This is a genomic window from Frateuria sp. sgz306004, assembly GCF_057750885.1.
On the sequence record NZ_JBYLFE010000002.1, the window covers coordinates 1 to 115,343 of the forward strand.

Sequence of the window (115,343 nt, forward strand, 5' to 3'; positions counted from 1 at the left end):
GATGCGCCGGCTTGGCTTGCGCGGCGTGATGCGCGGCAAGGTCATACGTACGACGATCAGCGACAGCAAGGCACCGTGTCCGCTGGACAAGGTCAATCGACAGTTCCCGACGTAGGCGTTCTGCTGCGGCTTGCCCGGCTGGATGTGATGGATCCGGATGCCACGTTGTGCGGCCCAAGTGAGCAGCGCACCACTGATATATTCGGGCCCATTATCGCAGCGGATCGCGTGCGGCTTGCCGAGCCACTCGATGATCTGTTCCAGCGCCCTGATGACGCGGGCCGACGGCAACGACAGGTCGACCTCTATCCCCAGTCCTTCGCGATTGAAATCATCCAGTACATTGAGCAGCCGGAAGCTGCGACCATCGCCGAGCTGGTCGTGCATGAAGTCCATCGACCAGACCTGATTGATCGTGTCGGGCACCGTCAACGGCTCGGGCCGTTCGCGCACGAGCCGCTTCTTCGGCTTGATCCGTAGGTTCAACTCCAGCTCTCGATAGATGCGGTAGACCCGCTTGTGGTTCCAGCCAAACCCCTTCACGTTGCGCAGGTGCAGGAAGCACAGGCCGAAGCCCCAGTCCCGGTAGGCCGCGGTCAACCTGACTAGCCAGTCCGCGATTCGCGCGTTTTCCTCGCTCGCCTTGGCCTGGTAGCGATAGCTAGTCTCGCTCAACGAAAAGGTCTGGCAGGCGTGCCGGATACTCGTGCGCCCGCCCTCGACTGCCCATCGGGCCATCTCCCGGCGTTGAGATGGCCTCACCATTTTTTTGCCATCGCCTCCTTCAGCAGCTCCGCGCTGAGTTGGGCGTCGGCGTACATCTTCTTCAGACGCCGGTTCTCGTCCTGCAGCTCCTTGAGCTGGGACATCAGCGACGCATCCATGCCGCCGAACTTGCTGCGCCACTTGTAGAACGTCGCCGAGCTGATGCTGTGCTCGCGGCATAACTGCGGCACAGGCGTGCCGGCCTCAGCTTGCTTGAGCACGGCCAGGATCTGGCTGTCGGTGAATCGAGACTTCTTCATGGAACCTCCTCGGGTCAGACTACGAGAAAATTCCACTTCTGGGGTCAGCTAATGGGTGGGGGATTACCCGCCGACGACGCAATTGCGGCCTGCCCGCTTGGCCGCATAAAGCGCTTGGTCGGCAGCGATAACCACGTCGCGCCAACTCTTTTCTCGGCCGCTGGAGACGCAGTAGCCGATGCTGACGGTGCAACGGAGCGTCTCGCCGGATGGCAAGGTGATCGTTTCTTTCTCCACGGCTTGCCGCAATCGCTCCGCCGCTTCCTTTGCCGCGACCGCTTCAGCGTGATCAAGCAGCACCATAAACTCTTCGCCGCCCACTCGAGCCAGAATGTCCTTTTCGCGGATATGCCGCCTCAGCGTGTCGACAATGGCGACGAGAACCTGATCGCCGCCGTCATGTCCCCATCGGTCATTGATCGACTTGAACCTGTCCGCATCAATCATGAGCGTGGCCACAGGGGCGCTTCGTGGGTTTGATGCGGCGAGTCGCCGCTCTCCTTCCTCCCACATTACGCGACGATTGGCGACGCCGGTCAAGGGATCTTGGCTAGCGTGACGAATCAGCTCCGCGTCCAGCTTGCGCGTAAGCATCCATAGCAGGCTTGGTGTAATCACCCAGGTAAGCACGATGCGCGAGAGCAGGCCGAAGGTCGAGGTGGGGTCATGTCCGGCAAACGCGACCGGCTGAGCAATCCACCACACCATCCGCACCAGCAGCATGGCCGCCCATAGAAAATGGAACAGGGCCGCCAAGCGCGCAACCGGCCGCTGCGCTTCATCCTTGCACTGCCAGAACGCCGTGCCGGTGGCGACGGTGAGCAGGGCGGTCAGTGCGCCACCTAGAATCACCATGTGGCGAAGATTCTCGCCTTCGGCAAGCACCAGGCAGAACTCGACCAGCGCGATGGCGACCACCGGGATCAGCACCCACAGCCGTCGCCGTGCCAGCTCCAGGTAAACGTTGACCGCGAGCAATGCCAACACCGCACCCGCGTCGATCAACAGATTGCCCACCAGCCCCAGGCCTGGGAAGCCCAGGTGAAAGGCCGGCAGGAAAAGCACGCCGAAGCCAAGTGCAAAGGCTGCGTAACTCTCACCCCACAGCAGCACGCCGGGCATACGCTTGACCCTGGGGTGGCCCAGATACAAAGCGAAAAACAGCGCGGAAGCCAGGGCGGCCAGCAACGCGTTGACCAGCAACAATGTGCCTGCATGCAATATGCCCGCGATCCATTCCATAGTCTCTCCGGGTGACGATGGTGCCACGGACGATTCTGCTCATCTTCGATCCGCTAGGAGAAGCCTGAGGCATTCCCGCTGCCATATCGGCAGATGTGCATACCGTCTTGAGGAGTTGTAGCACCGGCACCGAAAGCGTCAATAAGTGCACCTACGCCAACAGGTGGCCCCTTCGGTTGTCCGCAGGAAACGACGAGTGGATGTCAGGCGGGCGAAATGTATCGCTTCCGCGCCACCGCCAGACGCTTAGGGCGTGTCACACAGTGCGTTCGCGCAGAGACTTATGCGCGCCAAGCCAGCGCTTGGCCCACGTGGCTCAAACGACGGGTACCCGGAAGCAAAGTTTGGCTCTGGAGCGCTTGGCCTCGATGGGCAAGATCACAGCCTCCCTACTTCGACAAACTAACCACCGCCCTGAACCCACCAAAGATCATCCGCTTGCCATCGAAGGGCATAGGGTTGGCGGCGTCCATGCGTGGGTCTTTCATGACCTTTTCCATGCCGGCATCGCGGGTGGCTTTGTCGGGCCATTCGATCCAGGAGAACACTACCGATTCCTCTTGCGTGGCCTGCACGGCACGGCGGAAATCGGTGACTTTGCCGTCGGGCACGTCGTCACCCCAGCACTCGACCACGCGGATGGCACCGAACTCGATGAAGATGGTGTCGAAGGTGCGTGCGTAGTCGATGAATTGCTCGCGGTTGGCGTTGGGTACGGCGATGACGAAACCATCGATGTAGGACATGGCAGTTTCCTAGGCAGGAAGGGGCGGCCGGCATGGTCGCCCTCAAGCATGCGACGAAGGAGTGTGCGTGGGATCGACACAGGCGCGCTCTTCGACCCGGCAGCGCAGGAAAGCGCAACGTGTGCCTCCTTGGTGTGAAGGGCGGCCTCAGAGCGGCACGGCGTATCCGGCGGTTACCCCCAAAGCTTGATCAAGAACGTGCAGCGGCGTGTGCCTTGATGCCGGAGCGCTCCGCGTCGCTGGCAATGTAAAGCATCCATGTCGCGCGCCTCAGGCGGCGAGCTTGTGCGCGTAATACGGTCGCGCCCGGTCATCCAGAATGTCGTACAGGGCTTGCAAGTTGCTTGGGTCTGGGCTCAACCAGACGTCGATGTACTCGGGCTTGATCGGGATGATGCAGCGGTCGTGGCCCGCGGCGATCACCTCAGGCGGCGGCTCGTCGGTGATGGCGGCGAACGAGAACAGGTCCGTGCCATGGTCCCCGTGGGGCGATATGTTCCACAGGCAGGCGACGAGCATCTCCTGGGGTGGTGTAGGGTCGAATTCGAGGATCACGTTCTCCTCCTTTTCGCCCGGGCCAAGCTCTCGGCCCTCCATCTTGTGGCGGGAGACGTTCTCGTAGAACTTGGTCACGATAAGGATGCCGTGCCGGTGGCCAAAGAGCTTGCCCCAGGACTCCTCCAGCTTGTCGCGCCGGGCGTTGTAAGTACCCGGGTATTTGCGCTCGGTTTTTTCGTCCCAGCCGGGTAGGCGGCATTGGTAGCGCATGGGCACCACGATGCGCTGGCCGTCTTTCTCGATCATCACCGGGGCATAGCTGCCGGGGTAGATGCGCGAGTCATCGGGCTCCGGCTCGCGGCGCAAAAGGTCGTCGAGGTTGCGCTCCGCCGCTTTGATTTTCTTTCGCGCGATGCGTTGGTCTTCCAGCGCTTTCTTGGTTGGCTTGGGGCCGGCCAGCACGGCCTCCGCCTTGGCCAGTCGCTCGGTTTGGGCGGCATGTTCGGCCCTCAGCGCTTCCTCCAGCTCGCGATCGCCCTCGGCGACGATCTTGGCGAGCTCAAACCCTTCCTGGCCCTGCGGCTTACGGAAGGCTTCGCGCATCGCCTTGGGAATCTTGGTCCAGCCACCGTCTTTGCGCTTCTCCCAAAACAGCTCAACAAAACGCTTCAAGCTGATGATGGCGCCATACGTACGGACGAACTTGTCGTAGTCGGCTTCGACCTGGGCGGAGTAGCACACGGCACAACCCCTACCGCGGGGGCGGTGCCCCGAGGAGGGTCAGCATACTCTCGCGCTTGTACGCGACCCAGGGGTGGGCCTGAGCTGAAGCCTCGTGCTGCACAGGATCGGATTCATCGTGGAATGCAGGCCAGCCGATCGCGAAAACTTTCGCCGCGCGCGCGGGGGATCGCCGCCGCGCCTATGCTATATCTGCGCGTGGGAGGGTTGAGGCATGGCCGGGCGCGAAGATCGAGGGAGACGCTGCGGGGCCGCTTTCGCCTGGATCATGGAGTTCGGCAGAGAGAATCGTTCTGGCTATGTCTGTATCGTGGTCCGTTCAACCGTGCTTGCCGCGTGGCCGGTGGCTTGTCGCAATACTGGCCTCGTCGTTGATGTCAGCCTGCGCCGTTGGGCCTGACTTCAAGCGCCCTGCACCGCCGGAGGTCAGCCAGTACACCGCCAAGCAGGTCGTCACCACCGAGGCAACCGAACACGTGGCCGGCGGCGAAGCGCAGCGCTTCGCTGAGGGCGCCGATATTCCAGGGGACTGGTGGACGCTGTTCCACTCGGCGGCCCTCAATGAACTGATCAACCAATCGCTCGCCAACAATCATGACTTAAAGGCGGCACAGGCCGCGCTGTCGGTCGCAAGAGAGAACGTGCTGGCGCAACGCGGCAGCTACTACCCCAATGTGTCGGGCACGTTTTCCGCCAGCCGCCAGAAGCAGGCCGGCACCATTTCGCCCACACCAAGCTCCAACGCCATCCAGTACAACCTGTTCACGCCGCAGGTGAGCGTCTCTTATGCGCCGGATATTTTTGGCCTGACCCGTCGCACGACGGAGTCGGTCAAGGCGCAGGAGCAGGCGGTTCGGTACCAGATGGTCGCGACCCAGATCACCCTCAGCACCAACGTGGTAGTCGCCGCGGTGCAGCTCGCGTCGCTGCAGGCGCAGGTGGATGCCACGCGCGAGCTGGTGGATATCAACACGCACATGGTCAAGATCCTTCGCGATCAGTTCGCCAAGGGTTACGCCGGCGGACTGGACCTTGCCGCCCAGGAAGCGCAGCTTGCCCAGGTCAACGCCACGCTGCCGCCTTTGCTCAAGCAGCTGGCGCAACAACGCGATCTGCTCGCTGTGCTGGTGGGAAAGTACCCTTCGCAGGCATCGAACCTGTCATTCGATCTGTCCTCGCTCCAACTGCCGCAGGAGCTTCCCGTCAGCCTCCCGTCGACACTCGTGGCGCAGCGCCCCGACGTGCTCCAGGCCGAGGCCAACATGCACGCGGCCAGCGCCCAGATCGGCGTCGCCATCGCCAATCGATTGCCCAACATCGTGCTGAGTGCCAACGCGGGTAGCACGGCGTTGGCCATGAATCAGTTGTTTACCTCAGGCACGGGCTTCTGGGGTCTTGGCGCGGACCTAACCGCACCGATCTTCCAGGGCGGCACGTTGCTGCATCAGGAGCGTGCTGCGAAAGCGGCCTATGTGCAGGCCGCCGAACAATATCGCAGCACGGTAATGGGCGCTTTCCAAAACGTGGCCGACTCACTGGTGGCGCTGGACCAGGATGCCGCCGGGCTGAAGGCCGCGGCCGCCGCCGCGGAGGCAGCCAAGCGGTCGCTGGATCTGGCGCAGCGGCAATCGCGGGCTGGCTACGCCAACTACCTTTCGTTACTGAGTGCGGAACAGTCATACCAGCAAGCGCGCATCACCTTGGTGCAGGCCCAGGCCAGCCGATATGCCGACACGGCGGCGTTGTTTCAGGCCCTTGGTGGTGGATGGTGGAATCGCGCGGATCTAGCCCGGGACAACGATGGAAAATAAAGTGTTGAATGGGTCGCTTTCGAAGCGGCAGCAGCGACCATGCGCGCGCCATCTCGGTATCGCATTGCTGCTTGCGACAACGTGCGGCATGGCCGCGTGCTCCGGCAAAAGCGACCAAGGCGCACCAGCGGCGTCCACCACGCCCGTCAATGTGACACTGACGCCGGACCAGCGTAGTCATATCCGGCTCTATAACGTCGTACGTGCCGGATACCACCGCACCGTGGAAGCCACCGGCTCCGTGGATTTCAACAACGATCACGCCACGGCCGTGCTGGCGCCGATGTCCGGTCCGGTGTCGCGCCTGCTGGTCGACATTGGGGATCACGTCAAGCAAGGCGATCCGCTCGCCACGGTGGATTCGCCCGACTACGCCGCCGCCGTCACTGCGTATCGCAAGGCGTTGACCACCGCGCATACCGCGCGGCGCCTTGCCGATCTGGAAAAAGACCTGGTCGAGCACGAAGGCGTTGCCAAACGCGAGGAAGACCAGGCGCAAGCCGATGCCGCCAACGCCGACGCAGATGTCGACGCTGCCCTGAAAACGTTGGTCTCGTTGAACGTCGACCCCACGGTCATCAAGGCCATCGAACAAGGCAAACCCATCGGGTCGATCAATGGCGTCATCCGCTCGCCCACCGCCGGTACCGTGGTCGACCGGCAGATCACGCCGGGCCAACTTCTTCAGGCAGGCACCACCCCGTGCTTTACGGTGGCCGACGTGTCGCATGTGTGGGTGATGGCGCAGGTCGCAGAAGCCGATGCCGCATCGGTGAAACCGGGTGACTCCGCGGACATCGCGACGGGCGTCGGCGAGCAACATTTGGTCGGCACGGTCAGCCGCATCTCCCCGATGATCGATCCGAACACGCGGTTGATACCCGTGCGCATCGTGGTGGACAACGCACAAGGCCTGCTGAAAAAGCAGGCCTACGTGAGTGTGCAGATTCACTCGCAACACGAAACCGAAGGACTGCTGGTTCCGGTCTCTGCACTGCTTAGGGACGATGAGAACCTGCCCTTTGTCTACGTTGTGGAGCGTGACGGCAGCTTCGCGCGGCGCCGCGTGACCTTGGGTTATCGCACGGGGGACCAGTTCGACATTGCCGCCGGCCTGCGCGCCGGCGAGCAGGTCGTGGTGGATGGCGGCATCTTCGTCCAGTTCATGCAAAACCAATGAGCGATCAGCTTCCATCCGCCGTGTCGCCGTCACGGACGGCGTCGATCATGAACCGCGTCGTCACTGCGTCGCTGGGGCAGCCCTTTCTCGTCCTGTTGCTGACGCTTCTGTTGACAGGCGCCGGCGCGCATTCGCTCAAGCGCCTGCCGGTGGACGCCTATCCAGATCTTTCGCCGCCCATCGTGGAGATCATCACGCAATGGCCTGGGCACGCCGCGGAAGAAGTGGAACGGCTGATTACCGTACCCGTCGAGTTGGGCATGAACGGCGTTCCAAAGACCACCACGACGCGCTCCATTTCGCTCTATGGCTTGTCCGACGTCATCCTTACTTTTGAAACGGGCACGGACAACAACTTTGCGCGGCAGGAAGTTTTCAACCGCCTTGGCGACCTGAGCCTGCCCAGCGGTGTCACTCCGTCGGTGTCGCCGCTGTCGGCGCCGTCAGGCCTGATCTATCGCTACGTATTGCAAAGCTCCGACCGCTCGCCGATGGACCTCAAGACCATCGAGGACTGGACCGTCGAGCCGCAGTACAAGGCCGTGCCCGGCGTGGCCGACGACTCGGGGTTCGGCGGCGGCACCATGCAGTATCAGGTGCTGCTCGACCAGACCAAGATCGCCGCCGTCGGCCTGTCCGCCGTGCAGGTAGAGGCGGCGCTGGGCGCCAACAACGCCAATGCTGGCGGCGGTTTCTATTCGCAAGGCGGACAGTTCTATTACGTGCGCGGCGCCGGCCGCATGGAAACGCTGGAAGATATCGGCAACGTGGTGGTGGCCGTTCACAACGGTGTGCCCGTACTGGTGAAGGACATCGGTCGCGTCGTCATCGGCATCGCGCCGCGCCTGGGAGAGTTCGGCTACGAAAAACAGGATGACGCCGTGGAAGGCGTGATCCTGTTGCGCACCGGCGAAAAAACCCAGGACGTCCTGAAGCGGGTCGAGGCGAAGACGCGCCAGCTCAATGAGGAGATTCTGCCCAAGGACGTCAAGGTCGTTCCGTTCTATGACCGCACCGACCTCATCACGCTCACCACGAAAATCGTCGAAGACAACCTGCTACGCGGCATGCTGCTCGTCGTGGTGGTGCTGATCTTCTTTCTCTACGACTTCCGTGCTGGCCTGATCGTCGCCACTACCATTCCCCTGGCGTTGCTGTTCGCCTTCATCTGCCTGGACGTGCAACGGGCCTCGGCCAACTTGCTCTCCATCGGCGCGGTCGACTTCGGCATTCTTGTGGATGCCGCCGTGGTCATGGTGGAGAACATCTTCAGGCAGATAGCCGACCAGCGCGGTGCGTCGTTCAATGTCAAAGACATCATCCGCAATGCCGCCGCCGAAGTAGACCGACCGCTGTTCTACGCGGTGGCCGTGATCGTGGTCAGCTTCCTCCCGATCTATGTGTTGTCGGGGCCGTCGGGCACGCTGTTCAAGCCTATGGCCGACACGATGATCTTCGCACTGGTTGGCTCGCTGGTGATCACGCTGACCTTGCTGCCCGTGCTGTGCGCCGTGTTCATGCGCAAGGGCGTGAAAGAGCGGCGCAATCGCATCTTCGAGGCCATCAAATCGGTCTACGCGAAAGGCCTCGACGCCTGCCTCGCCAAGCCCTGGTTGACAGCGGCTGCCTCGGCCGTAGTGTTGTTGCTGTCGCTGCTGCTCATCCCCCGTATCGGCGCCGAGTTCATGCCGCAACTGGACGAGGGTGCGTTGTGGGTACGCGCGACCATGCCGTACACCATCTCATTTGAGGAGGCGTCGAAGATCACGCCCAAGCTGCGCGAAGTGTTGCGCTCGTTTCCCGAGGTCACCACGGTCGCCTCCGAGCTGGGGCGACCCGACGATGGCACCGATCCAACCGGGTTCTTCAACGTGGAGTTCTACGTCGGGCTCAAACCCTATGCCCAATGGAAAGGCTCGTACCGCGACAAGGGCGCCTTGATCGAAGCCATCAACCAAAAGCTTCAAGCGTTTCCCGGCATCATCTTCAACTACACCCAGCCCGCCGAGGACGCGGTGGACGAGGCCGAAACCGGCCTCAAGAGCGCGCTTGCGGTGAAGGTGTTCGGACCCGATCTCAACACGTTGGAGCAGAAAGGCAAGAGCATCAAGAAGGTGCTTGAGCACGTGCGCGGCATCCGCGATGTCACGCTGGTACAGGAACTGGGGCAGCCCAGCCTGAGCATCAAGATCGACCGCGCAAAGATCGCCCGCTACGGCCTGAATGTTTCCGACATCAACGGACTCATTCAGACGGCCATCGGCGGCGACGTCGCCACGCAGGTGGTTCAGGGTGAAAAGCAGTTCGACCTCGTTGTCCGGCTCGAACAGAAGTACCGGGACAATCCCGAGGAGATCAGGAACATCCTGGTGACCACGCCGGGCGGACAACAGATGCCACTCAAGGAGTTCGCCGATATCCAGGAAATCAACGGCGCCTCTTTCATCTATCGCGAAAACAATTCCCGCTACATCGGCGTGCAGTTCTCCGTGGAAGGCCGGGATCTCGCCGGTGCCGTGGAAGACGCCATCCAACAGGTCAACGGCAAGGTCAAGTTGCCACAGGGTTATCGCATCGACTGGGGTGGCGAGTACACCGAGTACACCGCCTCGCGCGCGCAGTTGAACGTGATTCTGCCGCTCACGCTCGCCTTGATCTTCCTGCTGCTCTTTACGCTCTACAGCAATTTCAAGTTTCCGTTCATCACCGTTCTCGGCGTGCTGTTGTCCGCGCCGGTGGGCGGCATCGTCGCCTTGTGGATCACCGGTACACCATTCTCGGTGTCGTCGGGCATTGGCTTCCTAGCGCTGTTCGGCGTGTCCGTGCAGACGGCCGTGGTCTACATCTCCTACGTTAACGAACTGCGGCGAGGTGGCACTGGCCTCGCGGAGGCCATTCGCGAAGGCGCCATCCTTCGCTTACGGCCGATCATGATGACGGCACTGGTAGCTGCGCTGGGTCTGCTTCCAGCAGCCATCGCCACGGGCGTCGGCACGGATACGCAGCGACCGTTCGCCCTGGTGATTGTCAGTGGCCTGTTCACCCGGTTGCTGATCAGTGTGTTCCTCATGCCTGTGCTCTACACCCTGGTCGCCAGGCCCGATGACCGACTCGAGGTATGAGTATTCCAAGCGTCGCCCTGTGCAGGCGCTATGGAGACGCGGCCCGCCAACGGCGGGCCGCATTCAACCTCCTGAGTCGCGATTTACGGATACTCGGCAGGCGGGCAACACGCTTGTCATCTCGCCCGCCTCGGTGTCTTTCTCGCCAACATGCTTGGCGATACCAAGACGCGCGTGGCCGTGGGTCAGAATGCAGAAGTGATAAGGGTGCCACGGGGCTTCATGTCGACCGCGCTGGGCGTGATCCAGCCTTGGGCCGGCACCTTCGATGCTCCACTCGAACTCCCACCACGGACGCGCTATGCGCGCTTCCGTGGCGATCTCTTCAAACCTGAGCCTGGCCGCCGTCCGCGACGATCTCCGCGCCGTTGACGAAGCTCGAATCGTTCGAGGCGAGAAACACTACCGCGCGACCAATTTCAGACGGATCTGCAAGGCGACCCATGGGCACCAGCGAAGCCAGATAGGTAAGCAGGCCTTCCTGGGCCTCCTTGCCTTCGCCGGCCAACTCGGCCAGGCCAACCGTGTTGGTGGAGCCGGGGCTCACCACGTTCACGCGAATGCCGCGATCCTTCAGGTCCAGCACCCAGCTACGCGCCAGGCTGCGCACAGCAGCCTTGGAGGCGCTGTAGATGCTGAAAGCGGCCGTGCCCGTGCTGCCGGCAATGGAGCCGTTGAGGATGATGGAGGCGCCGGGCTTCATCAGCGGCAGCAAGGTCTGCACGGTGAAAACGAGAGCTTTGACGTTGCGGTTGAAGGTGTCGTCAAAGTGCTGCTCTGTAATCTGGCCAAGGGGCGCCATGCTGCCGCCGCCCGCATTGGCGAAAAGGATGTCCAGGTGGCCTTCCTCGCGCTTGATCAGGTCGGCCAGCGCATCGAGATCGTGCTGCTTGGTCACGTCGCCGCGAACGCCAACCACGCCCTCGCCCATGGCGGTGAGTGCCGCATCCAGCTCCGCCTGGCGGCGGCCGGTGATGTACACCTTGGCCCCTTCGTTAAGCAGCTCCAGGGCGGACGCGAAACCAATACCACTGGTGCCGCCCGTCACCAGTGCAACCTTGCCATTCAGACGCTTGCTCATGTGAGTTCTCCCATCGGTAGGTGAAAGCGATGGGAGGACGATAGGCCTAAAAGAATGTCAGATTAAGATGACAGGCAGAAAATGATTATTCATTAGAATGAATAGTTAAGTTCACAAGCTAGTCGTCGAAAGGAGTTCGTCCATGGATCAATTGGCAGCGTTGCGGGTGTTTGTTCGAATCGCGGAGTCCGGCGCTTTTGGAAAAGCGTCGGATACCTTGAACATGCCCAGGGCAACCGTCACCAAATATGTCCAGGATCTGGAGCGGCACTTGGGCGTAAAGCTCCTGCTGCGTTCTACCCGCAAAGTAACGGTGACGGATGAGGGGAAAGCCTACTATCAGCGAGCGATCCAAGTGCTCAGCGATTTGGAAGAGATGGATGTTCTCTTCGCCGACCCAAATCAAGGCCCGCGCGGCCGGCTCAGGGTGGACGTGGGTTCCTCGCTGGCCAACATCATTCTGCTGCCTCAGTTGCCTTCCTTTCGAAAGGCCTACCCCGATGTGCGGCTAGAGCTTGGCGTAAGCGATCGTCATGTCGATCTGGTGGGTGACGCGGTGGACTGCGTCATTCGCGGCGGCGAGCTTACCGATACATCGCTGGTTTCTCGCCGAATCGCCAGTTTGGATTACATCACCTGCGCCAGCGCGGAGTACATCAACATTCATGGTGCTCCCGCCCACCCGGATGACCTTCGTGAAGCGTTCGATACGGTAGGTTACTTTTCCTCGCTTACCGGCCGCCCATTTCCTCTTGTGTTCAACCGGGGCGATGATCAAATCGAGATCGACCCGAGAAGCACGCAAGGAATTCTGCTCAACGAAAGCAGCGCGCACTTCAACGCCATCGTGAATGGCTTGGGTGTTGGGCAAACGTTCGGCTTTATGGCGAGGCCCTACCTGGAATCAGGCGAGCTGGTGCAGGTGCTGCCCGAGTGGAAGCGTCCACTGCACCCCATCCACATCGTGTTTCAGCGTACCAAGCACGAAAGCGCGCGGCTGCGATCCTTCATCAACTGGGCGGTGAAAGTATTCCAGCCCTTTGATGGTCACCACTCCGCGCGATAGGCAAGGCCTGATTGAACGATGTTTTGCTCGTCATGCCGGCATTGGCCGGGATGACGAGCAAAATAAGAGAAGTCCGGCGGGGCTTTCCGTCATCTGTTCTGATGGGTGCGCTTCCTAACGGTGGCGCACTATCCATCGACTAAATGTCGACCTCAACCAACGCATTGCAGTTGCGGCTAACCGAACCATAGGCAACAGGGGCGAACATGGCAGATTTCTCGATGGGCAAGGCGATCGGATCGGGGTTTTCGCTGATCGCGCGGCGGCCGTTGTCGGTGGTGGCTTGGAGCGTGGTGTATGCGCTCATTGCCATAGCTCCGATGGCGTTTGTGTTTGGCCATATGCTTTCACAGATGCCGGCGGTTCTTGCGAGCATGAAGCATATGGACCCAGCCGCAGGCCCGAGTCCCGAGATGTTTCGGGTGCAAGGCTGGATGATGATGGCGAACCCGTTGTTGTTTGTGGTTACCTTGGCGGGTCGCGTGCTTTTGATGGGCGCGGTGTATCGCAGCATGTTGGAGCCCGAGAACAACCGCTTCTTTTCCTTGCGCCTTGGCAAGCAAGAGCTTTGGTTGGCACTAACCACCTTTGTCTACAGCGCGATGCTCTTTCTGGCGTTGTTCGCGATGATGCTCGGCGGCGCTGCGCTTGGTGGCTTGGCGTGGCTGCTCGGCGGCTTATTGCCGGACCCAACCGCGGTGATCTTGGCGCGTGTGGTGCTTGTCGGTGGCGTGGCTATCGCGGCTATAGGCGCCTTGGTGTGGGTGGCGGTTCGGCTTTCGTTGGGGCCGGTGATGTCGTTTGTCGAGAGGGACTTTCGATTGTTCGACTCGTGGCGATTCACTAAGCCTCATGCCTGGAAGCTAATTGGCACGTGCGTCACGCTGGGCGTCATTGTGTTTGCCACAGCCATCGTGGCCGAATGCGTCGTGCTCGCCATGGCGTATTGGCGCCTGGGTGGTTTTGACAGGGAGCACTTGCTGGCGTTGTTCCCCCAAGGCGCGTTCCCCTCGGTTGAGGTGCTGATGATGACCTTTGCGCCCGCGATCGCCTTGAGCTTGGTGCTGGTGGGGCCTTTCACTGCCATCGTGGTGGCGCCGTTGGCGTCGGTGTACAGGCAGCTGACGGGGCGCGAGGCGGTGGGTGTGGCGGCGGGTTGATCGCTTAGCCCGCTGACAGCGCATGCCGCCGTACTTGCGCGCTTGGCCCGCATGGCGCGACGGGTATTCGCCTGACAAAGTGTTTGGTGGGGCTCTGCTACTTTGCCTCTCGTTGCGCGTGGAGTGTCTGAATCCGCTTGGCGCGCAACCGTGACCTTCGGGTCATGAGGCGCGGGCCGCGAGTGCTACCAACACTCACGACCCGCTAACCATCACCAACTAGATAGAGAGTTGATCATGGCTACCCACGATCATACGGCACGCGCACGCCCGTCTTTCCCACCAGAGGATACGCACGCGACCTCCGCCGACACGCTGGCTCCCCCAGCTGAGGTTGGGGACGCAGAGCAGCGGTTGTTAACGCTGATCGGTATTGCCCGCTCCGCAGACGCCTTGCTGGGTCTGCTGATGGATAGCGAGGAGGCTTTCCTCGCCCCGCCGCGCCGAGGTTCCCGCCCAGTACGCCAGCTAGCCCTAACCCCGTTGGAATCCGCGGGGTTATCGACAGCCGTGCATTACTTGCACACCTACGCGCGCTTGTTGGGCCAAAAACCCGCCGCCAGCACCTGACCCGTCCGTTGATCGCCCTCGCGGCGCACCGGGCGTGTTGCCGGTGTGCCGCACCTTGGTGATCACTTACGACCAAACCGGGCAATTGCCTACATCTATCGCTGCGCTCGCGCCGGCGTGTTTGAGCGTGCACGCACATCAACTAAGGACAGTGATGAGTCGGATTCCCCTCTCACCGCGCATGTACGTCAGCCGTGTGCTGGCCGTGCGCTCACCCGCGCAGGTGCTGCTGCACGATTACATGCTGCCGGATGACCTCACCTTTGCGCAGACGGCGCGGCGCATCGGCATCACCAGCGCGCAGTTGAAGGATTGGATGATGAACGGCAAGCCGATGACACTCGACCTGGCGAAGATGTTTGCGCGCGCGTTCAACACAACGGCCTTGTACTGGATGGTGTTGGAGGCGCGGTTTGAGTTGGATGGGGCCGATATGTAATGGGTTGCATCCATGCAGTGCGCGGTCACAGTGCAGCGCTGTCGCGCGCTGACTGTTGCAGCACGCGGCGGCGCGCAAAGCGTGTGCTTGCTCGCACGACGCCGTGCGATGAGCTGTTCGACCCGCTCATGGTGCCCACCGAATCCGCACAGGCGCGGCTGAGGCTCACGCTGAGGGATGCTCTGATTTTGATCGTCATTCCTGCGGAAGCAGGAATCCAGCGCCTTTACGTTCAAAGATTTATAGGCACTGGATGACCAGCCCTTCGGCTGTTGAAAGGCGCTTCCAGCATTCGCTGGGATGACGATCAAAATCAGAGCATCCTTAGGGCGGAGCAGGTTCATCGGGTTACGATGGCCACTCCTATGACATGGGCGGAGCCAGCGTATGTCGCCTGGGGTGCATCCCGCAGTGGCGTGGCCGGGTTTGTTGCTACCGCGTGCATTTTTCGAGCGGCCGGCAACGGCGGTAGCACCGTTGCTGCTGCACAAGATCCTCGCCCGGGCCGATGGGCGCGCAGGGCGCATTGTGGAGGTGGAGGCTTATGCCGGCGCCACCGACCCAGCAGCGCACTCGTTTCGCGGCCAAACGCCGAGAAACGCGGTGATGTTCGGGCCGGCGGGTCACATGTATGTCTACTTTACCTACGGCATGCACTGGTGCTGCAACTGCGTGTGCGGGCCAGAAGGCCACGGTGTGCTTATTCGCGCGTTGGAGCCTTTGCACGGGGTGGATTTGATGCGCCGCGCTCGCCCCGGCGGCACGCCCGATCGCGACCTTTGCCGCGGGCCAGCGCGCCTCACGCAGGCGCTCGGCATTACCGGCGCACAGAACGGCATTGATCTGGTGCGGGCGCAGCAGGGCTTCGCGGTGGTGGACGATGGCATGCCCGCGCCGAGCGCACCGCTGCGCAGCCCGCGCATTGGCATTCGCGTAGCGACGGATATGCCATGGCGATGGAGCGTGCCCGGCAGTCGCTTTGTGTCGGGGCCATCGCGCGCTTGATGCGGTTGAGCGTGGGCAACGATGCCGGCGGTGTTAGGGAAACTCTGATTTTAATCGTCATCCCAGCGAATGCTGGAAGCGCCTTTCAACAGCCGAAGGGCTGGTCACCCAGTGCCTGTCATTCTCTGAATGGAAAAGCACGGGATGACCAGCCCTTCGGCTGTTAGAAAGCACCTCCTGCTCTCGCCCCCTTTTTGAGTTCCGCAGGAATGACGGACAAGAAGTCGATTAATCAGGCCTTCCTTAGTAACGCATGCGTGATGTCGCATAGGGTATGCGCGCGCGGTGTTTGCATGCTGCCAAATAAAAGAGCAGGCACCTTTCGGCACCTGCTCCTGTTATTACCGCGATAACCCGTGCGCGATCAGAACGTGTAACGCAGCGTCACCATGGCGGACCAACGCGACACCACGCGACTGGGGTCGTAGAAGCCGCCGTCGTAGGTGGTGAGCTGTTGCGGTTGGTAGTTGCCGTTTTTGTCGGTAGGCAGCGAGTACACGTACTGGCCTTGGGCGTTGACGCCCGCGTAGCTTGCCAGGGTACGGGTGGGGTAGATGCCGGTGTTGCGCACATCGCCCCAGTGCTTATCGAGCAGGTTGAGGAAGTTGAAGATATCCAGGCGCACCACGCCCTTGTTGCCGGCGAAAATGCCGGGCACTTCCTGCGAGAAGCTCACGTCCAACTGGTTCACCCACGGGGTGGTGGCGCCGTTGCGCGTGGCGATCTGGCCGCGGTGATCCTTGAGGTAGCTGTCGTTGGCCAGGTAGTTCTGGAACTGCTGAATCACCTGGGCGCTGGTGCCCTTGGCGTAGGTGACCTTGGGGTCGTTCACCGAGGGGATGTACACCGGGTCCCAGCCGGCGATGGTGTCGCCGTTGGCGTCGTTGGCAAACACCCAGGTGTACGGTGTGCCGGTGTGGCCGTTGTAGAACAGCGACACCTGTGTGAAGTAATTGCCGAAGAACGCGTGCTGCCAGTTGAGCGAGGCCTTGAGACTCTTGGCCACGTTGTAGTTGGACACCGCCGACACATCGCTGTTGGGGTTAAGGCGCGCGATGCGCGAGTAACCGTTGAAGGCAATGGTGTCGGTGCCGGGGTCCACGTCGGTGGCGTGGCTGAGCGTGGCACTCACGGTGCCCGAGAACTCATCGCCAAACGGCTTGCTGAGCGCCAGGGTGAACGTATCGGACTTACCCTTGTGGGTGTTGGTGAGGTACGTGGAGGCGTTGCTGAAGGCGCGGTTCTGGTTAGCGAGCGCGTCGGCGGTTTTGGGTGCTTCGCCCGGCGTTTTCCAGAACTGGTCGCGGCCGTCCGGCAGGGTGCCGGTGGGTGCGCCAAAGTTCAGTGCTTCATAGAGAATGCCGTCGCGCACCTTGATGTGCTGGTACTCGGCAGAGGCCATCAAGCCCCACCACGGCAGTTCGCGGTCGAGTGCCAGCGAGGCCTTCCACACGGTGGGCATCTTGAAGTTGGGGTCGATGGTGTCGATCGAGCCCGCGCCACCGCCGGCCGGAATGTTTTGGTTGAGCGGGTCGGGGCTGAACGGCGCCGAGGAGGGCGCGTACGAGGTGTAGTTGAGCAGCGTAACGCCGTTGTTCTGGTAGGGGTTGGTCAACCACACGATGGGCGGCGTGGTTTGGAACAGGCCAAGGCCACCACGCAGTTGGGTGCGGTAGCTGCTGTCGAACATGTAGTTGAACGACAGGCGCGGCTCTACCACGCGGTTGCCGGGGCCAATGGCAAAGTTGTTGGGAAACCCAAACGCCTTTTCAAAGGCGGCGTTGTACTCGGGCTTTACGTTGGCATCGGGTATATCCACGCGCACGCCGTATTGCACCGAGAGTTGGTCGGTGACCTGCCAGGTATCCTGCAAGAACGGGCTGTACTGGCTATACGTCCAGCGGCCTGCAATGTCGCCCAGCGTGTAGCCCGGGGCGGGGTGGTAGAGGATGTACGAGTTGTAGTTGCCGCTCTGGAAATTGTTGATGCCCCAGAAGTTGTACTGACCAAACTGGGTTTGGCCGAACAGGTTGTTGATCTTGTTGCTCTGGTAGTCGATACCGCCCTTGATGGCGTGGTCGCCTGCGATATAGGTGCCAGCGAGGAACAGGCTGAGCTTTTTGGTATCGATGTGGTTGTAGTGGCGGTAGCGCTCTTCGCCCAGGTTCACCGACGGGCCCTTGCCGTCGGGCGACAGGTTCACGTTAACGGCAGGCTGCTGGTACGGCGCCGTGGTGTCCTGCACGAACTTTTGGTAGCCCACCTTGGTTTCGGTGGAGAAGTTGTCGGTCCAGTCGTCGAACAGGTGCAGCACGTAGTTGTCGGTGGTAATGGCCTTGGTATAGGTGTAGCTGGTAAGGCCAACGCTGTTGGCGCTGTTGCCGCCCACGGCGGGCAGTTCTTCTTCGGTGCGCTGGTAGGTAAAGCTGGCGCGGTGTTCGTTGGTGATGTTCCAGTCGATCTTGCCGAGGTAGCGCTTGTCGTCGTACGCCAGGCCGGTGGCACCGCCGAACGTGCCCGGCTTAAGGCCAAGTTTGGTGGCGGCGTCGATGATCTTTTGCAGGTCGCCCGGCGACACTTTGTTGCTGGTGGAGGCGCCGTTGCCCAGCGAGTAGTCCAGGCCGTTGGCGGAGTCGGCGCCAATGCCGTTGGTGCGCTCGTGCTCGGCGGACACGAAGAAGAACAGCTTGTCCTTGACGATGGGGCCGCCCACGTTGAAGCCGCCCGTCCAATCGGTTTTGTAGCCGTTGTACGAGTAGCCCGGGTTGCTGCTGGGCAACCAACCGGCATCGCCCACGAGTTTGCTGGCGTTGCGGTAGGAGTAGTACACCGAGCCGTGGTACTGGTTGGTGCCCGACTTGGTGACCGCGTTAACGTCCGCACCCACCGTGTCGGAGGTGGTGTCGAAGTTGGCCGTGGAGATGTTGTAGCTGGCAATGGCCTCCGGCGAAATGGGCGACTTTTGGTAGGGCAGGCCGTTGGCGTTGAGGCCAAACGGGTCGCCCTGGCTTACGCCGTCAACCGCGATGTTGTTGTAGCGGTTGTTCATGCCGTTGGCGGAGATGGAGCCAACGCCCTGATCGATGACGGTGATGCGCGGGTCTACACGCGCAATGTCGTCGATGGAGCGGTTGCCTTGCGGGGTGGCTTCCAACTGCTTTTGCGAGAGGTTGGTGGACAAGCCTTTGTTGTCCGAGGAGAAGGTCTGCGCCAGCGCCGACGCGTTCACCGTTACCGCGCCGAGCGTGCTGGCGGCTTGTGCCGTAGCGCCCAGGCTGAGGTTGATGGTGGAGGGCTGACCAAGCTGCAGGTAGATATCGTGCTGTTCGCCGGTGGCCATGCCGTCCTTGCGGGCCGTCAGCTCGAACGGGCCGCCCACGCGCAGACCTTGCGCGGCGTAGCGACCATCGCTGTCGGTGGTTACTTGCTTGGTGGTGCCCGAGGGCTGGTGAACGATGGTGACGGTGGCATCGGCCACCGGGCGACCCGACGCATCCACCACGCGTCCGCTGACGCCGGAAGTGGTGATGTTCTGCGCGGCCAAGGGCGCGGCGACCAGCAGCGACGCAATGGCAAAGGGCAACGCCCTGAGGCGATTAGGGTTAGTCATCGAATGTCCTTGTTTCGTGGGGTTCCTGGCCCCTGCCCCGGAGAGCCCGCGCCAATGCGCCGCGAGTCCATCCATGGCTAGCGAGCCCCTCATGATCGGCGGCCGGGGCAAGACCCACCCGGTCGCGCAAATCAACCTTCAACACTACGCCTGCCGAATGACAACCTTACGTTGTCTCACTAACGCCAGACTGACGACCCGTTCACCGCAGCCGTGCGCCGTGCGCGCTGGCCGAGTCGTTGCGTGGGCGCGAGTGCGTCTATGGCGCAAGGTTGGGCCACTCAAAAAGTGCTATAGAAAAGGCTGCCCAGAGCGGCTACAGATAGTCGTGCCACCCACACGGTTGCGGTTGCATGGTGCAGCTTGCGGGCGCATGGCGAGATGCAGCCACAGGCGTGCGACTTATCGACATATGACTTACCCATCGGCCATCGGCGGTGTGCTGGCGCAGGTACCAGGGGTTGTCGCGGCCCTGGCCATTGGCTTGCTGATTGGCGTGGAACGAGAGCGCAGCAAAGGTCAGGGGCCCGATCGCGCGCCGGCGGGCATACGCACGTTTTCCATTGTGGGGTTGGTGGGCGCGCTGGCGGCGCTCATTGGGCCCGCGGGTATCTATGTATCCGGCGCATTTCTGTCGCTGGCCATGGCGGTGAGTTATCGGCGCACGCGGCAACGCGACCCCGGGCTGACCACCGAGATCGCGATGTTGCTGACGTTTCTGTTGGGGGTGTTTGCACACACCTCACCGGCGATGGCGGGCGCGATCGGCGTGGTCGTCGCGATACTGCTGGCAAGCAAGCACAAGCTTCACCATATTTCCCGCCGCTGGCTCACCGCAGCGGAATTGCAGGATCTCCTTATTTTGCTGGCCGCCGCGTTCGTGGTGTTGCCCTTGCTGCCCGATGTGCCGGTGGACCCGTGGGAGGCAATCAATCCACGCCGACTGTGGCTGCTGGTGGTGGCGATGATGTCTATCTCCACGCTTGGCTATCTCGCGCTTCGCATACTCGGTACGCGGTTTGGGCTGGCTATTGCCGGCGTGGCAGGCGGGTTTGTTTCGAGCACGGCGACGGTGCTGGCCATGGCCGAGCGCGCCAGAGCCGATAAGGCGCACGCCGCGCCTGCCGCCAGCGCGGCGATCATGTCGAACGTGGGCACGGTGGTTCAGTTCGCCGTGGTGGTGGGTGCGCTCTCAGCGACGTTGCTGGAAAAGATTGCGCTCGCGTTGCTGGCGGCCGGGGTGGCGTCGGTGGTGACCGGGGTGTCGGCGAGCTGGCAATCGTTCCTCAAGCCAGTGGGTGACGGTTTGGTTCTGGAAAAGCACCCGTTCAACCCGTTGGCGGTGCTCAAGCTGGTCGCGTTGCTGGCGGCGGTTATGTTTGTTCTTGCCATCTTGCGTGCACAGCTAGGTAACGCCAGCTTGCCGTGGATGACGGCGTTGTCCGCCCTGGCGGACGTGCACGCTGCGGCTGCTGCCGTGGCTCAGGCGGTGGCATCGGGGCAGGTGGATGTGCCGCATGCGGTGCCTTGTGTCGTCATTGCCATGGCGACCAATGGGGTGTGGAAATGCTTGATTGCGTTTTGGCGAAGCCGCCGCGCGTATGCGCTGCGCGTTGGTGTGTCGCTGACGATCGTCAATGCGATATTCGCGGTAACGGCCCTGGCGGGCGTATGAGGGGTCGTAAGTCGACCACAAAAAAGCCCGGCACATGGCCGGGCTTTTTCTTGCGCAAGGCAGGAGGCTTAGACAGCCTGAACCTGTTCCGCCTGCAGGCCCTTCTGGCCCTTGGTCACGGTGAAGGTCACCTTCTGACCTTCGACCAGGCTCTTGAAGCCCGAGGACTGGATAGCGCGGAAGTGCACGAAAACGTCATCGCCACCCTGGTCACGGCTGATAAAGCCGAAGCCCTTGGCATCGTTGAACCACTTCACAACACCGGTTTCTACTTGAGACATGTTAATTCCCTTGGAACGAATTAAGCCGCATTGGCGGCGAATAAGCTGGTCGCAAGGAGGAAGCGGGTACAACGGTGTAGTGGAACTGCTATCTACAGCATCGGGCCACAATTCACGGTGACCCTTGAAACTCAGCCCGCCCACGATAGAGCGGCTTGGCCCAAAGGGCAACTGAATTCGGTGTCTGCTGTTCAGAAATTGCCCACTCGGTACCGATTTTTGGCCCGTGGGGCGGGGCCAAAGTCGGGGTGCATGGGTCGCCAGCCTAGGCCCAGCCTCAAACCGTAAGAAAATGCGCCATGACTGGGTGACCGATGAGGGCGGGTGTGTTCAAGGGCCTGGGCGCGCGCTCACGAGGGGTGAGCACGTGCCAAACCGGGTTCAAGGGTGGCAAGCCGGCCTTGCCATGGCGTGCGCGGGTTGGTCGGAGGTGTCGCCTAACCCGGTGCTGGCCAGGTGCCGCGGGGCTGTTCCGCGTGATGCACGGGCAAGCAAACGCTACCGCTAGGGTTGGCGTTGCCGCAGTCGCTTGAGTTCGTCGGTGAGCCAATCGGCGGAGTTTTGCTCGCGGCCGTTGCAGTTCACCCGATAAGGTTCGCCGCTAAGGCTGCTTTGCGACCCGGCACGGGAAATGAATTCTTCGGCTGTGTGCACTTGGTCGCGGCGTTGCAGGTAGTTGAGTTTGTCTTCCAGGTGCTTCTTGGCAAGCACGGCGTCATAGCTCTTGCCGTTGCGGATGAAGGTGCATGGACTATGGGCGACGAAATCCAGCAGGGCCTGAATTTCACGTTGGCTTGTTGCAGCGGGTACATCATCGCCCTTTGCAAGCGCACTCAGGGGCATCAGGAGCACAACGAGAGAAACGAGCCATCGGTGGAGATGCACAAGGTAGCCTCGTAGCAAGGTGGGGTCCGCATTCGTCCGTGATTCGCAAACGATACCAAGGCGAATCCATCGCAGCGTAGCCACGCGTGTTGTATGGGGCTTAAACCTATGGTGTGTTTCACTGCTCTGGGTGAGGTCGGGGTTGCCGGGCGGTCAGGCAGGAGCGGGGCGGTTGTGTTACATCAGTAGGCGGTTGCCTACGCAGTAGTCGGGCTAGCTGGTTCAACCCAACGGGGTGGAAACATGCGCACACGTGGCTGGCTGGTGCTCTTTTCGTTGGCTCTTTTGCAAGCCTGTTCGCCGTTGCCGCCGAGTGCGGATAAGGTCGTGACGCATCAATTGCCGCCCGCCAAGGATACGCCGGCGGCCAAGTACGCCAGCGCCGAGGTGACTGCGCATGGGCTGCAGTCGGGTTTTCGCTTGCTAACGCTTAGCTCCAACGCGTTGCTCAGTCGCGTGGCGCTGGCCGATCACGCCAAGCATTCCATCGACCTGCAGTACTACATTTTTGCCAATGACATGACCGGGCATTTGCTGATGCAGCACTTGCTGGCGGCGGCGGATCGCGGTGTGCGCGTGCGCATGCTGATCGACGACAATAATTTTGACGACAAGAATCACCTCTTCGAGGCATTGAACCTGCACCCGAACATCGAGGTGCGTTTGTTCAACCCGCTGGATACGCGCAATCCTTCGCTGGTGTCGCGCGCCACGCAGTTCATGCTGGAGTGGCGTCGCCTGAATCGGCGCATGCACAACAAGTCGTTCATTGTGGATAACCAAGTGGCGGTGATCGGCGGGCGCAATATCGGCGACCCGTATTTCGATGCGGGCAGCGATACGCACTTCCGCGACTTGGATGTGGTGGCGATTGGCCCGGTGGTGCCGCAGGCTTCCGATGCATTCGACGCCTATTGGAACTGCAGCGCGGCTTATCCACTTAACACGCTCGCGAAGACGGAGATGTCCGGCGAGCGCCTGGTTGAGGCACGAGCAACGCTCAAGAAGGAGGCGCGCACCTTCGCGCAATCGGACTATGCGCAGGCCGCGCTGGATGAGCTGCCCAATGGCCCCACCGCTGACAAGCGCGGTGTGTGGTTTTGGGGTGAGGCGCGGCTGGTGGCCGATCAACCGGAGAAGATCGAAGTGTCCGGCGATGTTCCGGCGCTGCGCATCGGGCCCGACATCAAGACCATGCTCGATGGCGCGCAGCACGAGATCGTGGCGACCACGCCGTACTTTATCCCAGGTGAGGAAGGCACCCAGCACCTGGTGTCACTGGCGCAAGGCGGGCTGTCCATCAAGATACTCACCAACTCACTGGCATCGACCGATGAGCCGGCTGCGCACGCCGGCTACGTGCATTACCGCAAGGCGTTGGTTGCGGGTGGCGTGCAGTTGTACGAGCTCAAGCCGTCAACGGGCCAACATCAGGAGTCGACGGCACTGGGTAAATCCTCCGGTATCAGCTTGCATGCCAAGACCATCGTGGTGGACGGGCGCGAGGTGTTCATCGGCTCACTCAATATGGATCAGCGATCCAAACTGCTGAATACCGAGATGGGCGTGATTGTGGATTCGCCTGGTCTTGCGCAGGCCATCAATGCCTTTTTTGCCACGGCCACGGCGCCGACCAACGCGTACAAGGTGATGCTGGATCCGGCGACCAAGCAACTGGTGTGGCAGGCGGAGAATGGCGATAAGCCGGTGACGTACCACAGCGAACCCGACGCGACGGTAAAACGACGCACCGAGGTATCGCTTCTGCGTCTGCTGCCTATCGACGGGTTGCTTTGACGGAGGGGCTTACTTCGCGTCGCGCGAAGGTTTGGACAAGGCATTGCGGATGGCCGCTTCGGTAAGGGGCTCCATGGCGTTGTAGCCCTTGCGCATGGGGTGCACGCCATCCTCTGAGAAATCGGCCTGCATGGCGCCGTCGGGCGTGGTGAGGGCGCTGTGGTAATCCACATAGGTAAAGCCGTTGCGCTCGGCGTAGCTCTTGATCCAGGCGTTGAGCGTGTCGATGGTGTTGCCGATGTGCAGGCCAGGCCGCCAGGGAAAACGCGCGGCCGGCGGCACCGAGCCGAGAATGACGCGAATGTGATGCGCCCGTGCCAACTCCGCCATGCTGGCGATGTTGCCCTCCACCTGGGCAAGGGTGCTGGGGCCCGTGTTGCCGGCCACATCGTTGGTGCCGGCGAGAATGTGCACCGCTTGAGGGTGCAGGTCGATCACGTCTTGGCGAAAGCGCAGCAGCATCTGCGCGGTGGTTTGCCCGCTGATACCCCGATCCACCTTGCCCTCACCGAAGAATTCGGGGTGCTGTTGGCCCCATAACTCGGTGATGGAGTCGCCCATGAACACCACGCGAGGCGCCGTGCCGTGGGTGCGCAAGGCGTCGTTTTCTGCCCGGTAATGGCAGAGCTGGCCGAAGTCATGGGCAAACAGGTAGGCCTGCCATTGGGGCCAGGGCATCTGGTCTGGTGCTTTCTGGCTGGCGCAGGGGTTCGCCACGATGCCGGTGGGTTCGTCCTGTGCCTGAGCAGGGCTGGCGGCCAGGGCGGCGGTGAGCAGCAGGCAGGCGAGGGAAAGCAACCGTTGAGCGTTCATCCAGATTCCTTGGTGCGCCTGGCGGCCGTTGCACGGACACCGATGGGGAAAGGGGCCTACTTAAGCATGTGGCGTCCCGCCTGGGCCAGCGCGGGTGCGCCCTCCCGGCTTGCTGGAAGGAAACTTGCATGGCCAGGGCGGGGCGTGGCCTTCGTAGTCCTGTCGTCCTTGGGAGGGTTGCCTCGGGGGGATAGGCCTAGAGTAGGGCTAGGGTCTCGGAGGGCAGTTTTGTAAGCTTTAGGTAGGGGATCGCGGCAAGGGGGCGAACCATGCGCGGAGCCCGGGGGCTCTTTGGGTTGCTGTTGAGCGCGGTGTTGTCGGTTCCGGCTTGGGGCACGACAACGCCGGCTTCGCTGCGCCCGCTGGATTTGGTCGGACTGGGCGCCCCCTCATTCACCAATTTCAGTGCCCGCGATGGCTTGCCCTATTCGGTGGTGGTGGATGTGCGCACCGACCGCGACGGTTTTGTGTGGGCGGCCTCGCCGGATGGCGTCTATCGCTACGATGGCCGGCGGTGGAGCGCCAGCGACGATCCGGCTATGGCACATGCGGCCGATTGCCTGTGGGTCGATAGCGACGGTGTGCTGTGGGCCGGCTTCCGCAATAACGGCCTGGCGCGCTACGACGGCACCCATTGGCATGTGGAGGACCAGCGCACCGGCCTGCCTTCCAGCCAGATCCGCCGCTTTCATGAAACCACCGACGCTCATGGCGCCCATACCTTGTGGGCGCTTACCTGGGACAAGGGCCTGATGGTGTATCGCCGTGGCCGCTGGCAGGCGGACCCGGACAACGCCAGTCTGCCGCACAGCGCTGTCCTGTCCATGGCGCAGACCCGCACCCTGGGTGGACGGGTACGCCAATGGTTGGGTTTGGGCACGGCGGGCCTGTGGTATCGCGACGAGGGCGTGTCGGGCTGGAAGCAGTGGCAGGCACCGGGCCTGGTAGGTGCGCAGGTGGAGTATCTGCTCAGCACCGAGTACCAGGGGCGCGAGGAGCTGTGGCTGTCGGTGTTCGGCAGTGGCTTGTGGCGGCTCTCCAGCGACGGCATGCGGCGCTGGTCGCGTGAAGAGAACACCCTGCCTACGGATGAAATCTACAACCTTGCGGTGACACCGCTGGCCGGTGGCGATCGGGTGATCTGGTTGTCGTCACGCTCGGGCCTGTTGCGCGTGCACCACGACGAGGTGCAGGCCTTCGATCGGCGCTATGGGCTGGCGTCCAACGTGGTGCGTGGCCTTACCGTGTGGCGTAGCCCCAGCGGCAACGATGTGATCTGGATGGCGACCGAGGCCGGTGTGTCGCGCACGGTGCTGGGCGTGAGCCCATGGTCCACCATCACGCTGATGGGCGAGAGCTCCACCGGAGTATTCGGCTTGTTGCTGGAGCCCGATGGTCGAGGTGGCGAACGCCTGTGGGTGGGCGCCAAGGGCGATGGTCTTGCACTGTACGAGCAAGGGCGCTGGCGCAACTACACCTCGGCGGACGGCGTGCTGCCCGATCCCAGCGTGAGCGTGATTGCGTCCGCGCGCAGCACGGACGATCACCTGGCGCGGTGGGTTGGGTTGCGCGGTGGCGATCTGCTGTTGATGCAGGACGACAGTCACTTCGAGGTGCAGAACGGTCCATGGCCCAAGGTAAGCAGCCAGTCGTTGACTGACGTGTTGGAGCGCACGTACGACGGGCAGGAAGAGCTATGGGTGGCCGCGCGACAGGGTGGCGTGTATCGGCGGCGCGAGGGCGCGTGGACCGCGTTCAATCCGCCGGGCGTGACGGGTATGTGGAGCGCCACTAAGTTGGTGGAACAGGTCGATGCCACAGGCCGTTCCTGGCTATGGGCCACGACCAACCAAGGTTTGGCGCGCTTTGATGGTTCGACATGGACCTTCTTTGGGCACAGCGCGGGCTTGCCCGATGCCATGTTGCTCGGGCTTAGCCTGATCCCGGATGCGCAAGGGCATGCGGTGTTGTGGATTGGCAGCGTGAGTGGCGGCGTGCAGCGCATGGACGTGAGCGATCCCATGCATCCACGCTTGTTGCCTAACAACTTGCCGGCACCACCGGACCTTACGGTGTACAGCGCGCTTGGTGATTCGCATGGGCGCGTGTACATCTGCACCAACAATGGGGTGCAACAGCTCACGCCGTCGCCTAACGGCTACCTCTCGCGCACCTTCAGTCGCCGTGACGGCATGGTGCACGACGAGTGCAACACCAATGCGCAAATGATCGACGCCCACGATCGGTACTGGGTTGGCACCCTGGGCGGACTTACCGTCTACGACCCGCAGCGCGAAACACGCGACACGCAGGCCAAGCCGCTGCGCGTCACCGGCGTACATGTGGACGGCCAGCTCGTGGACCCCGGCATAAACGGCCTGGAGGTGGCGGCGGGTACGAAGACCATCGATATCCAGTTCGCATTGCTCTCCTGGTACCAGGAGAGCGAGTCGCGTTTCCGCACGCGCCTGATCGGCCTTGAAGACGCGCCGGGCAACTGGACCACGCAGGATTCGCGCACCTACAGCAGCCTGTCTCCTGGTTCGTATCGGTTGCGTATCGAGGCCCTCGATCAGTGGGGCAATGCGAGTGCGCCGGTGGAGCTCCCCATTACGGTGTTGGCGCACTGGTGGCAGCGGCCGTGGTCCACCGGCGTAGGTACGCTGATCATTGTGTTGATGGCCTACCTGGCGACGCAGTGGCGAACCCGTGCCCTGCAATCGCATCGCCGTACGCTGGAACACAGCGTGGCCGAGCGCACCGCCGCCCTGGATGCAGCCAATGCGCGCCTGTTGGAACTCTCTTATTGCGATGAGCTGACCGGCCTGGCCAATCGGCGCCGCTTGCTGGAGCGCTTGGAGCAGTTGCCGGAAGACGCGGCCGACACCGCGCAACACGCTTTGCTATTGATCGATGTGGATCATTTCAAACGGTACAACGACCGCTTTGGTCATTTGGCCGGCGATGAAGCATTGCGCCGGGTTGCGGCGGCCATGCGGCAATGCCTGCCTGGGGATGCGTTGCTGGCGCGTTACGGCGGTGAGGAGTTTGCCTGCCTGTTACCGGATGCCTCGCTGTCGCGTGCGGCTACCTTGGGCGAGCTGCTACGCGCCCGCGTGGCGGAAATGCCGCCGGTTGTCGGGGAGGGCGGATTGGGTGCCACGATCACCATCAGCGTAGGCGTGGCGTGCGGCCCCATTCTCACCACGGCGGATGCCGATCGGCTCCTACGCGATGCCGATATCGCGCTTTACCAAGCCAAGCGCGAGGGGCGCAACCGCGTGCAGGTATGGCAGGCCGCGTTCCCGCGGCCTGCGGCAACGCCTTATCCGGACGACGCCGAGGTTTAAGCGGTTGCGTCAGGGCGTGTCGTCCCCGTCGAGGGAGCCTTCCGAGGCCTGCACCAAGCCATGCTGGATTGCGTAACGGCACAGCTCGGCATTGCTCTCCAGGGAGAGCTTTTTCATCACGGCGATCTTCTGGGTGCTGATGGTCTTGCGGCTTCGCCCGACGCGTTCGGCGATCTCGGTCACCGTGAGGCCTTCGGCAAACATGCGCAGCACTTCGGTTTCGCGCTTGGTGAGGTGTGCCTCGGTAGTGCCGGGAGTGGATACCGGGACACTTGCAAGCAGCTCGCTCACCTTGGGTGAAAGGAAACGCTGCCCCCCATAAACCTTCTCGATGGCGCTCGGCAGCAGTTCGAAGTCGTCCGATTTGCTCAGCAAGCCTTCCACGCCAATGCCCAGCAGGTGCTGGAACGTGCCGGCGTTCTCCATGCCAGTAAGTACAATCTGACGTATTCCAGGGAATCGCCTACGAAGCAGGGAAAGCAGGGTCAGGCCGTCGCTGTATTGGCCGCCTGGCATGGCGTAATCGGTTACCACCACATCCACTGGCTGACGTTGAAGCAATTGCAGCAACTCGGTGGAGTTATGCGCTTCACCCACCAGCGTGAAGCCGCGATGGCGCGCCACGATCAATTCCAGGCCGGCCAAGAGCGCCGGATGGTCATCAGCGACGGCAATTCGGATGCTCATACTTGTCCTGCCGCTAAATAAGGTGACGTATGACTATTTACATCAGAAAACCCTGAGAGGAATATAGGTCCCAGGCTTACAGTTCCATTCATGGGAGTGCCCCTGCTATGGATGACTTGAAGGTGAGGGTCGCGGTTGCCGATGACCATCCGGTCATCCGCATGGGCATTGAGGCCGCGTTGGCCGAGGTGCCGACCATTGCGTGCATCGGTGTGGTGCCGAACTCCACGGCGCTGATCACCCTTTTGGATCGTGAGCCTTGCGATGTCCTGGTAACGGACTACGCCATGCCAGGCGGGAACTACGGCGATGGACTGGAGTTGATGGACCTGCTCCAGCAGCGCTACCCCGACATGGCGATCGTGGTGATGACGGGCATCGAGATGCCTTCGCTGATCCGCACGCTGATGTCCAAGGGCATTCAGAACCTGGTAGGCAAAACCGACGAGCTTTCTCACGTGCCGAGGGCCGTGCAGGCGGCGTATGTGAAACGCCGGTATCTGTCGCCCGCCATTTCCGCCATTGTGGGAACAGAGCGCATTGGTGAGCCTTCCGAGGCGTTGACCAAACTTTCGCAACGTGAGCGCGAAGTGCTGGCCTTGTATGTAGGCGGCGCAACCATCGGCGACATCGCCGCACAGCTTCAGCGCAGCAAGCAGACGGTGAGCACCCAAAAGATGCGTGCCATGGCCAAGCTCGGTGTGAGCAAGGATGCCGAGCTGTTCCGCTATGCCGCGGAACTCGGCGGTGCACCCGGCGTGGCCGCCTGAGTTGCTCATTCTGATGGCGACCCGTTGGGGCGCCGATAGCGCTGCGTGAGTTGGTGGAGATCGTTGCGCAGCGTTGTCAGTTCCTCGTCCAGGCCATCCATGCCGTACTCGCGAAGTTCTTCTTCCATGGCTGAGCAGCGCTGAGCCAGTTCCGATTCGCGCAGCATCATCAGTGCGCCTTTGAACGAGTGCACGGCGGCGACCAGTTGCGTGGTGTTGTCCGTAGCGAGTGCGGCATCCATGGCGGCGATATCTTCCAAGGCGCGCTGCAAGAACACCTGACGGATTTTCTCCGGCAGTGCGGACGAGGCGTTGCCTTGGTTCGAGGACGCGGGCACTACGGGAGCTTGCGGTGGCACGACCCAGCGCAGTAGCGCGTCTTTCAATTGAACCAGCGAAAGGGGCTTCAGCAGCAGCTCGGTGACGCCGAGCTCTTTGCAGCGGGCCTTTTCGCTCGCCAGTGCGGAGGCCGTGACGGCGAAGATGGGTTGCTCTTGATCCCGCTCGCGCAGAATCTTGACCAGGTCATACCCGCTCATCTCCGGCATGTTCAAGTCGGTGAGCACGGCTCGGTAAATGCCAGGTTGCCAGTATTGCAAGGCGGCGTGGCCGCTCTCCGTGGCATCGACGCGGTAGCCGAGCGATTCGAGTTGTTCGCGCAATAGCTCTCGGTTGACGGGATGATCCTCGACCAGGAGTACACGTGCGGATTCAGAGGGAGCAGCCGCGCTGGCATGACTTGCCGTTGCGGCGACCGTGCCACGAACAGCATCAAGCAAGGCATCGCCCGCATAACAGGACACCCAAACCGCGCCGTCGCGCCATTGCGGTGACAGCGGGCCATCGGTGGTGACATGCACGATGCGCTCGACATGGACGGTGTTCTCTGGCGCACTCAGCTCCGGCGGTGCGGATTCGTTATCCACCAGCACCAGCACAATGTTCTCCGGAACATCGGTGGGTAGCTCCTGCCCACTGCCCACCGTGATGACGCGGGCACCCTGGAAGCTGAGGTATCCCCCCAGTTCCGTGCGCCACTCCTGCACGGATGTCAGCAGCACCAGCGCCATGCCATGCAGTGGTCTCGTTTCGCGCTCCAGGGCATCTCCCGGTGCCGCGGTCAGCGGTACGTGCAGGCGGAAGATGCTGCCGACACCGTGAGTGCTGCGCAGATCCATATGCCCGCCCAACAGGTGCGCCAGTTGTTGGCAAAGCACCAAGCCAAGGCCCGTGCCGCCGTAGCGTTGCGCGATGCTCTGGTCAGCTTGGGAAAATGGCTTGAATATGCGCCGTTGTTGTTCCGGGGTGAGCCCAATGCCGGAGTCGAGCACTTCGAACCGCACCCAGGTGCGGTCGTCGGGCGCGGCGTCGTCACGCACCACATTGAGCAGGATGCGGCCGGAATCGGTGAACTTGACCGCATTGCTCAATAGGTTGTTGAGGATCTGGCCAATGCGGTGTACGTCGGAAATATAGTGGCCGTCCAACGTAGGCGCGATGTGGAAGTACAGGGGGACGCCCTTGCGCTGTGCTTGCGGCGCAAACAGCAGTGCCGCCGCCTCCACTACTGGCCGAAGCTCGAACGGAGCGGGTGCCACGTCCATCTGGCCGGCTTCGATCTTGGAGAAGTCCAGGACATCACTGATGATCCCCATGAGGCTATCTGCCGATTGCCTGACACGGTGCAGGCGCGCCTGCTGGGTGGCGTCGAGCGGGCTGTCGGCCAGCAATTCCAGGTGGCCGAGAATGCCGTGTAGCGGTGTGCGGATTTCGTGGCTCATGTTGGCCACGAACGTGGACTTGGCATGACTCGCGGATTCCGCCGCCACACGAGCATCTTCCGCCGACTGTCGTGCGCTCTCCAGATGGTGCTCGAACTCCATCTGGGCGGTGACATCGTGAAACGTGCATAGCCACACGTCACGCTCTCGGTAGCGTGCCGGCGTGGCAACGACTTTGAGTTGTCGAAGGCTTCCATTGGGCCAGCGTACCGAGAGCGGCCAGTCCAATTCACCGGCGGGCGTGGCGGCCGTGCGAAGCTGCTCGACGAGCTGCGTGAACACCGGGTGGCCCGACGAAAAGTCACGATCACCCAGCACATCGTTCATGCGCTGATTCTTGAGAATGAGGGTGGATGTGCCCGCATCGACCAGGCACATGCCCACCGGCGACGCCGTAATAATGGTGCTGTTGAGCGCCTCACTCTCGTACACCATGGCGGCCTCGGCCAGCGCGGGAGCGACGGTGCGCCGGTGAATCCAGAACAGCAACAGCCAAAGGCCAGCAATGCTCAACAACGCGGCGCCAAGGATGTTGCTTACGCGGATGGCTTGGCTGGCCCAGAAATCCTTGAATGTGTAGGTGTGCACCAGCATCCAGTCAGTGCCGGGGAGAACGCCGATGACGGTGGACACGCCATTTTCGTGCCAGCTCATGCGTGCATTCGCAGTCAACTGCGCTTGATGGGCTTCGATGAAGGCGGCAATTGCGTCGCGACGCAAGACGGAGACGGTCCCATTGCTGGGGTAGAGCACGTCGCCTCGCCGACTCACGATGGCAAAGGCGCCGGGAGCAATGCGATCCAGGACGGCGCGGTACTGTGCCAGTGGCTGGAAGTACACGCGTCGAAGATACTCGTTGGCGCCATCCCGTAGTGAAACACTGATGAATAGCGCCATTTCGCCAGACACCGGGTTACGCGCCAAGTCATACACAATACGGCCATTGCGGGTAACGATGGCAGTGGGTGATTCGCGTTGCCGCTCATCCATGGCTTGCAGTTGATCGAGCGCCTCGTTACGGGTGCTGACATGAAGGGCCTTGAGCAATGTCGACTCGTTATCCACCCCGCTTAACAGAAAGAAGGAATGGGTAGGGTCGTAGGAGAAGGTGAAAGCATTCGGATCCTCTATGAAGAGATATATCCATGAGGCGAACAACGAATGCTGTCGGGTAAGGCCGAGGTAGCGTGCGAGATCGGGTTGCGGCAAGGTCGAATCAGGGCGGGCGAGGACCAGCCAAGGCAGTGATTTGCGCCCTTCTGCCTTGACGGCGAGCTCGAAGCCCTTGGCCTGAAATGAAGGAAGCAGTGTCTCGCCGTCGCGTTCAAGGCGATCGCGCTCATCTACCCATAGCGCGTCGGTAATGTTGGCGATGGAGGCGTCGTTATAGCCGCCTTGACGAAACTCGGCGCTGAGCGCGGATTGTCCCAGACGGAATTGATCCCATTGGTTGGCGGCGAACTCGCGCATGGCGGAGCCTACGCCAAGCAAAGCCATGAAAAGAATCAAGGCGGTGAGTAGGCCACCTCCACCCCAGAGCGAGCGACGCTGATGCCGGCGCAGGGCTTTCACGCCTTCTCGAGCATCGGAGCTGCCTGGTTCGAGGTCCTGCTGCAGAGGGTTGGACTCGGTCACGCTGGCCTCGCGTCATGTTGGTTGCCGCACGCACCCCGCGGATGTCATCGGTCGTTCGGCGATGCCGTCCGTTACCGCGGTCGATGGCTTGGCCTGTGTCGGGGTGGCACCGTCGCATCTATGTAAGATGCGACGGTGCTACGCAACGCTATCAGGTAGAGGTGGTCTTGCCGAACAGTTCAAGCACCGACGTGGTGGCCACCTTGGTGCCCACAGGTATGGCTTTCAGGTCGACAATGAAATTGGGGTTGTGTGCCGAGTACGGCATCATCTTGCCCTCTTTGCGCGCCTTGGCGAATACGTCGGGATCGGCCACGCCAACAATGAGGAATGTGAAAGGCACGTCTTTGTTCGGGCCGAGCAGCAAGTGCACGTCTTCCGAGCCAGTGGCGGGCGGAAAATCGGTGACGACATTCTTTTCGCCGAGCAGCTGCCGCAGGGGCACTGCCAGGCGGTTAGCGAGCGCATCGCTGTTGACAAGTGGGGTTGAGCCACCCTTCATGGTGATGACAGGGAGCTGATTCTCGGGCATGCCGTAAGTGCGCGCGATGCCATTGCTGACGCTGCGGATACCAGCGATCAACTGCTCGCGTACTTTGGGGTCGTACCAGCGTAGGTTCGCCTTGACCAGGGCCGTTGCCGGGATCACGTTGTTGTCCACACCCGCCTGGATGGAGCCGACGGTGAGCACAGCCGTTTGCTGCGGCTCGATCACCCGGCTGACTATCGCCTGATATTCGACCACCGCATAGGCCGCCATCAATACCGGGTCCTTGGTCAATTGCGGCATGGAGCCATGGCCGCCGACGCCCTTGAAGAGAATGTCGATCTGGTCGGTGCCGGCCATCTTGGGGCCGCCTGAACTCACGACTAAACCCACGGGGCCCGGTGCCGTATGCATGCCAATGAAATAATCCGGCTTAGGCAAGCCGTACTTGGTCCATAGGCCATCGTTGACCATCGCTTGCGCGCCTTCAATCAACTCTTCGGCCGGCTGCGCCACCAGAATCAGCGTGCCGCTCCATTCCTTTTTAAGGGCGACCATGGCCTTGGCCATGCCGAGCATCCATGTCACGTGTGCATCGTGGCCGCACATGTGGGCGACCGGCGACTCGGATCCGTCTTCGCGTTGCACACGCACTTTGCTGGCATAGGGCAGGCCGGTGGCTTCCTCGACGGCATTGGCATCCATATCGGCGCGATACATCACGGTGGGGCCGTTGCCGTTCTTCAGTACTGCGACCACGCCGGTTTTGCCGATACCGGTTTTTACGTCAAAACCGAGATCTTTGAGCTCTTTCGCGACGATGCCGGCTGTGCGTGTTTCCATGAAGCCCAGCTCGGCGTGCTGGTGAATGTCTTTGAAGATCGTGGTGAGTCTGCCGGAATCACCATCGATCTCCTTATTGGCTTGCTGCATGAGAGCGGGCGCTACGTGCGAAGTCTCCGCCCAGGTTGGCGCGACAATCAACGTGAAAAGAAGAGCCAGGGCGAGTGTGCGGCGGCGCATGGTGGAGCTCCTTCGGAAGGTATGACGTAGGACCGATCTCATGCAGTGCATGAGTGTGCGCGGAGCTAACGAAGTATTACGGGAGCAAGCGCCAGGCAGGGTAAGTCTTAGTTGGCGTTGGTGGCATTGTATGCCTACATATGCGTGCGGCGTATGCCCTTTCGGCACGTTCTGATCGAGTCGCTTTGGGCCGCTCTATGGCCGATATGGTCTTCGATCCGTGTGGCGGTTTGTTTCCCCAATCGATGTTTGCGTGCCTGCCTGCATGCTCTGGGTGATTCACGTCCACGTCACACGCTGACATGCGACCTCCATAAGCCTTATCGACACGAGGGCTAAGGAGTACTCCATCAATCAGATTAGTCTCATGGAGATGCCGGCGGTCGGCTCATAAGCTCAGTTCACCCCATCCCGCCCTCTTTAGGACGGCTCCCCTTGAAGCGCTTATGAATCCATTGGCCGCCACCTGCGAGCAGTTGCTTCGCCGCTGGTTTCTCGCCAGCCCAAGAGGCTTAGCGAAGACCCGCGCCATCCTGCTATGTCTGCTTCTGGCTGTGTGGCCGGCGTCGTTGTTGGCCCAATCGGCGGATGGCGTGGTGCTGGACGCGTCGGAGCTGGCTTGGATCGAGGCACACCCGATAGCCAAGGTCGGGGTGTTCGCCGGCGACAACCTTCCCTTGGAATCCTGGGTAGCGGGCCGGGCCGAAGGCATCAGCGTGGATTACGTGCGCTTGCTGGCCCAGCGACTTGGCTTGCAGCTGGAATTTCTGCCGGTAGGGGCAGCGGGTACATCGGCTAGCGCGAACGAGGCCGATCCAACGTATGACATCCGCTTGGGTGAATCCCTGACGGATGAAGGGGCGCAGCAGTTCAGTTACTTGCGGCCACTCATGGAAGGGCCGCCGACCATGGTGACCCGCAAGGACGCCAATACGCTTCGCTACGAGAGCGATCTGGCCCGCATGCGCCTGGTGGTCGAGAGGAACCTGCCCGCGCTGGCAACGAGCTTGAGCAAGCGGCTGCCCGATGCCACCCTGCTGTTTGCCAACGACGGCCAGCAAGCGCTGGACATGTTGGTGGCGGGTCGCGCCGACGTATATATCGGCAGCACGCCAGATCGCACCCAGGTTCTGGTGAGTCGACGCAAGGCCGATGACGTAAGCATCATTGCGCCCCTCGACCTTCCGCCTACGCAGATGGGGCCGGCGGTGCTGAAGGAGCATGCCATGCTCTGGCAGCTCCTGCGTAAGGCTGAAGCAAGCGTCACCGAGAAGGAGTTGGCGCAACTACGTGCCAACTGGGGTATTGGTGAGCCGCCTCGTGCGAATCAGGCCGGAGGTTTGGCCGGGTTGAGCACCGCCGACCGGGAATGGCTACATCGGCTCAAGCCTTTGAGGCTAGGCTACGAGGTCAACCGCTACCCCTATACATTCGCCAACCGTAGCGGTGAATTCGATGGACTGGCAGCCGACTATATCGACTTGATCCAAGAGCAGTTGGGCATAAGCATCCGACCCGTTCCGGCACGCGATTGGCCAGAACTCGTCCGCATGGTTCAGGCGGGGGAAGTGGACATGGTGGCGGCCTCCATGCCCGATGACTTCCTCGATAGTGGGATGGTTTTCAGTCGCCCCTACGAGCGCTTTCCCGACGTCATCGTTACGCGCCAAGGTGCGCGCGCGAGTACTACCCGCATTGATGATTTGGCCGAACGCACGGTGGCGTTGCGGGAACGATCCGGAGAGCTGGCGATCATCCGGCGTCTGCTACCGCGCAGCCGACTGTTGCCGATGTCCAGCAATGAAGATGGTCTCGCGGCGGTAGCCGCAGGTACGGCCGACGCGTACATCGGCACGTTACCGGCGGTGGATCCGCTGATCCGGCAACGTTTCGGCACCCTCCAGGTAACCGGGCAGCTCGGCATGGACGAGGGGCTGGCCATCGGTGTTGCGCAGGATTACGCGCCGTTGGTGCCGCTGATCAATCGCGTGCTCGGAAACATGAGCGACCGTCAGCGCGAGTCCATGCGCAATCCTTGGCTTCGTATCGCCTATTTCTATGGTGTGCGTTGGCTATGGGTGGTGATGGGCATTGCGTTGGGGGTGGTGATCGTATCGATCATGATTTACGCCTACGTGCGCCTGCGCCGCCTGGTGCGCGCCAAACTGGCGACCGAAAAAGAGCTCGCCGATCAGTTGCTCTTTCAGCAGCAATTGCTGGAGGCCATCCCCTATCCCGTCTTCGTGAAGGACACCGAGGGGCGGTACATGGCCGTCAATCGAGCTTACGAGGTGATGTACGAATGTGATCGGGGCCGGCTGATTGGCCGTACGGCACAGGAAGCCGGGCACCTGTCGGACGCTGCGACTCAGTGGGCGCACGAACTCGATGCCGAGCTTATCCGTCACGGTGACGACATTTCGCTCATGATCGACGGTGAGCCGCGTGAACAGGATGGTAAGTCGTCGCGTGCCATACTCCTGTGGTCACACCGCCTCATGAACTCCCGTCAGCAGGTGATCGGCCAACTTTGCACGATGGTGGACGTGACCGACTTGCGCGATGCCAAGGCGGCTGCGGAAGCCGCTGTCGCGGCGAAGGGCGCGTTCCTTGCGACCATGAGCCACGAGATTCGTACGCCCATGGCGGGGGTACTTGGCCTGATAGAACTGATGACGTTGACCGCGCAGGAGCAGGATCAGCGTCGCATGTTGGGCATGGCGAAGGATTCGGCCAGCTCCTTGCTGCAGATTCTGGACGACATTCTGGAGGTGTCACGGATCGAGTCGGGCAAGCTGGTGCTGGACCTGCAGCCCTTTGACTTGCGTACGCTCGTGGATGGAGTCGTTGGCGTATTCTCAGCGCTCGCTCGCGAGAAGGGAGTGCGCTTATATGCCACGGTGGATCAACGCGTAGCGGGCGAGTATCGCGGTGACGCCGGGCGCGTACGCCAGATTCTCACCAATCTGCTGAGCAACGCCATCAAATTCACGGCTCGTGGACACGTGGAGCTGCGAGTGGATGTCCAGGCAGAGACCGCCGATGGGCAAAGCTTGCGCATCGCCGTATCTGACACCGGCATTGGCATTGCGGAGGAGCATCTCGCACGGCTGTTCCAGCCTTTCACCCAGGCTGAGGCCTCGACCGTCAAACGATACGGCGGCAGCGGGCTTGGGCTCACCATATCGCGACAGCTGGCACGCCAGATGGATGGCGACATTCGCCTTATCAGTGCAGAAGGGTTGGGCACCCAGGCGAGCTTCGAGGTCGCGTTTGCGGCCGTTGGCTCCTTGGCTGTTTCGCCCGTACTGCATGGTCGCGGGGCTGTCATCTACACGCAGGACGATCTACTGGAGCGCGGGCTTTCCCATGCGCTGGGTGCGCTGGGCCTCATGGCGGTCGGCCGTGGCAGAGATGGTCCTGCCGCGACGGTCGTGGCAGGCGCCGACATCGTATTCATGGATGCCGCGGCCGCCGCTGGCGCAAACTTTCCTCCAAATATCCCGGTCGTGCGGTTGAGTAATACATCGGATCCGCGAGGCCTGTATCACGAAGCTGGATCGCCGGTTCTCAGCACCCACCCGTTGCTGTGGCACGCCGTGCGTGACGCTTGCCTCGCCGCACTTGGCAATGATGCGCAACGATTCGAGGACATCGTCACCATTCCCTCGGTGCAACACCGGGCCCGTGTGCTTGTGGCGGAAGATCACCCCATCAATCGTGCGGTGATCGCACACCAGCTCGAACGCCTGGGTTATGAGCACTTGGTCGTCGAAGATGGCCAACAGGTCCTTGATGCCCTTCAGCGCGAGCGATTCGACATACTGCTCACCGATTGCCATATGCCAGTCATGGACGGCTATGAGCTGACCCGGCGTATTCGTGAGATGGAGGGCGAGGCAGGCCCTCGCATGCCTATCATCGCCCTCTCCGCCAGCGTGCAGCGCGAGCACGTTCAACGCTGTCGTGACGCGGGAATGGACGACTTTGTGTCCAAACCCGTTGCGCTGGATGTGTTGGAATCCGTGCTGTCTCGACATTTAGAGTTGCAGCGTGAGGCTGCTCTGCTATAGCAAGCCCCTTGGGCGTGGAAACGATTGGCGGTGGTTTGTTTCCATCCGCCAACATTCCCTTATGGCGATATCAATAATGCTGCGCTGGCTGGCCGATTAATCGGCGAAACTGTAAGTCATCACGCCGATGACGACGTTCGAAGTACCATGAAGCGCGTGCCTCCCTGGTCGATTTGCGATTGAGTGATTGTCCAGCTATGGCAAGTTCGCCGCACTCTCGCTGTGGTTGATGGAACAACTCCTTCGCCGCCTGGTTGGGCGGCTTGCTCGGATGCCTCGCAGTTGGCGATCCACCTGGGAGGATGTTTCCCGAGCAGCACCCTTCATCAAAAGTGATTCCAGGCTGGCATGCGTGCCGCACGAGCGCAGTCGGGTCGAGCGAGGCGACACAGCATGCCCCTCTAGAGAGGTCATGCTGCGGTGCAGCGAAATATCGTATCGCCTGCTTCAATCGTTCAGAGTCAGTGGCTTCGCTTCAACGCCCAGCCCAAAACACACGCCTTTAAATTAGCCGAGCGGACGGATTCATGGCCCGGCTGGCGTCGTTCTGGGGCCGGGCACCCTGCTTGACCAGCCGATTCTGAGCTACCTATTCCGTGGCAACACGTGGCGAAGATCTCCGTGCTGAATCGAAGTAAGGGGCGGTGACATGGAGCTTGTATGCGGCCGCCGCAGTGCACTCGCGTGAGGTATACATCCCAGAATGGTTTCGGGATACTTCCTACGTAAGTCTTTTCTGCCTTGATGCCTTAGGAGGTTCCGGTTGTCCATGTGGTTCAAGGTTAATCAGCGTACCAATTTGCGATTGTTTAAAACGCTTCGCGGGCGAAGTGAGCGTTGATGACGACTGCAAGGGACTCGATACTGGCGCGCGTTTGGCTGAGGCGCGATGTCTTCTGGGAGCTGCTCAAGCGTGATATCGGTGCGCGCTACAGCGGCTCTTTCCTTGGCCTTTTGTGGTCGTTCTTCAATCCGCTACTTATGCTGGGCGTTTATACGCTCGCTTTTCGCGAGTTTCTTGGCATGCGCTGGCCGCAGCTCCAGGAAGGTGCGGATTTTTCGTTGATGATTTTTTCGGGAATGATCGTTCATTCCCTTATGGCCGAATGCATCATGCGGGGGCCCACCGTCATCGTCGGGCAGAGTAATTTGGTCAAGCGTGTGGTGTTTCCGCTCGCCTTACTGCCGTGCGTTTCGGTGGTATCGGCGCTCTTCAATACCTTGTTGAGTTTGATGGTGTTGCTGGCATTCGTGCTGGCGACACAGCACGGCTTGCATCCGAGCGTGCTCTATCTTCCGGTGGTGTTTGCGCCCTACGTTATGTTGTTGTGCGGCGTTTGCTGGTTCATGGCATCGCTGGGCGTCTTCGTTCGTGATATTGCACAAATAGCAGGCGTCATCACTGCTGTTCTCATGTTTCTCAGCCCAGTCTTTTATCCAGCATCAAGCCTGCACGAGCCTTACCGAAGCTGGCTGCAATGGAATCCACTTACATTGATCATCGAGCAGACCCGTAGGGTGGTGCTCTTTGGTCATTCGCCCGATTGGTCCGCGCTGGGCGCATACACCACTGTCGCGCTGTTGGTCATGTGGTTTGGTTATGCGTGGTTCCAGCGTACGCGGGATGGATTCGCCGATGTCCTCTGAACAGGTGAAGCATCCGGTGTCGTCGACCGACCCTATGGAGCCGCCGGTCATTGCCGTCCGTGGGCTGGGCAAGGCCTACCAGCTATATGACCGGCCTTGGCATCGGATGATGCAGAGCCTGCTGGGTGGTCGTAGGCGGTTCTATAAGGAATTCTGGGCGCTGCGTGACGTTGGCTTTGAAGTCCGTCGTGGCGAGACATTGGGTATTGTGGGGCGGAATGGGGCAGGCAAATCCACTTTGCTTCAGCTGATCGCTGGAACGCTCAAGCCGAGTGAGGGCGGGGTGGGCGTTCATGGGCGTGTGGCGGCGCTTCTGGAGCTCGGCAGTGGATTTAATCCCGACTTCACGGGGCGACAGAATGTCTATCTCAATGCTTCGATTCTCGGTTTGAGTCGAGCTGATATCGATGCCCGCATCGGTGAAATTCTGGCGTACGCTGACATCGGTGAGTTCGTTGACCAGCCGGTTCGCAACTACTCCACCGGCATGGTCATGCGTCTAGCCTTCGCGGTAGTGGTGCATGTGGATGCGGATGTCCTGATCATCGACGAGGCGCTGGCGGTAGGCGATGCCTTCTTCATGCAAAAGTGCATGCGCTACCTTCGGGAGTTCCGCAAGCGAGGCACGATGCTCTTCGTCAGCCATGACGGAGGAGCGGTTACTAGCTTGTGTGACCGGGCCATTTGGCTTGAGCACGGACGCGTTCAGGGCATCGGCGATGCGCGCACGGTCATGGAGTGTTACCTCGAGGCGGCCCTTCTCGAACGTCAGGGAAGCGTTGGTTCAAAGCGTGCACGCGGTCAGGTACGGGCTACGGCGCGTCGAACCGGTGAGGCGAAAGCGCGTCAGGAGTTGATGGACCGCACGATACTTCGCAACGATATTCATGTTCCGCCATTTGACCCAGAAGCGGAGGGATTTGGCGAGCGGCATGCGCGGGTAACGCACGTGCAACTTTGCAACGAGCAGGGCGAGCCGGTGCAGACCGTGCTAGCCGGCGAATGCGTGGAGCTGGATATCGAACTCGAAGCAGATGGCGACCTTGACGGCGTCATCGTGGGCTTCTATCTAAAAGACCGGCTTGGTCAATTGCTCTTTGGTGAAAACACGGTGTTGGTGCATGAAGGTGCCTTTTCCGTGAGGGAGGGGCAGGTGTTTCGCGCGGTGTTCCGCTTTGAGATGCCACGCCTCGGCAATGGAGACTACTTCATTGCAGTAGGTGTCGCGGAAGGCACCCAGGAACAGCATGTCATTCAACATTGGCTGCATGAGGCGCTTCGCTTCTCGGCGCTTGGTGGTTCGTATGTGGCAGGCCTCGTCGGATTGCCCATGCTGGATATTCGATTGGAGCACGTGGCGCATGAGTGAAGCATTTCGATTGGAGGAGCATCCATCGATCCTGATGACGCCGCGCGTGGTGGCGCCTTATGGGTGGGTTGGCCACATCCCGTTTGCCTACCTGGCGGTGGACCTTCTAAGGCCGGCCACGGTGGTGGAGTTGGGTACCCACTCAGGGAACTCGTACCTGGCATTTTGTCAGGCCGTGCAGGCGCTTGATCTGGATACCCGTTGCTGGGCAGTCGACAGTTGGGAAGGCGATGACCATGCCTCGCGCTATGGCGATGAAGTCTACGATGCGTTGCGAGGTCGTCACGACCCGATCTATGGCGGTTTCTCCACATTGCTCCGGCAGCGTTTCGAGGAAGCGGTGCACCAGTTCGACGACGGTAGCGTCGATCTTCTGCATATTGATGGTTTGCACACCTATGACGCTGTTCGTCAAGATTTCGAAACATGGCAACGCACATTGAGTCCACGTGCAGTAGTGCTTCTTCACGACACGAATGTCGAAGGACGAGGTTTTGGGGTGCGCGCCTTTTTCGATGAGCTGGCGTCGCGCTTTGCAACGTTCGACTTCCTGCATAGCAATGGGTTGGGTGTCATTGCCGTCGGAGCAGACGTGCCGCGCGCATTTCTCGCGTTCCTCAAGCAGGCACGTGAATCGCCGACGTCGATGCGTCGCTTCTTTGAAGGTCTTGCGGGGCGACTGGTTGACTCCAGCGGGGACCTGGCAAGTTCGTCGATCGCGGACCAACAGCCTTTGATCAGTCGGATCTACTACCGAAGCCACGATGAGGCTTACGATGAAGCGACGTCGGTCGCTGTTCGAGTGGATCGTCTCGATGGCGTGATCCATCTGCGGTTTCGCCTTCCACCCCATGCGTCGCCCGATTATCTCCGCTTGGATTTTTCTGACTTTCCTGGCGTTTACACCTTAGAAGCGGCAAGCCTGATACGCGGGGAGGCGGAAGTCAGGGTCGAGCATCTGGCTGGCCGTTTGGGCTACGTGCATGGTGAGCTGTTGCCCAGCCTTCAAGAGCACGACGTGCGCATGGTGGGGTTCGACAACGACCCATATCTCGAGTTTGAAGTTGCGCGGTCCATGGCCTGCCTCGCAGGTGAGGGGCCCCTCACAGTCGTCGCTTCGGTTCGTTACGAGGCAGCGCTGGTCGAACCTGCGCAGCAGGCCTTCCTTTCCCGTCAGGCCGTCTCGCTACAAACCATGGTTGAGCGCGCCAGGGAGCGCGCTCAATGGGGTGACCTTGCCGTGGCGCAAGCTCGCCAGTTTGGCGAACTGATGCAGCGAATGGCTAACTTGGAAAAAGGTGTGGAGCGCCTGTCGAGTCGATCCCTCTGGTCCAGGCTTCGCGGGTCGGGCCGATGACGCCACTCCACCGCCTGTTGATTCCTGCGCGTCTGAGGAAGCTTCTGCGTCGCCTTGCGTGGCCGATATGGGGTGGCCCACTGGCGGCCTATCCGATGCATCAGCTGGAATCGAGTGGCGGCAAGCGATGGCACGCGACGGGTACCGATCCTTCCTTTGCCTGCTTCACTCCGCGACTTCCGTTACCAGCTGGCTGGTATCAATTCTCACTCGATCTGGTTTCGGATAGCCCGAGCCGTATGTTGCCGCGTCTCTATCTTGATTATGGTCAAGGCATGCATGAGGCATGGTCAGTTTTCCTGGGCTTCGTTCGCCCAGGAAAACGTCGACATCATGGTGTAGTGCTATTCCTGCATGAGGTTCATGGGTTGCGCTTTGATCCCGCGGAGGGAAAGTGCACGTTCGAGCTCGATCATCTGAAGCTTATGCCGCTGACGAGACTGGGCGCAGCCACACGCATGTTGCGGGACGTATCTCGCCATGGATCTGAGTCGTCCGCCTATCCTGAAGGCGTGTGGCCTGAGGCTTCGCGGCGTCTTCGGAGCGAGGGTGTAAGCGGCTTTGCATCCTGGTTGCACGGATGCTATGTGAGGCAGGGGATGCCGGTGCCGGCATACGAGCGCTGGCTTGAGCTCTATGACCATGGCATGGCTTTAGCGACCGAAACGCCTTCAACGGCCCCGCTCGTGTCGATCTTGCTTCCTACCTACAATTCCGAGGAACTCTGGCTTCGTCGTTGTCTGGATAGTGTCCTGTCCCAGTCCTACACCAACTGGGAGCTTTGCATAGCAGACGATGCTTCGACCGAGCCTCAGGTGCGGCGTGTGTTGGCGGAGTATGCCGCCAGTGACGAGCGCATCAAAGTGAGCTGGCGGCCTCAGAACGGCCATATCTCAGCCGCATCCAATACCGCACTCGCTATGGCGCGAGGCAAGCTGGTTGCATTGCTGGACCATGACGATGAACTCCATCCGCAGGCACTGGAAAGCATGGTGGCGGCGTTCGATATGCATCCTGAGTGGCGAATGGCCTACTCGGACGAAGACAAGATCGATACCGAAGGGCGTCGGTACGATCCTTACTTCAAGCCAGATTGGAACCCGGACCTGCTCTATGGGCAGAATTGCATCAGCCACCTTGGTGTTTACGAACGAGCGCTAGTCGATGCCGTTGGTGGATTCCGACAAGGGTTCGAAGGCAGCCAAGACTGGGATCTGGCCTTGCGCTGCGCTGAGCAGCTTCGCCCAGAGCAGATCGGTCACGTGCCGAGGGTGTTGTATCACTGGCGCGCTGTCCCAGGCTCCACCGCGAGAGGGGTCGGTCAAAAAAGTTACGCGCACGAGGCTGGACTACGGGCAGTGCGTGAGCACCTGGATCGGATAGGGCATAGGCGTGCTGATGTCCTAGAGATCCCTGGGAAGCTAGGCATGTTCCGCGTGCGTCACCCGCTTCCAGAGACCATGCCGCTAGTCAGCATCGTCATACCCACGAGAGATCGATTGGACTTGCTGCGGCAGTGCGTGGATTCGATCCTTTCCAGCACGGCCTATGCTCGCTACGAGATAGTGATTGTCGATAATCAATCGTCGGACGCGGTAACGCTGGCCTATTTTGCTGAAGTGATCGAAGACCCTCGCGTACGGGTGATCCCACATGACGAGCCATTCAATTATTCGCGGATCAACAATCGGGCTGTTGAGCATTGCCGGGGCGACCTCGTTTGTCTACTGAACAATGACATCGAAGTGATGGACAGTGATTGGCTGGATGAGATGGTCAGTCATGCATGGCGGCCACACGTAGGTGCGGTGGGTGCCATGCTGTATTACCCCAACGGGCTGATCCAGCACGCCGGTGTGATCACCGGTATTCATGGCGTTGCTGCGCACCCCTACAGCGGCATGCCTAGGGGTTACATAGGGCAGATGGCCCGAGCGGCCTTGACGCAGGCCATGAGTGCGGTGACCGCAGCATGTCTGCTAGTTCGCCGAGAGGTGTATTTGGAAGCGGGGGGCCTGGATGAATCCTTCGAAGTCGCCTTCAATGATGTCGACTTCTGCCTGCGACTTGGTGAACTTGGCTACACCAATATTTGGACACCGTTTGCCGAGCTCATCCACCACGAGTCGGCTTCGCGTGGGCATGAGGATTCGCCAGAGAAGCGGGCCCGTTTTACGGGCGAGGTGGAACGCATGCGCCGCCGTTGGGGGCACAAGCTTGAGTGCGATCCGGCCTACAACCCCAACCTTACCCTGTCGGGTGAACCGTTTTCGCTCGCGTTCCCACCGCGAGCGTGGCCCATTTCTCGGCATGAAACCATCCATTCGGCAGCGACTTCTCCAGCCTGTCCTGTGGCCGAGTCGGCCAGTTGACGGCAAAGGCAACTGGACCAGGGCGATCCTTTATGGTGATGACTAACATGTCAGATCAGACCGCGCTGCTAGCTCGGGAGCTCATGCAGGCGCAGCAGTACGACGAGGCTATCGCGCTGCTCGTCGATGCCTTGCGCGATGGCGCGGATATGGCGCTTGAGCGGTTACTGGCAGAGTGTCGCTATTTGGCTTTTGTCGCCAAGCCGCCCCAATCAGAAGCGCGCGATCCATGGTTGGGTGCGATACCAGATCCCTTCGCTAGGGCCGATGGCATACCCGAGATCCATGCTGATGATCTCGATGTGTCGCGGCTGGTTGGTGGCATTCGCCGCCATGGTGCGCTGCTTGTTCGTGGCTTGCTTTCTGAAGAGATTGCTTCAAGGCTAGCGACCGGCATAAGACACGCGATCGATGAGTGCATGGCTTGGCATAACCGCGGTGGAGGTGAGCCAACTTCACCCTGGTATGCGCGGCTACCGCTGCGTGAAGATTGTGATCTGGCCGAAGCTCGCTACTGGATTGAAGGCGCCGGGGGCGTATGGACTGCTGATTCGCCGCGTCTGCTGCATGAATTTACCGAGCTACTCCAAGCGCGTGGCGTCATCGATGTGATTGGCGGGTACTTCGGAGAGCGACCTCTGCTCTCCGTTGGCAAATCCACATTGCGCTGCGTGCCCTCAAGTCAGCGCGAAGCCGACTGGCATCAGGACGGTGCGTTCATGGGGCAAGATATCCGCAGCGTCAATCTGTGGCTGAGTCTCTCGCACTGCGGCGAAGACGCGGCGGGCTTGGAACTTTTGCCCCGGCGCCTGGAGAGCGTGTTGCCGACAGGCACGCATGGAGCCAATTTCGGCTGGTCCGTGGGCCCGGGGATGGTGGCTGAGGCTGCCGAGGGTCTACCCACAGTGAGCCCGCGTTTTGCACCCGGCGATGCGCTGCTGTTCGATCACCTGTTTTTGCACCGTACCGGTGTGCCGGCCGGTATCTCCAAAGATCGTTACGCCATCGAGTCGTGGTTCTTCGCGCCCTCGGCCTATCCGGCGCAGCAGGTGCCGCTGCGCCTTTGATGGTGGAGTGTTCTTTCAGGTCGTAGAGCGCTGCTCGAGTTCCAGTACGCGACGGTGCAAGGTTTCAATCGTCTCGCGGGCACGCTTGAGCGCGTCGGTTCGACGGGTGAGGCTTGCCTCGGTCTGCGAAAGAATGGCGCGCAGATGCATGCTGTCCGCATCAATCGCCATGCAAGCTTGCAACAGGTGTTCGGCAGTGAAGAAGCTTTCGATCAATGCCTGCAGCGAGGGTGTCATGCGGGCTGCCGGCACCAGGATGCCGAGGCCATTGAAGAAGGGCAGCTTATGGAATGAATATGGGATGCCCGAGCTGTTGATGTAATCCTCGTAGGCGGTCAATACACCATTGCGCGGTCCACCTTCGTGCAGCGCGTTGGCGAGGACACCATTCATGCCTTGCTCTACCAGTTCGCTTACGCCGGGTAGCATGCCGCGATAGGCGTAAGGATGCTTCTGTGAAGCTTCCAGATCATCCGGGTTGTAATACATGTCACGGCGCGCATAGGGCCACGCGACATCGTGCGCCAGTACGATCGGTGGCGGCAGCTGCTGTTGCTCGGCGCGTGCCTGTAGCAGGGTGAGTTCGCTGTACACCGTGGCCCAGTTGTGATCGCCATCGATCAGTGCAATATCAGGCGTGTCCAACTGCGGGATGGCGGCAATGCTCTTGAGCGGGTGATATCGATATTCCGAGGGGCCATATCCTGCGAGCACTTCATGCAGGCTGGGTTGTGGCGCGGGGTCGATCACGTCGACTTGCGCGCCAGTACGACGGCAATACTCAAGGATGTTGCGGGTATTCCAGCCCCGATCCGCGCCAATCTCGATCAGGCGGCGCGGCTGCGCCGTTTCGATCAAAGGGCCGATATAGCGATGCCAAAAACGGTTCACGCGGGAATCTCCGAAGCAGAATGAGCAATGGACGGAAGTTCGTCCAGCGATGGGTCATACGTCGCCGCAGTGGCCGCACCGCCGACGCGGCGCAGATAGCCGGAAGGGCTGACGGTAAGCAACTGGCGTTGGCGACTGCGGTCGATGACAAAAGCCGGTTGGCTGCGGACCAAAGCCTGCACCGTCTGCATGTGTTGATGCCTGGAGTAGCCAAGCCATGGCTGGCCTAGCAAGGTGCCGAGGCAGATGAGATAGGAGCGGTGCGACACGAGATCGGCGTATGCGCGCAGCGTGTCTATGTGGAACTGGTCGGCCACGGTGGTGGCATAGAGCACCAACACTGATTCCGCTGAGCCCACCCAGTGGCGAACGGTGGCCAGCACCGGGGTGTCGCCTGGCGATCCCTGAAGCACTGTGACTTCGTCGGGGAGTGGTGCGGTATCTACCGGCGCGACAAGCAGTAGACGCGTCCCGCCGCAGACCGAATGGCGGATCGCGTCGGAGAGAAAATGAAGCAGGCCGGTCGCGGCACTCACCACCACGATGGCGTCGGGACGAACCTCGTGAATGATCTCTTGCAGATTGATCAGGTCGGCCGGAGCAACATCCACGCGGCGCCCACGCCAGGTCACCTCTCTATGAAGCGCCGATTCACCGTACACCGATTGCAAATAGCCCTGCGCGCCATCGTCGAAATGAAGGGCCAGTTGTCCCGGACGGACTTGGTCGGTGATCTCCATGCGCATTGGCAACAAGGCACGCTGCCGCACGCCTGTGGCGTACTCCGATGGCATTCGCCCACGGTATTGCAATTGCGAGCGATGAATACTTGTGAACTCTTCGCCACGAAGTGTGCGGTAAGCGCGCGCGTAGCGGCGCACCTGCGCGTCCTTGGCGGCATCGGCGACATTGGTCGTGGTGCCGCCGTGGAACTGATGAAAGCTCGCCTCGCCTACCAGGGCCACCATGGGCCCGCTTCCCATCAGGCTGGCGCGCCGGCACAAATCGAGATTGGCAAAGCCGCCACCGGCTTCGTCGAATGCTGTGTCCATGCCTCCCATGCGGTCGTACAAGGTCGTGGGAAGCATCAGGCAGTTGCTCTCGCTGAGGCCGTCGAACCACGGCTCGGGGCTTTCGCCAATGGGCGCGCCGATGCGGAAAAGTTCGTAACCATTGCTGGGCCAGCGAATGCGGTCGAACAAACGGTCTTCCTGCGCGCGGGTGTACCCCGCCAGGGCAAGCCAGCGCTGGTCGCCACCGATAAACCAGTGGCGCAGTGCGACCACCGCGTCTGCCTGTTCGCGCCATGCCTGCAAGGCCTCGCGGAACACGCCTGGCGTAAGGAGGTGTGCGCCATCGATCATGATGGCGACGTAACGGCCACGCGCCTGCAAGGCTGCTTCATTGATCGCTGCGCAAGGGGATGCGTGCAGCTTCGAAGGTCGAACAAGGCGAAATTCCGGGCCGAATCCGGCGATCCACTCCGCGTCCAACGGCGGTTGCGAGCCGTTGTCGATGCACAGCACTTCGTAATCGAGATCGTCGATGTCCTGCTGATAGGTGCGACTGAGCGAGGTCAGTGTGCGTGCCGCTTCGCGCGGCATGTTGTAGAAATTGACGATGACCGAAAGCGTCATCGTGTCCGTGTCGTGACTTCGCTGCAATGGCGGCGGCGATGCCTTTGACCGGGTGTTGGTCACTGCGTGTGCCGAAGCCGTGCGAATGCGGAATGGCGTTGACAGTGCGGGGCTATCGTCTTCGGCGAGGCGAAGTGTAAAGGTATGGACTTGGCCATCGCAAAGCGCATCCGGCAGCGACACGTCAAAGCCGCAACTGCCATCGCCTTGACGCAGCTCGGCCAGATCGGCACGCCACTGGCTGGCCTCGATACGCATCCACTCGCGTTCTCCTTCCATGAGGCATAGCGCTACCGGAAGGCCGTTATCGTCCAGCCAATGCGCCCAACCGCGGACGCGCGAGGGCCCGCAAGCATCGAGCGAACCCGTCAGTCGAGGCGCGCTCATCGGCAACGGCAGCACGTCCAGCACGCGGGTAGCCTCAGCAGGATTTGCCTGCGGGGCGACAGCCAAGGGGCTACCGCCAAGGGCCTGCCCATCGACACGCACCTCCAGCAACGCTGGACCGTTCGGCAGCGATGGCAGCGCGCATTCGAAGCCGCAATGGCCCCCGCGCTTGCCGGCGGATTCAAGGTCAGGGCGAAACTGTGTGGCGTCCTGCTCTGACAACAGGCGGTCACCAAGGAAGACCTGCACATGCGCCGTCTTGTCCGGGTTTTGGGGGAACCAGGCCCAGCCACGCAGCAATAGGCCCTGCAAGCCGTCTACCACGCCTTCCACGACATCCATGGGTGGGGGGGCGGGGCGAAGGAAACGGCGCAACTGAATCATCGATGTTTCTCACTGAGACGGCAGCAGCGAAAGCGCTGCGTACGCTAAAGATCGCGTGTCTGCTGCGGAGGCGCAATACGTAAGGGTATGTGGTTGACCCAAGGGGCGTGTCGCACCGCAGCATGTGGGCATGGGGGTTCGACTGGCACATATCACAGGCGCAGAAACAAAAACGCCGCATGTTCATGCGGCGTGATGCAGCACACTTGTGGATGGGATCAGGGCGACCCGGCCGGTGCCGGCTGGTTCTTGTTCGGCGGCGTCGCGGGAGCGGGCACAGGCAGCACCAGGCTGGGATTGGACTGCTGCGTCTCCAGCGCGTGGATCTGCTGCTTCATCGCATCGAGCTGGCTGGTGGTGGTCTGCAGGTCGGCGGTGAGTGCGGCGGCCTGCTGGCGTGCTTGCTGTTGCTGCTCGGCTACCTGCTGGGCTTGCTGCTGCGTGTTGCTGGCATCTTGCTGGAGTACGCGCAGGCGGCGCTCGTTCTGCGCGAGCTGACGCTCGGCGTAACGCTTGCCGGCATCCAGGCGCATATTGTCGATTTCGACCTCGCCCAGTGCCTGCGTCTGCGTTACAAACGACCGGTACAGCGCATCGGCCTGCTCGAAAGAGTCCGTCTGCATGACGCGCCAGAACTCTTTACCGTGGAACAGCGCCACGTAGTAGGTCAACGACTCCGGCCGAAACAGCAGGCTCGCGCCGTAGGTGCTGTTGTAGGTGGTGCGCACTTCCGTCAGCTGATGCGAATCGATCAGGTGGCGCAGGTTGTCCACCGTGCTGCTGGGCACATTGCTTTCGACTGGGGCAGGCGTCGCCTGGGGGGCGGGCTGGGGCGCAGGTGCGGGGGCGTTGCCGGCGGCCGGTATGCTGGCGCAGGCCGACGTGGCCATGAGCACCATGGAGCCGATCGCAAACAGCACTCGTCGTTGGCTCGCGTGGCGAGTCGTGACCTTCATCCCGTTATCCCCTTGGAGTTACCCGGTTCCGGAACCCGTCGCGACGCATCGGTGACGCGCTTGCCGGGACATCCGGAACAGTCTAAGGGTCTGTTCCTTGGGGTCAAGAGGCGCCTGCCGTGGAGCTTGGCAAGATGGGCACCCTTTCCCACAGCCCACCAGCCGCGCGGGTGGGTCGATGGGACATTGCTCAGCATGGGCCAGGTTGAATCGGGCATCCCTAATAAACCAGCTGCACGCCATGGCATTGCAGGGAATGCAGGGTGACCGTACTCACGCCCAACTGGACGCCCAGGGTGTTGTTCAGCAGCGGCGTGAGGATCTGGGTGCCCACCTGGTTCAGCGGGCCCTGCAGCGCCTGCACTACCAGTGCGAGCAGGGCGATGACGCCATTGCCGGTGCCGTTGGAGCTGCCGCTCATGGAGTTCTGGATCACGCTGACGCAGGGGCTGGGGCCAAGCAGGCCGAGCACACAGGTGGTCTGGCCGAGGATATTGCCCAATAGATTGGTCACGCTGGTCAGTAAGCCCCCGGTGTTGCCGAGCAGGCCGGCCACGTTGAGGGTGAGGGTGCTGCTGAGCAGCCCGCCGGTCTGGGTGCCGACCTGGTTGAGGAAGGTCTGTAGCCCCGAGGTGGCGGAAGACAGTTGATTCAAAGCCGCGCTCAGTTGGGCGGCATTGCCCCCGGTCGTGCCCGCGCTGGCGTTGTTGTTCCACAGATCGTTGGCGAGCGACCCGGTGATGCTGCTGTTGCTGCCGTAGCTGTTGCTGGGCAGGGAGACCAGTACCCCGGTGAGTGCATTGAACAGGTTGCTCACTGTCGTACCTATGGCCAGCGGCGTGCCGTTGGCCGGCACGTTTTGGGTCTGGCCCGGGGAGAAGGTCGCCGAGCCGCTCGCCGGTAGCGCTCCGATCACGAAATTGCTGCTGACATTGGCAACGGTGACGCCGGCGGCTTTCACCAGCAGCAGCTGATGGGGTGTTGTGGCACCTGGAATCTGGTCGCACGTGCCCTGCGTGGAGAAGGCGCTGGCCTGCGTGAAGTTGCCCACGCAGGTCTTGAGCACGGAGGAGTTCACCGCGATGGTGGCCTGCCAGTTCCCTTGGCTATCCTTGCTGGTGCACAGCCCGGTGAGCGTGGCCTGGGCATTGACCATGTCGATCGCAATGGGCACATCGAGCTGAATGGTGGTTTTCGCCAAGGCGCTGAGCAAGGTACCGATCAACGGCACATTGTTGGTGGAGATGCTCAGGTCGATGAACGCGCGAATCTGCGACGTCGATGCCGTCGTACCCACGCCGCCGACGCCAATGGCTGGCGGCTCGATCACGCTCGCCGCAGCCGAGACATTGACCGGTGGCAAGGTGATCGAGGCGTAGGGCACATTGACCGCATGTTTACCTGTCGCCACGCCAATGGAGGTGGCGATGATCTGCAGCGCATTGACCTCGGTGTTGAGGGCGGTTTGAGCTGCACTGTCCGGCGCGACGATCTGCGCAAAGAGCCCGCCTTGCGTGGCGCTGTTGGAGCCCAGGGTGACCGTGCCCGGCGCGGAGCCCAACGCCGTGGTGATCGCGCCGACCAGGGTTGCATTGGCCGTCAGTAACGATTGTTGTCCGGCGGCAATCGCCGTGGCGTTGAGCACATCGATCAGCGCATGTGCATTCACGGAAGAGGCCAGCAACTGGTTCAGGCCGCCGACCGTGATGTTGCTTGGCACGGAGACGCCCAATTGGTTCAGCAGGCCCGCAGGCGTAACGGTCGCGGTCGCCAAGCCGTTATAACCAACCAAGCTGGCCGTGGGGATATTGATGCCGATGCCAGCCAACAGTTGCCCGAGCGGCGCGGAGCCGCTGAAGTTCACCAGCGTACTGCCAACCGAAAAAGCCGCAACGGGCTGCATGCCCATGGCCACGGCTGAGGCGCTGACCGAAGGTAACCGGCTCGAACCCCACATGGGGAGCACCGAGCGCGATGCCACCACCTTGACGGCGTTGGGCGTATTGCTGCCCGTGGTGGCGGCGAAATGGTCGGAGATGCCGCTATTGGCAACCGGGTCCCAAGTGCCACACGAAATGGTGAGCGTGCCCTTGGTGAATCTATTCTCGGTCGTGGCGTTGCCGCGCGCTGCGCTGTTGTCGGTATTGCTGCTGTTGCAGGCGGTGAGTTGCTGCGCCCCCGCCAGCGCGGCCAGGTCGGCCACTTTTTGCGTGTCTCGCTTGGCCCAATACAGGTAGCCCACCTCGACAAATCCCAGCATGGCCACGAGGCCGATCATCATCAGCAGCATCGATATAGCCGTGCTGCCGCGCTGAGCATCGCCAAAGCGTGATTCGACATGGCGCGGGCGCATGGCGTCACTGCCCCCCGAAGCCGCTCTTGTTGCCAGGCACAGCGGTTTCGAAGAACACCGGAATCGGGTGCTCGAAACTCTTGAGATAGCGCGCATAGCTGGCAGAGGCCTCCTGGCCCGGTATAGGCAGGAGCTGGCCGGCATGGCTGCCGTCCGCCTGCATGCTCAGCAGTGCGCGCGTGGTGCTGCCTATCTCGGTGGAGGGTGTTTCCGCGTTCGCAAGCGATGGCGTGGCTGAGGATACGGGAGTCGCGGGGGCCGCGGGGGCGCCCGCAGCGCTTTCGGCGCGAGGCGACGCCGGCGTGGTAGGCGCCAGCATTTGGCCGGTAAGGGGAGCTTGCTGCGCGTGGCTCACGACGCACAAGCAAAGGGTGACGGCAGCTAGCGCGAGCTTGCTGTGCAGAGGAAGCAGCTTCATGGCCGGGCCTCGTTGGCTGGGGTGTCGGAGGTAAAGCGCTGCAACATGGTGGATGGCACCTCGCTGAGTCGTGGCGCGGCGGCCGGCGCGGCGGCGCCATGGATGCTGCTGGTCGGTGACGACGTCACCGGTTTGCGGGATGCCAGTTGCATGGCCAGCTTGTGCACGCTCGCACGACTGGCATCAGGCAGTTCGCCGCGCTGCATGATGGCGTCGGCGCGGGTGCTGTCGCCTACCAACAATGCCCACAAGGCAAGATTGGCGATGACTTTGGGGTTGTCGGGTTCCAGCTCCGCCGCCATGGCGAGCGGATCCTTGGCGGCACTGACCTGTCCAGCGTTGAGGCGGGCATAACCGAGGTCGCTGAGGTAGGCGGCATTGACAGGCTCCAGTGCAGTGGCTTTCTGCAACGCTTGCTCCGCGGCCGCAACATGGCCTTGCTGTGCTTCCACGAGCCCCAATCCATGCCAGGCAGCGGCGGCGGTGTCACCGCTGAGCAAGCTGCGATAGAGCGTACGCGCCTCATCGAGCTGACCGGTCTGGCGAAGCGCGTCCGCTTGCAGGCGGCGCAGCTCCGCCGAGTCGCCAAAACGTTGGCGGTAGGCATCGATATGGGCCAGCGAGGCGTAGTAGGCCCCTTGTTGCTGCATGGTACGGATGAGATCCATGTACACCGTGCGGTCATCGCGCGCCGTTGTGCTTGGAGCCACCAGCGAGGGTGTGACGGCGTGATTGGGATAGCCGCCTAGCGTTTTGCCGCAGGCGCTCAGCGTCGCCAGGGCGGTGAAGGCGAACACGCAAGAAAGAATGCACGAATATCGAGCGGTCATCGTCAATGTCCCTGGAACTTGCTCATGGAATCGATCAGCGAAATGATTGCCGGGCCAGCGAGTACCAACATCAAGGCGGGCAACAGGGTGAGCATCATCACGATAGTCATCTTCACCGAGAGCTTTCCGCTCTGTTCCTTCATGTAGAGCTTGCGCTGCTCGCGCAGGCGATCCACGAATTGGCGCAGAGGCTCCTGCACGGCGCCGCCGTGTTCATGCACCTGCACCAGAATCTGCACCAGGCCGCGCAGGTTGTCGTTGTCGAACTCGCACAGGCGATGCAGTGATTGCTGGCGGGTGCGCCCCCGCGCATAGCTCACGTTGGCCTCGCGCAGCTCGCGCGCCAGTACGGGTAGGGCCTCGCGAAAGCGATCGCCCACCATTTGGACACTTTGATCCACGCTAAAGCCCACGCCTTGAAGAAGCCGCAGCAAGTCGACCAGCAGGGGAAGCTCGTCCTCGATACGCTTGCGCAGTCGGCTGGCCAAGGTGCCGAGCACCAGTTTGGGCGCGATCAGTCCAAAAGCCAGCGCCCCGATCACCACCACAATGAAATCGAAACCGCTACTTGGCGCGAACCAGGCCAGGGCAGGCAGCGGTGTCAGGGCCGCAAGCGCCAGGCGCAGGCCAAGGAATACCGTGCGCCCCTGCGGGGTGTTGCGGTGGATCTGGCCGAGCAACAGGCGATCTTCCGGTGTAATCAACGCCTGCCCGAGGCGGCCATTCTCGAAGCGCGCGCCCAGCGCCGTGAGCCACGGCACGACGTGATGCCACCAGGGTTTGGCGGCGTCCTCTCCCTGCGGCGTCGCTATCGGCGCGGGCGGGCCGATCAGTGCCAGGTCGATGGCTTGCGACTCTCGCTGCTCCAACCGATGGCGCAGCCAGGCTTCGCGCGCGAGCAGCCCCACGCCACCCGCCAAGGCGATCACGGCACCGGCGATGATCCAATCGATGTCCACCACGCATTCCCCTGTGTGTAACGCGTACTCGCCGCGCCGCGTTTGGGCCTACAGCGATTTTGCCAATCGATACAGCAGGAACCCGCCGCCCAGCTCCATGCAAAGCGCGACGAGCAACAGCTTGTGCCCCAGCGCGGTGTGGAACATGGGCGTAAAGAACGCGGGGTCCGAAAAGGTCATGAAGGCCGACACCACAATCGGAAGCAAACCAAGCACCCACGACGACATCCGTGTCTCCGAGGTGATGGCCTTCAGCTCCTGACGTGCATGACTGTGATCGCGCATGAAATCGCTCATGCGTTGCAAGATGTGATCGGCCCGACCGCCTACACGGATACCGATGCCCAGCACCGAATGCAGCAGCGCGAACTCCCCCAAGCCATAAGGTCGCGATGCGGTGGCCAGCGCCTGATCAAGATCGACGCCGGCGTGCATGCCTTGCAGGGTACGGTCCAGCACGCCGCGCAAGGGCATATCCACCGACTTGGTGGTGCTCTGGAATGCCATGGGCAGGCTGTTGCCCACGCTCGTCATGCGGATCATGCCGTCCAGAAAATCGGGCAGCTGCGCGAGCAACAAGTGTTGTTGCTTCTCCACGCGCCGGCGTAACCAGAGCCACAATGCGGCGGCGTACAAGCCTCCAAACAGCGGCAGCACCCACAGGCTCCCGATACGCCAGGCCGCCAGCAGCATGAGCAACATGCCTGGCACGAGCATGGCGATATAAAGACGTGGGTCGGCCGGCAGCGCGGCTTTGAGCAGGAAACTATCGGCGCGTTGCCGCCAGGCGCGCTTGCGGACGCCTGGTAGCGGCGGTGGCAGGCCGTGCGGCTCGTTAGCGTCCTGGCGGACCAGGCGTGACTCGATGCTCTCCAGGCTGCGTCGCTGCAGGAGCCGGAGATTGCCACCGGTCCACAGAACCAGGGCGCCGGCGACCAGCAGCAGGATCAGGCTGAGAAGCGAGAGAATCTGGGTCATGGCATAAACCCACCAGCTTGTCGCAGCATCTGTCGGAACGGCTCCAGCTTCGCGGTGTGCGGTTGCAAGCCAAGGCTCATCCAGCGGTCCACGTCCTTGCCCTCGCGATCGACAAAGGGGTCGTGACGGTACATGTCTTGGGTAGTGATGATGTTGTCGCCGACACCGGTGACCTCGGTGATGCACGACACCACGCGTCGGCCATTGCTCTGACGTGCAATCTGGATGATGAAATCCACCGCGCTCGCGATCTGCCGCCGCAGGCTGTTTTCGCTGCCCTGAAATCCCGCGAATCCGGCCAGCATTTCCAGGCGATACAGCGCGTCACGTGGTGAGTTGGCATGGATGGTGGACATGGAACCGTCGTGGCCGGTATTCATGGCCTGCAACATCTCCAGCACCTCGGTGCCACGTACTTCGCCCACCACGATGCGGTCGGGGCGCATGCGCAAGCTGTTGCGCACGAGATCGCGAATGCTTACCTGGCCGTCACCGTCGAACGTGCCAAGGCGGCTTTCCAGGCGTACCACGTGCGGGTGATTCAAGGCCAGTTCGGCCGTGTCCTCCACCGTGATTACGCGATCCGAGTGGGGGATGAAACTGGCCAGCGCGTTGAGCATGGAGGTTTTGCCTGAGCTGGTGCCGCCAGAAACGATGATGTTGCAGCGGCCCAGCACCATCGCTTCGAGCAAGGCACGGATGGGGCGATCGAAGGTGCCTTTCTCCAGCAACTCGTCGGGAGTGAAAGGGTCCTTACGGAACTTGCGGATGGAAACGCAGGGCCCATCCACCGAGAGCGGCTCAATGATCGCGTTGAGGCGACCGCCATTGGGTAGACGCGCATCCACCATAGGGTTGGTGTCGTCCAGGCGGCGACCCAGTGGCGCCAGGATGCGGCGCACGATACGAAGCAGATGGTGGTTATCGCTGAAACGGATATTCTCGGGCTTGAGTATGCCGCCACGCGACACGTAAACCTGGTCGTAGCCGTTGATGAGGATGTCCTCGACGGCGGAATCCATCAGTAAGTCATCGAGCGGGCCAAAGCCCGTGAGTTCTTTGACCAGCGCGCTGGAAACTTGTTGCATTTCCGCTTCGTTGACCGGAATGCGCCACTCCTGCACAAAGCCGGCGGTTTCCGTTTCCACGTACTTGACCACCGTGTTGCGTGCCCACGAGGCCAGATCGATGCGTTGATCTTCAATACGGTTGAGCAGGTACTCGTGCGCCGCGGATAGCACGTCCTGAAACTGTTGAGTCTGTTCGAATGGAAGGTGCGGTGCATCCAGGCGCGAGGAAACGTCGGCACGCCGCAGTGCCGCCGCCAGTTGCGCCGCCGGTGAATTCAGCGGTGTTTCCATAGGGATCCCCCAATCCGTTGCGTCAGCGTCTTCAAAGGCGAGGTATGGAGATCGCGGTTCACGCGCAGCCGGAACCGCGCCATCAGGGGCGCCAGGGCGCGCACATAGGCATCGGATGGTGACGCGTCGTGCAACAGCACACCCTGGTTGGCGCTCATGCGCAGCGCGCGCGAGCGGTCGGGTAGCGTAGCGAGTACCGCTTGATGAAAGCGCTCGGCGATGCGTGCCACGCTCAGTCCGGTTTCTTCGTCATAGCGATTCACCACCAGCGAAACGCGAAGGTCGCGCGGGCCGGCCTGTTCGAGCTGCTTGAGGCAGGCATCCAGCGACACCATCGCGCCGATGGTCTGGTCCGTCAGCAGCCAGATCTCATCGGCCATTTTCAGCACGCTTTGCGCGGCTTGGTCGAGTTGACGATAGTCGAGGTCGCAAAGCACCAGGTCGTACATGCACAGCAGGCGATCCAGCAGCGGCACGACCTCCGCACCACCCAGGTTCACCGGTTGATCCTTGGCTGCATCCAGCACGGCGGCACCGCTCGTGTGGTGGGGCAAGGCGGTGCGTACGAGCGTGGCGTCGATGCGGCCGGCGTGGCGCAAGGCGTCATGGAAATGGAAATCGCTACGCAAGCCCATGTACAGAGAGATATCCCCGCGCGAATGACCCAGGTCGAGCAGCAGCACGCTGTTGCCGAGTTGTGTGCCAGCATCGCCCTCCGGCTTGGCCGAGGCTGCCAGTGCACCCAGGTGCGTTGTGAGCGCGCTGGCACCCAAGCCGGGTCGAACTCCGCACACCACGATCAACTGGCCGCGCCGCGCATGGGTGGGGGCGGTTGCCTCCTCCTTGCGCTGTGCCTGGGTGAGCACGGCGTTCAACTGGGCGAGGATCTCCTCGTCGGTGCTGTCGATGTCCACGAAATGCTTGATACCCGCGCGCATCGCGGCGAGTACACCCGCACCGCGATCGGTGGATGTCGATCCTGTGCCGACCAGCACCAGATCCGGCGCCAGAACGCCGAGTTGGCGAACCAGTTCGGTGGATGTGTCGATGTTGTCGCGTGAGAAATCCAGCAGCGCCACGCGTGGCTGGTGCTCCTCGATCAACTGGCGGCTGGTGTGGAGCTGGCGGCTGTCGCACCAGGACAGCATCACCAAATGGCGCAACCTGGCCGAGAAGCGTTGGGCGTTGCTCTCATCTGGCGAATAAAGCGGTAGGGTGGCCTCGAGCGCGGGTGTGTTCAAGGAAACCACCGTGTTGGGATTGGCCGACATGGTAAGTCCCTCAGCGTGAAAAGCCCGGGAGTTGGTCCGAGCCCGCGGGATTGAGCAGCCATGAGCCCCACACGGGGAGGTTGTTGCGTTGCTCACGCTCTCCCGGTAGCGGCACAGTCGTGCCCTTGGCGAGTGGTCGCACCAGGTGTGGCGTGACTATCAGCACCAGCTCCTTGTCGCTGCGGTTGTAGCTGAGATCGCGGAAGAACGCGCCAAGGATGGGAATGTCGCCAAGCAACGGAATCTTGTCGACCTGGCTGGTGATGCTCTGGCTCACCAGGCCACCGATGATGAATGTCTCGCCGTCGCCAAGTTCAACGGTGGTGTCCGCGCGACGCGTCACGATGGCCGGCACCTTGATGCCGTTGAGCTCCAGAGCGTTGGTGTAGTCCAGATCGCTCGCCTCGGGTGCCACCTTGAGCGCTATGCGGTCGGGCGCCAGCACGGTGGGCGTTACGGTCAGGCCAATGCCAAACGGTTTGTAGACGATGGTGGTGGTGCCCAGACCTTGTGGCTCGGGAATGGGTAGCTCGCCACCGGACAGGAAGCTGGCGCTCTGGCCCGACAAGGCGACCAGCGTCGGCTCAGCGAGCACGCGCGCCATGCCATCGCCTTGCAACAAGTTGATGTTGCTGTTCCAGCTATGCAAGCCATTGGCACTCGTATGCCCCAGTACCAGATTGAAAGCCGACGATAGCGTGCTGCCGGAGTTGTTCGTACTGTTGGATGGCGCGGAGAACCCGTACTTGAAGCCATTGTTGGTGGCGTTGAAGCTCACGCCGATCTGGCTCATGGCGGTCTTGTCGAACTCCACCACCTTCACATCCACTTGCACCACACCACCGCTGGCGACGGTAGAGGCATCGGACACCAGGCCTTTATCCCCCACGGCGTTCTGTGCGGCCGCTACGCCGCGCTCATGCTCGAGCATGCTGCCGGCCTGACCGTGCAGCACTGCTTCGTTGTCCTGTACGGCCACCTGGAGATTGCTGTCGCTCTGCAGGGCCGCCTGGCCGGCGCTACGCACCTCCACGACCAGTCGCTGCGGTGAGGCATCGCCGCGGTGCCATAGCAACAGGGTGGTCTGGCCTGGACGTTTGCCGACCAGCAGCGCGTCGCGCTTGCCTTTGAGTGTGACCAAGTCGGTCACCGCCGGGTCCGCGATGGCAACACGTTCGATATCCGGGGCGAGGTGCCACGGGCGCTGTTCGTGCACTTGCAGCTGGATGGCAGCATCGCCTGCGGCGAAGGCACTTATGCTGGCAAGCAACGCGGCGGCGGCAAGGGGAGCGAGACGGGTCATGCGCGGCTTCCTGTCACTCATGGCGTCGCCGCCAATTGATTGTGGGCGCTAGTCGGCGTGTTCGCACCGCGGATGATCTCCAACCCGGCCGGTGCGCTGGCGTGGGGGCGGGGTGCGTTCACGGGCTGGGCCGAGCGACCAAACAGACCCGCGTCGTCAAGGCCGGCATAAGCACGATTCTCTGGCGCATTCAGGTCATCGCGTTGCTCCGCCGTGAGGCCGTTGCGCGGTAGCAGCAAGGGCGCGGGCAGAGGAAAGAGATGGTCGCTGGGCATGCCGTCGTCGCCGGGGTGGCGCAGGGCGAGCGAGAGTTTGCCGCTCTGTGCACCCAGCACCAGCGGGTCGACGTCGGCCAAAGGCGTGGCCAGCACGGCCATGCGCGGCGGTGCTTCGTTGGGTTCCGTATGGTTGGCAACAGCGTCTTTGCTTGCGGCCGTGGTGTTGGTGGTGGGAAGGTCGCGCACACCGTAGGCGAGCACACGCAGGCGCGAGGCCAGCAGGCGGCTCTCCGAGCGCTCCTTGCCCATCGTGGTGCCTGACACGGGCGTCTTCATCGTGATGACGACATCCACATAGTCGCCCGGCTGCACGCGAGCACCGATGCCGGTGACTTCATCCACCGGCACGGCGATGGCACGTTCACCCGCCTGCAGCTGCATGGCTAGCGGGTTGGAGAGCAGGTTGCTGCTGATGATCCCACCTTCGGGGATATCCACTCGCGGTACCTGCCCTACCAGAAGCAGGGGTTCGGCAAAGCTGTTTTCTGGCTGGCTGCCGATGGGGGCTTGGCGCAGATCGCTGGCGCGAATGGGCAGGCCTGCCTGCAAGCGTCGCGCGGCCACCACGACGTGCGCGACGTTGGCGGGCGGCGCCGTAACGGGCGCTACCTGGGTCGTCGGTTGCGGTGTGGAGCTAGCGGCGGTGTTGCGCCGGCCCATGCTGAAAGCGAGCAACGCCAGCACGGTGGCGATGACCACGAGTATCACAGCGGCGATGCGAGACACGTTGTGCATCTGGCTCAAGCCTCCAATAAGGGTTCTCAGAAACTGCCACTCAAATCGAGTTGCACCGTCGCGCTACTTTTCAGGTTGGGGCCGGTGAGCCAGACAAAGGCGGCACTGGCCAACGGGATCAGCGGGCGTCGGCTGTAGTCGTACGAGGTCACCACCGTGATGCAGGACATCGCGGCATTGCTGGGGCAATGGGCGGGCACCGATACGGCGATCGGTTGGTAGGTGCTGCCCGGAGCGGACGGGGCCGCGCAATTGGCCGACTCGCCAGAGAAGGTGAGCAGCCATTGCATAGATGCCTTGGCAGCGGTGCAGGCGGCGGTTTGGCGTTGTGCGGTGGTGCCGTAATGCAGCGCGGCGCGTGCGCCCTCCGAGGCTGCGAGTGTCAACGACTGTTGCGCGGCGAAGATCAGCACGCCCGACAAGGTCAGCATGAACAGCGGCAGGATTCCCAGCAGGAATACCAGCGCGAACTCCAGTGCGGCTACGCCACGCTGGTGGTGCCGGGATACACGCTGAATCATGGCGCCCCCCAGGTCTGCAACGCAGGTAAGGCCAGCGTAAGCAAGGCGCCGATGGCGAGATACGCCGCATGGGGCTGCCCCACGCGACCGCGCCGCGCCACCTGCATGCGCTGCCACCACGCACTGCCGGTGAGCCATTGGCGCGTCATCGAGAAGGCGGGGGCGTGAGCAAGGCGCGGTGCCTTGAGCACCATCATCACCATCACGTGCACCCCGGTGAGCAGGCTGCCTATCACCCAGATGGGCAACAGCGCCCGGACACCGAGAAGAAAACCAAGCACCGCCAAAAATTTGACGTCTCCCGCCCCCATCCAGCCCAGGGCGTAGAAAGGCAGCAGCGCCAAAAAGCCGACCAGCAGGCCCGGCAAGGACGGCCAAGGGGCCGGCCCCAACTGGAGCAGCCGGATCGCCAGCGGCAGCAACAGCCCAAGCAACAGCGTCACCAATAGCCATGCATTGGGCACGCGGCGCGCGTACACGTCGCTCAGCACCACCAGGGTGCTGAGCGCGACGGCAAGCGAGACGAGTGCATTCGGCATGACGACTCCACTTAGGTGTGGCATGGGGCGCGGTAGCTGGGCGCCGCGTACGCGGTGGAACGCTTACGCGTTGCTTACGGCGCTTTCCAGGGCGGTGATGATGTTGCCGAGCACGGTGCTGATACCGGTTTTGAAGGCACCGATAAGGATGGCCGCCACCACCGCCGCGAGAATGCCGTACTCCAGAGCGGTGATGCCGTCTTCGTCAGCAATAAAATTACGAATCATCGTGTTCATGGCTTACCTCCTGGGGCTGTAAAAGCCTGCTGTTGGCGTCAGAGAACGACCCGTTGGCGTGTTACTTGGACCTGCAGCGTCACCGACTGGGTCGCAAAAAGGCCCTGTAAAGAGCCCAAAACGTAAACTTCGGGTGTAACCATGCATGTGCCGTGCCCAGCGCAATGCAGAAAAGTCTCATTGCGTGTCTCTATGTGAAAGAGACGTGCGCTCTGCGTGAAGACGTATTTACGTCCAAACGAAAAAGTGCGACACAACAGCTGCCTGGTGCGTGCGATGCGAATGTCATCGGTGTCCCCCCCGCGTGTGGCCGGACCGACTCTTCCAGAGTGGGTTTTCGGCTGATGCACAGCTTTCCTTAGATCGATGTGACTGCTTGCACAAATTCGGCAGACTTGCTAATTCATTCCGTGAAGCAGATCACGCCTGTTTGTAGGGTTTGTCGTTTAAGACCGCTTTGGCCAAGAAAGTGCAGGACATTTCTCGTTCTGCATGGCTAAGGTGCACAACCCATGCACACCGTTTTGGTTATCGGTATATCCAAATAAGCTCGCCACGTTGGATGCCTCAGGGGGGCAAACCATGGCAGTGGAGTTTGCCGCAGGCCTGCACTCACCGGATCTGGTCACGCTGTCAGGCATGCTGAAGGTCTGCGAGTTGGAGCTGGTTCTGCTTGGAAAGCAGAGCCCTCGCGCGTTCGCCGATTCCGTGGCCTTGGAAGAGGCCGTGCTGTTCAGCGGCGAGGTGGACTTCTCCTTCCGTGGTCGTTTTGCGCTGCCTCCGCAATGGTCCATGTTCGGCTATATCCATCGCACGGAAGCGGAAAGCTGGTGCCATGGCACACCGCTGGGTTCGGACATGGCGTTCACCGTGGTGCCGGAGGGCGTGACTGAGATCATGCTTACGGCTGGCTCGCGTATCACGGCTGTCTTGGTGCCCTTGCAGCGGCTGTATGCCCGCTTTGCCGAGCTCAAGCCTTTTCAGATGGAGCTGCCGAGTCGCGCGCTGTCGTTGTTTCAACTGGCCGACGACGGGCGAGGTGAGGTGTTGCGCGGTTTGATGGAAGACTTGAGTGAGCGTGTATTGGGCGACGACGCAGCCATGTCCATGTTGCAGGACTACATCGTCGACGACCTTCTCGGCGCGCATTTGCTGGCGGGCCTGGCAGCGCGTGGCGAGGACAGGCCGATGTGCTCACGAGGGCGCCATACGCATTATCAAGTGATGCAGCGCGCGGAAGATTTCATGCGACAGAATCTGCGTCGCGACATCTATTTGAACGAGCTATGCAGTGCCGCGGGGGTGAGCGAGCGCGGGCTGCGCTACGCCTTTGATGATCTGCTTGGCGTATCGCCCAATCGTTATCTGTCCATGCTGAGGCTGTGCATGGCCTGCAAGAACCTCACGCTGTCCGACGCGAGCCGGCGATCGGTCAAGTCCGTGGCATTGAGCTGCGGTCTCTGGGATCTGTCGCGCTTTGCCGACCATTACCGGCGGGTGTTTGGCGAGCATCCACGCGATACCTTGATGCGTTCTCCTCCGCTCGAACTCGCCTGACCCATCCACCATCCTCGCGGGCGCTGCCAAAGCACTCGTTCAGCGTCTCGTGCCGTATTTGTGCAGAACCCTGCCGGATTTGTCCCAAGGCTTGCCGGATAGGCATACACCGTTGCCGGAATGGAACATCCAGCGCGGCCTTTGTTTCCTCTAATAGGTCCCAGCCTTGCCGTTCGCACATGAAGTGCGCGGCAACGCTCTTAGGAACCTATGAGCGCCGACCATCTTGTCTGGCGCAGGCCTTAGAGGGGACACAGTCATGAATCGCATTTACCGCCTGGTTTGGTCCGAATCGCGTCGCGCTTGGGTCGCGGCATCGGAACTGTCTTCGCAACGCGTTCGTCTGTCGCGCCAAGTCGGTGCGCCACGTTCGTTGCGCGCGTGCCTGATCGGTAGCCTGGCGCTGTGCGCCTTGGCGTATCTGCCAGGAGCGCACGCGCAATCGGATGATCCCAAGCTGGATGACCTGCAACGCTTGATGGCCAAGTACGAGCAGCCCAGCAGTGCGCAGCCGGTTGGTTCGGCATCGTTGCAGACCGTGGCCTTGCCGCTGCTTGCCAACCAGGCCGTGGCATCGGTGAGCGGCTTGACGCAAGGTGCACTCGCGACCGATCAAACCTCGGAGCCGGCCAAGTCACGCCATGTTGTCAGCGTGCGTGCGCGGATCAAGGCGGCGCCGGTAGCCGCCACGCTGGATCAGATGACCGCAGGCATTGCGCTGCCGTCCGCGCTGAGTGCCAAAGTGGCCGCTGATGGCGCGGCGGATGTCGATGTTGCGCTGGGTCAGCGCCGCGTCGGCACGCCCATCGCCAATGGCGAGGTGGCCGATCGTGTGCGTACCGTAACGCTCGGCGCCCAATTGGCCGCCACGTCATCGCTGGTGGCGGGTCAGGGTGCAGCCAACGCTGTACTGGGCGCCGATGGGCTGGTGCACGTTGTACTGCCTGTCCCAAGCGCGGGGCAGCAAACGGCAGATGCCAACCTTGCCGCCCAGGTGAACGTGCTGAATAGTCATGGCGACCTGCTCGATGCCAACGTACACGCCGGTCTCGGTTCGCCGAGCCCCGTTGGGGCTGCCAACGCTCATGTGGGTGTGAACGCGGGCCAGATCGTAGGTGCAGTGAATGGATTGCTGGGCGGCGTGAGCGGCCAGGGCAGTGGATCAACAGCCAGCCTGCCGGCAACCGTGGATGGCATAGCCGGCACAGTGACGGGCGTGGTCGCTGGTGCCACCAAGGGCACGCCACTGGGTGGCGCGACTACGGCTGTACTGCAACCGGTGGATGCGGTTGTGGGTACGGTGACTGGCGCAGTTGCGAATCCTGCGGGTGGACTAGGCGGTGTGCTGGGCGGCGGTAGCGCCGGTGGCGCACTGTCGAGCCTGCCTTCCACCGTCAACGGTGTGACGGGCACGGTGACCGGCGTGGTCGCTGGTGCCACCAAGGGCACGCCACTGGGTGGCGCGACTACGGCTGTACTGCAACCGGTGGATGCGGTTGTGGGTACGGTGACTGGCGCAGTTGCGAATCCTGCGGGTGGGCTAGGCGGTGTGCTGGGCGGCGGTAGCGCCGGTGGTGCACTGTCGAACCTGCCTTCCACCGTCAACGGTGTGACGGGCACGGTGACCGGCGTGGTTGCTGGTGCCACCAAGGGCACGCCACTGGGCGGTGCAGCGACGGCCGTGTTGCAACCGGTGAATGCCGTCGTAGGTACGGTGACGAGTGCAGTTGCGAATCCTGCGGGTGGACTAGGCGGTGTGCTGGGCGGCGGTAGCGCCGGTGGCGCACTGTCGAGCCTGCCTTCCACCGTCAACGGTGTGACGGGTACGGTGACCGGCGTGGTCGCTGGTGCCGCCAAGGGCACGCCACTGGGCGGTGCAGCGACGGCCGTGTTGCAACCGGTAAATGCCGTCGTAGGTACGGTGACGAGCGCAGTCGCGAATCCTGCGGGTGGACTAGGCGGTGTGCTGGGCGGCGGTAGCGCCGGTGGTGCACTGTCGAACCTGCCTTCCACCGTTAACGGTGTGACGGGCACGGTGACCGGCGTGGTTGCTGGTGCCACCAAGGGCACGCCACTGGGCGGTGCAGCGACGGCCGTGTTGCAACCGGTGAATGCCGTCGTAGGTACGGTGACGAGTGCAGTTGCGAATCCTGCGGGTGGACTAGGCGGTGTGCTGGGCGGCGGTAGCGCCGGTGGCGCACTGTCGAGCCTGCCTTCCACCGTCAACGGTGTGACGGGTACGGTGACCGGCGTGGTCGCTGGTGCCACCAAGGGCACGCCACTGGGCGGTGCAGCGACGGCCGTGTTGCAACCGGTAAATGCCGTCGTAGGTACGGTGACGAGCGCAGTCGCGAATCCTGCGGGTGGACTAGGCGGTGTGCTGGGCGGCGGTAGCGCCGGTGGTGCATTGTCGAACCTGCCTTCCACCGTTAACGGTGTGACGGGCACGGTGACCGGCGTGGTCGCCGGTGCCACCAAGGGCACGCCACTGGGCAGCGCGGCAACGGCCGTGCTGCAACCGGTGAATGCCATCGTGGGTACGGTGACTGGCGCAGTTGTGAATCCTGCGGGCGGTCTTGGCGGTGTGCTGGGTGGAGGGAGTGCCGGTGGTGCACTGTCGAACCTGCCAGCGACCGTGGATGGTGTTACTGGTGCCGTATCCGGTGTGGTGGCCGGTGCCACCCAAGGCACGCCGCTGGCGGGGGTCGCGTCGACTGCGCTGCAACCGGTGACGGGCACTGTTCACAACGTGGTTGCCAGCGTGTCTGGCACGGGCACCGCAGGCAACAGTGGTTTGCTTGGCGGCCTGCTGGGGGGCAATAGCAGCTCTTCGCCGCGTCGTGTCACTCAGGATCTGGGCCAGGCGCTTGCCGATACCGGAAAGACGCTGGGCAGCGTGCTGTCGGCTCCGCTGGGCAATGGCGTGCCCACCGCAGTGGGGCAGGGTGGTGCCACGGGTTCCGTGGTGAGCGACTTGCTCAATACCGTGGCCGATACGGCCAACAGCGTACCTGGCGTGCAGTTGGGTAGCACGGGCAATGGGGCATCATCGGGTCAGAACCTGCTCAATGTGATTCCCGGCGCATCGGGTCTGGTGAATGGGTTGGTGCCGGGTCTGGCAGGTGTCGTGGGTGGCAATACCGGCGCTTCGTCGGCCTCCTCTCCTGCCGATAGCGCGGCCGACAGCTCAAGCGCCTCGACGAGTTCGTATGCGGCGCCCAACGCTACGGCGGCGCGATCCAGCGTCAGCCCTGCCGCCTTCTCGCCAGCCACCAGTGCCGCCGCTGCCTCGCCGCAGGCGGTGCCGGTCGTGCCGCCGCCGTCAGCGACACCAACGGGCCTGATCGTGGGCAATGGTGGTGTGGTCGGCACGGCATCGCAGTTGCTCGGCTCATCCAGCAACAGCCTGTTCAACAACACCAACGGGTACGTCACCAATGGCGGCCTGCAGGTGAACGCGGCCAACTTTACCCAGGGTTACTCCGTGCTCAGCGTGGCGGGTATTCCCACGGTGAACCTCACGCCGGTGGGTACGGTGCTCACCACGGTGGGCGGCACCACGCTGGGCAGCACGGGCAGCAACTCGCACCTCACGCTGATCGGTGCGGTTACCTCTGACAGCTACATCACCAACGTCAACAATGGTGCGGCTGGTGGCATTGCCGGGCTGGTGTTGCCCAACGGCGCGCCAGCGTGGTCCTCCACCTGCGCGAACGTGCTGGGCGTCGTGCAGTCCTCCTGCTGGGCGGTGAATGCCGCACAGGATTACCAGGTGCTCATGGGCGATGGCGCCACCGCCAACGGTTCGAAGGAAGTGGTGATCGGCACCAACGCCAGCCACACCTTGCCGGCCGTCACGGCGGCCAGTGCCTTCCCAGGCGCGGGCGCGAATGACCCCAACGATCCCAGCGGTGTGCCCACGGCCGACTACCAGGCACGCCTTGGTCACTCCGTGGTGATTGGCGACAGTGCTTCGGGTTCGGCCAACGCGCAAACCATCATCGGTGCGCAAGCCACGGCCAGCGTCGCGAACAGTGTGGCACTGGGCTATGCCTCGGCGGCCACCCGTGGTGCGCAGACCAACTACACCGCATTCGCCTTGGTGGGTGCGCAGAACTCGGCCGGCGAAGTGTCGGTGGGTTCGCCGGGGCAGGAGCGCCAGATCACCAACGTGGCAGCAGGTAGCGCTCCCACGGATGCGGTGAACGTGGCGCAGCTGCAGGGCTTGGTGGTGAACCTGGGCGATGCGGTGCAGTACGACGACACCACGCACGCCGCAGTGACATTCGCAGGCACCAGCAGTACCGATGGCGGTGCCACTAACGGCACCACGCTCGCCAATCTGCATCAGGGGGTCATCAGCGCCACCAGCACCGAAGCGATCAACGGTGCCCAGATGTGGCACTGGACGCAGGACACCAGCAACGTCTACAGCAACTACAGCCTCTACAACGCCATACAGAACATCAAGCCCGGCGGCGGCACGGTCAACAACGGCGGCCCGGTGAAGTACTTCAACGTGAACTCCACCCTGGGCGATTCCACGGCAACTGGCGCCAACAGCATTGCTATTGGCCCGGCAGCCGCGGCAAGTGGCGCCAACGCCGTGGTGATGGGTAACGGCGCGAGCGCCGCTGGCAGCAACGGCACCGCGATCGGCGGTGCGGCCTTCGCTGCGGGCCCCAACGACACGGCGATCGGCGGCAATGCACAAGTGCACGCCGACGGTAGCGTGGCTTTGGGCGCCAACACCACGGTGTCGTCAGCGGGAACCAACGCGGTGGCGGTGGGCGAAAGCGCCTCCGTCACGGCGGCCTCTGCCACCGCAGTGGGCCAAGGGGCATCGGCTACGGCGAACGGATCAGTCGCACTCGGCCAGGGTTCGGTGGCCGACCGCGCCAATACGGTTTCGGTGGGCAGTGCGAGCAGCACCCGCCAGATCACCAATGTGGCGGCCGGTACCCAAGGCACGGATGCGGTGAACCTTTCCCAGTTGCAGGCCAGTGTGGCGACGTCGCAGCAGGGCAATGTGCGCTACGACGCCAATACCGATGGCAGCGTGAACTACTCCAGCGTCACGCTCGGCAACGGCAGCGGCGCCACCACGGTGCACAACGTGGCGGCGGGTGTGGCTACAACAGATGCGGCCAATGTGGGCCAGGTCAACGCGGGTATCCAGCAGGCCCAGAACTGGGCCGCCGCCTATACCGATCAGCGTTTCAACCAACTGCACGGTGAGGTGCAGGACATGGGCAACCGTGCCAACGCGGGTGTTGCCGCGGGCATGGCCATGGCAGGGCTGCCGCAGGCTTACGAACCGGGTCGCAGCATGGCCGCGGTGGCGGCGGGTTCGTTCCGCGGCGAATCGAGCCTGGCGATCGGTGTATCGACCATCTCGCAGGGCGGTCGCTGGGTCTACAAGCTGAGCGGCAGCGTGGACACGCGCGGGGACGCGGGCGTGGCCATCGGCGCCGGCATGACGTGGTGAGCGCATAGCGCTCGCCACGTCCTCATCGCACAACGATCAAGGGGAGTCGTCATGCGTCATCACATTGCACACTCATGGTTGTGGTCGGCCCTGCTGGCAGCCAGCGTCGGCCTCTACGGTTGCAGCACGGCCGCCACACGCGGCGACGAGGCGGCCGGCCCCGTGTTTCCCGACCCGGCGCGCGCCACCATGCCAGAGGGCGTATTCGTCAACGTCGAGAACCTGCGCAAGCTGGCGCCGGGCATGACCAAGCACCAGTTGTATGACTTGCTGGGTGCTCCACATTTCAGCGAGGGCGTGTTCGACGTACCCAAATGGAATTACATCTTCGTGTTTCGTACCGAGGATGGCCAGTCGTTCAAGTGCCAGTTCCAGGTGCAGTTCGATCAGCATCACCTTTCCAAGGCCTATTACTGGAAGCCGGAGTCGTGCAAGAGCCTGCTGGAGATCCAGCGGCCGATGCCACCGCCAGCGCCGCCAGCGCAGCCACAGCCCATGGCGACCATTCGGCTTTCCTCCGATGCGTTGTTCGGCTTCGACAGCGCCACGCTCAGCGCCGAGGGCAAGCGTAACCTCGACGGCCTGCTCGATCAGGTGCAGGCGGCCAGCCACATCCAGGACATCGCGATCACTGGCTACACGGACCGCATTGGCAGCGAGCACTACAACCAGGCGCTATCGCGTCGACGCGCCGAAGCAGTGCGCGACTATCTCGCCGCCCATGGCGTTCCGGCGGGCACCATGAAAGTGGATGGGCGCGGCCCGGCTGACCCAGTGGTGCAATGCGAGGACAAAAAGCGCGATCGCTTGATCGCTTGCCTGGCCCCCAATCGGCGCGTGGAGCTCAAGGGGAGCGCTCGCGCACCCGCCTGATCGATTACAGCAACGGAGTCTGTCGTCATCGGCACCGTGGTGGATCATGGACCCGGTGACCCCTCAGTGGCGCCCTCCCCCCTTGCGCCCACCGCCATCACGGTGCCGTTGACGACAGACTCCCTCCGCCTTGCACGCCGTAGTTGCCGTTCCGAAACGCTTCAAGAGCCTGCCGTAGTCGGCACCGTGGTGGCACACGGACCCGGTGACCCTTTAGTGGCGCCCCCCCTAGCGCCCACCAACCGCCACGGTGCCGACTACGGCAGGTTCGAACACCCAGGAGGCCGCCGTCATGGAATCCATCTATGCCATTCGCCCCGCCGAAGGACGTTCGTGGTGCATCACGCTGGGTCGCCAGTTGGTGCGCAGCAAGCTGAGCCCCGCCGCGGCCATCCAGCTAGCGCGCCGGCTGGCGCGGGACCGCTTCGAGCGCACCGGTGCCCCGGCCAAGGTGGAGTTCTTCGGTGGCCCGGCACCCATCGTGCTGGGCCACTATGGCCTGCGTTGATGCCGCTCAGGAATTGCCGGCGCTCAGATAGTCGAGCGTGGCTTGCAGCATGGACTCCATGCCTACCTTGAGTGCGCCCTCGTCCACGAAAAACTTGGGCGAGTGATTGGCGGGTGCCTTCAGCGCGTCCTGCCCCAGCGGCGTCGCCCCGACGAAGAAGTACACGCTTGGTACTTCCTTGGCGAAGTAGGCGAAGTCTTCCGATGCCATCCACGGCTTGGCCTCGATGGTGTTAGCGGCGCCGATAGCTTTACCGATGCTGGTGCGCACACGCGCGGCAAGCGCCGGATCGTTCACCAACACCGGGTTGCTGTCACCCACCGGAATCTGCGTTTCCACCGTGGCGCCATTGGCAGCCGCGATGTGCTCGGCGATGCCCTTGAGGTTGTCGAAAGCCTGCTGGCGCATGCCATCGTCAAAGGTGCGCAGCGTGCCTTGCAACTCCACCTGATCGGGCACGATGTTGTAGCGCGAGCCGCCCTCCACAATGCCGAAACTGAGTACGGCCGGCAGATCGCCAATGTTGAGCTTGCGACTCACGATGGTCTGCGCGGAGGTGATGATTTCCGCCGAGGTGACGATAGGGTCTACGCCATTCCACGGCATCGCGCCATGGGTTTGGCGACCATGCACCACCAGCTTGAACCAATCCGAGCCTGCCATGGCGGGGCCGGGTCGCAGTGCCACGGTGCCCACGTTGAGCGAGCTGACCACGTGCATGCCGAACATGGCGTCGGGTTTGAAGTTGCGGAACACGCCTTCCTTGAGCATAAGCGCCGCGCCGCCTTCTTCGCCGGCCGGCGCGCCTTCTTCAGCGGGCTGGAACACGAACATAACCTCGCCGGGCAAATCCTTCTTCATGCCCGCAAGTATGGTCGCCAGCCCCATCAGCATCGCCGTGTGCGTATCGTGGCCGCAGGCGTGCATCACACCGGTAGGCTTGCCGCGATACTCGCCTTTGGCTTTGGAGGCGAAGGGCAGATCCACCTCTTCGGTGACGGGTAGCGCATCCATGTCGGCGCGAATGGCGAGACGCGGGCCAGGCTTGCCGCCCTTGAGGATGCCGATCACGCCGGTATGCGCGATGCCGGTGTGAACTTCCAGCCCCAGCTTCTTCAGTTGCGCCGCCACCAGCGCCGACGTGCGTCTTTCGCGATTGCTTAGCTCCGGGTGCTGGTGAATGTCGCGCCGCCACGTGGTGACCTGCGGCAGTTCGTCCTTCACGGCTTGAGTGGTGTCGGCAGCATGGGCAAAGCCGCTGGCGAAGGTCGCGATGGCAAGGGCGAGCACGGTACGGCGCATAACGGGTACTCCACGGGAGGAACCCCGATCCTAGCGCTGTGAGGATCTGCTTTTGTAGCGGTGCGCGCCGTGTCCTACCAAAGTCGACATGGCACCAGTGAGGAAAGTGCCGATGCTATGCTCGGGAGCCGATCCGAGGATGTGGTCATGCGTGCGGCAAGTTACGTTCATGGTGTAAGCGCGCAGCCCTTGCTTGGCGATACCGTCGGTACATTGCTCGACCGTATCGCGGTGCAGCACCCGCAGCAGCCTGCGCTGGTGGTGCGCTCGCAAGGCGTGCGGTGGAGTTACCGCGAGTTCCATGCTCAGGTGGAGCGCGTGGCGGCGGGCCTGCTGGCATTGGGCATGCAGCGCGGCGACCGCATCGGTATCTGGGCTCCCAATCGTGCCGAATGGGTGGTGTTGCAGTTCGCCGCGCCCAAGGCGGGGCTCATCCTGGTCAACATCAACCCGGCCTACCGACGCCATGAGCTGGAGTTCGCGCTCAACAAGGTGGGTTGCCGCGCGCTGGTACTGCCGCGTCGCTTCAAGACCTCGCATTACCTGGACATGCTCCACGAACTGGCGCCGGAGCTATCCACCACCACGCCGGGCCAGTTGAAGGCCGAGCGACTTCCCTCGCTGCGCGAAGTGATTCTGCTCGATGAGGAGCCTGCGCCGGGCACGCGACTTTGGCGTAGCCTGACCGACCACGGTGACGCATCAGCCATCGAGCGATTGCGCGCCCTGCAGGAAGAACTGAGTTTCGATGATCCGGTAAACATTCAGTTCACCTCCGGCACCACGGGGGCACCCAAGGGTGCCACGTTGACCCACCACAACATCGTCAACAACGGCTTTTTCATCGGCGAGGCCATGCGCCTCACCGAGCAGGATCGCTTGTGCATACCGGTGCCGTTCTATCACTGCTTCGGCATGGTGCTTGGCAACCTGGCTTGCGTTACGCACGGCGCGTGCATGGTGATCCCGGGCGAAGGCTTCGAGGTGCTTGCGACGCTGGAGGCGGTGCAGGAGGAGCGTTGCACCGGTTTGCATGGCGTGCCCACCATGTTCATCGCCGAGCTGGAGCACCCGGAGTTTCATCGCTTTGATCTCAGCTCTTTGCGCACGGGCATCATGGCGGGGTCGCCATGCCCGATCGAAGTGATGCGGCGCGTGGTGAGCGAGATGCACATGCACGAGGTCACCATTGCCTACGGCATGACCGAAACCAGCCCCGTGAGCTTCCAGACCACGTTGGATGATCCGTTGGGGCGCCGCGTCGACAGCGTTGGCCGCATTCACCCGCATGTGGAGGTAAAGCTGGTGGACGAGCAGGGCCACGTCGTGCCGCGCGGCATGCCGGGCGAACTATGCACACGCGGCTATTCGGTGATGCTCGGCTATTGGGAGGACGAAGCGCGCACGCGCGAGACGATCGACGCCGCGCGCTGGATGCACACCGGCGATCTGGCCGTGCTCGACGACGATGGCTACTGCACCATTGTGGGGCGACTCAAGGACATGATCATTCGCGGCGGGGAGAACGTGTACCCGCGTGAGATCGAGGAATTCCTCTACACCCATCCCAAGGTGCAGGACGTGCAAGTATTTGGTGTGCCCGACGTCAAGTTCGGCGAGCAGGTATGCGCGTGGATTCGTCTGCGCGAGGGCAGCCAATCCACCGAAGCGGAAATCCAGAGCTACTGCCGGCATCACCTGGCGTATTTCAAGGTGCCGCACTACGTGCGGTTCGTCGATGCGTTTCCCATGACGGTAACGGGCAAGGTGCAGAAATACCTGATGCGCGAAGCCATGTGCGAAGAGCTGGCACAGGGCGCCGCCGCGCCCTGATCTTTCAACGCCAACTGCGCGAGGGCAGCGTGCCGTGGCTAGCTAGCCACGCGGGCAATTCATCGGCCGGCATCGGGCGCGCAATGTGGAAGCCTTGCGCCTCGTCGCAGGCCATGCCCAACACGCTGTCGTACAACTGCTGGGTTTCCACACCCTCCACCACCACGCGAAAGCCCAGGCTTCGGGCCAGCTCCGCCACCGAGCGCACGATGGCTTCATCGTGTTGGCTGGTGCCCATGCCGCGTACAAACGACTGGTCGATCTTCAAGCTCGTGGCTGGCATTTGCCGCAACGTGGCGAGGTTGCTGTAGCCGGTGCCGAAATCGTCGATGGCGATGCCTGCGCCCAACTGGCGCAGCGCGGTAAGGTGGCGGCGCGTGGTGGCGCTGTGCTCCATCAGCGTGCTTTCGGTGAACTCCAGCTCCAGGGCATCCAGGCCGATCTTGTGTTCCTCGGCCACGGCCTGCACGCGGCTCACCAAGTCCGCGCCCAGGTCCGTGCTGGATACGTTGAGCGACAGCTTGATATCCAGGCCCTGCCGACGCCAACGCGCCAGTTGCGCCACGCTGTGTTCGAGCACCCATTGGGTCAAGGTGCGCATCAAGCCGGCGCGTTCGGCCAGGGCGATAAACTGGCTGGGTGGGATCATGCCCAGGGTAGGGTGCTGCCAGCGCGCCAGTGCCTCCACGCTCACGCAGCGTCCACTATCCAGGTCGATGCGCGGTTGGTAGTGCAGATCCAGCTCGGCGCGCTCGGTAAGTGCCGCAGCCAATTCGGTAACGAGGAAAAACTCCTGCCGCTGCTGCTCATCCTGCTGGCGATCGTAGACAGCCCAGCCGCGCACGCTGTGCTGGGCAGCGAACGAGGCGTTGATCACCAGTCGCAAGGGATCGCCCCCGCGCAGGTGGCTCATGTCGATCTTCAGCAGGCCCACGCCCGGCTGGATGGTGAGCGGAATGCCCAGGCAGTCGTACGGCTCGCGCAGGCGCGCTACCAATTCATCCAGGCAGGTAGGGTCGGCCAGCGAGTGCTGTTCCGGCAACACAATGGCGAAGCGGGTGGTGCCTACCTGATAGAGCCTGGTTTCCGGCGGCACCCAGTTCATCACGCGATAGGCCACCGCGCGCATCAGTTCATCCGCGTAGGCGTGACCCATGGCGCGCGTGAACGCGTTGAAGCGCTGCGCCGGCGCCACGTCGATGGCGATGACCCACGCATGTGGCATGCGCTCATGCAGATGGCGACGCAGGTCGTCGAAAAAGGCGAAACGATGCGGCAACTGGGTGATAGGGTCGGTGCGGCCGAGATAACTGCGAAGCACCACGCCCGCGCCCACCAACGAGGCCGCATCGCGCAGCGCCACTTGTTCGGCCTCATTGAGTTCGGAGCGTGGCGCCAGGTCCATCACGCACAGCGCGCCGATCTGCTGCCCGGTGAGGGTGTAGACCGGTTCGCTGGCGAAAAAGCGAACCGGGCCGGGGCCCGCCGCCAGGCCCAGCGTCGCGTCGCGAAAGCGATCATCGTGCAGGGTGTCGAGCACCACGTTGGCCTTGGGCGTACGCGCGGCCTCCAAGTGCAAGGGATGCAGCGCGCGTGGATGGTGACTGGGCAGTTCGGCGCCGTCGGCGAACCAATAGGCGGTGCCGCTGTGGAGCACCAGCGACACGAGCGGCACGTTCAAGGAGCGCGTGACCATACGTACCACGGCATCGAAGCCGGGAACGGCAAAGCCTTCCGGAGAAACCGAAGAAGTCGCCCGGTCGACGGCAGGCGCGGTGGCCGATGACCTGGCCTCATCCTGGGCCAGATCCGGCTCGATGGTCGTATGCATCGCGTGTTCACCCCTGATTGGAACGGCGTTACATCCCCAAGCGCTTGGAGGCTACTTCAGCGATGTCATGGCCCGCAATGCCACAAATGGAAGGCCATCAGTGGCCAGCCATGGGCGTTCCTTCGCTTAACAAATCGGCCGAATCGGCTATTTCTTTACGCTGAAATCGATCTCGACCGGGTAGGGCACCGGCTGGGCCGGTGGCGCAGGCAGCGTCCAGCTGGCGAACTGCCCGGCCATGCACTTGGCCACTGCCGTCTGCGGCTGCACCTCGATGCGCGCCAGGCGGCCGTCGCTCTGCACGTCCGCTACCAGGGTAAAGGGCGACTTGTCGGCGGGCGTGTTGCTGGCAATGCACGACTTGTAGGCGTCGGTGGTGGGGTTGCCGATGCGATCCCACATCTGCTTTTGGTAGGCGGGGCCGCTGGCGGCACCTTCGGCCAGCTTGGCTTGGGTAACGCGCGCGTGGAAATCCGGACTCGCGCCGGGGCTCAGCTGCAGGGCAAGGGCAAGCAGGATGGACATGGTGACTCCCGTGGATCGAAGGCCGTGAACTTACCAGTTGTGTCTCGTGCAGGGATGACGCAGCGCTTTCCGGCGATTAGTGTGGCGCCTGGTCCTCCGTGGGAGACACGTATGCGTACGTCGGGACGGATGCTGCTGTGGTGGATGCTATGGGCTTGGGCCGGCCTCGCAGGCGCGGCCGACGCGGTGCAGGTGCCACGCGCCGATGGCGCAATGACACCGCTGGAGGTGTATGAACCTACGAATGCCGCAAACTCCTGCCCTCCATTGGCGTTGATCTCGCACGGTGCCGGTGGCAGCGAACGCGGCTATGGCTATTTGGCCAACGGGCTGCGCGCTGATGGATGGCGAGTGATCGTGATGGGACATCACGAAAGCGGCGCGGCGCCGTTGTTCGCGGATATTCGCGCGCAACGCAACATCAAGGACGGAGTGGGCGCGCTGGTTACCGATGCCGACGCGTACCGCGCCCGCTTCATGGATATCGATGCCGCCCGCCAATGGGCCGAGCAACGCTGCCATGCGCCCTATCGCGTGTTACTCGGTCACTCCATGGGCGCGGTAACAGTGATGTTGGAGGCCGGTGCGCACAATCGGCTCGGCGTGCAGGGCGAAGGTGGCTTCGATGCCTATGTGGCCTTGTCGCCCGAAGGCCCGGGCCGGGTGTTTCCCGAGGGCGCATGGGCGCCCATCCATGCGCCCATGTTGCTGATCACCGGTACGCAGGATGGCGGCCTGGATGGTGATTACCGTTGGCGCACGCAAGCCTTCGACGGGTTGGGGGCGGGTTGCCACTGGCTGGGCGTGATCGATGGCAGCACGCACATGAACTTCGCAGGGCGCGGCACATCCAGCCGCACCGAAGCGGCGACGCTCGCGCTCACCCATGCGTTTCTGGGCGGCTTGCGCGCGGGGCGCTGCGGTACGCCGCCCGCGCTGACCGACGTGCAAGTACGCAGCAAGTAGGCATGCGATGAGGTGGCGCAAATGCGGTGTGCCAACGCTTGCGTGGCACGCCGCGAGCGACCTCAAGGCAAGTGCGGGCTGGCGAGATACTCCTCGCTCTGCATCTCGATCAGGCGCGACTCGGTGCGCCCGAACTCCGCACGCAGGCGCTCGCCATCGTACAGCTCGGTGATGGGGGCAGCGGCGGACAGGATGAGCTTGACGCGGCGGTCGTAGAACTCGTCCACCAGCAATACGAAGCGGCGTGCGGGGTCTTCCGAGTACACCGTGAACTGCGGCACGTTGGATACGATTACTGCCGGGCCGGCCTTGGCCAGCTCGATGTAATCGGACACCGCACGCGGGCCTTCGCACAGCGCGGCGAACTCGAACCACAGAATATTCTCCGCACGCTTGCGCAGCGGAATGGCGCGGTCGTTGAGCACGATCTCGCCACCGTCTTCCACCGTGCCTTCCGCCTGGCTGGCAAAGATGCGCGCCAGCGCGCGTTCCGCTTCCGCGCCGGGCGGTGTGTGGTACACCGGCGCCTGGGTGAGGGCGCGCAGGCGCCAGTCGCGCGCGGAAATCATCTGCACCACGTGGCAACGCGTTTCGATCAGCGCAATGGCAGGCAGGAAACGCGCGCGCTGCAGGCCATCCTTGTACAGGTTGGCCGGTGCGGTGTTGGAGGTGGTCACCAGCGTCACGCCGCGATCGAACAGTGCCTGCAGCAAGGTGCCCAGGATCATCGCATCGCCAATGTCGTTCACCAGGAACTCATCCAAGCACAGTACCCGGCAGCGCGCGGCGAGGTTGGCGGCGACATCCAGCAGCGGGTCCTGGCGTTCGCCCAGTGCACGCAATTGCTCATGCACCTCGCCCATAAAGCGGTGATAGTGCCGGCGCAGCGCCACGCCATGCGGCAGGCTGGCGACGAACAGGTCCATCAGGAACGTTTTGCCGCGCCCCACGCTGCCCCACAGGTACAAGCCCGGCACGGCCTCGCGCGTTTCGTTGCCGAGCAGCGACTTGATCCGCCCGAACAGGCCGCCGCCGTTGCTCTGGCCGGCGCTGGCGCATAGCGCGGCGTGCATGCGGTCGAATTCCGGCAACAGCGCCTGCTGCGCGGGGTCGGCCTCCCAGCGGTGGGCCTGGACGCCTTCGAGGTAGCGCGCACTCGGCGCGAGCTGCGGTGTATCACTCATGGGTACGACACTTTCTCGGGGCGCCGGCTTGGAGCGGGCGCCGGGTCGGGCGAAATCGGGGCGTCAGTCCTGACGCAGCGGGGGCAGCCAAGGCTGGATGGCGTGCTTGACCACACCACGCAGGTCCATCAGGCGACGATGGAAGAAATGGCTGGTCTCGGGCATGCGTACCAGCTCGGGCTTGCGCTCCATGCCATCGATCCAGTCGAACACGGCCTGCGGGTCCACCACTTCGTCCTCTTCGCCTTGCACCACCAGCCAGGGGCTGCTGGGCAATGCGAAGCCTTCGAAAGGCCAGCGACCGGCGGGCGGGGCGATGCTGATCAAGGCATCGGCATGGAGGCGCACGGCATTGCGGATGGAAACGTAGCTGCCAAAGGAGAAGCCCGCCAGCCACAGCGCGTCGTGCGGGCGCACGTGACGCACCCAGGCCACGACGGCCGCCAGGTCGTCACCCTCGCCGTTGCCGTGGTCGTAACTACCTTCGGACTCCCCCGTGCCGCGAAAGTTAAAGCGCACCGTATCCAGGCCCGATTCGCGCAGCGAGCGCTCCACCATGGTCACCACCTTGTTGTGCATGGTGCCGCCCTGCAGCGGATGCGGATGGCAGATAACGGCGGTGCCGCGGCGAGCGTCCTCGGGAATGGCGACGTCGGTGATCGTTTCGAGCTTGCCGGCCGGGCCTTCCAGCGCGAAGCTGGTGGCCTGCTCGGGAAATTGCTCAGGCTGGGTGGGTAAGGTGACAGGATTCATGCACACGATGATAACCGCCACGTGGGGTGGCCGGTCGGACCGGCCTCGGGGGTGGGCGTGAATCACCTGGCCCACACCCTGCTCGCGGGCGACGACGAGGCGCTGCAACTGGGTGGTCTCATGGGCGATTTCGTGCACGGCACGCCTGACCCAGCGCTGCCCGCGCGGGTCATTGCAGGTATTCGCCTGCATCGGGCCATCGACGTGTATACCGACCAGCACCCCGAGGTAGCCGCGGCCCGCGCGCTGCTGCCCGCACCGTATCGGCGCTATGGCGGCATCCTGCTCGACATGTGGTTCGATCACCTGCTGGCGCGCGAATTTCCGCGCTGGAGCACTCGCGGGCTGGAGCTGTATTCGCGCGGCGTGCGCGAGTTGCTGGATCGCCACGCCGCCTTGTTGCCCCCGGATTTACTGCGCTTTCGCCGTTACATGGAGGCGCATGCCCTGCCGGCCGGCTACGCCCGCCCGGAAGAACTGGCGGCTGCGCTGGATGGCATTTCCCGGCGCCTGCGGCGCAGCAACCCGGTCGGTGAGGCCATGCCGGTGCTGGCTGGTTTGGAGCGGCCACTGCAGGCCCATTTCGAGGTGTTCTTCCCGCAATTGCAGGGCTTTGCCCGCCACTGGATCGACACCCAGAGCGCGCCGCATCTGGCCGTGTGAGCAAAAAAGCCGCCTCAAGGGCGGCTCTTTTGGGGTGAGGGTAAGGCTTACTTCGCCTGGTCCACGATCCAGTGCACGGCGTTCTTGACCTGCTCTTCGGTCAGGGCCGGGTTGCCGCCCTTGGCCGGCATCATGTTGCCATCCGGGCCCTTGTAGCCATCGACGGCATGCTTGACCAAGGTGTCCAGACCTTGGGCGATGCGTGGACCCCAGTTGGACTTGTCGCCCAGCTTGGGCGCGCCAGCCACGCCCGCCGTGTGGCAGCTGTGGCAGAGGTTGTCGTAGATGGTCTTGCCATCGGTGCTGCCGCCGTAGGCGACCTGCGAGGCAGCGGCCTTGGCGGCAGCCTCTTGCGCGGCCTGCATGGCGGCGCGACCGGTGTCGCCGGCATACACCGCGCCGGCCGGCGCGATGCGCTGGGCCACCTGCTGGGTAGCCTGCGGATTGGTTTCCTTGGGCTCGTTGTCGTAAATCCACCATGCGCCGCCGATCAGCAGCAGCGTCAACACGCTCAGACCCGCGATCAGCAGCGAGAAGCTGCGCATGAAACTCTGGTCGGACTTGGTCAGGGAACCGCTCACGCAATCACTCCATAATCTAATGGATGGTCTTTCGACCGGGGTTGGGCTTTGGTTCAGACAACAATTCGCCGAGTATAGACGAAGCCAGCAGGAGTTTTCAGGGCGCTTTGTCGCTGCCCCGGGAACTCACGGAGAACGCTGATTTCAAACTTATTTCGTCATTTTGACGGGATAACCTCACAAAACCCTGCCATCGGTCATGGGGCACCCATGTCAACTGGCATTGTCCAATTTCGTTGAACTGCCCCTATCCTTTCACTCGACGTACAAGTCAGGCGCGTGAGCGCGCCGGTGGGGTCGGGTGGCCCGCCGTCTTTTTCTGGGAGTTTTTCATGTCGCGTTTTTGGAAGATCGCGCTGACCGTTGTGGTCGTGATCGTGGTGGGAGCCGTGGGCTTCCGTCTGCTGCATAAGCCGGGCGCCGAGGATGGGGCGCAGGGGCAGAGTCGCGGTCAACATGGTGGGGCGGGCAAGTCAGGCGATCAGAACGGCCAGGACACGCCACCGGTGCCGGTCACCGTGGAATCCGTGGTCAAGCAGGATGTGCCGGTCTACCTGACCGCGCTGGGCACCGTACAGGCGCTCAACACCGTCACCGTGAACCCGCAGGTGAGCGGCCAGATGCTCAGCATCAACTTCAAGGAAGGCCAGGAAGTGAAGAAGGGCGACCTGCTCGCGCAGATCGATCCGCGCACCTTCCAGGCCGCCTACGACCAGGCCGTGGCCAAGCAGCAGCAGGACGAGGCCCAGCTCGCCACCGCCCAGAGCACGCTCAAGCGCAATGAGGCGCTGGTGGCCAAGGGCTATGTGGCCCAGCTCGACATGGATACCTATCGCAACACCGTGGCCAACCTGTCCGCCAGCGTGGCCGCCGACAAGGCCGCGGTGCGCTCGGCCAAGGTCAACCTCGACTTCACCCGCATCGTCTCGCCGATCGACGGCGTGGCGGGCATCCGCAACGTGGACCCGGGCAACGTGGTCACCACCACCACCGCCGTGGTCACGCTGACCCAGATTCACCCGATCTACGTGACCTTCAACCTGCCCGAGCAGAACCTGGAAATGGTACGCAAGGCAGCCAGCGGCGGCGACCCGTTGGAAGTGCTGGCGCTCGATCGCGCCGACGCACACACCATCGCCGACGATGGTCAGCTCAACGTGATCGACAACCAGATCGACACCACCACCGGCACCTTCAAGCTGCGCTCGGTGTTCCAGAACCCCAAGGGCGACCTGTGGCCGGGCCAGTTCGTCAACGTGCGCCTGAAAGTGCGCACCGTGGCCGGCGGCCTGGTGATTCCGGCGCAGGCGGTGCAGCGTGGCCCCGATGGCGACTACGTGTACCTCGTGCAGCAAGACCAGACGGTGAAGATGCAGCCGGTGAAGGTCGCCGGTGAAGTGGGCGACAGCCATGTGATGATCGGTTCGGGCCTGGCGCTCAACGAACAAGTGGTCACCGAAGGCCAGTTCCGTCTCAAGCCGGGCAGCAAGGTCAAGGCGCTCAAGCCGGGTGAAGTGCCGGCAGCGCCCACCGCGGCCGAGATGGACAAGGCCAAGAAGCAGGCCAAGCAGGGCGGCGGCGGTCGCCGCGGCTAAGCACGGACGCAGGACAAGGGGCGCGCGACCCAACGGTCGCCGCGCCCCAGAGCACAGCGGCGCACGCATGAAGCATCGCCGCGGCTACGGGCCCTCCTTTGCCGGATCGCCTGGGCGAGCTGACAGCCACTTATAGACGGCATACCTATGGGCTTCTCCACACTCTTTATTCGCCGGCCAATCGCCACCTCGCTGTTGATGGTGGCGGTGCTGTTGCTCGGCATCCTCGGTTACCGCCAACTGCCGGTGTCGGCGCTGCCGGAAATCGACGCGCCCAGCCTGGTCGTGACCACGCAATACCCGGGTGCCAGCGCCTCCACCATGGCCTCGCTGGTGACCACGCCGCTGGAGCGCAACTTCGGCCAGATCTCCGGCCTGAGCATGATGACCTCCGACTCGTCGGCGGGCTTGTCCACCATCGTGCTGCAGTTCGCGATGGATCGTGACATCGACATCGCCGCGCAGGACGTGCAAGCGGCCATCAACCAGGCGCGCGGCACGCTGCCCAGCACGCTGCCGTACCCGCCCGTGTACAACCGCGTGAACCCGGCTGATGCGCCCATCATCACGCTCAAGCTCACCTCCGACAGCTTGCCGCTGCGCGATGTGAACAACTACGCCGACTCCATCCTGGCGCAGAAGCTCTCGCAGGTGCAGGGCGTGGGCCTGGTGTCCATCGCCGGCAACGTGCGCCCCGCCGTGCGCGTACAGGTGAACCCGTCGCAGCTGGCCAACCTCGGCCTCACCATGGAAGACGTGCGCAGCGCGCTCACCGAGGCCAACGTCAACGCGCCCAAGGGCACGCTCAACGGCGCCACCCAGTCCTACAGCATCGGCACCAACGACCAGTTGGCCGACGCGGCCGATTACAAGAACACCATCATCGCCTACAAGAACAACGCGCCCGTGCGCCTGTCCGACGTAGCGACCGTGGTCGATGGCGTAGAAAACGACCAGCTTGCCGCCTGGGCCAATGGCAAGCCTGCCGTATTGCTCGATATTCGTCGCCAGCCCGGCGCCAACATCGTGCAGACGGTGGAGCAGATTCGGAACATCCTGCCGCAGCTGCGTGCCGTGTTGCCGGCCGACGTGCACCTGGATGTATTCGCCGATCGCACCATCACCATTCGCGCCTCCGTGGAGGACGTGCAGTTCACCCTGATCCTCACCATCTGCCTGGTGGTGGCGGTGATCTTCGTGTTCCTGCGCCGCCTCTGGGCCACGGTGATTCCGTCGGTGGCGGTGCCGCTGTCGCTGATGGGTACCTTCGGCGTCATGGCCTTCACCGGCATGTCGCTGGACAACCTCTCGCTGATGGCGCTGACCGTCGCCACCGGCTTCGTGGTGGACGATGCGATCGTGATGATCGAAAACATCGTGCGCTACATCGAGCAGGGCAAAGACGGCAAAGAAGCGGCCGAGATCGGCGCCAAGGAGATCGGCTTTACCGTGCTGTCGCTGACGGTATCGCTGATCGCCGTGTTCCTGCCGCTGCTTTTGATGCCCGGCGTCACCGGCCGCCTGTTCCATGAGTTCGCCTGGGTGCTCACCATTGCGGTGGCGATCTCCATGCTGGTGTCGCTGACGCTGACGCCGATGATGTGCGCCTACCTGCTCAAGCCCGACGCGCTGCCCGAGGGCGACGATGCTCACGAGCGCCACGCCGCTGCCGGCAAGAAAACCTGGTGGAGCCGCCTGGTCAACGTGTACGAAGGTTCGCTGGACTGGGTGCTCGCCCATCAGCGCTTCACCATGTTGGTTGCTGGTGCCACCGTGGTGGTCACGGTGTTCCTGTACATCGTGATCCCCAAGGGCCTGCTGCCCGAGCAAGACACCGGCCTGATCACCGGTGTGGTGCAGGCCGACCAAAACGTCGCCTTCCCGCAGATGGAGCAGCGCACCAAGGCCGTGGCCGAGGCTCTGCGCCGCGACAAGGCCGTAACGGGTGTGGCCGCCTTCATCGGCGCCGGCTCCATCAACCCCACGCTCAACCAAGGCCAGCTCAGCATCGTGCTGAAGGATCGCGGCGACCGCGACGGCCTGGACGAAGTAGTGGCGCGCTTGCAGAGAGAAGCCGCCGACATTCCGGGCGTGGCGCTGTACCTCAAGCCCGTGCAGGACGTAACGCTGGACAGCCGCGTGTCGGCCACCGAGTACCAGTACTCCATGTCGGATGTGAACTCGGCCGAGCTCTCCACCTATGCCAACCAGATGACCCAGGCGTTGCGCGAGCGTGCCGAGTTGGCCGACGTGGACAACAACCTCGCCGATCAGGGCTCCTCGCTCAAGCTCACCATCGACCGCGAAAAAGCCAGCCGCTTGGGCGTGCCGGTGCAGACCATCGACGACACGCTGTATGACGCGTTCGGTCAGCGCCAGATCTCCACCATCTTCACCCAGCTCAACCAGTACCGCGTAGTGCTGGAGGTGGCGCCCCAGTTCCGCAGCAGCACCGCCTTGCTCAACCAGCTCACCGTGAAGAGCAACGGCAGCGGCGCGCTCACCGGCAGCAACGCCACCGCGTTCGGCCAGGTGGCGTCAAGCAACTCCTCCACCAGCACGGGCCTGGGCGTGGCCAACACCGGCGTTGTCATTGGCGCGGGCGGCACCATTCCGCTCGCCTCGCTGGCCACCGCCGAGGTCACCACGGCGCCGCTGGTGGTGAGTCACCAGCAGCAGCTGCCGGCCGTGACCATCTCGTTCAACCTCGCACCGGGATACTCGCTTTCCGAAGCGGTCAAGGCCATCCACGAGGTAGAGCAGAAGTTGAACTTCCCGCCGCAGGTGCGTGGCCAGTTCATCGGCAAGGCGGCGGAGTTCTCCACCTCGCTCACCAACGAAGTGCTGTTGCTCATCGCATCCATCGTGGTGATCTACATCGTGCTGGGCGTGCTGTACGAGAGCTACATCCACCCGCTGACCATCATCTCCACCCTGCCGCCGGCCGGCGTGGGTGCGCTGCTCGCGCTGATCATGTGCGGCATGAGCCTGTCGGTGGACGGCATCGTGGGTATCGTGTTGCTCATCGGTATCGTGAAGAAAAACGCGATCATGATGATCGACTTCGCCATCGAGGCGCAGCGCGAAGGCATGAAGCCGCACGAAGCCATTCGCCGCGCCTGCCTGCTGCGCTTCCGTCCGATCATGATGACCACCGCCGCCGCCATGCTCGGTGCACTGCCGCTGGCCTTGGGCAACGGCATCGGCGCGGAGCTGCGTCGTCCGCTGGGCGTGTCCATCGTCGGCGGTCTGCTGCTGTCGCAGTTGGTCACCCTGTACACCACCCCGGTGATCTACCTGTACATGGAGCGGTTCTCCGACTGGCTGCGCGAGCGTCGCGAACGTCGCGCGCTGGCCCATGCCCAGACCAGGGGCGCCATGTAATGTCGCACGGACGCCCGGCGCATGCCGGGCTCCGGCTCCACCACGAAGGGGCGCGGCCGTCACGGCGCGCCCCTTTCGGTGTTGTCGATGGTCGTGCATTCGGCCGTCCATCCATTCGAGAGGTAACGGCATGAGCAATGCTCGAAATCCCCAGGTATGCGTGCTCGGCAGCGCCGAGCCTGGCTCCGCCGCCTACGAGCTGGCCGGTCAGGCCGGTCGTTGGCTCGCGCAGGCCGGCATCACCGTGGTGAGCGGCTGCGGCAGCCCGGCGACGCGACATGCCGCGCAATGCGCCGTGGATGCTGGCGGCACCGTGGTCAGCATCATCCCCGCTGACACCATGCCGGCCGCGGATTGGCCCGCCACCGTGGTCATTCCCTGTGGCATGGGCGATGCGCGCAACCTCATGATGGCGCTGGCCGGCGATGCCTGCCTGGTGATCGGCGGTCGCGCGGGCACCATCTCCGAGGTGTGCCTGGCCTGGCTGCATCATCGCCCGCTGCTGCCGCTCACCGGTTGCGGTGGATGGTCCGACAGCCTGCTACAGAACCCGCCTGACGAACGCGGCAACTCGCCGATCCTGCCGTGGGGCAGCGTCGCGGAGCTTGAGGCGCATGTCACGTCGCTTGGCCTGGTGCGTCTATAGACATCCATGCTGGCGCACAGCGGGTCAGCTCACGCCTTTGCTTTCAAAGGCTTGATCACTCGGCGGCTGCGCCGTCGCGGGGACGATATGACTGCATTCAGCTCGTGAGCCGCGCCCTGGCGGCATCAACCAATCGCGCCGTCATGCGTTCATTAGTCAATGTGCGGTATATACGTTCCCTCGTGCGTGTGCCCGAATGTGGCGCTCGGTTCTTCTGAATACCTCCGCGTTTCGCGCGTTGCTGCTGGCTTCCTGACGGTATGAACATCTCCGGCCCCTTCATTCGCCGCCCCATCGGTACCTCCCTGCTGGCGATAGGCGTGTTCGCGGTCGGCTTGATCTGCTACCTGCTGCTGGGCGTGGCCGCGCTGCCCAACATGCAGTTTCCGGTGATCTTCGTGCAGGCCAGCCAGGCCGGCGCCAGCGCCAGCACCATGGCCTCCACCGTGGCCGCGCCGTTGGAGCGCCACCTGGGCCAGGTGCCCGGCATCGACACCATGCGCTCGTCCAGCTCGTTGGGCAGCACCCAGGTGTTCCTCATGTTCGAAACCGGCCGCAACCTCGATTCGGCCGCACGCGACGTGCAGGCGGCCATCAACGCCGCGCAGTCCGATCTGCCCAGCGGCCTCAATGCACCGCCGAGCTACCAAAAGGCCAACCCCAACGACGACCCCATCATCGCGTTCGCACTCACCTCCGACACGCAATCGGCGCGCGATCTTTACGATGTGGCCGACACCCTGCTCGCGCAGCGTCTGCGCCAGCTCGACGGTGTGTCGGAGGTCGATATCCTCGGCGCCGCCACGCCCGCCATCCGTGTAGACGTAAACCTGCGCCAGCTCAACGCGCTGGGTCTGTCGCCCGACCAGCTGCGCAACGCGCTCACCGCCGCCAACGTGACTTCGCCGCAAGGTTTCCTCAGCGACGGCAAAACCACCATGGCGGTCACGGCCAATGATTCGCTGCACAACGCGCAAGACTTTGCCAGCCTGGTCATCGCCTCCAACAAGGGCGTGCCGGTGCGCCTGTCCGATGTGGCCAAGGTCTACGACGGCACGCAGGACGCATACCAGGCGGCCTGGTTCCAGGGTAAGCCTGCCATCCTCATGTACGTGTATCGGCAGTCCAACGCCAACATCATCGGCACGGTGGATCGCGTCAAGGCGGCCGTGCCCTTGCTGCGCAACTACCTGCAGCCGGGCACCACGCTCACGCCGTATTTCGACGGCACGCCCACCATCCGCGCCTCGCTGCACGAGGTGCAGGCCACGCTGCTCATCAGCCTTGCCATGGTGATGATGACCATGGCGATCTTCCTGCGTCGCCTGGCGCCCACGCTTATCGCCACCGCTGCCGTGCCGTTGTCGCTGGCCGGTGCCGCTACTGTCATGTACATCCTGGGCTTTACGCTCAACAACCTCACCTTGTTGGCGCTGGTGATCGCCATTGGCTTCGTGGTGGACGATGCGATTGTGGTGATCGAAAACATCGTGCGCCACATCGATCAAGGCATGACGCGCATGGAGGCGGCGCTGGCTGGCGCGCGAGAGATCGGCTTCACCATTGTCTCCATCACCGCCTCGCTGGTGGCCGTATTCATCCCGCTGCTATTCATGAGCGGCATTACGGGCCTGTTCTTCAAAGAGTTCACCATCACACTGGTGGCGGCGATCATCGTGTCCGCCATCGTGTCGCTCACGCTCACCACCTCGCTGTGCGGCCAGTTCCTCAGCAGCCACGAAGAGGACAAACCCACCACCCGCGTGGGCATTGCACTGGAGAAATTCCAGGCCGGCATGCTGGCTGTGTACTCGCGTGCGCTTAAATTCTCCATCAAGCATGCACTCGCCTTTGCGCTTACGCCGCTGGCGCTCATCGTCATCACCGTGCTGCTGTTCGGCCAGGTCAAGGCCAGCTTGTTCCCGCAGCAGGACACCGGCCTCATCCGCGGCCGAGCCACCTCCGGCGCCACCGTGTCGTTTCAAGACGCCGTGGCGCGCCAGCAGCGCCTTATCGACATGCTGCTTAAGGATCACGACGTCGCCCGTGTCGGCTCGCGCTTGGGCAGTAGCCGCCAAGGCGCCTCCGGCACGTTCGACATTGAACTGAAAACCCACGCCGAAGGCCGCAAGGACGACACCTTCACCGTGCTCGCGCGCTTGAGCGCCAAGGCATCGCGCTACCCCGACCTCAACGTGCGCCTGCGCCCCATCCAGGATCTGCCCAGCTTCGGCGGCGGTGGCGGCACCAGCCAGGGCGCGCAATACCAGGTATCCCTGCAAGGCGACGACCCGCTCGAACTGCAAGAGTGGCTACCCAAACTGGTCGCCGAGCTGAAGAAAAACCCTAAGCTCAAGGACGTCGGCAGTGACATTGACGATGCCGGCCTGCAACAGAACATCGTGATCGATCGCGACAAGGCCGCGCGCCTTGGCGTAGGCATCGGCACCATCGATGGCGCGCTGTACAACGCGTTTGGTCAGCGCCAGATCAGCACGATCTACTCCGACCTCAACCAGTACAAAGTGGTGGTGAACGCGCTGCCCAACCAAACCGCCACGCCCGCCGCCATCGATGCAATCTACGTGGCCAGCAACAGCGGCAAGATGGTGCCGCTTACCGCCTTCGCGCGTCAGCAACCGGGCTTGGCGCCCACCCAGATCACGCACGAAAACCAGTACACCATCATGAGCATGAGCTTCAACCTCGCACCCGGCGTGAGCATGGGCGAGGCCTTGCAGATCATCCAGCAGACCGGCGCGCAAATGCGCCTGCCCGGCAATATCCGCATCAACATCGGTGGCGACTTTCGCCGCTTCCAGCAGTCGCAGAGCGGCATGCTGTGGTTACTGCTTGGCGCGGTCGTTACGGTCTATATCGTGCTGGGCATGCTGTACGAAAGCCTGATCCACCCCGTCACCATTCTCTCCACCTTGCCCGCGGCAGGCGTGGGCGCGCTGGCCGCGCTATGGCTCACCAACACCGATCTATCGGTGATCGCGCAGATCGCGCTGGTGCTGCTCATCGGCATCGTCAAGAAAAACGCCATCATGATGATCGACTTTGCGCTGGTGGCGCGCCGCGAGCGCGGCCTTTCTCCGCAAGATGCCGCCTACGAGGCCAGCATGGTGCGCTTCCGCCCCATCATGATGACCACCATGGTCGCCATTCTCGCCGCTGTGCCCATCGCGGTGGGCCTGGGCGAAGGCTCCGACCTGCGTCGCCCGCTGGGTATCGCACTCATCGGCGGCCTGCTCATCTCGCAGAGCCTGACCCTGCTCAGCACACCTGCGCTGTATGTGATCTTCTCCTGCCTGTCTGATCGCTGGCAGGCGTGGCGCGCGCGTCACCGCAAGGGGCGAGCCCTGCCGGCCGCCGAAGGCGCTTAAGCGCGTCGTTCCCGACGCGTCGCTGCCGGCATGACCGGCCCGACGGACGCGGGAAATGCCCTTTGGGCCCATACCGTTACGCATGGTTGGTCGTTGCGCTTCCTAGCCCTCCGCGAAATCGCGACAATAAGGGGGTTTGGTTCGCGCCTTTCGGCCCCATGTGAATTCGCTTGGGCGCCACGGGCGCTCCGCGCGCACGCAGCCCGCCTTGGGCGCGCCGCCACTTTAGGTCATGCCAGCGAGGTCATAAGAAACCATGTCGAATACGCCCAAGATCATCTACACGCTCACGGACGAAGCGCCGTACCTCGCCACGCAGTCGCTGCTGCCCATCGTCAAGGCGTTTACCGGCACCGCCGGCATCGCGGTGGAGACGCGCGATATTTCGCTGGCCGGTCGCATCGTGGCGCAGTTTCCGGACATCCTGCCGGACAACCAGAAGATTGCCGATGACCTGACCGAGCTGGGCCAGCTGGCTACCACGCCGGACGCCAACATCATCAAACTGCCCAACATCAGCGCCTCGATGCCGCAGCTCAAGGCCGCCATCAAGGAACTGCAGGGCCAGGGCTATGCGCTGCCCGATTACCCGGAAGAGCCCAAGGACGTGGCCGACTGGAACGTCAAGGCGCGCTACGACAAGGTCAAGGGCAGCGCGGTGAACCCGGTGCTGCGCGAAGGCAACTCCGACCGCCGCGCGCCGCTTTCGGTGAAGAACTACGCGCGCAAGCATCCGCACAAGATGGGCGCTTGGAGCAAGGATTCGAAGACGCACGTGGCCCACATGGAGGGCGGCGACTTCTACGGTAGCGAAAAGTCCACCACCGTCGCCAAGGCCACCACGGTCAAGATCGAGTGGTTCGGCAAGGACGGCAGCCACGCCGTGCTCAAGGAAAAGACCGCGCTGAAGGACGGCGAGGTCATCGACGCCGCCGTGATGAGCAAGAAGGCGCTGGCCACCTTCATCGACGCGCAGATCGCGGAAGCCAAGCAGCAGGGCGTGCTGTTCTCGCTGCACCTTAAGGCCACGATGATGAAGGTCTCCGACCCCATCATGTTCGGCTTCGTGGTCAACGAGTTCTACAAGGACGTGCTCGCCAAGCACGCCGACACGCTCAAGAGCGTGGGCTTCAACGCCAACAACGGCATCGGTGACCTGTACGCCCGCCTCGGCGCGCTGCCGCAGGCCAAGCAGGACGAGATTCTCGCCGACATCGCCGCCGAATACGCGCAGCGCCCGGCTGTGGCGATGGTCAATTCCGACAAGGGCATCACCAACCTGCACGTGCCCAGCGACGTGATCATCGACGCGTCGATGCCGGCGATGATCCGCGACTCCGGCAAGATGTGGAACGCCGAAGGCAAGCTGCAGGACACCAAGGCGGTGATCCCCGACCGCTGCTACGCCGGCGTGTACCAGGTGGTGATCGAGGACTGCAAGGCGAATGGCGCGTTTGATCCGTCCACCATGGGCAGCGTGCCCAACGTGGGCCTGATGGCGCAGGCCGCCGAGGAATACGGCTCGCACGACAAGACCTTCCAGATCACCGGCGACGGTGTGGTCAAGGTCACCGACGAGGCTGGCCACGTGCTGCTCGAACAGTCGGTGGAAGCGGGCGACATCTGGCGCATGTGCCAGACCAAGGACGCTCCGATCCAGGATTGGGTGAAGCTCGCCGTGACGCGTGCGCGCCTGTCCAGCACGCCGGCGGTGTTCTGGCTCGACAGTGCGCGTGCGCACGATCGCGAGCTGATCACCAAGGTCGAGCGTTACCTCAAGGATCACGACACCAGCGGCCTGGACATCCGCATCCTGTCGCCGGAGGAAGCCACGCGCTTCTCCCTGGAGCGCATCCGCAAGGGCCAGGACACCATCTCGGTGACCGGCAACGTGCTGCGCGATTACCTCACCGACCTGTTCCCGATCATGGAGCTGGGCACCAGCGCCAAGATGCTCTCCATCGTGCCGCTGATGGCCGGTGGCGGCCTGTTCGAAACCGGCGCGGGTGGCTCAGCGCCCAAGCACGTGCAGCAGTTCCTGGAAGAGGACTACCTGCGTTGGGATTCGCTGGGCGAGTTCCTCGCACTGGCCGCCTCGCTGGAGCACCTGGGCAACCGCTACGGCAACAAGGAAGCGGCGGTGCTGGCCAAGACGCTGGACGAAGCCAACGGCAAGATCCTCGACAACAACAAGTCGCCGGCCCGCAAGGTGGGTGAACTGGACAACCGCGGTAGTCACTTCTACCTCGCCATGTACTGGGCGCAGGCGCTGGCCGCGCAGAATGACGACGCCGCGCTCAAGGCCAAGTTCGCGCCGCTCGCCAAGCTGCTCACCGAGAACGAGGCGAAGATCGTGGGCGAATTGAACGGCGCCCAGGGCAAGATGGTGGAGATCCAGGGCTACTACCACCCGAACCTGGGGTTGGTGAGCCGCGCCATGCGTCCCAGCCAGACTTTCAACGACGCGCTCGCCACGCTGGGCTGATTGCTTGGTTGAGGTAGGTAGAAAAAGGCCGCGCAAGCGGCCTTTTTCTTTGCGTGGATTGGCCTGTGATGTGGGTTCGCTTTGAAGGTTGGACGCGTTCCTTCACCGGTGGAGTTAGGACCTTTCGCGGTCAGTCCTTCGCTAGCAAGGTAGCTGGATGAGTGGCCCGACGATGGTTGATCGCTTTTGAGTGATCAGGTTCGGCTACTGGAAGGCGCTGGATGACTAGCTCTTCGGCTGTTGGAAGGCGCTGCATTCCCGCTTTCGCGGGAATGACAGGCAAAGGCATCGTCCCCTGAGATGTCGCTCTGTATTTGATGAGCACGGCGGACGGTTGATCCTGGACATGCCTCGCCCCTCCGGTCGTCATTCCCGCGAAAGCGGGAATCCAGTGCCTTTCGTGTTCTAGCGGCATAGCGGCCCCATCATGCCGTAGCCCTCATGTCCGCAACGCGCCACGACAACCAGCCGCCCCCAAAGCACCGACCTGCAAGATATCTGCGCTACCCTGCGCGCCATGTCCACGCCTTCCCAGAACGTCGTTGCGCCAGCGCACCCGGGCCGGGCCGGCGAAGTGTTGCTGGCCTTTCTCGGGTTGGGGCTGCGCTCGTTTGGTGGGCCCATTGCGCATCTGGGATATTTCCGCCACGAGTTCGTGGAACGCCGCCAATGGCTGGATGACGCGCGTTTCTCCCAGTTGCTGGCGCTCTGCCAGTTCCTGCCGGGCCCGGCTAGCAGTCAGCTGGGTTTTGCCATTGGCTTGTTGCGCGCCGGTTGGAAAGGCGCCATCGCGGCCTTTATCGGTTTTACCCTGCCATCGGCGCTGTTGATGCTCGGCTTTGCCGCGTGGGCTCCTTACTTGCAGGGCGCGTGGGGCCAGGCCTTGTTGCATGGCTTGAAGCTGGTGGCGGTGGTGGTGATCGCCCAGGGGGTGTGGGGCATGTGGCGCTCACTCGCGCCAGACGCGCCGCGTCGCCTGGTGGCCGTGGTCGCTTGCGCGATCTTGCTGTGGTGGTCGCAGGCTTGGATGCAGCTGGCCGTCATCGCCGTGGCGGCGGCATGCGGGCCGTGGCTGTGCCGTGGCGTGGGTGTGCATCACGATGCCGTGCCGATCATGGGCTATGGCACGCGCACCGCGTCGCGCTGGCTTTGGCTCTATGCACTGCTGCTGGTGCTTGCCTTGGGCATCGGTACGCACGGTGCGTGGTATGTGCAGGTGGGTGCGGCGTTCTATCGCGCGGGCGCGTTAGTGTTCGGCGGGGGGCACGTGGTGTTGCCCTGGTTGCGCCAGGCCCTGGTCGAGCCAGGCTGGGTAAGCGAAGGCAGCTTCCTCGCCGGCTACGGCGCGGCGCAGGCCATGCCGGGCCCAATGTTTTCGCTCGCGGCGTACCTGGGCAGCCAGGTGATGGACGGGCAGGGTGGCATCGCTGGTGCACTGCTCGCCTTGCTGATGATCTTTCTTCCCGGCTTTCTCCTGCTCGCCGGCGTGCTGCCGTTCTGGCAGCGACTTTCCTCGCGCGCGGAGGCCGTGCGTGCAGTGGCGGCGATCAACGCGGCCGTGGTGGGCTTGTTGGCGGCGGCACTGTATCGCCCGGTGTGGACCGGCACGGTGGCCAACCTGGCCGATGTGGTGATCGCGGTGTGTGGTTTCCTGATGCTTACCGTCGCGCGGAGGCCGGCCTGGGTCGCCGTGCTGTGGTGCGTGCTGGCCAGCCTGGCGCAGCACGCATGGGCACATTGAGTCGGCGCACTCACTGCTGGTGGCAACCCATGCAGGAGAATCGGCTGGACAGCATGATCGGCGTCGCCGCCTTCTGGCCGGGCGCTAGCGATGCATTGAACGCGACCACATTGGCCTGCGCATCGCGCATGCGCTGCTCCAGCACCTCCCGATAAGGCCAGCTCGCATAGCCGGATGAGTGCTGCGCCAGCGCGTAGATCTTGCGCGCGGTCTGCCAGTCGCCCGACTTGGTGAGCATGTCGCCCATGTTGAGGAAAAAACCCTCCTCGTTGTGTGGTGCCGCGGTGGAGTTGCGGCAGGCGCGCGCGTCGTGCGTGTCGGCGCGATAGGTGGCCATGGCTTGGGTGAACGCATCGAGGTTCGCGCCATGGCGATCCAGCGCGGTGTGCGCGCACACTTCCATGTTCTGCCACTGCTGTTCCAGCGCCTGCTTGAAGCCCTCGCTGTCCGCCGGCTGATGGCTTGCCACGTAGCCCGCGGTAAACAGGTTGAATGCGGGCCACGCCTTTACCGCCTGCTGCATGTGCGCGGCGGCTTGTTCACGCAGCGCGGTGTCGCGGTCGAGCTGCGCTTCGGCGAGCATGGCACTGGCGAGGAAGCCGCGAAAGCGTGCGTCCTCCGGAGCCAGGTCCACCGCGCGCTGGAAATACTTGCGCGCCAGCACCAGGTCATCGGTGATGCTGGCCGGTGCGCGTTCCAGGCGCTGGCGCTCGGACACGCGCCACATGTGCAGCCAGCCGACGTGGGCGGCCGTGGTGGCGTCGTTGGGGTTGCGCAGGTAGGCGGCAGTGGCGGCCTCCAGGGCGGGCTGGATGGCGGCGTAGTCGCCGCCATGAAAGGTTTTCCAGAACAGCTCGTCCGCCTGCAGCGCGGCGGGCTGGCGCATGGCGTCGGCGGCTTGCGATTGGGCCAGGGCCAAGCTGGCGAGCAGGCCGCTGGCGAGGGCGGCGGAGACGACCATGATCCTGAGGTGTCGCATAACTGGGCTTCCTTGGCGGGTTGACGACGCTAGCTTGGCAACCGCCGATAAGCGCCGGCAGAGCGGCTTATCAACTTTTCGCGCTGACAGCTGTCATGACCCTGTGCGTCTCGCCCCCTGGGCAAGCCTAAGGCGCGCATGAACAGTCGCCGTGGTGGCCCGGGTGGAGTTCCGGGCACTGACGGATAATCGGGCGTCGATCGCCCTTTTCGAGATGGAGTTCTCCATGCGTCCCACGTTGTTTGCTGCTTTGATCGCACTGGCTTTCGCCGCACCCACGTGGGCGCAGACCGCCACGCCCGCGCCGCCATCCACGGCCGCCGTCACCAACCTGGAAGCTGTGACGGTCAGTGGCGTGCAGCCTGGCCCGGGTCTGTGGAAAGTGAGCAAGGGCGATCACGTGATGTGGGTGCTGGGTACGCTCTCGCCCCTGCCCGAGCACATCGAATGGAAAACCGACGAGGTGGATCAAGCCATCGCCGGTTCACAGGAGGTGCTCGGCCCGCCGTCCGCGTCGCTCAAGGCCAAGACGAGCTTCTTCGGCAAGATGTTCCTGCTGCCCTCATTGATTGGCGCGCGCAAGAACCCCGATGGGCAGACTCTGCAGCAGATGGTGCCCGCGCCCGACTACGCACGCTGGCTGGTGCTTAAGAAGGAATACCTGGGCAGCGATAGCAGCATCGAGAAATGGCGCCCGATCTTCGCGTCGGTGGAGCTGTACGACAAGGCCATCAAACGCCACGGCATGACCGCATCGGGCGGCGTCAAGGACACCGTGCGTGATCTGGCCAAGAAGCACAACGTGCCCTTTAACACGGTGCGTTACACCATGATGGTGGAGGAGCCGCGCAGTGCGCTGAAGACCTTCAAGACCTCGCCCATGGATGATCGCGAGTGTTTTGGTCGCACGCTGGATACGGTGGAGCGCGATATGGGGCGCATCACCGAGCGTGCCAACGCATGGGCCACTGGCGATATCGATGCGTTACGCAAGCTGCCCATGAATGACGTGCGAGACGCCTGCATCTCCGCCATCACCGAGGCGGGCTTTGCCAAGCAACTGGGCTTTAGCGATGTGCAGCAGAAAGCCGAGGCGATGTGGATCGACGAGGCCGAAAAGGCGCTCAACACGCACGCGCAGACCTTCGCCATGTTGCCGATGGAGCAGGTACTGTCACCCAAGGGCCTGATCGCTCGCCTCAAGGGCAAGGGCTACCAGGTAGAGGCGCCGGATGGCAGCGACGCCGAAGGCGTGGCCTCGCCCTGAGGCAGACGTGGCGCGACGCTTCATTGACTGAAGCGTCGCGCGCGTAACGATTTGGTCGATCAGGCGCTGGCCTGATCCAACAGGGCAATCTCCTCGCCGCTCAGCTGCAGGCTAACGCCACCCAGTAGTTCCTGCAGCTGCGGCACGCTGGTGGCGCTGGCAATCGGCGCGGTGATGCTGGGGCGTGCGATCAGCCAAGCCAACGCCACTTGCGCCTGGGTGGCGCCATGTGCGGCGGCCACCTTGTCCAGTGCGGCCAGCACGCCAAGGCCCTGTGGCGTGAGGTACTTCTTCACCGCGTTGCTGCGTGCCGCACTTTTGCCGAGATCGGCGTCGCTGCGGTATTTGCCGCTGAGGAAACCGCTGGCGAGCGCGTAGTAATTGATCACGCCGACGTTCTCGGCCACCACCAGCGGTTCCAGCGCCTGCTCGTAACCCTTGCGGCTCACCAGGTTGTACTCCGGCTGCAGCGTTTCGTAGCGCGGCAGGTGCAGCCTGGCCGATAGGGCGAGCGCTTCGCCGAAGCGATCCGCGCCGTAGTTGGAGGCGCCGATCACGCGCACCTTGCCCTGCTTGATCAGGGCGCCAAATGCTTCCAGCGTTTCGTGCAGCGGCACCGAGGCATCGTCCTCATGTGCCTGGTATAGGTCGATGTAGTCGGTCTGCAGGCGCTTGAGCGAACCGTCGATGGCCTGATTGATGTTCACCGGCGAGAGGCCCGGGTGCTCGGCCCACTTGGCCACCTTGGTAGCGATCACCACTTTGTCGCGCTTGCCGCTGCGCTTGAGCCATTTGCCGATGATGGTTTCCGATTCGCCGCCACGGTTGCCAGGCACCCAGGCGGAATAGACATCCGCGGTATCGATCAGGTTGAAGCCGGCATCGACAAAGGCGTCCAGCAGCTCGAACGAGCGTTGCTCGTCGGCGCTCCAGCCGAAGACATTGCCACCGAACGCCAGCGGGGCGACATAGAGCGGGGAACGGCCAAGGGGACGCATATTCATGGGTGGGCTCCGTGTACGACAGTGGGGACGGCGTTTCATGCATACTCGAAACCCCGAGGCTCGCGAGTATACGCGCGCGTCGTGTGATGCCGAGGCGAGCGCATCGGCACGCCCACATCCCCTGGAGGTCGAATGAAGCGCAAGGCAGGAGCCGTACTGCGGTACGCGATCATGTTGGGACTGAGTGGCTGCATGGCCACCGCTATCGCCGAAACGCCCGCGAGCAAGCCCTGGAGCAACGTCACGCTGTCGCCGGACGCGCGCGCGAAGCTGCTGCTGGCGCAGATGACGCAGGACGAGAAATTCCAGCTCATCCGCAGCTACTACGCCGGCCCGGATCGCCCAGCCGACAAGCCGTTCCCCAAGGGCGCCATCGCATCGGCCGGCTACGTGCCGCCGATCGAGCGCCTGGGCATCCCCGCGTTGGAGGAAAGCGACGCGGGCCTAGGCGTAGCCAGCTCCACCCGTATGCGCCCGGGTGACCACGCCACGCCGCTGCCGGCCGGCCCGGTCACCGCCGCCACCTGGGACCCGCAGGTGGCCTATCGCGGTGGCGCCATGATCGGCGGCGAAGCGCATCGCAAGGGTTTCAACGTGCTGCTCGCCGGTGGCGTCAACCTCATGCGCGAACCGCGCAACGGTCGCAACTTTGAATACGCCGGCGAAGACCCGCTGCTGGCGGGCACCATCGTGGGCGAGGCGATTCGCGGCGTGGAAAGCGCGCACGTGATCTCCACCATCAAGCACTTTGCGCTCAACGACCAGGAAACCGGTCGCGACACCATCGACGTGCGCATCGGCGAACAAGCCATGCGCGAGTCGGACTTGCTCGCCTTTGAGCTGGCCATCGAGCGCGGCAAGCCCGGCTCGGTGATGTGCTCGTACAACAAGGTCAACGGCGACTGGGCCTGCGAGAACGACTATCTGATGAACCAGTTGCTCAAGCGCGACTGGAAGTATCCCGGCTTCGTGATGTCCGATTGGGGCGGCGTGCATAGCGCGGCCAAGGCGGTGAACGCGGGGCTGGATCAAGAATCGGCCGGCGAAGTTTTCGACAAGCAGTTGTACTTCGATGCGCCGTTGCGCGACGCGCTCGCCAAAGGCGAAGTGAAGCAGGCGCGCATCGACGACATGGTGCAGCGCATTCTGCGTAGCATGTTCGCTGCGGGCCTGTTCGAGCATCCCGCCACTAAGGGGCCGATCGACGAGGTGGCCAACCTCGCCGTGGCGCGCGAAACGCTAGAAGCCGGCGCGGTGCTGCTGCGCAACCAGAACCACCTGCTGCCGCTCGATGCCGGCAAGCTCAGCTCGCTCGCCGTGATCGGCGCGCACGCCGACAAGGGCGTGCTTGCCGGTGGCGGTTCCTCGCTGGTGACTGCCAAGGGCGACAACGCCGTGCCCGGCATTGCGCCCACGGCCTGGCCGGGCCCGGTGATGTATCACCCGTATGCACCGCTCACGGCCCTGCGCGCGATGGCGCCCAAGGCCAGCGTGCAATACGCCGAAGGCAACGACATTGCCGCGGCCGCCGCGCTCGCCGCCAAGTCGGAAGTGGCCGTAGTGTTCGTGCAGAAGTGGCAGGCCGAATCCATCGATGCCAAGGATCTCGCGCTGCCCGACAACCAGGATGCGCTGGTGGCCGCCGTCGCCAAGGCCAATCCGCGCACCATCGTGGTGCTGGAAAACAGCGGCCCGGTCACCTTGCCGTGGCTGGATCAGGTCGGTGCGGTGCTGGAGGTGTGGTATCCCGGTGGCGACGCGGGCAATGGCATCGCTAACCTGGTTTCGGGCAAGGTGAATCCCTCCGGTCGCCTGCCCCTGAGCTGGCCGCGCGACGTCTCGCAGCTGCCACGTCCGGAGCTGCCCGGTGCGGGCACCGATCACCCGCCCGCCTCGGTGGATTACGCCATCGAAGGCGCCGACGTGGGCTATCGCTGGTACCAGTCGCGCGGCATCCAGCCGCTGTTCCCGTTTGGCTATGGCCTTTCCTACACCACCTTCAAGCACGGTGCGCTCAAGGCATCGGCCAAGGGCACGCAGTGGCAGGCCACGGTGGAAGTGAGCAACACCGGCACTCGCGCTGGTGCCGAAGTAGCGCAGGTGTATGTGCAGGTGCCGGGCGCCAAGGCTCGCCGCCTCGCCGGTTACAGCAAGGTGTTCCTGCGCCCTGGTGAGAAACGCACGCTCACCATCCCGCTGGAGCGTCGCCTGTTTGCCGACTTCGACACGGCCAAGCACGCCTGGGTGGTACGCGGCGGTGACTATCAGGTATCGGAGGGCTCGTCATCCGCCGACCTCGGCGAGCCGGTCAGCGTGAAGCTGGCGCCCAGCCAGCTCTAACGCACACGGCGCCACCAAGGCGGTGGCGCCGTTGCTCTCGCCGCGGCCCTCAGGCGCAACCGCCCTGGGGGAGCGCGGCGCACCCGATGGGTTTGCTGGTCGCGAGCGCCGGCTTCTCCGTGCGCTCGCGCTTGCCGCCGGCCCGCGGCTCGGGTTCGGGAACGTCGGCCAGGCGGCGTGCCAGGTCGACATCGGCGATGTGGCCGTGCATGAACAACAGGTTGGTCCAGAGCGAACTCATGACATCCTCCCGTCGAACGGTCATGGGTGGTAGGACGCTCAAGATAGGCGGGTTGTAACGCGCCAAAAAGCGATATATTCGCAAGTCAGACTTGAGGCATTTTCAATATGGCGCGTATCTCGCTGGATCTCCTCCAACAGTTCGTGCAGGTCGCCCGCCTGGGCAATGTCTCCCGTGCCGCCGAGCAGGCGAACCTCACCGTCAGCGCGCTCAGCCACCAGATCCGTCAGCTGGAGCAGCGGCTGGAGCGCAAGCTGTTCGACCGCGGCCCGCGCGGCGTGCAGCTCACCGGCGAAGGGCGTCGCCTGATGGAAGCCGTCGGCCACCATTTCGAAGGCATCGACCGCGCCATGGCCGGCTACCGTTGCCGTCGCGAAAACGCGCTCACCCTGAGCGCCATCCCCGGCGTGATGTCCACCTGGTTGGTGCCGCGTCTGGCAAGGCTGGTGGCCGCCCACCCGGAGCTGGAGCTCAACCTGCAATCGAGCGTGGAACTGGTGAACTTCGAACGCGACCCGGTGGACGCCGCCGTGCGCTATGGCCGCGGCCCCTGGCCTGGCCTGATCACCGAGCGCCTGTTCGGCGAGTGGATCGCCCCGGTGGCCGCGCCCGCCCTGGTGGAGCGCATGCAGCACGCTGACCCCACCGACCTCAGCCAGTGGCCTTTGCTGGGCGACCCCGGCGATCGCTGGCGCGACTGGTTCGCTGCATCCGGCGGCGAGCCACCACGCCGCTACGTGGCGCAGTTCGACAACACCGATGCGTTGCAGCGCGGTGCGCTGGAGGGCATGGGGGTGGCGCTGGGGCGCATGGTGATGGCGCGTCCGTTGATCGAGGCGGGTTTACTGCAGGTGTTGGGTGAGCGCTATCAGCAGATTCCGGAGGCGTATTTTCTGGTTTATCCGGAGCGTGCGCGTGATCACGCGGGGCTGAGGACGTTTCGCGAGTGGTTGTTGTGCGAGGCGGGGAAGTATGCGGAGGCGATGTCGTATGCGACGGGGGCTGGGGGCGACGTCGTGTGAGTTTGACGGCGAGCCAGGTCGCGGCGCGCTCAATGAAAAGCGAACGACGCGAGAAGACCAACAGCGTCGCCAACAAGCACCTCTCGCTTAAGACCAAGGTCAAACCCCAACACGGTTCCACATCGCGCCCCAACCCGTCATCATTCCCCTTTGCATCATCGCAGTCACAAGGAGAACACCATGAAGTCACGCGCAGCCGTCGCCTGGGAAGCAGGCAAACCCCTGTCCATCGAACAGGTCGACGTGGCCGGCCCCAAGGCCGGTGAAGTGCTCGTGCGCATCGTGGCTACCGGCGTGTGCCACACCGACGCCTTCACCCTTTCCGGTGCCGATCCGGAAGGCCAGTTCCCGGTGATCCTTGGCCACGAAGGTGGTGGCATCGTGGAGGAAGTGGGTGAGGGAGTCACCTCGCTCAAGGTAGGCGATCACGTTATTCCGCTGTACACGCCCGAGTGCGGCGAGTGCAAATTCTGCCTCTCCGGCAAGACCAACCTGTGCCAGAAGATTCGCCTCACCCAGGGTCGCGGCGTGATGCCCGATGGCACCTCGCGCTTCTCGCTCAACGGCAAGCCGCTGCTGCACTACATGGGCACCAGCACCTTCAGCGAATACACCGTGCTTCCGGAAATCTCGCTGGCCAAGATCAACAAGGCCGCGCCGCTGGAGAAGGTATGCCTACTCGGTTGCGGCATCACCACCGGCATCGGCGCCGTGCTCAACACTGCCAAGGTGGAGCCGGGTGCGAGCGTGGCGGTGTTCGGGCTTGGCGGCATCGGCTTGTCGGTGGTGCAGGGTGCGGTGATGGCGCAGGCCGGTCGCATCGTGGTGGTGGACACCAACCCGGACAAGTTCGAGATGGCGCGCGCGCTGGGCGCGACGGATTTCGTCAATCCCAAGGATTACCCGGATACGCCGGTGCAGCAGGTGATCGTGGATCTCACCGATGGCGGCGTGGATTACTCCTTCGAGTGCATCGGCAACGTGCATGTGATGCGCTCGGCGCTGGAGTGCTGCCACAAGGGGTGGGGCGAGTCGATCATCATCGGTGTGGCGGGTGCCGGCCAGGAGATCAGCACGCGTCCGTTCCAACTGGTGACCGGTCGCGTGTGGCGCGGTTCGGCGTTCGGTGGCGTCAAGGGTCGCTCGCAGTTGCCGGGCTATGTGGATCGCTACATGGCCGGCGAGATCAAGATCGACGAGATGATCACCAAGGTGCTGCCGCTGGAGCGCATCAACGAGGCGTTCGACCTGATGCACGAAGGCAAGGTCATCCGCTCGGTGATCCACTACTGAGTCGGCACGTGGCCGCCTTTGGCCTGAAAGGTGGCCTATGGGCAGGTGTGCTCAGCTAGTGCTAATGGGCAGGGCGTGGCACTGTCCATCCACCATTTGTATACGTAGTGGCCGCCAAGCTGAGGCGGCTATGCTGCGCCAGTCGTGCCGACGTTTTCGATAAGGGGTAGTCGATGAAAAGCCGTGTGTACCTGGGTCTGGCGACGCTGCTGTTGGCGGCGTGCAGTGGCACCTCTACGCCCGCCAATGCGCAGGCGCAGGATCAGCCTGCCGGTGGCTTGGTGCCGCCGACCTCGGCCGGCGACTACACCGCCAGCCAGCTTGACCAGGTGCTCGCCGGCAGCTGGCGTTCGCCGGCGAACAAGGCGCGCGATGTGTACCGCCACCCCAAGGCCACCTTGCAGTTCTTTGGTGTTCGCCCGGACCTCACGGTCATCGAGATCACCCCCGGCGGCGGCTGGTACAGCGAAATTCTTGCGCCGCTGCTGCGTGACAACGGCCACTACATCGCCGCGCTGACCAAACCGACGGGCGATGGCGAAGCCAGTCGCGACCGCTCCGGCCTGCGCGCCAAGTTTGCTGGCGACGCGGAGCATTACGGCAAGGCGCAGATCGTGGAGTTCGATCCCAAGGCGCCGGTGTTCGGTGCGCCGGGTTCGACGGACCTCGTGCTCACCTTCCGCAATGTGCACAACTGGGTCATGGCCGATACGGCGCCCGCCATGTTCAAGGCTTTCTACGCCGCCTTGCGCCCGGGTGGCGTGCTGGGCGTGGTGGATCATCGCGCGGCGGACAATGCCAGCCTGGAGTCGGTGAAGCAAAGCGGCTATCTGCCCACCAACTACGTGGTGAAGCTGGCCACCGACGCAGGCTTTACGCTGGAGGAGTCCAGCGAGATCAACGCCAACCCCAAGGACACCAAGGACTATCCCAAGGGTGTGTGGACCCTGCCGCCCACGCTGGAACTGGGTGACCAGGATCGCGCCAAGTACCTGGCCATCGGCGAGTCGGATCGCATGACGCTGCGCTTCGTCAAGCCCGCCGCCCCCGCGACGGCATCCTCCGCGCATTGAGCGCGGAGGACTGCGCGATAGTGCTGGGACGCACGGTATGTTGTTAGCGCTCAATAAGCCCTATGGCGTGCTGTGCCAGTTCCGTGACGAGCACGGCCGTCGCACGCTGGCCGAGTTCGTGCGACAGAAGGAAATCTATCCCGCTGGGCGCCTGGACCACGACAGCGAAGGCCTGCTGTTGCTGACCGACGACGGCCGGCTCGCGCACAAGCTCACCGACCCGCGCCACAAGGAACCCAAGACCTACCTGGTACAGGTGGACGGGCAGATCACCGACGAGGCCATCGACGCGCTGCGTCGCGGCGTTGTGCTCAACGATGGGCCCACCCTGCCGGCAGGCGCCGAGCACGCGGTGGAGCCCGACTGGCTGTGGCCGCGCGATCCGCCTGTGCGTTTTCGCAAGCTCATCCCCACCAGCTGGCTACGCATCACCCTGCGCGAAGGGCGCAACCGCCAGGTGCGCCGCATGACCGCCGCCGTGGGTTTCCCCACCTTGCGCCTGATTCGCGAGCGCATCGGCCCGTATGCGCTCGATGGCCTGGCCCCGGGCGAGACGCGCGTGCTGGATGAGCGTGCGCAGGGAAGGTCTGATTAAACGGCATGTTGCTCGTCACCCCAGCGGAAGCAGGGGTCCAGTGCCTGTAAATCGTTGCGCGTCAAGGCAATGGATGACCAGCCCTTCGGCTGTTAAAAAGCACCTCCTGCTTCCGCAGGAATGACGATCAAGATCAGAGCATCCTTAGAGCTTGAAGAACGCCGCCGCCGTGGCACTGGTGTGCGCGGCGGTGACCTCGGCCGGCTCGCCGCGATCGCGCGCGATCTCCTCGCAGATATGGCGCAGGTACATTGGCTCGTTGCGTCGATGCGAGGGCTGCGGACGCACGGTGCGCGGCAGCAGATAGGGCGCGTCGGTTTCGATCATCAGGCGATCGGCGGGAATCTCCTTGACCAGTTCACGCAGATGCGTGCCGCGGCGCTCGTCGCAGATCCAGCCGGTGATGCCGATGTGGCAATCCAGCGCCAGGTAGTCGCGTAGCGCTTCGCCAGTGTCGGTAAAGCAGTGCACCACCGCGCCAGGAATCTTCTCGCGATAGCGGCGCAGCAGCGCGATGAAATCGTGGTGCGCGTCGCGCTGGTGCAGGAATAGCGGCTTCTGTACATCCACCGCGATCTGCAGCTGGCGCTCGAACACCGCCAATTGCACCTCGCGCGGGGAATAGTTGCGGTGATAGTCCAGGCCGGTTTCGCCCACCGCTTTCACTTGCTCGTGCGTGGCCAGCTCGCGCAGCAGCGCATCGGTGGCGTCGTCGTAGTCGATGGCGTGATGTGGATGCACGCCGGCCGTGGCGTACAACACGCCCGGATGCGCCTGCGCCAGCGCGAGCGCATGCGTGCTGCCATCGCGCGAGGCGCCGGTCACCATGAGGCGCGCCACGCCATGGTCGTGCGCGCGCTGCAGCACGTCGGCAAAATCGTGGTGGAACGATTCGTGGGTGAGGTTGGCGCCAATATCGATCAGTTGCATGGGCGGGTGTGGATGCCTTAAATCGCCATTGTCCCAAAATGTCGCGATGGCAGCCAAAGGGTGCGCCGCTGGCGTTCTGTTTGGGCTGGCGCGTCGGGGCCCTGGACTCGATAGCTGGGCATAGCGTCGGGGAGCCCTTGGGGTTGGGAGGCATGCGATGTAGTCCACCCCCCGTACATCGCCTCGGTAAGGCATCCCCAACACTCGCTTGAGACGCCACCAGCGCGAGGCGCCGACACGGAGCGAATTCTTGCGGTACGGGCCCCTGGCCTCGGTACCGTCATCAAGCCCGTTTACGCTCGGCCAGGGGAACACGCGTGCCCTGCCGCTGTCGACTTTGTGACGTACGGTGAAAAACCGTGCTCGCGTAGCGCACGACGGGTGTGTTACCAATGCGTCTTCGGTGCCGTTGGGGGCGGCATCCGCGACGTTGAAACCAAAACAGGAAGCGGGGTGAACGCATGTCGGCAGTGGCAAGGTCGGCGGCAAGCGGAGAGGCGGCGACGGATGGCCGCGAAGCAGCGGTCTGTGCGCTGCTGGTTGCCCGTGGTCGCTTGAAAGACACCGATCTGGTGCGTGCCCGCCGCCTGCACGAGGAATCGCCCGATGGCACCCTCACGGCGCTGATGGCCCGGCTGGGCCTGGTTTCCGAGCGCGATCTGGCGGAAGCCTGGTCCGAACTCCTGCAAACGCCGCTGTTCGCCGCACGCGAGGCGCCGGATGCGCCGCCTGCCGAGCTGGACGTATCCGTGCGCTTTCTCAAGCAGCAGCACGTGGTGCCGGTGCGTGTGGGCGAGCAGGACCTGGCCCTGGTGGTGGCCGACCCGGCCGACCCGTATCCGCTGCAGGCGGTGAGCCTGGCCGCTGGGCGCGCGGTAGACCTGCGCATCGGCCTGCGTTCGGAAATCGACGACCTGATCGAGCGCTATTACGGCAGCGGTCGTTCGGCCATGGGCACCATCGTGGAGAACCTCGACGGCAGCGCCGCGGTGGAAGACGACGTGGAGCACCTGCGCGACCTCGCGTCCGAAGCGCCGGTGATCCGCCTGGTGAACCTGATTCTGCAGCGCGCGGTGGAACAACGCGCGTCGGACGTGCACATCGAACCGTTTGAGAACCGTCTGAAAGTGCGCTATCGCATCGACGGCGTGCTGCACGAAGTGGAGGCGCCGCCCTCCAGCTCCACCGCCGCGGTGATCTCGCGCGTAAAGATCATGGCCAAGCTCAACATCGCCGAGCGCCGCCTGCCGCAGGACGGACGTATCCAATTGCGCGTGCAGGGCAAGGAGTTGGATCTGCGTGTGTCCACCGTGCCGACCAGCTTCGGCGAGTCGGTGGTCATGCGTATTCTCGATCGCGAGTCGGTGGTGTTCGATTTCGAAGAGCTGGGTTTTACCGACAGCTTCCAGCAGCGCTTCGTCGATGTGCTGGAGCGCCCGCACGGCATTCTGCTGGTTACCGGCCCTACGGGCTCGGGCAAAACGACCACGCTGTACACGGCGCTGTCCAAGATCAACACGCCTGACGTCAAGATCATCACGGTGGAAGACCCCGTTGAATACCAGATCGAAGGCATCAACCAGATTCAGGTAAAGCCACAGATCGGGCTGGATTTCACTGGCGCGCTGCGCTCCATCGTGCGCCAGGACCCGGACGTGATCATGATCGGCGAAATGCGCGATCTGGAAACCTGTCGCATCGCCATCCAGTCCGCGCTCACCGGTCACCTGGTGCTATCCACGCTGCACACCAACAGCGCGGCGGGCGGCATCACGCGCTTGCTCGACATGGGTGTGGAGGATTACCTGCTCGGTTCCACCGTCAACGGCATCTTGGCGCAGCGCCTGGTGCGCCGCCTGGATCCGGCCACGGCCATTCCCTACGAGGCGCTGCCCGAGGTGATCGAGCAGTTCGAGCTGCACAAGTACACCGACGAGCGCCCCATTCGCCTGTGGAAGCCCGGCAGCAGTGCCGCCAACCCCACCGGCTATCGCGGTCGCCGCGCCATCATGGAGTTCCTGGTGATGAGCGATCCGTTGCGCCGCTTGGTGATGCAGCGCGCCGATGCGGGTGAGATCGAACGCCTCGCGCGTGCCGAAGGCATGCGCACCATGTACGAGGACGGCATCGCCAAGGCCGTGGCCGGTATCACCACCATTGAGGAGGTGATGCGTGTCACGCAGGAAGGTTGATGCCCCGGCGCTGTTTGTCGCGCAGGCGCGCGCATGAGTCAGTTCAGCTATCGCGCGGTGAGTGCCGCGGGCGAAATGCTGCAAGGCCAGATGGAAGCCGGCAGCCTGGAAGAAGTGATCAGCCGCCTGCAGGATCAGGGTCATACGCCGCTTGACGCGCGCGCTGCCGACGCCGAGGGCGGTGGCAGCGGCTTTTCTGCGTGGCTACGGCGCGGCCCGTTCACCGGCGATCAGCTCGCGCAGTTCACGCACCAGCTCGCGACATTGCTTGGTGCAGGCCAGCCGCTGGATCGCGCCTTGGGCATTCTCTTGGACCTGCCCGAGGGCGAGCGCGCCAAGAAGCTCATCGAGCGCGTGCGCGATCGCGTGCGCGGCGGCACGCCGCTTTCGCAGGCGCTGGACGAAGAACACGGCGTGTTCCCCAAGCTTTACATCAGCCTGGTGCGCGCGGGCGAGGCGGGCGGTTCGCTGGAAGACACGTTGCGCCGCCTGGCCGACTACCTGGAGCGATCGCAGCAACTGCGCGGCAGCATCATCAACGCGCTGATCTACCCGGCGTTCCTGATGGTGGGTGTGCTCGGTTCGTTGCTGTTGTTGCTCGCCTACGTAGTGCCGCAGTTCGTGCCGATTTTCGAAGACATGCAAGTGCCGATACCCTGGATCACCCAGGCCGTACTGGCTGTGGGTGGTGCGCTGCAATCGTGGTGGTGGCTGATCGTGGCGCTGTTGGTCATGGGTGTGTTCGTCGCGCGTGCTCGTCTGCGCGATCCGGCCACGCTGCTGGCCTGGCATGCGAGGCTGCTTACCTTGCGCGTGGTCGGGCCGCTGTTGTTGAAAGTGCAGACCGCACGCATCGCGCGCACGCTGGGCACCTTGCTCAAGAATGGCGTGCCTTTGCTGTCGGCCCTGGGCATCGCGCGACAGGTCACCGCCAACCGTGCGTTGGATCAGGCGCTGGAGCAAGCCGCCGAGCAGGTCAAGGGCGGCACTGGTCTGAGCCTGGCACTGGCGCAGTCGCAGCGTTTCCCCCGCCTGGCCCTGCAGATGGTGCAGGTGGGCGAGGAGGCCGGGCAGCTGGACACCATGCTGTTGAAGGTGGCCGACACCTTCGAGCTGGAAAGCCGTCGTTCCATCGACCGTCTGCTCGCTGCCTTGGTGCCGGCGCTGACCATCGTGATGACCGTGCTGGTGGCGATCATCATGGCGGCGATCCTGCTGCCGCTGCTCAGCCTCACCAGCAATATCCAGTAGCCGCGCCACCGCGCTGCCAACCCTTTGGACACAACACGAGGTACCTCATGCGACATCGTTCTCTTCATCGCCCCCAGGCCACCCGCGGCTTTACCTTGCTGGAAATGCTGGCGGTGATCGTGTTGATCGGCATCATCGGTGCGGTGGTGGTCACCCAGGTCGGCAAGAACGTCGACAAGGGCAAGTACGGCGCGGGCAAGGCGCAGCTCACCACGCTCACCCAAAAGGTCGAGAACTATGCGCTCGACAACGGCTCGCCGCCGGCTCAACTGCAGGATCTGCTGGTCAAGCCGGCCAACGCGCGCAACTGGCAGGGGCCGTACGCCAAGGAATCGGAGCTGAAGGATCCGTGGGGTCATGAGTTCGGCTACAAGTACCCGGGCGATCACGGCAGCTTCGACCTGATTTTCTACGGCCAGGACGGCAAGCCCGGCGGTGATGGCTACAACGCCGACGTGGGCAACTGGCAGTGAAAAGCCGGGAGTCGGTAGCCATGCACACGGCATCGGCAAAGCGCCGAAGCCGTGTGCATTCCCGTTTCCGCTACTCGACTCCCTATTCCCGTGCAGCGGGCGGCTTCACGCTGCTTGAAATGCTGGCGGTCATTCTGCTCATTGGCATCGCCGCGGCGGCGGTCACCGTGTCGGTGACCCAGGGCCTGGCGAGCGCGCGGGTAAGCGCCGCCAGCGGCGAATTGGCTGCTGCGTTACGCGCCACGCGCGCCCAGGCCATCGTGCATGGCGACGAGCGCAACTTCGACGTGGACACGCGCGCCAATACCTATCGGGCCGATCGCGGTGAAGTCACGCGCCTGCCTTCGGGCATGCGCATCGGCATTACCAGTGCGCGCGAGGATCAGGTCAACGACCACACCGGGCGCATCCGCTTCTTTCCCGACGGCAGCTCCACGGGCGGCCACATCACGCTGCAACGCGAGCGACGCCAGTGGCAAGTCAACGTATCGTGGCTGACTGGTGCCGTGAGCGTGGCGGACGTGAGTGCATCGCGATGAAGCGGCAGCGCGGCTTCAGCCTGCTCGAAGTGATCGCCGCCATGCTGCTGCTGGCGATTGCTTTTGGGGCGCTGATGAAAGTGGCTGGCGGTTCCATTGCGCTCACCCGCAATGCGGACGATCACAGCCAGGCCGCGCTATGGGCACGCAGCCTGCTCGACACGGTGGATCTCACGGCGCCGCTGCAGGCGGGCACCACGCAGGGGCGCTTCGACGACAGCTATCGCTGGCGGCTGGTCGTCAGCCCCTGGAACCCGCCCGGTGCGTCGCCCGATGCGCAGGTTCGCCTGTTCAAGCTCGACTTGGATGTGATGTGGGGGCCACGCCTGCGCGAACGCTCCGCGCACTTCAGCACGTTGCGGGCGATGGGGCCCGAGCCGGACAACAATCGATGAGGCACGCGCGCGGCTTTACCCTGCTGGAAGTGCTCGGCGCCTTGGCGCTGCTGGCGCTGTTGTTGCTGGGCGTATACGGCGGCGTGCGCACGGCCACCCATGCCGTGCGCTCGGGCGAAGCGAGCATCACGCGACTGGACGAAATGCGTTCGGCTCAACAATTCCTGCGTCGCGAGCTGGCGCAAGCGCGCGCCGTGCCGGTATCGCGCAGCGATAAGGGCGATCCGTATTTCTTCACGGGCGATGCACGCGAGATGCGCTTCGTTGCGCCGTTGCCGGGCTATCTCGGCAAGCTGGGTCCGCAGTTGCAGCAGTTGAAGTTGGTGGCCAACGGCAAGGGCGGCTGGCGACTTGAGGCAAGCTTTGCGCTGATGCCGCCCGATGGCAGCGCGCCGCGTCCGCTCGGAGAGCCGGAGGTACTGGTCGATGGCATTACCGACGGGCATTTCAGCTATCGCTCGCCCGATACGCCGGACAAGCCGGGCGAGTGGGGCGACCATTGGGATAGCGTGCGCTCCATGCCGCGCATCGTCCGCGTGGCGCTCAAGCTCAATGGCACCCGTGGCTGGCCTCAGTTGGACGCACCTTTGCGCGTGGACGCATCGGCCATGCAGGGGCAGGTCGATTTGCTGCAAGGCCTGCAGCGACGGACCACGCCATGAGGCGCATGCACGTTCCCGCATCCGTGGTGCGTCAGCACGGCGTAGCCCTGCTGGTGGTGCTATGGGCGTGCACGCTCTTGGCGATCCTGTTGGGTGGCTACGCGATGCTGGCGCGCACCGAGGGCCTGCAGGCACGCTATCAATTCGCGCAGACGCAGGCCCACTACGCGGCGGAGGCGGGCGTGATGCGGGCCATCTACGCCCTGCAGGACCCGCAGCAACCACTGCGCTGGCAGTCCGATGGGCGCATCTATCCGTTCGCTTTCGATGGCGCGAAAGTCAACGTGAGCATCATTGACGAAAGCGGCAAGGTCGATCTGAATGCCGCCTCGCCCGATGTGCTGCTCAACCTGTTTCGTGCTGCCGGCATGCCCGACGCCAAGGCGCAGGCGCTTACCCAGAACGTCGTGGACTGGCGCAGCTTTTCGTTGTCGCCACCCAGCAACGTGCCCAATGCAGCCTACGCGCAGGCCGGCAAGGATTACGGACCGCGTCATGGCCCGTTTGCCACCGTGGAGGAGCTGCAAATGGTGCTGGGCATGGACCCGGCGGTGTATCGCAAGGTGGCCTCCCAGGTCACGCTGTGGTCGGGCCGGCAGAGCCCCAACCCGGCCACGGCGCCGCCGCTGGCGCTAGCCGCCATTCCCGGCATGACGCCCGCACAAGCGCAGGCGCTGCTGGCGTCGCGGCAGGCGGGCCAGGCCGGCCAGCCGCAAGGCCTAGCCGTTGCTCAGGGAGTAACGCATAGTATTCGTTCGGAGGCCACGTTGGCCGACGGCACGCGCGCCATTTTGCGCGTCACGGTGCGTCTGCAAGGCATCCGGGCAGGCATGCCGCCGTATGCGGTGCTGCGTTGGCAAGAGGGAGACGGGGAATGAGTTCGGCAAGTTTGCCACTGCGTTCGCAGCTCGATCGTGTGCGCCGCGCTTGGCGCGCCTCGCCGCTGCCGCGCTTCTTCGCATGGTGGGGTGGCGAACTGGCGGCGTTGCTGCCGATGCGCTGGCGCGCACGCTTCGGCGGCGGCCTGGCCTGGCACCTGTTGCAGTTGGATGGCGAGGATTGGACCTTGCGCCGCGTCGGCGACACGCAGGCGATGGCGCGCTGGAGCAGTCAGCTCGATGCCGCCAGCCAGCAGGTAGCTCTGCGCGACGCATTGCGTGGCGTGGACAGCGAAGACCTGCGCCTGGCGCTGGGGCTCGATCCCTCGCTGGTGCTTCGCCCGCGCCTGCAGTTGCCTTTGGCCGCGCGCGATAACCTGTTGCAGATCGGCGCTTTCGAAATGGATCGGCAAACGCCCTTTCGCGCCGAACAGGTGCGCTACGACGTGCGCGAACTGCGCGCCGCCGCGCCGGCGGGTCGTTTCGCCGCCGAACTGGTGGTGGTGCCGCGCAGCACGCTCGATCCGCTGCTGGCGCGCCTGGCTTCCTCTGGCTTGCAGGTAGATGCCATCGACGTTGCGGAAGGCGCCGAGCGCTTGGGCGCCAACCTGCTGCCGCCGGAACTGGCGCCCCGTCGCCAGCATCCACGACAACGCCTCAATCTCGCGCTCGGCGCGGCGGCCATCGTGCTGCTGGTGCTGACGCTGTTGCAGTTTCTGCACAACCGCAACGCCGCGCTGGAGCAGATGCGCAGCGACGTGGAAAGCATGCGCGCAGAAGCGCAACAAGTGGCATCGTTGCGCCAGCAATTGCAGGACAACGCCGGTGCCGCGGGCTTTCTGGCCGAGCGCAAGCGCGTCACCGTATCCGCGCTGGCCGTGGTGCAGGACATCAGCCAGCGCCTGCCCACCACAGCATGGCTGGAGCGCCTGAGCATCGATAACAGCGGTCAGGTGGGCTTCCAGGGCCAGAGCCCACAGGCGGCGCGACTGGTCGATGCCTTCAAGGGCTCGACCGTGCTCACCGATACCAACTTCCAGGGCACCATCCAGGTCGATCCATCCACGGGCAAGGAGCGCTTCTACATGGTGGCCCACCTGCGCAAGCCCAGTGAACCCAAGGGCAAGCCGGCGGCCTCTTCCTCCACGGCGGGGGGCGCGCCATGAAGCTGAGCAAACTCACGCCGCGCGATAGCCGCATCGCGGCGATCCTGCTGTTGCTGTTCGTGGTGGTCATCAGTTACTTCGCATTGCTGCATTGGTGGTTCGTGGCGCCCCTGCAATCCATTCATAGCGAAATGGACGATCTGCGCGATACGCACGCGCGCTTTGCCGCCGCTATTGCCGACAAGCCCCAGTTGCAGCAGCGCATTGCCGCGATGGGTGCGGGCCAGGCGGCCAGTCACGCCTTTCTGCCCGAAGACGATCCGAATGCCGCCGCCGCCGGTTTGATGCAGCGCGTGGTGGACGCGGTAGCGGCGCACCCGCAAGGCGGCGCCTGCGACGTCACCCAGAAGATGCCAGTGCCCAACCCGCCCGCCGCGCCGGACGAGCCCTATCGCAAGGTGGCGGTGAGCATCAGCCTGCGTTGCGATGTGCAGCCGCTGGCCGAGACGCTGCACGATCTGGAGCAGGGCACGCCGTATCTGTTCGTGGACGACCTGAGCATCTACCGCAACCCCGTGGCCGCGCTGCAACAGGCGGCCGCGCCGCTGGAGGTGCAGTTCACCTTGTCCGGCTACGTGCGCCAGCCGCGTGCGACGACGGGCGACGACAACCAGGGAGGCGCGCCGTGAACGCCGCCGGTCAACGTCGCCTCACCCCGATCCTGGGCGGCATCGCTGCCGTCTTCGCATTGCTCCTGCTGCTATTGCTCGTGGGCATTGGCCGCGGCGTGCAGTGGGGGCCGCCGCGCCCGGCGGCGCCGCTGCCGGAGGCACGCGAACAAGGCTTGCCCACGCCGGTGCCGCTGGAGCAATTCGCGGTGGTGTGGCAGCAGCCGTTGTTCAACCCTGATCGCAAGCCTGCGCTGCGCGCGGCCAGCGGTGGCGCCAGCCTGGGTGATATGCAGCTCACCGGCATCATCCTCACGCCGGCATTGCACATGGCGCTGCTACGCGACAAGAGTGGCGACCGCGAAGTGCGCGTGCGTGAAGGCGATACGCTGCCCGACGGCAGTTGGCGCCTGGCCGAGCTGAAGCCGCGCGCCGCCGTGTTCGAATCGGCCAGCGGACGCACCGAGCTGGATCTGCCCGCAGGCGCACCCATCGATGCACCCAAGGCGCCCACCAATGCGCCGCCCGGTATGCCGCCGTCGCCCAATAGCGCGGCGGGTAACCCACCCGTGCTGCCCGCTGGCGGCATGGTGGTGAACATGCCGCCGGCGCAAGCCGCGCCGTTTCCCGTGCCCGCTGCGCCGCCACCGCCGCAGCAACAGACGATCAACGATGCGCAAGCCGACCGCATTCGCCAGTTGAAAGAAGCCATTCAAAAGCGACGCGCCCAACAGCAACAAGAAGCGTCCACCGAGGGAGCCCACTGAGTTATGTCCACCCAGCGCACGCCGCGATTGCAACGCATCGCTACGCTCACCATGGCCCTGTGGCTGGCCGGGTGCCAATCGCTGCCGCCGCCGCGCGACGACGGCGCCTTGCAGCGCGAAGCCATGGCCGGCACCGAAAAGCCGGTGCCCGAGCCACTGCCGCTCAACACCGGCGTCGGAACGGAGCAGAACAACGCTGCGCGTCCGGACGTGAGCACCGGTAGCGGCCAATTCGTCAACGGCGTGGGCCTGGCCCAGCCGCGAAAGGCCGCCAGTGGCGACGGCGCGGTGACCTTCAATTTCGAAAACCAGCCCGTTCAGGCAGTGGTGAAAGCCATCCTGGGCGATCTGCTCAAGCAGAACTACGTGATCGTGCCCGGCGTGCAGGGCAATATTTCCTTCTCTACCTCCGAGCCGGTGGATAGCAGCCAGGCGCTGCCGATTCTGGAAACCCTGCTGTCGTGGACCAACAACGCGCTGGTGATGCGCGATGGTCGCTACGTGGTGCTGCCGGCCAAGGACGCCGTGGCCGGCAACCTGGTGCCCAGCCTCAACGCTGCCGCGCCGCAGGGCGGCATGCAGGCGCGCCTGTTCCCGCTGCGCTACATCTCGGCCAACGAGATGCAGAAGCTGATCAAGCCGTTCGCACGCGCCGATTCCGTGCTGCTGGCCGATCCCTCGCGCAACCTCATCGTGCTGTCCGGCTCGCCGCAGGAACTGGACAACTATCAGCGCACCATCCGCACTTTCGACGTCGATTGGTTGCGTGGCATGTCGGTGGGCGTGTTCAGCCTGCAGCGCGCCAATGTAGGCGAGTTGATGCCCCAGCTCGACCAGATGTTCGGCCCCAAGGGTGACACGCCGCTGGCCGGCATGCTGCGCTTCATTCCCATCGAGCGCACCAACGCGCTGGTGGTGATCAGCACCCAGCCCACTTACCTCAAGGAAGTGGGTGACTGGATCACCAAGATCGACCGCGGCGGCGGCAACGAGCCGGAGTTGTTCGTTTACGACGTGCGCAACATCAAGGCGTCGGACCTGGCGCAGTACCTCGCGCAGATCTACACCAACGGCAACGGTGGCGGCAGCAACGGAGGCCGCGTTGGCCCTGGCCTTACCGGCACCACACTGGGTGCGGGCGAAAATGCCAATGGCTCGGCCAGCGGCATGGGCGCCATGGCTGGCAGCTTCGGCAGCAGCACCACCGGTGGCGTGAACGGCACCGGCGGCGGCTTTGGCAGCGCCGGTGGTTTCGGCAATGGCACCAGCAACAACCCGCTCGGCGGAGGCGCGAACGGCACCGGCACCGGCTTTGGCACCAATCAGAGCGGTAGCGCAGCGGGCACGTTCGGCTCCGGCAATAACGGTGGCCCCGGCGGCAGCCAGGGCGCGGGCCAGCAGTATGTATCCGAGGATGGCAGCATCCGCATCAGCTCCGTGGATACCAACAACCAGTTGCTGGTGCGTGCGCGCCCATCGCAGTGGGGCGAGATCGAGCAGGCCATCAAGCGGCTGGATAACGTGCCGCTGCAAGTGCAGATCGAGATGCGCATTCTCGAGGTGGATCTCACCGGGCAGCTGCAGTTCGGCGTGCAGTGGTATCTGCAAGGCCTGGCGGGCGCCACGCCGACGGTGGATGGCAGCGGCAACATCAACGGCGCGACCAACATTCCGCCGGGCATGCATCGCCAGGTGTCGCTCGGTTCGGGCGGAAACCAGTACGGTGGCGAGCCGTTCTTCTACTCGTTCCTCAGCAGCAACCGGAAGTTCCAGGTGGCGTTGCGTGCACTGGAAACCAACGGCAACACCAAGACGCTCTCCGCGCCGTCGCTGGTGGTGCTGAACAACCAGGTGGCGCACATCCAGGTGGGCGACCAGGTGCCGATCAACCAGACCTCCATTGTCACGGGCTTGGGCACCACCACCACCGGCTCCACCGCCAGCAGCGTGAGCTACCTGCC

General features: G+C 63.4%; 85 protein-coding genes and 1 pseudogene (1 of these 86 running past the window's edge). 48 read left to right on the forward strand and 38 right to left on the reverse strand.

Translation table 11 applies throughout. The features are described 5' to 3' along the window. Positions 1–108: 108 nt before the first annotated feature. The 4 genes and pseudogenes from AC3G2C_RS03460 to AC3G2C_RS03475 all read right to left on the reverse strand — a co-directional run. A pseudogene (locus AC3G2C_RS03460) lies at positions 109–1,025 on the reverse strand (IS3 family transposase); the annotation flags it as partial. Positions 1,026–1,088: 63 nt separating this feature from the next. Then, positions 1,089–2,267 carry a GGDEF domain-containing protein gene (locus tag AC3G2C_RS03465; protein WP_488383223.1) on the reverse strand — a complete coding sequence of 393 codons (1,179 nt, stop codon included), beginning with the start codon at positions 2,265–2,267 and terminating at the stop codon, positions 1,089–1,091. A 389-nt stretch (positions 2,268–2,656) separates the two neighbouring features. Next, positions 2,657–3,013, reverse strand: coding sequence for a DUF1428 domain-containing protein (locus AC3G2C_RS03470; protein ID WP_488383224.1), 357 nt, complete (start codon positions 3,011–3,013; stop codon positions 2,657–2,659). A gap of 270 nt (positions 3,014–3,283) precedes the next feature. Continuing rightward, the gene (locus AC3G2C_RS03475) at positions 3,284–4,252 is read right to left on the reverse strand and encodes an SOS response-associated peptidase family protein (RefSeq protein ID WP_488383225.1); all 969 of its coding nucleotides are present in this window, start codon (positions 4,250–4,252) and stop codon (positions 3,284–3,286) included. Between the two features lie 299 nt (positions 4,253–4,551). On the opposite strand from AC3G2C_RS03475, the gene AC3G2C_RS03480 reads away from it, so the two are divergent. From AC3G2C_RS03480 to AC3G2C_RS03490, 3 genes are all read left to right on the forward strand, one after another. Then, on the forward strand, positions 4,552–6,063 hold the full coding sequence (locus AC3G2C_RS03480) for an efflux transporter outer membrane subunit (protein ID WP_488383226.1): 1,512 nt from the start codon (positions 4,552–4,554) through the stop codon (positions 6,061–6,063). 88 nt (positions 6,064–6,151) lie between these two features. Then, positions 6,152–7,243, forward strand: a complete 1,092-nt coding sequence (locus AC3G2C_RS03485) for an efflux RND transporter periplasmic adaptor subunit (RefSeq protein WP_488383227.1) — start codon at positions 6,152–6,154, stop codon at positions 7,241–7,243. 47 nt (positions 7,244–7,290) lie between these two features. After that, on the forward strand, positions 7,291–10,365 hold the full coding sequence (locus AC3G2C_RS03490) for an efflux RND transporter permease subunit (RefSeq protein ID WP_488383228.1): 3,075 nt from the start codon (positions 7,291–7,293) through the stop codon (positions 10,363–10,365). A 325-nt stretch (positions 10,366–10,690) separates the two neighbouring features. Here AC3G2C_RS03490 and AC3G2C_RS03495 read toward each other — a convergent pair whose 3' ends face one another. Beyond that, positions 10,691–11,446, reverse strand: a complete 756-nt coding sequence (locus AC3G2C_RS03495) for an SDR family NAD(P)-dependent oxidoreductase (RefSeq protein WP_488383229.1) — start codon at positions 11,444–11,446, stop codon at positions 10,691–10,693. Positions 11,447–11,588: 142 nt separating this feature from the next. Here AC3G2C_RS03495 and AC3G2C_RS03500 point away from each other — a divergent pair, with 142 nt between their 5' ends. Beyond that, positions 11,589–12,512 carry a LysR family transcriptional regulator gene (locus AC3G2C_RS03500; RefSeq protein WP_488383230.1) on the forward strand — a complete coding sequence of 308 codons (924 nt, stop codon included), beginning with the start codon at positions 11,589–11,591 and terminating at the stop codon, positions 12,510–12,512. 139 nt (positions 12,513–12,651) lie between these two features. Here AC3G2C_RS03500 and AC3G2C_RS03505 read toward each other — a convergent pair whose 3' ends face one another. After that, on the reverse strand, positions 12,652–12,819 hold the full coding sequence (locus AC3G2C_RS03505) for a hypothetical protein (RefSeq protein WP_488383231.1): 168 nt from the start codon (positions 12,817–12,819) through the stop codon (positions 12,652–12,654). Between the two features lie 106 nt (positions 12,820–12,925). Here AC3G2C_RS03505 and AC3G2C_RS03510 point away from each other — a divergent pair, with 106 nt between their 5' ends. From AC3G2C_RS03510 to AC3G2C_RS03525, 4 genes are all read left to right on the forward strand, one after another. Further along, the gene (locus AC3G2C_RS03510; protein ID WP_488383232.1) at positions 12,926–13,672 is read left to right on the forward strand and encodes a hypothetical protein; all 747 of its coding nucleotides are present in this window, start codon (positions 12,926–12,928) and stop codon (positions 13,670–13,672) included. Positions 13,673–13,909: 237 nt separating this feature from the next. Continuing rightward, positions 13,910–14,242, forward strand: coding sequence for a hypothetical protein (locus AC3G2C_RS03515; RefSeq protein WP_488383233.1), 333 nt, complete (start codon positions 13,910–13,912; stop codon positions 14,240–14,242). A 154-nt stretch (positions 14,243–14,396) separates the two neighbouring features. After that, a complete protein-coding gene (locus AC3G2C_RS03520) occupies positions 14,397–14,681 on the forward strand; it encodes a helix-turn-helix transcriptional regulator (protein ID WP_488383234.1) in 285 nt (94 codons plus the stop codon). 387 nt (positions 14,682–15,068) lie between these two features. Beyond that, positions 15,069–15,686, forward strand: coding sequence for a DNA-3-methyladenine glycosylase (locus AC3G2C_RS03525; protein WP_488383235.1), 618 nt, complete (start codon positions 15,069–15,071; stop codon positions 15,684–15,686). 364 nt (positions 15,687–16,050) lie between these two features. Here AC3G2C_RS03525 and AC3G2C_RS03530 read toward each other — a convergent pair whose 3' ends face one another. Continuing rightward, complete coding sequence (locus AC3G2C_RS03530; protein ID WP_488383236.1) at positions 16,051–19,296, reverse strand: TonB-dependent receptor; 3,246 nt, start codon at positions 19,294–19,296, stop codon at positions 16,051–16,053. A gap of 412 nt (positions 19,297–19,708) precedes the next feature. On the opposite strand from AC3G2C_RS03530, the gene AC3G2C_RS03535 reads away from it, so the two are divergent. After that, the gene (locus tag AC3G2C_RS03535; RefSeq protein WP_488383237.1) at positions 19,709–20,971 is read left to right on the forward strand and encodes an MgtC/SapB family protein; all 1,263 of its coding nucleotides are present in this window, start codon (positions 19,709–19,711) and stop codon (positions 20,969–20,971) included. 68 nt (positions 20,972–21,039) lie between these two features. Here the strand turns inward: AC3G2C_RS03535 and AC3G2C_RS03540 are convergent, their stop codons facing one another. Both AC3G2C_RS03540 and AC3G2C_RS03545 read right to left on the reverse strand, forming a co-directional pair. Next, a complete protein-coding gene (locus AC3G2C_RS03540; protein ID WP_488383238.1) occupies positions 21,040–21,252 on the reverse strand; it encodes a cold-shock protein in 213 nt (70 codons plus the stop codon). 504 nt (positions 21,253–21,756) lie between these two features. Then, positions 21,757–22,095, reverse strand: coding sequence for a DUF5329 family protein (locus tag AC3G2C_RS03545; RefSeq protein WP_488383756.1), 339 nt, complete (start codon positions 22,093–22,095; stop codon positions 21,757–21,759). 369 nt (positions 22,096–22,464) lie between these two features. On the opposite strand from AC3G2C_RS03545, the gene AC3G2C_RS03550 reads away from it, so the two are divergent. After that, positions 22,465–23,934, forward strand: coding sequence for a phospholipase D family protein (locus AC3G2C_RS03550; protein WP_488383239.1), 1,470 nt, complete (start codon positions 22,465–22,467; stop codon positions 23,932–23,934). 9 nt (positions 23,935–23,943) lie between these two features. On the opposite strand, the gene AC3G2C_RS03555 is transcribed toward AC3G2C_RS03550, so the two are convergent. After that, entirely contained in the window at positions 23,944–24,747 is an 804-nt protein-coding gene (locus AC3G2C_RS03555; protein WP_488383240.1) for an SGNH/GDSL hydrolase family protein, read from the reverse strand. A gap of 269 nt (positions 24,748–25,016) precedes the next feature. Between AC3G2C_RS03555 and AC3G2C_RS03560 the strand changes: the two genes are divergently transcribed. Then, positions 25,017–28,097, forward strand: coding sequence for a ligand-binding sensor domain-containing diguanylate cyclase (locus AC3G2C_RS03560; protein ID WP_488383241.1), 3,081 nt, complete (start codon positions 25,017–25,019; stop codon positions 28,095–28,097). Between the two features lie 9 nt (positions 28,098–28,106). Here the strand turns inward: AC3G2C_RS03560 and AC3G2C_RS03565 are convergent, their stop codons facing one another. Further along, complete coding sequence (locus AC3G2C_RS03565) at positions 28,107–28,784, reverse strand: response regulator (protein WP_488383242.1); 678 nt, start codon at positions 28,782–28,784, stop codon at positions 28,107–28,109. A 107-nt stretch (positions 28,785–28,891) separates the two neighbouring features. Between AC3G2C_RS03565 and AC3G2C_RS03570 the strand changes: the two genes are divergently transcribed. Further along, entirely contained in the window at positions 28,892–29,554 is a 663-nt protein-coding gene (locus tag AC3G2C_RS03570; RefSeq protein ID WP_488383243.1) for a response regulator, read from the forward strand. Positions 29,555–29,559: 5 nt separating this feature from the next. On the opposite strand, the gene AC3G2C_RS03575 is transcribed toward AC3G2C_RS03570, so the two are convergent. Together AC3G2C_RS03575 and AC3G2C_RS03580 are read right to left on the reverse strand one after the other, a co-directional pair. Continuing rightward, positions 29,560–32,970 (reverse strand): ATP-binding protein, encoded by a 3,411-nt coding sequence (locus tag AC3G2C_RS03575; protein ID WP_488383244.1) that lies wholly within the window; start codon positions 32,968–32,970, stop codon positions 29,560–29,562. Between the two features lie 151 nt (positions 32,971–33,121). Continuing rightward, on the reverse strand, positions 33,122–34,480 hold the full coding sequence (locus tag AC3G2C_RS03580) for an amidohydrolase (RefSeq protein ID WP_488383245.1): 1,359 nt from the start codon (positions 34,478–34,480) through the stop codon (positions 33,122–33,124). A 446-nt stretch (positions 34,481–34,926) separates the two neighbouring features. Between AC3G2C_RS03580 and AC3G2C_RS03585 the strand changes: the two genes are divergently transcribed. From AC3G2C_RS03585 to AC3G2C_RS03610, 6 genes are all read left to right on the forward strand, one after another. After that, positions 34,927–38,553, forward strand: a complete 3,627-nt coding sequence (locus AC3G2C_RS03585) for a response regulator (RefSeq protein ID WP_488383246.1) — start codon at positions 34,927–34,929, stop codon at positions 38,551–38,553. Between the two features lie 840 nt (positions 38,554–39,393). Beyond that, a complete protein-coding gene (locus AC3G2C_RS03590; protein ID WP_488383247.1) occupies positions 39,394–40,200 on the forward strand; it encodes an ABC transporter permease in 807 nt (268 codons plus the stop codon). Next, entirely contained in the window at positions 40,190–41,569 is a 1,380-nt protein-coding gene (locus tag AC3G2C_RS03595) for an ABC transporter ATP-binding protein (RefSeq protein ID WP_488383248.1), read from the forward strand. Before AC3G2C_RS03590 ends, AC3G2C_RS03595 begins: the two co-directional genes overlap by 11 nt. Further along, positions 41,562–42,926 (forward strand): class I SAM-dependent methyltransferase, encoded by a 1,365-nt coding sequence (locus tag AC3G2C_RS03600; protein ID WP_488383249.1) that lies wholly within the window; start codon positions 41,562–41,564, stop codon positions 42,924–42,926. The genes AC3G2C_RS03595 and AC3G2C_RS03600 overlap by 8 nt, the downstream gene beginning before the upstream one ends. Further along, on the forward strand, positions 42,923–45,298 hold the full coding sequence (locus tag AC3G2C_RS03605) for a glycosyltransferase family 2 protein (protein WP_488383250.1): 2,376 nt from the start codon (positions 42,923–42,925) through the stop codon (positions 45,296–45,298). The genes AC3G2C_RS03600 and AC3G2C_RS03605 overlap by 4 nt, the downstream gene beginning before the upstream one ends. 47 nt (positions 45,299–45,345) lie before the next feature. Then, the gene (locus tag AC3G2C_RS03610; RefSeq protein ID WP_488383251.1) at positions 45,346–46,365 is read left to right on the forward strand and encodes a phytanoyl-CoA dioxygenase family protein; all 1,020 of its coding nucleotides are present in this window, start codon (positions 45,346–45,348) and stop codon (positions 46,363–46,365) included. A 15-nt stretch (positions 46,366–46,380) separates the two neighbouring features. Here AC3G2C_RS03610 and AC3G2C_RS03615 read toward each other — a convergent pair whose 3' ends face one another. From AC3G2C_RS03615 to AC3G2C_RS03685, 15 genes are all read right to left on the reverse strand, one after another. Then, entirely contained in the window at positions 46,381–47,256 is an 876-nt protein-coding gene (locus AC3G2C_RS03615) for a class I SAM-dependent methyltransferase (protein ID WP_488383252.1), read from the reverse strand. Next, positions 47,253–49,664 (reverse strand): CmcI family methyltransferase, encoded by a 2,412-nt coding sequence (locus AC3G2C_RS03620; RefSeq protein WP_488383253.1) that lies wholly within the window; start codon positions 49,662–49,664, stop codon positions 47,253–47,255. Before AC3G2C_RS03620 ends, AC3G2C_RS03615 begins: the two co-directional genes overlap by 4 nt. A gap of 218 nt (positions 49,665–49,882) precedes the next feature. Then, positions 49,883–50,620 carry a DUF2968 domain-containing protein gene (locus AC3G2C_RS03625; RefSeq protein ID WP_488383254.1) on the reverse strand — a complete coding sequence of 246 codons (738 nt, stop codon included), beginning with the start codon at positions 50,618–50,620 and terminating at the stop codon, positions 49,883–49,885. 220 nt (positions 50,621–50,840) lie between these two features. After that, positions 50,841–52,973: a pilus assembly protein TadG-related protein gene (locus AC3G2C_RS03630; RefSeq protein WP_488383255.1), complete on the reverse strand. Its 2,133-nt coding sequence runs from the start codon at positions 52,971–52,973 to the stop codon at positions 50,841–50,843. 4 nt (positions 52,974–52,977) lie between these two features. After that, positions 52,978–53,391, reverse strand: coding sequence for a DUF3613 domain-containing protein (locus AC3G2C_RS03635; RefSeq protein ID WP_488383256.1), 414 nt, complete (start codon positions 53,389–53,391; stop codon positions 52,978–52,980). After that, positions 53,388–54,221: a tetratricopeptide repeat protein gene (locus AC3G2C_RS03640; RefSeq protein ID WP_488383257.1), complete on the reverse strand. Its 834-nt coding sequence runs from the start codon at positions 54,219–54,221 to the stop codon at positions 53,388–53,390. Before AC3G2C_RS03640 ends, AC3G2C_RS03635 begins: the two co-directional genes overlap by 4 nt. A 2-nt stretch (positions 54,222–54,223) precedes the next feature. After that, complete coding sequence (locus AC3G2C_RS03645) at positions 54,224–55,180, reverse strand: type II secretion system F family protein (RefSeq protein WP_488383258.1); 957 nt, start codon at positions 55,178–55,180, stop codon at positions 54,224–54,226. A gap of 48 nt (positions 55,181–55,228) precedes the next feature. Then, complete coding sequence (locus tag AC3G2C_RS03650; protein WP_488383259.1) at positions 55,229–56,158, reverse strand: type II secretion system F family protein; 930 nt, start codon at positions 56,156–56,158, stop codon at positions 55,229–55,231. Next, a complete protein-coding gene (locus AC3G2C_RS03655; protein ID WP_488383260.1) occupies positions 56,155–57,519 on the reverse strand; it encodes a TadA family conjugal transfer-associated ATPase in 1,365 nt (454 codons plus the stop codon). The genes AC3G2C_RS03650 and AC3G2C_RS03655 overlap by 4 nt, the downstream gene beginning before the upstream one ends. After that, positions 57,504–58,790 carry a CpaE/TadZ family protein gene (locus tag AC3G2C_RS03660; protein WP_488383261.1) on the reverse strand — a complete coding sequence of 429 codons (1,287 nt, stop codon included), beginning with the start codon at positions 58,788–58,790 and terminating at the stop codon, positions 57,504–57,506. The genes AC3G2C_RS03655 and AC3G2C_RS03660 overlap by 16 nt, the downstream gene beginning before the upstream one ends. Before the next feature lie 10 nt (positions 58,791–58,800). Further along, a complete protein-coding gene (locus AC3G2C_RS03665) occupies positions 58,801–60,093 on the reverse strand; it encodes a type II and III secretion system protein family protein (protein ID WP_488383262.1) in 1,293 nt (430 codons plus the stop codon). Between the two features lie 17 nt (positions 60,094–60,110). Further along, positions 60,111–61,106, reverse strand: coding sequence for a Flp pilus assembly protein CpaB (gene cpaB / locus AC3G2C_RS03670; protein ID WP_488383263.1), 996 nt, complete (start codon positions 61,104–61,106; stop codon positions 60,111–60,113). Positions 61,107–61,132: 26 nt separating this feature from the next. After that, the gene (locus tag AC3G2C_RS03675) at positions 61,133–61,627 is read right to left on the reverse strand and encodes a TadE/TadG family type IV pilus assembly protein (protein WP_488383264.1); all 495 of its coding nucleotides are present in this window, start codon (positions 61,625–61,627) and stop codon (positions 61,133–61,135) included. Further along, positions 61,624–62,166 carry an A24 family peptidase gene (locus AC3G2C_RS03680; protein WP_488383265.1) on the reverse strand — a complete coding sequence of 181 codons (543 nt, stop codon included), beginning with the start codon at positions 62,164–62,166 and terminating at the stop codon, positions 61,624–61,626. Before AC3G2C_RS03680 ends, AC3G2C_RS03675 begins: the two co-directional genes overlap by 4 nt. Before the next feature lie 63 nt (positions 62,167–62,229). Then, on the reverse strand, positions 62,230–62,403 hold the full coding sequence (locus AC3G2C_RS03685; protein ID WP_488383266.1) for a Flp family type IVb pilin: 174 nt from the start codon (positions 62,401–62,403) through the stop codon (positions 62,230–62,232). A gap of 582 nt (positions 62,404–62,985) precedes the next feature. Here AC3G2C_RS03685 and AC3G2C_RS03690 point away from each other — a divergent pair. The 4 genes from AC3G2C_RS03690 to AC3G2C_RS03705 all read left to right on the forward strand — a co-directional run bounded on the left by AC3G2C_RS03690 (position 62,986) and on the right by AC3G2C_RS03705 (position 70,829). Next, a complete protein-coding gene (locus AC3G2C_RS03690) occupies positions 62,986–63,960 on the forward strand; it encodes an AraC family transcriptional regulator (RefSeq protein WP_488383267.1) in 975 nt (324 codons plus the stop codon). A 259-nt stretch (positions 63,961–64,219) separates the two neighbouring features. Continuing rightward, entirely contained in the window at positions 64,220–69,448 is a 5,229-nt protein-coding gene (locus tag AC3G2C_RS03695; protein ID WP_488383268.1) for an ESPR-type extended signal peptide-containing protein, read from the forward strand. A 51-nt stretch (positions 69,449–69,499) separates the two neighbouring features. Then, positions 69,500–70,321 carry an outer membrane protein assembly factor BamE gene (locus tag AC3G2C_RS03700; RefSeq protein WP_488383269.1) on the forward strand — a complete coding sequence of 274 codons (822 nt, stop codon included), beginning with the start codon at positions 69,500–69,502 and terminating at the stop codon, positions 70,319–70,321. A 292-nt stretch (positions 70,322–70,613) separates the two neighbouring features. Then, entirely contained in the window at positions 70,614–70,829 is a 216-nt protein-coding gene (locus AC3G2C_RS03705) for a hypothetical protein (protein ID WP_488383270.1), read from the forward strand. Between the two features lie 6 nt (positions 70,830–70,835). Here the strand turns inward: AC3G2C_RS03705 and AC3G2C_RS03710 are convergent, their stop codons facing one another. Beyond that, the gene (locus tag AC3G2C_RS03710) at positions 70,836–72,131 is read right to left on the reverse strand and encodes an amidohydrolase (RefSeq protein ID WP_488383271.1); all 1,296 of its coding nucleotides are present in this window, start codon (positions 72,129–72,131) and stop codon (positions 70,836–70,838) included. A 147-nt stretch (positions 72,132–72,278) separates the two neighbouring features. Between AC3G2C_RS03710 and AC3G2C_RS03715 the strand changes: the two genes are divergently transcribed. Further along, positions 72,279–73,964 carry an AMP-binding protein gene (locus tag AC3G2C_RS03715; protein ID WP_488383272.1) on the forward strand — a complete coding sequence of 562 codons (1,686 nt, stop codon included), beginning with the start codon at positions 72,279–72,281 and terminating at the stop codon, positions 73,962–73,964. 4 nt (positions 73,965–73,968) lie between these two features. Here AC3G2C_RS03715 and AC3G2C_RS03720 read toward each other — a convergent pair whose 3' ends face one another. Then, complete coding sequence (locus AC3G2C_RS03720; RefSeq protein ID WP_488383273.1) at positions 73,969–75,795, reverse strand: putative bifunctional diguanylate cyclase/phosphodiesterase; 1,827 nt, start codon at positions 75,793–75,795, stop codon at positions 73,969–73,971. A 147-nt stretch (positions 75,796–75,942) separates the two neighbouring features. Next, on the reverse strand, positions 75,943–76,320 hold the full coding sequence (locus AC3G2C_RS03725; protein WP_488383274.1) for a peptidase C13: 378 nt from the start codon (positions 76,318–76,320) through the stop codon (positions 75,943–75,945). Positions 76,321–76,431: 111 nt separating this feature from the next. Here AC3G2C_RS03725 and AC3G2C_RS03730 point away from each other — a divergent pair, with 111 nt between their 5' ends. Beyond that, a complete protein-coding gene (locus AC3G2C_RS03730; protein ID WP_488383275.1) occupies positions 76,432–77,286 on the forward strand; it encodes an alpha/beta hydrolase family protein in 855 nt (284 codons plus the stop codon). Between the two features lie 62 nt (positions 77,287–77,348). Here the strand turns inward: AC3G2C_RS03730 and zapE are convergent, their stop codons facing one another. Continuing rightward, positions 77,349–78,470, reverse strand: a complete 1,122-nt coding sequence (gene zapE, locus AC3G2C_RS03735) for a cell division protein ZapE (protein ID WP_488383276.1) — start codon at positions 78,468–78,470, stop codon at positions 77,349–77,351. A 63-nt stretch (positions 78,471–78,533) separates the two neighbouring features. Further along, positions 78,534–79,223 (reverse strand): alpha/beta hydrolase, encoded by a 690-nt coding sequence (locus AC3G2C_RS03740; RefSeq protein WP_488383277.1) that lies wholly within the window; start codon positions 79,221–79,223, stop codon positions 78,534–78,536. A 57-nt stretch (positions 79,224–79,280) separates the two neighbouring features. On the opposite strand from AC3G2C_RS03740, the gene AC3G2C_RS03745 reads away from it, so the two are divergent. Then, positions 79,281–79,886, forward strand: a complete 606-nt coding sequence (locus AC3G2C_RS03745) for an acyl carrier protein phosphodiesterase (RefSeq protein ID WP_488383278.1) — start codon at positions 79,281–79,283, stop codon at positions 79,884–79,886. Between the two features lie 47 nt (positions 79,887–79,933). Here AC3G2C_RS03745 and AC3G2C_RS03750 read toward each other — a convergent pair whose 3' ends face one another. Next, positions 79,934–80,455, reverse strand: a complete 522-nt coding sequence (locus AC3G2C_RS03750; RefSeq protein WP_488383757.1) for a c-type cytochrome — start codon at positions 80,453–80,455, stop codon at positions 79,934–79,936. Between the two features lie 344 nt (positions 80,456–80,799). On the opposite strand from AC3G2C_RS03750, the gene AC3G2C_RS03755 reads away from it, so the two are divergent. The 6 genes from AC3G2C_RS03755 (at position 80,800) to chrA (ending at position 93,707) form a co-directional block, all read left to right on the forward strand. Beyond that, complete coding sequence (locus AC3G2C_RS03755) at positions 80,800–82,062, forward strand: efflux RND transporter periplasmic adaptor subunit (RefSeq protein ID WP_488383279.1); 1,263 nt, start codon at positions 80,800–80,802, stop codon at positions 82,060–82,062. Positions 82,063–82,209: 147 nt separating this feature from the next. Then, positions 82,210–85,446: an efflux RND transporter permease subunit gene (locus AC3G2C_RS03760; RefSeq protein WP_488383280.1), complete on the forward strand. Its 3,237-nt coding sequence runs from the start codon at positions 82,210–82,212 to the stop codon at positions 85,444–85,446. 130 nt (positions 85,447–85,576) lie between these two features. After that, positions 85,577–86,092 carry an SLOG cluster 4 domain-containing protein gene (locus AC3G2C_RS03765; RefSeq protein WP_488383281.1) on the forward strand — a complete coding sequence of 172 codons (516 nt, stop codon included), beginning with the start codon at positions 85,577–85,579 and terminating at the stop codon, positions 86,090–86,092. Between the two features lie 260 nt (positions 86,093–86,352). Further along, complete coding sequence (locus AC3G2C_RS03770) at positions 86,353–89,481, forward strand: efflux RND transporter permease subunit (RefSeq protein ID WP_488383282.1); 3,129 nt, start codon at positions 86,353–86,355, stop codon at positions 89,479–89,481. 256 nt (positions 89,482–89,737) lie between these two features. Then, on the forward strand, positions 89,738–91,966 hold the full coding sequence (locus tag AC3G2C_RS03775) for an NADP-dependent isocitrate dehydrogenase (protein WP_488383283.1): 2,229 nt from the start codon (positions 89,738–89,740) through the stop codon (positions 91,964–91,966). Between the two features lie 517 nt (positions 91,967–92,483). Then, positions 92,484–93,707 carry a chromate efflux transporter gene (chrA, locus tag AC3G2C_RS03780; RefSeq protein ID WP_488383284.1) on the forward strand — a complete coding sequence of 408 codons (1,224 nt, stop codon included), beginning with the start codon at positions 92,484–92,486 and terminating at the stop codon, positions 93,705–93,707. Between the two features lie 10 nt (positions 93,708–93,717). On the opposite strand, the gene AC3G2C_RS03785 is transcribed toward chrA, so the two are convergent. After that, positions 93,718–94,686: a tetratricopeptide repeat protein gene (locus tag AC3G2C_RS03785; RefSeq protein WP_488383285.1), complete on the reverse strand. Its 969-nt coding sequence runs from the start codon at positions 94,684–94,686 to the stop codon at positions 93,718–93,720. Positions 94,687–94,912: 226 nt separating this feature from the next. Here AC3G2C_RS03785 and AC3G2C_RS03790 point away from each other — a divergent pair, with 226 nt between their 5' ends. Next, a complete protein-coding gene (locus AC3G2C_RS03790) occupies positions 94,913–95,953 on the forward strand; it encodes a TraB/GumN family protein (protein ID WP_488383286.1) in 1,041 nt (346 codons plus the stop codon). Between the two features lie 59 nt (positions 95,954–96,012). Here the strand turns inward: AC3G2C_RS03790 and AC3G2C_RS03795 are convergent, their stop codons facing one another. Next, positions 96,013–96,957: an aldo/keto reductase gene (locus tag AC3G2C_RS03795; RefSeq protein ID WP_488383287.1), complete on the reverse strand. Its 945-nt coding sequence runs from the start codon at positions 96,955–96,957 to the stop codon at positions 96,013–96,015. A 132-nt stretch (positions 96,958–97,089) separates the two neighbouring features. Between AC3G2C_RS03795 and AC3G2C_RS03800 the strand changes: the two genes are divergently transcribed. Then, on the forward strand, positions 97,090–99,297 hold the full coding sequence (locus tag AC3G2C_RS03800) for a beta-glucosidase family protein (RefSeq protein ID WP_488383288.1): 2,208 nt from the start codon (positions 97,090–97,092) through the stop codon (positions 99,295–99,297). A 49-nt stretch (positions 99,298–99,346) separates the two neighbouring features. Here AC3G2C_RS03800 and AC3G2C_RS03805 read toward each other — a convergent pair whose 3' ends face one another. Further along, a complete protein-coding gene (locus AC3G2C_RS03805; RefSeq protein ID WP_488383289.1) occupies positions 99,347–99,538 on the reverse strand; it encodes a hypothetical protein in 192 nt (63 codons plus the stop codon). A 107-nt stretch (positions 99,539–99,645) separates the two neighbouring features. Between AC3G2C_RS03805 and AC3G2C_RS03810 the strand changes: the two genes are divergently transcribed. From AC3G2C_RS03810 to AC3G2C_RS03825, 4 genes are all read left to right on the forward strand, one after another. Further along, complete coding sequence (locus AC3G2C_RS03810) at positions 99,646–100,560, forward strand: LysR substrate-binding domain-containing protein (RefSeq protein WP_488383290.1); 915 nt, start codon at positions 99,646–99,648, stop codon at positions 100,558–100,560. Between the two features lie 180 nt (positions 100,561–100,740). Beyond that, positions 100,741–101,853 (forward strand): S-(hydroxymethyl)glutathione dehydrogenase/class III alcohol dehydrogenase, encoded by a 1,113-nt coding sequence (locus AC3G2C_RS03815; RefSeq protein ID WP_488383291.1) that lies wholly within the window; start codon positions 100,741–100,743, stop codon positions 101,851–101,853. A gap of 173 nt (positions 101,854–102,026) precedes the next feature. Further along, entirely contained in the window at positions 102,027–102,926 is a 900-nt protein-coding gene (locus AC3G2C_RS03820) for a class I SAM-dependent methyltransferase (protein ID WP_488383292.1), read from the forward strand. A gap of 37 nt (positions 102,927–102,963) precedes the next feature. Further along, a complete protein-coding gene (locus AC3G2C_RS03825; RefSeq protein ID WP_488383293.1) occupies positions 102,964–103,521 on the forward strand; it encodes a pseudouridine synthase in 558 nt (185 codons plus the stop codon). Between the two features lie 144 nt (positions 103,522–103,665). Here the strand turns inward: AC3G2C_RS03825 and AC3G2C_RS03830 are convergent, their stop codons facing one another. Beyond that, positions 103,666–104,451, reverse strand: a complete 786-nt coding sequence (locus AC3G2C_RS03830; RefSeq protein ID WP_488383294.1) for a TatD family hydrolase — start codon at positions 104,449–104,451, stop codon at positions 103,666–103,668. A gap of 461 nt (positions 104,452–104,912) precedes the next feature. On the opposite strand from AC3G2C_RS03830, the gene gspE reads away from it, so the two are divergent. The 11 genes in view from gspE to gspD are tightly spaced (at most 47 nt apart) and all read left to right on the forward strand, a layout consistent with a single transcriptional unit that may run on beyond the window. Next, positions 104,913–106,643 (forward strand): type II secretion system ATPase GspE, encoded by a 1,731-nt coding sequence (gspE, locus tag AC3G2C_RS03835; protein WP_488383295.1) that lies wholly within the window; start codon positions 104,913–104,915, stop codon positions 106,641–106,643. A 33-nt stretch (positions 106,644–106,676) separates the two neighbouring features. After that, positions 106,677–107,894: a type II secretion system inner membrane protein GspF gene (gene gspF / locus AC3G2C_RS03840; RefSeq protein WP_488383296.1), complete on the forward strand. Its 1,218-nt coding sequence runs from the start codon at positions 106,677–106,679 to the stop codon at positions 107,892–107,894. Between the two features lie 47 nt (positions 107,895–107,941). Continuing rightward, positions 107,942–108,367, forward strand: coding sequence for a type II secretion system major pseudopilin GspG (gene gspG, locus AC3G2C_RS03845; protein ID WP_488383297.1), 426 nt, complete (start codon positions 107,942–107,944; stop codon positions 108,365–108,367). A gap of 20 nt (positions 108,368–108,387) precedes the next feature. Further along, entirely contained in the window at positions 108,388–108,906 is a 519-nt protein-coding gene (locus tag AC3G2C_RS03850) for a GspH/FimT family pseudopilin (RefSeq protein ID WP_488383298.1), read from the forward strand. After that, positions 108,903–109,301, forward strand: coding sequence for a type IV pilus modification PilV family protein (locus AC3G2C_RS03855; RefSeq protein ID WP_488383299.1), 399 nt, complete (start codon positions 108,903–108,905; stop codon positions 109,299–109,301). The genes AC3G2C_RS03850 and AC3G2C_RS03855 overlap by 4 nt, the downstream gene beginning before the upstream one ends. Then, entirely contained in the window at positions 109,298–109,963 is a 666-nt protein-coding gene (locus AC3G2C_RS03860) for a type II secretion system protein GspJ (RefSeq protein ID WP_488383300.1), read from the forward strand. The genes AC3G2C_RS03855 and AC3G2C_RS03860 overlap by 4 nt, the downstream gene beginning before the upstream one ends. Further along, positions 109,960–110,841, forward strand: a complete 882-nt coding sequence (locus AC3G2C_RS03865) for a type II secretion system minor pseudopilin (RefSeq protein ID WP_488383301.1) — start codon at positions 109,960–109,962, stop codon at positions 110,839–110,841. The genes AC3G2C_RS03860 and AC3G2C_RS03865 overlap by 4 nt, the downstream gene beginning before the upstream one ends. After that, on the forward strand, positions 110,838–112,007 hold the full coding sequence (locus AC3G2C_RS03870; RefSeq protein ID WP_488383302.1) for a PilN domain-containing protein: 1,170 nt from the start codon (positions 110,838–110,840) through the stop codon (positions 112,005–112,007). Before AC3G2C_RS03865 ends, AC3G2C_RS03870 begins: the two co-directional genes overlap by 4 nt. After that, positions 112,004–112,636, forward strand: a complete 633-nt coding sequence (gene gspM, locus AC3G2C_RS03875; RefSeq protein WP_488383303.1) for a type II secretion system protein GspM — start codon at positions 112,004–112,006, stop codon at positions 112,634–112,636. The genes AC3G2C_RS03870 and gspM overlap by 4 nt, the downstream gene beginning before the upstream one ends. Then, positions 112,633–113,382, forward strand: coding sequence for a hypothetical protein (locus AC3G2C_RS03880; protein ID WP_488383304.1), 750 nt, complete (start codon positions 112,633–112,635; stop codon positions 113,380–113,382). The genes gspM and AC3G2C_RS03880 overlap by 4 nt, the downstream gene beginning before the upstream one ends. Before the next feature lie 3 nt (positions 113,383–113,385). After that, positions 113,386–115,343: the 5' portion of a type II secretion system secretin GspD gene (gspD, locus tag AC3G2C_RS03885; protein WP_488383305.1), read on the forward strand. The gene runs 436 nt beyond the window's last position; 1,958 of the gene's 2,394 nt are visible here — the first part of the coding sequence; its start codon is at positions 113,386–113,388; the stop codon falls past the right edge of the window.

Coding starts and splice junctions, on each gene's coding strand:
- AC3G2C_RS03695 (WP_488383268.1), top strand. CDS start 64,220: ATGAATCGCATTTACCGCCTGGTTTGGTCCGAATCGCGTCGCGCTTGG.
- AC3G2C_RS03850 (WP_488383298.1), top strand. CDS start 108,388: ATGCACACGGCATCGGCAAAGCGCCGAAGCCGTGTGCATTCCCGTTTC.
- AC3G2C_RS03855 (WP_488383299.1), top strand. CDS start 108,903: ATGAAGCGGCAGCGCGGCTTCAGCCTGCTCGAAGTGATCGCCGCCATG.
- AC3G2C_RS03530 (WP_488383236.1), bottom strand. CDS start 19,296: ATGACTAACCCTAATCGCCTCAGGGCGTTGCCCTTTGCCATTGCGTCG.
- AC3G2C_RS03580 (WP_488383245.1), bottom strand. CDS start 34,480: ATGCGCCGCCGCACACTCGCCCTGGCTCTTCTTTTCACGTTGATTGTC.
- AC3G2C_RS03630 (WP_488383255.1), bottom strand. CDS start 52,973: ATGCGCCCGCGCCATGTCGAATCACGCTTTGGCGATGCTCAGCGCGGC.
- AC3G2C_RS03560 (WP_488383241.1), top strand. CDS start 25,017: ATGCGCGGAGCCCGGGGGCTCTTTGGGTTGCTGTTGAGCGCGGTGTTG.
- AC3G2C_RS03585 (WP_488383246.1), top strand. CDS start 34,927: ATGAATCCATTGGCCGCCACCTGCGAGCAGTTGCTTCGCCGCTGGTTT.
- AC3G2C_RS03655 (WP_488383260.1), bottom strand. CDS start 57,519: ATGGAAACACCGCTGAATTCACCGGCGGCGCAACTGGCGGCGGCACTG.
- AC3G2C_RS03610 (WP_488383251.1), top strand. CDS start 45,346: ATGTCAGATCAGACCGCGCTGCTAGCTCGGGAGCTCATGCAGGCGCAG.
- AC3G2C_RS03860 (WP_488383300.1), top strand. CDS start 109,298: ATGAGGCACGCGCGCGGCTTTACCCTGCTGGAAGTGCTCGGCGCCTTG.
- AC3G2C_RS03665 (WP_488383262.1), bottom strand. CDS start 60,093: ATGACCCGTCTCGCTCCCCTTGCCGCCGCCGCGTTGCTTGCCAGCATA.
- zapE (WP_488383276.1), bottom strand. CDS start 78,470: ATGAGTGATACACCGCAGCTCGCGCCGAGTGCGCGCTACCTCGAAGGC.
- AC3G2C_RS03805 (WP_488383289.1), bottom strand. CDS start 99,538: ATGAGTTCGCTCTGGACCAACCTGTTGTTCATGCACGGCCACATCGCC.
- AC3G2C_RS03675 (WP_488383264.1), bottom strand. CDS start 61,627: ATGATTCAGCGTGTATCCCGGCACCACCAGCGTGGCGTAGCCGCACTG.
- AC3G2C_RS03595 (WP_488383248.1), top strand. CDS start 40,190: ATGTCCTCTGAACAGGTGAAGCATCCGGTGTCGTCGACCGACCCTATG.
- AC3G2C_RS03555 (WP_488383240.1), bottom strand. CDS start 24,747: ATGAACGCTCAACGGTTGCTTTCCCTCGCCTGCCTGCTGCTCACCGCC.
- AC3G2C_RS03870 (WP_488383302.1), top strand. CDS start 110,838: ATGAGTTCGGCAAGTTTGCCACTGCGTTCGCAGCTCGATCGTGTGCGC.
- gspF (WP_488383296.1), top strand. CDS start 106,677: ATGAGTCAGTTCAGCTATCGCGCGGTGAGTGCCGCGGGCGAAATGCTG.
- AC3G2C_RS03505 (WP_488383231.1), bottom strand. CDS start 12,819: ATGAGCGCATACACCACGCTCCAAGCCACCACCGACAACGGCCGCCGC.
- AC3G2C_RS03865 (WP_488383301.1), top strand. CDS start 109,960: ATGAGGCGCATGCACGTTCCCGCATCCGTGGTGCGTCAGCACGGCGTA.
- AC3G2C_RS03520 (WP_488383234.1), top strand. CDS start 14,397: ATGAGTCGGATTCCCCTCTCACCGCGCATGTACGTCAGCCGTGTGCTG.
- gspG (WP_488383297.1), top strand. CDS start 107,942: ATGCGACATCGTTCTCTTCATCGCCCCCAGGCCACCCGCGGCTTTACC.
- AC3G2C_RS03620 (WP_488383253.1), bottom strand. CDS start 49,664: ATGATTCAGTTGCGCCGTTTCCTTCGCCCCGCCCCCCCACCCATGGAT.
- AC3G2C_RS03635 (WP_488383256.1), bottom strand. CDS start 53,391: ATGAAGCTGCTTCCTCTGCACAGCAAGCTCGCGCTAGCTGCCGTCACC.
- AC3G2C_RS03830 (WP_488383294.1), bottom strand. CDS start 104,451: ATGCAACTGATCGATATTGGCGCCAACCTCACCCACGAATCGTTCCAC.
- AC3G2C_RS03685 (WP_488383266.1), bottom strand. CDS start 62,403: ATGAACACGATGATTCGTAATTTTATTGCTGACGAAGACGGCATCACC.
- AC3G2C_RS03605 (WP_488383250.1), top strand. CDS start 42,923: ATGACGCCACTCCACCGCCTGTTGATTCCTGCGCGTCTGAGGAAGCTT.
- AC3G2C_RS03525 (WP_488383235.1), top strand. CDS start 15,069: ATGTCGCCTGGGGTGCATCCCGCAGTGGCGTGGCCGGGTTTGTTGCTA.
- AC3G2C_RS03810 (WP_488383290.1), top strand. CDS start 99,646: ATGGCGCGTATCTCGCTGGATCTCCTCCAACAGTTCGTGCAGGTCGCC.
- AC3G2C_RS03465 (WP_488383223.1), bottom strand. CDS start 2,267: ATGGAATGGATCGCGGGCATATTGCATGCAGGCACATTGTTGCTGGTC.
- AC3G2C_RS03700 (WP_488383269.1), top strand. CDS start 69,500: ATGCGTCATCACATTGCACACTCATGGTTGTGGTCGGCCCTGCTGGCA.
- AC3G2C_RS03625 (WP_488383254.1), bottom strand. CDS start 50,620: ATGAAGGTCACGACTCGCCACGCGAGCCAACGACGAGTGCTGTTTGCG.
- AC3G2C_RS03490 (WP_488383228.1), top strand. CDS start 7,291: ATGAACCGCGTCGTCACTGCGTCGCTGGGGCAGCCCTTTCTCGTCCTG.
- AC3G2C_RS03650 (WP_488383259.1), bottom strand. CDS start 56,158: ATGACCCAGATTCTCTCGCTTCTCAGCCTGATCCTGCTGCTGGTCGCC.
- AC3G2C_RS03765 (WP_488383281.1), top strand. CDS start 85,577: ATGAGCAATGCTCGAAATCCCCAGGTATGCGTGCTCGGCAGCGCCGAG.
- AC3G2C_RS03760 (WP_488383280.1), top strand. CDS start 82,210: ATGGGCTTCTCCACACTCTTTATTCGCCGGCCAATCGCCACCTCGCTG.
- AC3G2C_RS03660 (WP_488383261.1), bottom strand. CDS start 58,790: ATGTCGGCCAATCCCAACACGGTGGTTTCCTTGAACACACCCGCGCTC.
- AC3G2C_RS03510 (WP_488383232.1), top strand. CDS start 12,926: ATGTTTCGGGTGCAAGGCTGGATGATGATGGCGAACCCGTTGTTGTTT.
- AC3G2C_RS03500 (WP_488383230.1), top strand. CDS start 11,589: ATGGATCAATTGGCAGCGTTGCGGGTGTTTGTTCGAATCGCGGAGTCC.
- AC3G2C_RS03515 (WP_488383233.1), top strand. CDS start 13,910: ATGGCTACCCACGATCATACGGCACGCGCACGCCCGTCTTTCCCACCA.
- AC3G2C_RS03545 (WP_488383756.1), bottom strand. CDS start 22,095: ATGCCCCTGAGTGCGCTTGCAAAGGGCGATGATGTACCCGCTGCAACA.
- AC3G2C_RS03790 (WP_488383286.1), top strand. CDS start 94,913: ATGCGTCCCACGTTGTTTGCTGCTTTGATCGCACTGGCTTTCGCCGCA.
- AC3G2C_RS03690 (WP_488383267.1), top strand. CDS start 62,986: ATGGCAGTGGAGTTTGCCGCAGGCCTGCACTCACCGGATCTGGTCACG.
- AC3G2C_RS03775 (WP_488383283.1), top strand. CDS start 89,738: ATGTCGAATACGCCCAAGATCATCTACACGCTCACGGACGAAGCGCCG.
- AC3G2C_RS03800 (WP_488383288.1), top strand. CDS start 97,090: ATGAAGCGCAAGGCAGGAGCCGTACTGCGGTACGCGATCATGTTGGGA.
- AC3G2C_RS03535 (WP_488383237.1), top strand. CDS start 19,709: ATGACTTACCCATCGGCCATCGGCGGTGTGCTGGCGCAGGTACCAGGG.
- AC3G2C_RS03600 (WP_488383249.1), top strand. CDS start 41,562: ATGAGTGAAGCATTTCGATTGGAGGAGCATCCATCGATCCTGATGACG.
- AC3G2C_RS03470 (WP_488383224.1), bottom strand. CDS start 3,013: ATGTCCTACATCGATGGTTTCGTCATCGCCGTACCCAACGCCAACCGC.
- AC3G2C_RS03715 (WP_488383272.1), top strand. CDS start 72,279: ATGCGTGCGGCAAGTTACGTTCATGGTGTAAGCGCGCAGCCCTTGCTT.
- AC3G2C_RS03770 (WP_488383282.1), top strand. CDS start 86,353: ATGAACATCTCCGGCCCCTTCATTCGCCGCCCCATCGGTACCTCCCTG.
- chrA (WP_488383284.1), top strand. CDS start 92,484: ATGTCCACGCCTTCCCAGAACGTCGTTGCGCCAGCGCACCCGGGCCGG.
- gspE (WP_488383295.1), top strand. CDS start 104,913: ATGTCGGCAGTGGCAAGGTCGGCGGCAAGCGGAGAGGCGGCGACGGAT.
- AC3G2C_RS03730 (WP_488383275.1), top strand. CDS start 76,432: ATGCGTACGTCGGGACGGATGCTGCTGTGGTGGATGCTATGGGCTTGG.
- AC3G2C_RS03815 (WP_488383291.1), top strand. CDS start 100,741: ATGAAGTCACGCGCAGCCGTCGCCTGGGAAGCAGGCAAACCCCTGTCC.
- AC3G2C_RS03785 (WP_488383285.1), bottom strand. CDS start 94,686: ATGCGACACCTCAGGATCATGGTCGTCTCCGCCGCCCTCGCCAGCGGC.
- AC3G2C_RS03485 (WP_488383227.1), top strand. CDS start 6,152: ATGGCCGCGTGCTCCGGCAAAAGCGACCAAGGCGCACCAGCGGCGTCC.
- AC3G2C_RS03540 (WP_488383238.1), bottom strand. CDS start 21,252: ATGTCTCAAGTAGAAACCGGTGTTGTGAAGTGGTTCAACGATGCCAAG.
- AC3G2C_RS03570 (WP_488383243.1), top strand. CDS start 28,892: ATGGATGACTTGAAGGTGAGGGTCGCGGTTGCCGATGACCATCCGGTC.
- AC3G2C_RS03720 (WP_488383273.1), bottom strand. CDS start 75,795: ATGCATACGACCATCGAGCCGGATCTGGCCCAGGATGAGGCCAGGTCA.
- cpaB (WP_488383263.1), bottom strand. CDS start 61,106: ATGCACAACGTGTCTCGCATCGCCGCTGTGATACTCGTGGTCATCGCC.
- gspM (WP_488383303.1), top strand. CDS start 112,004: ATGAAGCTGAGCAAACTCACGCCGCGCGATAGCCGCATCGCGGCGATC.
- AC3G2C_RS03755 (WP_488383279.1), top strand. CDS start 80,800: ATGTCGCGTTTTTGGAAGATCGCGCTGACCGTTGTGGTCGTGATCGTG.
- AC3G2C_RS03590 (WP_488383247.1), top strand. CDS start 39,394: ATGACGACTGCAAGGGACTCGATACTGGCGCGCGTTTGGCTGAGGCGC.
- AC3G2C_RS03480 (WP_488383226.1), top strand. CDS start 4,552: ATGTCTGTATCGTGGTCCGTTCAACCGTGCTTGCCGCGTGGCCGGTGG.
- AC3G2C_RS03495 (WP_488383229.1), bottom strand. CDS start 11,446: ATGAGCAAGCGTCTGAATGGCAAGGTTGCACTGGTGACGGGCGGCACC.
- AC3G2C_RS03640 (WP_488383257.1), bottom strand. CDS start 54,221: ATGACCGCTCGATATTCGTGCATTCTTTCTTGCGTGTTCGCCTTCACC.
- AC3G2C_RS03820 (WP_488383292.1), top strand. CDS start 102,027: ATGAAAAGCCGTGTGTACCTGGGTCTGGCGACGCTGCTGTTGGCGGCG.
- AC3G2C_RS03680 (WP_488383265.1), bottom strand. CDS start 62,166: ATGCCGAATGCACTCGTCTCGCTTGCCGTCGCGCTCAGCACCCTGGTG.
- AC3G2C_RS03740 (WP_488383277.1), bottom strand. CDS start 79,223: ATGAATCCTGTCACCTTACCCACCCAGCCTGAGCAATTTCCCGAGCAG.
- AC3G2C_RS03795 (WP_488383287.1), bottom strand. CDS start 96,957: ATGAATATGCGTCCCCTTGGCCGTTCCCCGCTCTATGTCGCCCCGCTG.
- AC3G2C_RS03725 (WP_488383274.1), bottom strand. CDS start 76,320: ATGTCCATCCTGCTTGCCCTTGCCCTGCAGCTGAGCCCCGGCGCGAGT.
- AC3G2C_RS03565 (WP_488383242.1), bottom strand. CDS start 28,784: ATGAGCATCCGAATTGCCGTCGCTGATGACCATCCGGCGCTCTTGGCC.
- AC3G2C_RS03705 (WP_488383270.1), top strand. CDS start 70,614: ATGGAATCCATCTATGCCATTCGCCCCGCCGAAGGACGTTCGTGGTGC.
- AC3G2C_RS03825 (WP_488383293.1), top strand. CDS start 102,964: ATGTTGTTAGCGCTCAATAAGCCCTATGGCGTGCTGTGCCAGTTCCGT.
- AC3G2C_RS03710 (WP_488383271.1), bottom strand. CDS start 72,131: ATGCGCCGTACCGTGCTCGCCCTTGCCATCGCGACCTTCGCCAGCGGC.